This is a genomic window from Pseudomonas sp. XP2 (genome assembly GCF_053557975.1).
The window spans coordinates 36,763-151,168 of sequence record NZ_JBNRIK010000002.1 but is presented as its reverse complement, the minus strand read 5'-3'; the positions used below and the strand labels follow the sequence as shown (position 1 = coordinate 151,168).

Sequence of the window (114,406 nt, the reverse complement as noted above, 5' to 3'; positions counted from 1 at the left end):
TAAAGTCGGCAAATTCCCCTTCACCGCTAACAGCCGCGCCAAGATCAACCACGAGACCGAAGGCTTCGCCAAAGTCATCGCCGATGCCCAAACCGATGAAGTGCTAGGTGTGCACCTGGTGGGCCCAAGCGTCAGCGAGATGATCGGTGAGTTCTGTGTGGCCATGGAATTCTCGGCCTCGGCAGAAGACATCGCCCTGACCTGCCACCCCCACCCGACCCGCTCCGAGGCCTTGCGCCAGGCAGCGATGAATGTGGACGGCATGGCGATGCAGATCTGACAGTACCCCTCGCTCCCCAAGGCATTCGAGTCATATGTCCTGGGGCGCTATTGCCTGATCATCATTAAGCAAAAAGCCCTCCATATGGAGGGCTTTTTACCGGTCATGACAGCCTCTTACTCAACAGTCACCGACTTGGCCAGGTTACGCGGCTGATCCACGTCGGTGCCTTTGAGCACGGCCACGTAGTACGACAGCAGTTGCAGTGGAATGGTGTACAGGATCGGCGCCAGCGCATCGGCGATGTGCGGCACCTTGATCACGTGAGTGCCTTCACCATTGGTCATGCCAGCGTGCTCGTCGGCGAACACTACCAACTCGCCACCACGGGCACGCACTTCCTGCAGGTTGGACTTCAGCTTCTCCAGCAGTTCGTTGTTCGGGGCAACGGTAACCACCGGCATGTCGTTATCCACCAATGCCAACGGGCCGTGCTTCAACTCGCCTGCCGGGTACGCTTCAGCGTGGATGTAGGAGATTTCCTTGAGCTTGAGCGCACCTTCCATCGCCACCGGGTACTGTGCACCCCGGCCGAGGAATAAGGTGTGGTGCTTGTCGGCGAACAGCTCGGCGATTTTCTCGACAGTAGCGTCCATGGCCAGGGCTTCACCCAGGCGGGTCGGCAGGCGACGCAGCTCTTCAACCAGCTCGGCTTCGACGCCCTCTTCCAGAGTACCGCGCACTTGGCCCAGGGCCAAGGTCAGCAGCATCAGCGACACCAGCTGAGTGGTGAAGGCTTTGGTCGAGGCCACACCGATTTCCGGGCCGGCCAAGGTCAGCAGAGTCAGGTCCGACTCACGCACCAGCGAGCTGATGCCCACGTTGCAGATTGCCAGGCTGCCGAGGAAGCCCAGCTCCTTGGCGTTACGCAGCGCGGCCAGGGTGTCAGCAGTTTCGCCCGACTGCGAGATGGAGACGAACAGGGTATCCGGCTGCACCACGACCTTGCGGTAACGGAATTCGCTGGCCACTTCCACCTGACACGGGATGCCAGCCAGGCTTTCCAGCCAGTAACGGGCAACCATACCGGCGTGGTAGCTGGTACCACAGGCAACGATCTGCACGTTGCGCACTTTGGCGAACAGTTCGGCGGCCTGCGGGCCGAAGGCCTGTACCAACACGTTGTCCTTGCCCAGGCGGCCTTCCAGGGTGCGCTGGACCACGCTTGGCTGCTCGTGGATTTCCTTGAGCATGAAGTGGCGATAGTTGCCCTTGTCGGCAGCTTCAGCACCTTCATGGTACTGCACGGTTTCGCGTTGAACCTTGTTGCCTTGCTGGTCCCAGATGGTGACCTGGTCACGACGGATTTCAGCGATATCGCCTTCCTCCAGGTACATGAAGCGGTCGGTGACTTGGCGCAGCGCCAGCTGGTCGGAGGCCAGGAAGTTCTCGCCCAGGCCCAGGCCGATGACCAGCGGGCTGCCGCTGCGTGCAGCTACCAGGCGGTCAGGCTGCCCGGCGCTGATCAGTGCCAAGCCATAGGCGCCATGCAGGCGTTTCACCGCGGCTTTCAGGGCATCGGCCAGGTCCGGGATGCTCTTCAGGGTGTGGTGGATCAGGTGGACGATGACCTCGGTGTCAGTCTGCGAACTGAAGACGTAGCCCAGGCCTTTCAGCTCTTCGCGCAGCTCTTCGTGGTTTTCGATGATGCCGTTGTGCACCACAGCCACTTCATCGCCCGAGAAGTGCGGGTGGGCGTTGCCTTCGGTCGGCGCACCGTGGGTCGCCCAACGGGTGTGGGCAATACCCAGCTGACCTACCAGCGGGTCAGCGGCGACAGCAGCTTGCAACTCGCTCACCTTGCCGATACGGCGACGGCGCTCAAGTTCACCCGCCTGGGTCAGAACGGCCAGGCCGGCGCTGTCGTAACCACGGTACTCAAGACGCTTGAGGCCCTCGATCAGGATGGCTGTGATATTGCGCTCGGCGACAGCACCAACGATTCCACACATGTTTTATTTCTCCTGGCTGATCGCGGCGCAGATCAGGTTGATGCCGCGAGCTTGAATTTGTTCGCGTGCCGCTGCGGGCAGGCGCTCATCTGTAATAAGGGTGTGCACGCTGCTCCAGGGCAGCTCAAGGTTAGGGATCTTGCGCCCCACCTTGTCCGACTCGACCATTACGATCACTTCACGGGCGACTTCGGCCATGACCCGGCTCAACCCAAGCAACTCGTTGAAGGTGGTGGTCCCCCGGCCAAGGTCGATGCCGTCCGCACCGATGAACAGTTGGTCGAAATCGTAGGAGCGCAATACCTGCTCGGCGACCTGCCCCTGGAATGATTCAGAATGAGGGTCCCAGGTGCCACCGGTCATCAGCAGCACAGGCTCGTGTTCAAGGTCACAGATGGCACGGGCCACGTTCAGCGAATTGGTCATCACCACCAGGCCTGGCTGACGCCCTAGCTCGGGGATCATCGCGGCGGTGGTGCTGCCGCTGTCGATGATGATGCGCGCATGCTCGCGAATTCGCCCCACGGCGGCACGTGCGATGGCCTTCTTGTAGGAAGACACAGGTTGGGCAGGTTCACCCAGCAGTTCCTGCGGCACCGGGACCGCACCACCGTAACGGCGTAACAACAGACCGTTTGTTTCAAGGGCGGCGAGGTCTTTGCGAATGGTCACTTCCGAAGTCTCGAAACGCTTGGCCAAGGCGTCCACACTCACCTCGCCCTGCTCGCTGAGCAAAGCCAGGATATTGTGCCGCCGCTGTGGTGTGTTTCGTTTCGACATGAGCGCTTAAGTTTCGTTTCGAAAGATAATGGTTGCAATCAAAACCTAATACGCTTGTTTCGTCAAGCAGTGGCTGCCCTGTGGATAGTTTCTTCAGGTTTGGGGCGATCCCTCTGAAGGAGCGGCCAATAAAAAAAGCCGACTTATTCGCATAAGTCGGCTTTCGATCGAAGCAGCTGTGGGTAACTCAGCTCTTCTTGATTTTCTCCGGCCGCTTCCAGCCCGAGATGTTGCGCTGACGCGCGCGGCCCACAGCCAGGTCGCCGGCTTCGACGGCCTGTGTGATGGTCGAACCGGCTGCGGTGGTCGCACCGGCCTTGATTTCCACAGGCGCCACCAGCGAGTTGTTCGAACCGATAAACACGTCCTCGCCCATCACCGTCTTGAACTTGTTGGCGCCATCGTAGTTGCAGGTGATGGTACCGGCGCCGATATTGGTGCGTGCACCGATTTCAGCGTCGCCCAGGTAGGTGAGGTGACCTGCCTTGGCGCCTTCACCCAGGTGGGCGTTTTTCAGTTCGACGAAGTTACCCACATGGGCCTTGGCGTCCAGCACGCTGCCCGGGCGCAGGCGGGCGAACGGGCCTGCGTCGCTACCCTCGCCCATTACGGCACCTTCGAGGTGGCTGTTTGCCTTGACCACTGCGCCTTTGCGCAGGGTGGAGTTCTTGATCACGCAATTAGGACCAATCTGCACATCGTCCTCGATGACCACTTTGCCTTCGAGAATCACGTTGATGTCGATCAGTACGTCACGACCAACGGTCACTTCACCCCGTACGTCGAAGCGCGCCGGGTCGCGCAGGGTCACGCCCTGGGCCATCAGGCGGCGGCCTTCACGCAACTGGTAGTGGCGCTCCAGCTCCGACAGCTGGCGACGATCGTTGGCACCCTGCACTTCCATCGGGTCGTGTGGCTGTTCGGTGGCCACAACCAGGCCATCAGCCACTGCCATGGCGATAACGTCAGTCAGGTAGTACTCGCCCTGAGCATTGTTGTTCGACAGCCGGCCCATCCAGTCGGCCAAGCGCGCGGCTGGCAGCGCCAGAATACCGGTGTTGCCTTCCTTGATCGCTTTCTGCGCGTCGTTGGCGTCCTTGTGCTCAACGATGGCAGTCACCTTACCCTGCTCGTCACGCACGATGCGGCCATAGCCGGTCGGGTCATCGAGCGCGACGGTAAGCAGACCCAGTTGCTCAGCATTGGCCTTGGCCAGCAGACGCTGCAAGGTCTCCACTTCGATCAATGGTACATCGCCGTACAGTACCAGCACGGTGTCGGCGGTCACGGCTGGCAGAGCCTGGGCTACCGCATGGCCGGTGCCCAACTGTTTTTCCTGCATGACGAAGTTCAAGTCGTCAGCGGCCAGACGCTCGCGAACCAGCTCCGCACCATGGCCAATGACCACGTGGATACCTTGCGGCTGCAGTTGGCGCGCACTGTGGATAACATGGCCAAGCATGGAGTTGCCGGCTACCGGGTGCAGCACCTTGGGCAGCGCCGAGCGCATGCGAGTGCCTTGGCCCGCGGCGAGAATAACGATATCGAGTGACATTACTGGCTACCAATCCTGGGTGGTCAGTGAAATGACCGGGGAAATCAGAAAAAGAAAAAGGGTAGCCGAGGCTACCCTTTTACTCAATCGCAACAGAAGTTATCAGCCGAGGCCGATTACTTGCCTTTGCGCATTTGCTGGACGGTACGCAGCTGGGCTGCGGCCTCGGCCAGACGTGCGGCGGCGGCACCGTAGTCGAAGTCCGCGCCTTTCAGATTCAGGGCGTTCTCAGCAGCCTTGAGGGCTTCCTGAGCTTGCGCTTCATCCAGGTCTGCAGCACGTTGCACGGTATCGGCAAGCACCTTGACCATGTTCGGCTGAACCTCGAGGAAGCCACCAGAGATGTAGAACACCTCTTGGGCGCCACCCTGCTTGGTCAGCGTGATCGGACCTGGCTTCAGATTGGTGATCAGCGGCGCGTGGCCTGGAGCGATACCAAGATCACCCAGGTTACCGTGCGCAACCACCATCTCGACCAGACCGGAGAAAATTTCTCCTTCCGCGCTGACGATATCGCAATGGACTGTCATAGCCATCTGCTTGCCTCAACCTGATAGCGCCCCTTGCGGGGCGCAGGAATTACAGTTTCTTGGCTTTCTCGATCGCTTCGTCGATGCTGCCGACCATGTAGAACGCTTGTTCTGGCAGGTGGTCGTAGTCACCTTTGAGGATGCCGCTGAAGCCAGCGATGGTGTCTTTCAGGGAAACGTACTTGCCTGGCGAACCGGTGAAGACTTCGGCCACGAAGAACGGCTGCGACAGGAAGCGCTGGATCTTACGAGCGCGGGCTACCAGTTGCTTGTCGGTCTCGGACAGTTCGTCCATACCCAGGATCGCAATGATGTCCTTCAGCTCTTTGTAGCGCTGCAGAACATACTGAACGCCACGAGCAGTGTCGTAGTGCTCATTGCCGATCACGTTCGGGTCCAGCTGGCGCGAAGTCGAGTCCAGTGGGTCGACCGCTGGGTAGATACCCAGGGAGGCGATGTCACGGGACAGAACGACGGTGGCGTCCAAGTGGGCGAAGGTGGTCGCTGGCGACGGGTCGGTCAAGTCGTCCGCAGGTACGTATACGGCCTGTACGGAGGTGATCGAACCTTCCTTGGTGGAGGTGATGCGCTCTTGCAGAACGCCCATCTCTTCAGCCAGGGTCGGCTGGTAACCTACTGCCGAAGGCATACGGCCCAGCAGTGCGGATACTTCGGTACCGGCCAGGGTGTAACGATAGATGTTGTCGACGAACAGCAGAACGTCGTTACCTTCGTCACGGAACTTCTCAGCCATGGTCAGGCCGGTCAGCGCTACGCGCAGACGGTTTCCTGGTGGCTCGTTCATCTGACCGTAGACCAGCGCTACCTTGTCGAGAACGTTGGAGTCCTTCATCTCGTGGTAGAAGTCGTTACCCTCACGAGTACGCTCACCCACACCAGCGAACACGGAGTAACCGCTGTGTTCCATGGCGATGTTACGGATCAGTTCCATCATGTTTACGGTCTTGCCTACACCGGCACCACCGAACAGACCAACCTTACCACCCTTGGCGAACGGGCAAACCAGGTCGATAACCTTGATGCCGGTTTCCAGCAGGTCGTTGCCGCCTGCCTGGTCAGCGAACGAAGGCGCTGGCTGGTGGATACCGCGACGCTCTTCTTCGCCGATCGGGCCGGCTTCGTCGATCGGGTTGCCCAGTACGTCCATGATGCGGCCCAGGGTGGCCTTACCAACAGGAACGGAAATGGCAGCACCGGTGTCGACGACATCCAGACCGCGCTTCAGGCCTTCGGTCGAGCCCATCGCAATGGTACGAACCACGCCGTCGCCCAGCTGCTGCTGGACTTCGAGGGTGGTTTCCGCGCCTTGTACTTTCAGCGCGTTGTATACACTCGGCACGACGTCACGTGGGAATTCCACGTCGATGACGGCGCCGATGATTTGAACGATACGTCCGCTACTCATAGCTGGATCCTCTGAATATTTGAACCGTTAAACCGCGGCAGCGCCGCCGACGATTTCCGAGATCTCCTGGGTGATCGCAGCCTGACGCGCCTTGTTGTAGATCAACTGAAGCTCTTTGATCAAATCACCGGCGTTGTCTGTGGCGTTCTTCATCGCGATCATCCGGGCCGCTTGTTCAGCAGCGTTGTTCTCGACCACCGCCTGGTACACCTGCGACTCCACGTAACGCACCATCAAGCCGTCCAGCAGCTCTTTTGCGTCGGGTTCGTACAGGTAATCCCAGTGATGCTTGAGATCCTGATCCGGGGTTGCCACCAACGGTACCAATTGCTCGACCGTTGGCTTCTGGGTCATGGTGTTGATGAACTTGTTCGAAACCACGGAGAGGCGATCGATACGGCCGTCCAGGTAGGCGTCCAGCATCACTTTGACGGAGCCGATCAGATCGTTGATCGATGGCTCTTCACCCAAGTGGCTGATCGCTGCTACGACGTTACCGCCAAAGATGCGGAAGAAAGTCGCACCCTTGCTGCCGATCACGCACAGGTCGATTTCCACGCCCTGTTCGCGGTTTGCGTTCATGTCCTTGACCAGGGCCTTGAACAGGTTGGTGTTCAAGCCACCGCACAGACCACGGTCACTGCTCACCACGATATAACCGGTGCGCTTTACAGGGCGCTCGATCATGAATGGGTGGCGGTATTCCGGGTTGGCGTTGGCCAGATGACCGATCACCTGGCGGATACGCTCCGCGTAAGGACGGCTAGCAGCCATGCGCATTTGTGCCTTGCGCATCTTGCTGACCGCCACTTTCTCCATGGCGCTGGTAATTTTTTGCGTGCTTTTGATGCTCGCAATCTTACTGCGAATCTCTTTTGCGCCTGCCATGTATCACCTATCAGGTTAGCAAGCGGGGGCCTGAGCCCCCGCTGCGGCTTACCAGGTCTGGGTGGCCTTGAACTTCTCGATACCGGCTTTCAGGCCTGCGTCGATTTCGTCGTTGAAGTCACCCTTCACGTTGATCTTCGCCATCAGTTCAGCGTGATCACGGTTGAAGAAGGCGATCAGTGCTTGCTCGAAGCTGCCGATCTTGGAGACTTCTACGTCAGTCAGGAAGCCACGCTCAGCGGCGTACAGCGACAGAGCCATGTCCGCAATGGACATCGGCGCATACTGCTTCTGCTTCATCAGCTCGGTAACGCGCTGACCATGCTCCAGCTGCTTGCGGGTCGCCTCGTCCAGATCGGACGCGAACTGGGCGAATGCAGCCAGTTCACGGTACTGAGCCAGCGCGGTACGAATACCACCGGACAGCTTCTTGATGATCTTGGTCTGAGCGGCACCACCCACACGGGATACCGAAACACCGGCGTTCACTGCAGGGCGGATGCCCGAGTTGAACATGGCCGATTCCAGGAAGATCTGACCGTCGGTGATGGAAATCACGTTGGTCGGAACGAACGCGGAAACGTCGCCTGCCTGGGTTTCGATGATCGGCAGAGCGGTCAGGGAACCGGTTTTGCCAGTGACAGCACCGTTGGTGAACTTCTCGACGTACTCTTCCGAAACGCGCGATGCACGCTCCAGCAGACGGGAGTGGAGATAGAACACGTCGCCTGGGTACGCTTCACGTCCTGGTGGACGGCGCAGCAACAGGGAGATCTGACGGTAGGCAACGGCCTGCTTGGACAGGTCATCGTAAACGATCAGTGCGTCTTCACCGCGGTCACGGAAGAACTCGCCCATGGTGCAACCGGCGTATGGCGCCAGGAATTGCAGTGCGGCGGATTCCGAAGCACTGGCAACAACCACGATGGTGTTGGCCAGGGCGCCGTTTTCTTCCAGCTTGCGAACGATGTTGGCAACGGTGGAACGCTTCTGGCCGACAGCTACATAAACACAGAAAATACCGGAGTCTTTCTGGTTGATGATGGCGTCGATGGCCATGGCGGTCTTGCCGATCTGACGGTCGCCAATGATCAGCTCACGCTGGCCACGGCCGACAGGGATCATGGCGTCGACGGATTTGTAGCCAGTCTGTACAGGCTGGTCTACCGACTTACGCCAGATCACGCCTGGAGCAACTTTCTCGACTGCGTCGGTCTGGGTGTTGCCCAGAGGACCTTTGCCGTCGATCGGGTTACCCAGTGCGTCGACGACGCGACCCAGCAGTTCCTTACCAACCGGAACTTCCAGGATGCGGCCGGTGCACTTGGCGCTCATGCCTTCGGCGAGGGTGTCGTAGGCACCCAGGATCACTGCACCTACGGAGTCTTGCTCCAGGTTCAGTGCCATGCCGTAGACGCCGCCCGGGAACTCGATCATTTCGCCGTACATGACGTCGGCCAGACCGTGGATCCGCACGATACCGTCGGAAACCGAAACGACGGTACCTTCGTTACGGGCTTGGGAGCTCACATCGAGGTTATCGATGCGGCCCTTGATGATTTCACTAATTTCGGAAGGATTGAGTTGCTGCATTGCTCTGCTGCCCCTTCAAACTCAAGATTTCAATGCTTCGGCCAGTTTCGCGATTTTGCCGCGAACAGAGCCATCGATTACCAGGTCACCAGCGCGGATGACGACGCCGCCAATCAGGCTGGCATCCTCCGACGCGTGCAGGCGCACTTCCTGGCCTAACCGTGCACTGAGAACCTTGGCGAGTTTGTCTTGCTGTTCTTGGTTCAACGCGAAGGCACTGGTGACTTCCACGTCCACGGATTTCTCTTGTTCTGCCTTGTACAGGTCAAACAGAGCGGCAATCTCCGGCAGAAGCAGGAGACGGTCGTTTTCCGCGGCAACATGAATGAAATTCTGTGCCTGTGCATTGAACTTGTCACCGCACACGTCAATGAACGTGGCGGCCTTTTCTGCGCTCGTCAGTCGCGGGGCCTTGAGCAGGCGCTGCATGGTGTCGTCTTGCGACACCGCAGCAGCCAGGCCGAGCATGGCTGACCAATTGGCCAGTTGCTGATGGGCCTGGGCATGCTCAAAGGCAGCCTTAGCGTAAGGTCGGGCCAACGTGGTCAGTTCTGCCATGATCGCCCTCGCTTAAATTTCAGCGGCCAGTTTGTTAACCAGCTCCGCATGCGCGTTTTGATCGATTGTGGCGCCAAGGATCTTTTCAGCACCGCCAACGGCCAGAGCACCCACTTGGGCACGCAGGGCGTCTTTAGCGCTGTTCAGTTCCTGTTCGATCTCGGCCAGAGCCTGAGCCTTCACACGGTCAGCTTCGACGCGGGCCTGTTCACGGGCTTCCTCGACAAGCTGAGCAGCGCGTTTCTTGCTTTGCTCAATGATTTCGGCTGCCTGGGCTTTAGCTTCACGCAGTTGCTGGCCCGCTTTCTCTTGGGCCAGCTCCAGGTCGCGAGCTGCGCGGTTGGCAGCGTCCAAGCCGTCGGCAATCTTCTTTTGGCGCTCTTGCAGGGCAGTGATGACCGGAGGCCATACATACTTCATGCAGAAGAGTACAAAAATCAGGAAAGCAACGGATTGGCCAATCAGGGTTGCATTAATGTTCACGCCAACACCTCGCTCGGTCTTAATTCATACAGCCATCAACTCGTGGTGACGAGTGATTAGCCGGCGATCTGACCAACGAACGGATTCGCGAAGGTGAAGAACAGAGCGATACCAACACCGATCATGGTTACGGCGTCGAGCAGACCGGCAACGATGAACATTTTAACCTGCAGCATCGGAACCATTTCTGGTTGACGAGCAGCGCCTTCCAGGAATTTGCCGCCCAGCAGGCCGAAACCAATGGCGGTACCCAGAGCACCCAGGCCGATCAGCAGAGCAACAGCGATAGCGGTCAGACCAACTACAGTTTCCATCTTTCCTCCCGACTTTTACGTCGTATTGGTTAGGTTTTTAGTTTGAAGCGGTAAAACAAATCGTTTGGTACAGCATGCCCTTGCGGACTTTTTAAGCCCTCCCCCCGAACGGGCGGGGAAGGCTATCAGACACGCCAGGCGGTCTTAATGGTTATCTTCGTGCGCCATCGACAGGTAGACGATGGTCAGCATCATGAAGATGAAAGCTTGCAGGGTGATGATCAGGATGTGGAACACAGCCCACGCCCATTGCAGCACCACACCCAGGCCGCTGAGCCACAGCAGGCCGGAGCCGAACATCACAGCGATCAGGATGAACACCAGTTCGCCGGCATACATGTTGCCGAACAGACGCAGTGCCAGCGAGATCGGCTTGGCGATCAGGGTGACGAATTCCAGCAGGAAGTTGACCGGAATCAGCAGGATCTGCACGAAGATGTTCTTGCTGCCGAACGGGTGCAGGGTCAGCTCACCGATGAAGCCGCCCAGGCCCTTGACCTTGATGCTGTAGAAGATGATCAGGGCAAACACGCTGAAGGCCATGGCCAGGGTCGCGTTCGGGTCGGTGGTCGACACGGCGCGGAACGGAATGTGCGGATCACCGGAGATCAGGATGGCCAGCTGAGGAATCCAGTCGACCGGTACCAGGTCGACGGCGTTCATCAGGAATACCCAGACGAAGATGGTCAGCGCCAGCGGTGCGATTACCGGGCTACGGCCGTGGAAGGAGTCCTTCACGCTGCCGTTGACGAAATCGACCATCACTTCCACGAAGTTCTGCAGACCGCCAGGCTGGCCGGAAGTCGCCTTCTTTGCCGCCATGCGGAAAATGAACAGGAAGATCAGACCCAGCGCGACGGACCAACCCAGGGTGTCCAGGTGGAACGCCCAGAAGCCCATTGCCTTGGCTTCTGCAGCCGAATGGGCAAAGCCCCAGCTGCCGTCTGGTAGTTGACCGTAGGTCAGGTTCTGCAAGTGGTGCTGGATATAGCCCGAAGCGGTTTCTGCTGCCATGGTTGCCTCAAACGCCCTAAGGTCTCGAAAGTCTTTTATTCATCAGCAGGGGCGCGAACCAGCTGACCAAAAGGGTCAACACGAAGACGCCGAATACTGCTAACGGCGCCAGTGGCTTCACTCCTGCGAAGGTCAGTGCAAAAAGCACTGCCGTCAAAATCATCTTGCCTGCCTCGCCAGCGTAAAACGACTTGACGATGGCTTGTGCTGCCCGAGCTCCGCTGAAGCGAAAAGCATTCCAGGCGAAATACACATTGGGCAGCCACGCAATCAAACCTCCGCAAAGGCCTGAATATCCACTGACCGCCCCTTTCCACTGCCACAACACCAGGGTTGCCAGCAGCAGTACGACGAATTGAGCCAGCAGTACCGGAAAAACCGCCCAGCGATGGAAAGGCAGGCGGTTTGGCGTGCGGATTTCCATCACAACTGCTCCTCGGAAGTCGACCAACAAGTCAGCTATGACTTGGCATAATTTGTGCCGACAAAATGCGCGCAGAGTATAGGGGTGGATTAACCCCTATTCAACTCTTCGTAGTGATTTCCGACTGCGCGCTACAACAGGAATTGTTTCAGCGGATGTGAGCAAGCACGCCTTGCAACTCGTCAAGCGAGTTGTAACGAATAACCAACTGCCCCTTGCCCTTGTTGCCATGACGGATCTGAACGGCCGAGCCCAGGCGCTCTGCGAGCCGCTGTTCAAGGCGTGCGATATCCGGATCAGGTTTGCTCGGTTCGACCGGATCAGGCTTGTCACTGAGCCACTGACGAACCAGTGCCTCGGTTTGGCGCACAGTGAGGCCACGTGCGACAACATGACGCGCCCCCTCCTCCTGACGATTCTCGTCCAGGCCGAGCAATGCGCGTGCGTGCCCCATCTCCAGGTCGCCGTGGGCGAGCATGGTCTTGATCGCCTCAGGCAAGGTGATCAGGCGCAGCAGGTTGGCCACGGTTACCCGCGACTTGCCGACGGCATCGGCCACCTGTTGCTGGGTAAGTTCGAATTCCTGCTGCAGACGCTGCAGGGCCATGGCCTCTTCCAACGGGTTGAGGTCTTCGCGCTGGATGTTCTCGATCAGCGCCATGGCAATGGCGGCTTCATCGGGCACTTCGCGGACCATGGCCGGAATCGTGTCCAGGCCAGCCTGCTGGGTCGCGCGCCAGCGGCGCTCACCGGCGATGATCTCATAGCGGTTGTCGCCAATCGGGCGGACCACGATCGGTTGCATCACGCCATGGCTGCGAATCGAGTGCGCGAGCTCTTCCAGCGCCTGCGGATCCATGTCCCGACGTGGCTGGTACTTGCCACGCTGAATCAGCTCGACCGGCAGGTGTTGCAGTTCTTTCTGGTCGATCTTCACAGCCTGCTCTTCGAGCGCGCTGACGGAAGGACCACTGAGCAGTGCATCCAACCCACGTCCGAGACCCCGTTTCTTGACGGCCATACGGATTCCTTAAGTTGTCTGTGCAGTGCGTGATTGACGGCGTTGACGGCGAACCAGTTCCCCCGCCAGGGCCAGGTAAGCCAGCGCGCCGCGCGATTGCTTGTCGTAAGCCAGGGCCGGCATGCCAAAGCTGGGGGCCTCGGCTAGGCGAATGTTGCGCGGAATGACCGTGTCGTACAGCTGCGGGCCAAAGTGTTCTTTCAGCTGCGCCGAAACATCATTGTTCAGGCTCAGGCGAGGATCGTACATGGTCCGCAACAGGCCCTCGATCTTCAGCTCCGGATTCAACCGGGCGGCGATGCGCTTGATGTTATCCACAAGGTCGCTAAGACCTTCCAGTGCGTAGTACTCGCACTGCATGGGGATGATCACGCCATCGGAAGCGACCAGGGCGTTTAGCGTGAGCATCGACAGCGACGGCGGGCAGTCGATGAGGATGAAGTCGTAGTTCTCGCGGATTGGCGCCAGGGCGTTACGCAGACGGCTTTCCTTGACCTGCATTTCCAGCAGCACCACCTCGGCGGCGGTCAGGTCGCGGTTGGCCGGCAGCAACTGGAACCCGCCGTGCTCGGAGTAATGCATGGCCTGAGCCAGGTCGCACTCCCCGATCAGCAGGTCGTAGACCGAGTGCTCGAGCTCGTGCTTGTCCACGCCGCTGCCCATGGTGGCGTTGCCCTGCGGATCGAGGTCGATCAGCAGGACACGACGCTTGGTCGCGGCCAGCGAGGCGGCGAGATTGATACAGGTGGTGGTCTTGCCTACACCACCTTTCTGGTTCGCGATTGCGAATACCTTAGCCATTGATGCGCGTGTTCCCAGTCATGCCTTGCGGCGCAGTATCAGCAGATGGCGCTGGCCCTGGCAACCCGGAACGGTCAGGGCCTGTTCGCTTTCCACTGTGAAGTCTGCGGGCAATGCTACCAGTTCATCGGCAGGATGCAGCCCCTTCATTGCAAGCCATTGCGTCCCGGTGTCGCCCAGATGGCGGGTCCAGTTGGTGAAGTTCTCCATGCTGCTGAAGGCGCGGGAGATGATTCCGTCGAACGGCTGAGCCGGCTGAAAGGCTTCGACCCTGCTGTGGATAACCGTGAGGTTGTCCAGTTTGAGTTCCATTTTCACCTGGGTGAGGAAGCGGGTCTTCTTGCCGTTGGCGTCCAACACCGTCACGCGCTTGTGCGGATGCAGGATAGCCAACGGGATACCCGGCATGCCACCGCCGCTGCCGACATCCAGCCAGTTTTGACACTCGCTGTGGATAAACGGCATGACGCTCAGGCTGTCGAGCAGATGGCGCGACACCATCTCGTCCGGGTCGCGCACAGCAGTGAGGTTGTAGGCTTTGTTCCATTTGATCAACAGGGCCAGGTAGCCGAGCAATTTCTCGTGATGCTCTGCGCTCAGCTCTACACCAAGCTGGCGCGCACCTGTGGACAACTCTTCAGCGTGTTGCGGGGTGACCAGGGAACTCAAGCGCTTTGCTCCAATTCGCGGCCAGCGCCGCGTTTTTTCAAGTAAATCAGCAACAGGGAAATCGCCGCCGGGGTCACGCCGGGAATGCGCGAAGCCTGGCCCAGGGTTTCCGGGCGGGTCTGGCCAAGCTTGCCCTGGATCTCTTTGGACAAGCCAGAAATCGTCGAATAGTCGATATCCACAGGCAGACGGGTGTCTTCACTGGCGCGCAAGCGAGCGATTTCATCCTGCTGGCGGTCGATGTAGCCCGCGTACTTGATGCGGATCTCGACCTGCTCGGCGACCTGTGGATCGATCGCTTCACCGCCGGTCGCCTCGATCAGCCCCGCGTAGTCGATCTCCGGGCGCGCCAGCAGGTTGAGCAGGCTGTACTCGTGGCTGAGTGGCGTGCCGAACTTATCCACAATGGCCTGGCCTTGGTCGGTGTTCGGCCGAACCCAGGTCGACTTCAGGCGCTGTTCCTCACGCTCGATGCCGTCACGCTTGGCGCAGAAAGCGGCCCAGCGCTGGTCGTCGATCAGGCCCAGTTCACGGCCTTTCTCGGTCAGACGCAGGTCGGCGTTGTCTTCGCGCAGGATCAGGCGGTACTCGGCGCGCGAAGTGAACATGCGGTACGGCTCCTGGGTACCCAGGGTGATCAGGTCGTCGACCAGCACACCGATGTACGCCTCGTCGCGGCGCGGGCACCAGCTGTCGCGGCCCTGTGCGCGCAATGCGGCGTTGGTCCCGGCCAGCAGGCCCTGGGCACCGGCTTCTTCGTAACCGGTGGTGCCGTTGATCTGCCCGGCGAAGAACAGGCCGCCGATGACTTTGGTCTCGAGGCTGTACTTGAGGTCACGCGGGTCGAAGTAGTCGTACTCGATTGCGTAACCCGGGCGGACGATGTGGGCATTTTCCATGCCGCGGATCGAACGCACCAGCTCCAGCTGCACGTCGAACGGCAGCGAAGTGGAAATACCGTTGGGGTACAGCTCATGGGTGTTCAGGCCTTCCGGCTCGATGAACACCTGATGGCTTTCCTTGTCGGCGAAGCGGTGGATCTTGTCTTCGATCGATGGGCAATAGCGCGGACCGACGCCTTCGATTACGCCCGAGTACATCGGCGAGCGGTCAAGGTTCGAGGCGATGATCTCGTGGGTACGCGCATTGGTGTGGGTAATCCAGCAGCTCACCTGCCGTGGGTGCATCTGGGCATTGCCCATGAACGACATGACCGGGATCGGCGTATCACCTGGCTGTTCGGTCATCACCGAGAAGTCCACCGAGCGGCCATCGATGCGTGGCGGCGTCCCGGTTTTCAGGCGGCCGACGCGCAGCGGCAGTTCACGCATGCGGTGGGCCAGGGCGATCGAAGGCGGATCACCGGCGCGACCACCGGAATGGTTTTGCAGGCCAATGTGGATAAGCCCGCCCAGGAAGGTGCCGGTGGTCAGTACTACGGATTCTGCGAAGAAACGCAAACCCATCTGGGTAACCACGCCCTTGACCTGATCCTGCTCGACGATCAGGTCGTCGCAGGACTGCTGGAATATCCACAGGTTCGGCTGATTTTCCAGGATTTCACGCACGACCGCCTTGTAAATGGCGCGGTCGGCCTGTGCACGGGTGGCACGTACCGCCGGGCCCTTGCGGTTGTTCAGAACGCGGAACTGGATGCCGCTCTTGTCGGTAGCCATTGCCATGGCGCCGCCAAGGGCATCGATCTCTTTGACCAAATGGCTTTTGCCAATACCGCCGATGGCGGGGTTGCAGCTCATGTGACCGAGGGTTTCCACGTTATGGGTCAGCAGCAGGGTTTTCACACCCATGCGTGCGGACGCAAGCGCAGCCTCGGTACCGGCATGGCCGCCGCCGATGACGATCACTTCAAAACGGGAAGGGAAATCCACCACGCACCTCGTGCCTGTTTTTGCGAATAGAGAAGGTAAGCCGACAAGTATAGGGACTTCACCCCCTTTAAAGAAACCGTCTGAGCAAATTTTGACCAGTCTGTGGATGAGTGGCAGACAACAGAAATCAACAAGAAGAAATTTATAAAAGCTTTGTTTTTATGTTTATTCTTATGCACAACGATATCTGTGGATAAAGCTTTCTATCCCTTGAATATCGCTGTGTAGAGAGAAATTAAACCCTGTGTCTGGAGTGCCATGAGGGCTATGGATAACGTCATTTAGCCTGTGGATTAAATGGCCTTTTACCCACAGGCGGGTTTGTCCTCAGAAAAAAAGCCTGTTTATCAACTGAGCTGAAGGGGAGTTTTCCACAGGGCTCCTGAGTACACATTTCAGGCTGAGCAGGAAAATTTTGTCGAGCCAGCGACCAGAGAGGGTCCAGGTGGAGCGGGCAAGCCCGCTAAAGGGGGGTTATATCCACAGAGGTTCAGGCTTGTAATGGCCTCTTCACGGGCATGCGCGCTCCCCACAAGTGCTTCGTTCGCCTGGCCGAGGTCATCTCCTGCAACGAATTTCAGGCAAAAAAAAGCCGCTCCCGAAGGAGCGGCGCTTGGTCTTGCCGGGCTGTGGATTACTTGCCGATGCAGAAGCTGGAGAAAATCCGCCCCAGCAGGTCATCCGAGCTGAATGCTCCTGTGATTTCCCCCAGCGCATGCTGTGCCTGGCGCAAATCCTCAGCCAGAAGCTCCCCTGCGCCCGCCAATGTCAGCTGAGCACGGCCATGCTCCAGGTGCTCGCTGGCCTGGCGCAAAGCATCCAAATGGCGCCTGCGGGCGCTGAAACCGCTCTCTGAGGTCTGTTCGTAACCCATGCAGGCCTTCAGATGGTCACGTAGCAGTTGCAACCCTGTGTCGTCGCCCTTGGCGCTGAGAGTAATGGTCACATGGCCATCCTCGCACTGTTCCAGCGCTACCCGCTCACCACTCAGGTCGGCTTTGTTGCGAATCAGCGTGACCTTGGCCGGGTCCGGCCGCTGAGCGAGAAACTCGGGCCACAAGGCGAACGGGTCGCTGGCCTCGGGCGCAGTGGAGTCGACCACCAGCAACACACGATCAGCCTCGCCAATGGCCTTCAGGGCGCGTTCTACGCCGATCTTTTCCACATGATCGTCGGTGTCACGCAACCCGGCAGTATCGACCACGTGCAGCGGCATGCCGTCGATGTGGATATGTTCGCGCAGGATGTCCCGGGTGGTGCCGGCGATATCGGTGACAATGGCCGCTTCGCGGCCAGCCAGCTGGTTCAGCAGGCTCGACTTGCCGGCATTCGGCCGCCCGGCGATGACCACAGTCATGCCGTCACGCAGCAAGGCACCCTGCCCGGCCTCACGTTGCACGGTGGATAACTCGCCGCGCACTGCATCGAGCATCGACAGGACGTGGCCATCGGCGAGGAAGTCGATCTCCTCTTCGGGGAAGTCGATTGCTGCCTCGACGTAGATGCGCAGGGCGATCAGCGCCTCGGTCAGGCTGTGCACACGCTTGGAGAATTCCCCTTGCAGTGAGCGCAGGGCGTTGCGTGCCGCCTGACTGGAGCTGGCCTCGATCAGGTCGGCAATGGCTTCGGCCTGGGCCAGGTCGAGCTTGTCGTTGAGGAACGCGCGTTCGCTGAATTCACCTGGGCGGGCCAGGCGACAGCCAACTTGTACACAGCGCTGCAGCAGCATGTCCAGGACCACCGGGCCACCGTGGCCCTGCAGTTCAAGCACATCTTCGCCGGTGAACGAGTTCGGCCCAGGGAAGAACAACGCAATCCCCTCGTCAAGCACCAGCCCTTCATCGTCGCGGAACGGGCCGTAATGGGCATGGCGAGGGGTCAGCGTACGACCGGTGATCAACTGCCCGGCCTTGCCAGCCAAAGGGCCGGACAACCTGACAATACCCACACCACCGCGGCCTTGGGCGGTAGCGATGGCGGCGATGGTTTCACGCACAGTGTTCATGCTCGAAAGCCTCTACGACAAAAACGACAGATAGCAAAAACGCCCCACTAGGGGGCGTTTTTTATTCACAGGCTAGCGTACTAGCCCGTCAAGCAGCAGCTTTTTTGGTGGCTGCTTCGATACGGCGAGTGATGTACCACTGCTGCGAAATCGACAGGCAGTTGTTCACAACCCAGTACAGCACCAGACCAGCCGGGAACCACAGGAAGAAGAAGGTGAAGATGATCGGCATCATTTTCATCACCTTGGCCTGCATCGGATCCGGCGGCGTCGGGTTCAGGCGCTGCTGGATGAACATGGTGGCGCCCATGATGATCGGCAGGATGAAGAACGGATCCTTGATCGACAGGTCGGTAATCCACAGCATCCATGGGGCCTGGCGCATTTCCACGCTTTCCAGCAGTACCCAGTAGAGGGCCAGGAATACCGGCATCTGTACCAGGATCGGCAGGCAGCCGCCCAGCGGGTTGATCTTCTCTTTCTTGTACAGCTCCATCATCGCCTGGGACATCTTCTGGCGATCGTCACCGAAGCGTTCCTTCAGCGCAGCGAGCTTGGGCGCCACAGCACGCATGCGCGCCATGGAGCGGTAGCTGGCAGCCGACAGCGGGAAGAACAGGCCTTTGATCAGCATGGTCAGCACGATGATCGACCAGCCCCAGTTACCCAGCAGGCTGTGGATATGTTGCAGCAGCCAGAAGATCGGCTGGGCGATGAACCACAGGAAGCCGTAGTCGACGGTCAGTTCCAGGCCTGGGGACAACTCTTTGAGCTTGGACTGGATCTTCGGGCCGGCGTACAGCATGGCGCTGGTTTCGACCTTGCCACCAGCAGGGACGCTGAGGGCTGGGCCGGTGTAGCCGATGATGTAGTTGCCCTGGCTGTCCTTGCGAGTCTGGACAACGTTGTTGTCCGACTTGGCCGGAATCCAGGCGGTCACGAAGTAGTGCTGCAGCCAGGCAACCCAGCCGCCGGACACATTTTCTTTCAAACTACCTTTGTCGATGTCCTTCATCGAGACCTTTTTGTAAGGCTCGGAAGCTGTCCACAGGGCTGCGCCCAGGTAGGTGGCAGTGCCAGTGGCAGTGCTCGAGGACGGATCGCCGCTGGCGTCGCGCTTGAGCTGGGCAAACATGTTGCCGCTCCAGGCCTGGTCGCTCTGGTTGTCGATCAGGTAGCTGACGTTCAGGTCGTACTCACCGCGCTTGAAGCTGAAGCGCTTGATGTAGTTGACACCGTTGTCGCTGAACTTCAGATCGACCACCAGTTGTTCCTGGCCGTCGGCCAACTGGTAGCTTTTCTGTTCGGCGGCATACAGCGGACGGCCGCTGGCGCGGGCATCCGGGCCGTTGGCACCGGTCAGGCCGCTTTGTGCCAGGTAAACGCGCTCACCACCGTTGTCGAACAACTGGAATGGAATGTTCGGGTGGTCTTGACGGCGCGGGTACTTCGGCAGGTTCAACTGGACAATGTCACCACCGACCGGATCGATAGCCAGTTCCAGGACGTCGGTCTTGACTCGGATCAGGTCCTTGCTGAGTGCAACCGGTGCCAGTTCGGCGGGGCTCGATTCGGCGTTGGCGCTTGGTACATCGGCGCTGGCGCCGTTGTTACCAGCCGGCACGCCATCAGGCAAACCCGGAGCAACAGTGCTGGCAGCAGTATTCTGAGTCGGCAGGGCAGCCTGACCGTAGTCATCGTTCCACTTCAGGACCATGACGTAGGACACGACTGCCAGCGCGGCGATCAGGATCGTGCGTTTAATATCCATGATTACTCGGCTATCGAAGAAGTTCGGGAGGAAGGAGCGGGGGGAACGGGGTCGAAACCGCCGTCATTCCACGGATGACAACGCCCCAGGCGACGAACGGCCAGCCACCCACCACGCCAGAGGCCATGGTTTTCGATGGCTTCATACGCGTAACAGGAGCAACTGGGGAAAAAACGACAGTGATTGGCCATCAGAGGACTAATGGCGTAACGGTAAAACTGGATCGGAACGAGCGCCAGTTTACGCATCTTGGCTGTCTACCCCTACGGAATTGGCGGTGACTGCTGGGGTCGGCCGGCTACGTGCCAGGCGTTTCCAGAGTTTGCCAAAGTGTTGGTGCAATTCCGGGTTTTCTACCTCACCCAATCCCTTGCGCGCGACGATCACGATGTCCAACCCGGCAAGCAATTGCTGGTTCAGACGAAAGGAATCGCGCATCAAGCGCTTGAGGCGGTTGCGTTGAACGGCGAGCTTGACGCTCTTCTTGCCAATCACCAGGCCTAGACGTGGGTGATCGAGACCGTTCTCGCGAGCAAGGATCAGCAGGTTTTTCCCTGGAACCTTGCCGGTTGGGGAGTCGAAGACCGCTTTGAAGTGTCGGGGTGTAAGCAGTCGCTTTTCCCGACTGAAGTCCTGACTCACCACCTGTGCCGAAAAATCAAATGGCCAGACGCTTACGGCCTTTGGCACGACGACGCGACAGAACAGCACGGCCGTTCTTGGTAGCCATACGGGCACGGAAACCGTGGGTGCGGGCGCGCTTGATGGTGCTTGGTTGGAAAGTACGTTTCATGGCGTGTTACCTGGTTTGTCGACGACGGGCCGGGATGGCCCCCTTTTTAAGAGACCGGCGATTCTAGAGAAAGCAAGCCCATAGGTCAATTTCCAACCAGCTATTCCCTATAGGGCGTGTGATGGACGGTGCCTGCTCGGTCATCCTCCAGAGGGTGGTTGATCGGACACACGAATCGGGGACAACATGAAAAAAAAGAAGAGACATATAAAAAGCTTTTCTGAATAACTTATAAATCTTAGGTGGATAACCTTCTGTGGATAACATCCTGTAGGCCAGTAATCACGCGCTGTACAGAGTTTCAAAACCTTGTTCTCATCCCGTGCTGCGCTTGTTTTCATCGTGGTCGAAACCTGTGGATTAAAATGCCGCTTATCCACAGCAGAGTTATCAACAGATTTGAGCCCAGGGTTGTGCATAGCCCTCATGGTCGCTTATCCACAGAGCTTATGCACAGTGAGGCAAAGCCTTTTTGGTCGATAAATGGCTGTTTTGTCATGGTTCCTAACGTGTCCACATGTGGATAACTGAACGCTCGACCGGTACAATGGCGGTTTGCTTTTGCCTCATCCGGCTTTCAAACTCAGGGGATATCCGTGTCAGTGGAACTTTGGCAGCAGTGCGTGGAGCTTCTGCGCGATGAACTGCCTGCCCAGCAATTCAACACCTGGATCCGTCCGCTACAGGTCGAAGCCGAAGGCGACGAGTTGCGCGTTTATGCGCCTAACCGTTTCGTTCTCGATTGGGTCAATGAAAAGTACCTGGGCCGCTTGCTCGAGCTATTGGGTGAAAACGGCAGCGGCATTGCGCCTGCCCTTTCCTTATTAATAGGCAGCCGCCGCAGCTCGGCCCCACGCGCCGCGCCCAACGCGCCTGTCAGCGCCGCGGTGGCCGCTTCGCTGGCGCAGACCCGCTCGCAGAGCCAGGTACAAAAGCCTGTGCCGGTAGCGGCAGCGGTCGAACCCGTTGCGGTAACGGCCAACGAGCCTGTGCTGGTCAATGAACTGGCAGAGCCGTCCTCGCGTGACAGCTTCGATGCCATGGCCGAGCCCGTTTCGCCGCCAGCCGCCAATGCCCGGACCGAACAGCGCACCGTACAGGTGGAAGGTGCGCTCAAGCACACCAGCTACCTGAACCGCACCTTCACCTTCGACACCTTCGTCGAAGGTAAGTCGAACCAGTTGGCGCGCGCGGCTGCCTGGCAGGTGGCTGATAACCCCAAGCATGGCTATAACCCGCTGTTCCTTTATGGCGGCGTTGGCTTGGGTAAAACCCACCTTATGCATGCTGTGGGTAACCACCTGCTGAGGAAGAATCCGAACGCCAAGGTCGTGTACCTGCACTCGGAGCGCTTCGTTGCAGACATGGTCAAGGCGCTGCAGCTCAACGCCATCAACGAATTCAAGCGCTTCTACCGTTCGGTGGATGCGTTGCTGATCGACGATATTCAGTTCTTTGCCCGCAAAGAGCGCTCGCAGGAAGAGTTTTTCCACACTTTCAACGCCCTGCTTGAGGGCGGCCAGCAGGTAATCCTTACCTCTGACCGTTACCCCAAGGAGATCGAAGGCCTGGAAGAGCGCCTGAAATCGCGCTTTGGTTGGGGGCTGACCGTGGCTGTCGAGCCTCCAGAGCTGGAGACTCGCGTAGCGATCCTGATGAAGAAGGCCGACCAGGCCAAGGTCGAGCTGCCACATGATGCGGCGTTCTTCATTGCCCAGCGCATTCGCTCGAACGTGCGTGAGCTGGAAGGTGCGCTGAAGCGGGTGATTGCCCACTCGCACTTCATGGGCCGCGATATCACCATCGAGCTGATCCGTGAGTCGCTGAAAGACCTGCTGGCGCTGCAAGATAAACTGGTCAGTGTGGATAACATTCAGCGCACCGTTGCCGAGTACTACAAGATCAAGATCTCTGATCTGTTGTCCAAGCGTCGTTCGCGTTCTGTCGCGCGTCCACGTCAGGTGGCCATGGCCCTGTCCAAGGAGCTGACCAACCACAGCCTGCCGGAAATCGGCGACATGTTCGGTGGTCGCGACCACACGACCGTGCTGCACGCCTGCCGCAAGATCAACGAATTGAAGGAATCCGACGCGGACATCCGCGAGGACTACAAGAACCTGCTGCGGACGCTGACGACCTGATGGCCGTCTGCGCAGCTAATTGAAGGCAAGGGACTAGACCATGCATTTCACCATTCAACGCGAAGCCCTGTTGAAACCCCTGCAACTGGTCGCCGGTGTCGTAGAGCGCCGTCAGACCTTGCCGGTCCTGTCCAACGTATTGCTGGTCGTACAAGGCCAGCAACTGTCGTTGACCGGTACCGACCTGGAAGTCGAGCTGGTAGGCCGCGTACAACTGGAAGAGCCGGCCGAGCCTGGCGAAATCACTGTGCCGGCGCGCAAGCTGATGGACATTTGTAAAAGCCTGCCGAACGACGCCCTGATCGATATCAAGGTCGACGAGCAGAAACTGTTGGTCAAGGCCGGCCGCAGCCGCTTCACCCTGTCGACCCTGCCAGCCAATGACTTCCCGACTGTGGAAGAAGGCCCGGGCTCGCTGACCTGTAACCTGGAACAGAGCAAGCTGCGCCGTTTGATCGAGCGCACCAGCTTCGCCATGGCCCAGCAGGATGTGCGTTATTACCTCAACGGCATGCTGCTGGAGGTTTCACGTAACACCCTGCGCGCAGTCTCCACTGACGGCCACCGCTTGGCGCTGTGCTCCATGACCGCGCCGATCGAGCAGGAAGATCGCCATCAGGTCATCGTGCCACGCAAAGGTATTCTGGAGTTGGCGCGTCTGCTGACCGACCCTGAAGGCATGGTCAGCATTGTTTTGGGCCAACACCATATTCGCGCCACTACCGGTGAATTCACCTTCACCTCCAAGCTGGTGGATGGCAAGTTCCCGGACTACGAGCGTGTGCTGCCCAAGGGTGGCGACAAGGTGGTGGTGGGCGACCGCCAGGCGCTGCGTGAAGCCTTCAGCCGTACTGCGATTCTTTCCAACGAAAAGTACCGCGGTATTCGCCTGCAACTGGCTGCTGGCCAACTGAAGATCCAGGCCAACAACCCCGAGCAGGAAGAAGCTGAAGAAGAGATCAGCGTGGACTACGAAGGTAGCTCGTTGGAAATCGGCTTTAACGTCAGCTACCTGCTCGACGTGCTGGGCGTGATGACTACTGAGCAAGTTCGTCTGATCCTGTCCGACTCCAACAGCAGTGCGCTGCTGCAGGAAGCTGGCAATGACGATTCTTCCTACGTTGTCATGCCGATGCGTCTGTAACCTGTAGCAGGCGCAATGTCCCTTCGACGGATCATGGTCACCGCGGTGCGCAACTTGCACCCGGTGACACTCTCGCCCTCCCCCCGCATCAATATCCTTTACGGCGCCAACGGCAGCGGCAAGACCAGCGTGCTTGAGGCCGTGCACCTGCTTGGGCTGGCGCGCTCATTTCGCAGCACCCGCCTGAATCCGGTCATCCAGTACGAACAGCCTGCCTGTTCCGTGTTTGGTGAAGTGCAGTTGACTGAAGGTGGCACCAGTAACCTGGGTGTTTCCCGAGAGCGGCAGGGAGAATTCACCATTCGCATCGATGGGCAGAACGCACGCAGCGCCGCCCAGCTGGCGGAACTGTTACCGCTGCAGCTCATCAACCCAGACAGTTTCCGGCTGTTGGAAGGTGCGCCGAAAATACGCCGCCAGTTTCTGGATTGGGGGGTGTTCCACGTGGAACCTCGCTTTTTGCCAGCCTGGCAACGGCTGCAGAAGGCGCTGCGGCAGCGGAACTCATGGTTGCGTCATGGTACACTTGACGCAGCTTCGCAAGCCGCCTGGGACCGGGAATTGTGCCTGGCCAGTGCGGAAATAGATGAATACCGTCGCAACTACATCAAGGCCTTGAAGCCCGTCTTCGAGCGAACCCTGAGCGAACTGGTCGAGCTGGACGGGTTGACCCTGAGCTACTACCGAGGCTGGGACAAGGACCGGGAACTGCAAGAAGTACTCGCATCCTCTCTCCTTCGCGATCAGCAGATGGGCCATACCCAGGCCGGTCCGCAGCGTGCTGATCTGCGTCTTCGCCTGGCTGCCAATAACGCGGCCGACATCCTGTCGCGTGGTCAACAAAAGCTTGTGGTGTGCGCGTTGCGCATCGCCCAAGGCCACCTCGTCAGTCAGGCGCGTCGCGGTAACTGTATTTATCTCGTGGATGACTTGCCGTCCGAGCTGGACGACAAGCATCGCCGCGCGCTGTGTCGCTTGCTAGAAGAATTACGCTGCCAGGTGTTCATCACCTGTGTAGATCACGAATTACTGAGGGAAGGCTGGCAGACGGAAACGCCAGTTGCTTTGTTCCACGTGGAACAAGGCCGTATCACCCAGACCCACGACCATCGGGAGTGAAGGCATGAGCGAAAATCAAACGTACGACTCCTCCAGCATCAAAGTGCTGAAAGGTTTGGATGCCGTACGCAAGCGTCCCGGCATGTACATTGGCGACACCGATGATGGTAGCGGCCTGCACCACATGGTCTTCGAGGTGGTCGACAACTCGATCGACGAAGCCCTCGCCGGTCACTGCGATGACATCACGGTCATCATCCACCCGGACGAATCCATCAGCGTGCGCGACAACGGTCGCGGCATTCCGGTGGATGTGCACAAAGAAGAAGGCGTTTCCGCAGCCGAGGTCATCATGACCGTACTGCACGCCGGCGGTAAGTTCGACGATAACTCTTACAAGGTATCCGGCGGCCTGCACGGCGTGGGTGTTTCTGTTGTAAACGCCCTGTCCGAGAAGCTCGTACTGACGGTTCGCCGTAGCGGCAAGATCTGGGAACAGACCTACGTTCATGGCGTTCCACAAGCGCCAATGGCGGTAGTCGGTGAAAGCGAAACCACCGGTACCCACATCCACTTCAAGCCGTCGGCTGAAACGTTCAAGAATATCCACTTCAGCTGGGATATCCTGGCCAAACGTATCCGCGAGTTGTCATTCCTCAACTCGGGCGTTGGTATTTTGCTGAAGGATGAGCGCAGCGGTAAGGAGGAGTTCTTCAAATACGAAGGCGGCCTGCGCGCGTTCGTCGAGTACCTGAACACCAACAAGACGCCGGTCAACTCCCAGGTATTCCACTTCAACGTTCAGCGTGACGATGGCGTGGGTGTTGAAGTGGCTCTCCAGTGGAACGACAGCTTCAACGAAAACCTGCTGTGCTTCACCAACAACATTCCACAGCGCGACGGTGGTACCCACTTGGTGGGCTTCCGTTCTTCGCTGACCCGTAGCCTGAACAGCTACATCGAACAGGAAGGCCTGGCCAAGAAGAACAAGGTGGCGACCACGGGTGACGACGCCCGTGAAGGCCTGACCGCAATCATCTCGGTAAAGGTACCGGACCCTAAGTTCAGCTCGCAGACCAAAGACAAACTGGTCTCCTCGGAGGTGAAAACCGCCGTGGAACAAGAGATGAACAAATACTTCTCCGACTTCCTGCTGGAGAACCCGAACGAGGCCAAGGCCGTCGTTGGCAAGATGATCGACGCCGCTCGTGCGCGTGAAGCGGCGCGTAAAGCCCGTGAGATGACTCGCCGCAAAGGTGCGCTGGATATCGCTGGCCTGCCAGGAAAGTTGGCGGACTGCCAAGAGAAGGACCCTGCCCTTTCCGAACTGTACCTGGTGGAGGGTGACTCCGCAGGGGGGTCGGCCAAGCAAGGTCGTAACCGTCGCACCCAGGCGATCTTGCCGCTGAAGGGTAAAATCCTCAACGTCGAGAAAGCACGCTTCGACAAGATGATCTCGTCCCAGGAAGTGGGCACCCTGATCACTGCGCTTGGCTGCGGTATCGGCCGCGAAGAGTACAACATCGACAAGCTGCGTTATCACAACATCATCATCATGACCGATGCTGACGTTGACGGTTCGCACATCCGTACTCTGCTGCTGACCTTCTTCTTCCGTCAGTTGCCGGAACTGGTCGAGCGCGGCTACATCTACATTGCCCAGCCGCCACTGTACAAAGTGAAAAAAGGTAAGCAGGAGCAGTACATCAAGGACGACGAGGCCATGGAAGAATACATGACCCAGTCGGCCCTGGAAGACGCAAGCCTGCACCTGGACGAGTCAGCCCCAGCGGTTTCTGGTGTGCAACTGGAAAGCCTAGTGAACGAGTTCCGTAGTGTCATGAAGACCCTCAAGCGCCTGTCGCGTCTGTACCCGGAAGAGCTGACCGAGCACTTCGTTTACCTGCCTGAGGTGACTCTGGAGCAGTTGGGTGACCACGCGGTGATGCAGGCCTGGCTGGCCAAGCTTCAGGGGCGTCTGAACTCTAGCCAGAAGTCTGGCCTGGCATACAACGCCAGCCTGCGTGAAGATAAAGAGCGCAATGTATGGCTGCCGGAAGTGGAAATCACCTCCCACGGCCTGGCTAGCTATATCACGTTCAACCGTGACTTCTTCGGCAGCAATGACTACCGGACCGTCGTCAACATTGGTGCCAAGCTTTCCAGCCTGTTGGGTGAAGGCGCTTATGTACAACGTGGTGAACGCCGCAAGGCAATCGTCGAGTTCAAGGAAGGCCTGGACTGGCTGATGAATGAGACCACCAAGCGTCACACCATCCAGCGATACAAAGGGCTGGGTGAGATGAACCCGGACCAGCTGTGGGAAACCACCATGGACCCGACCGTTCGCCGTATGCTCAAAGTCACGATTGAAGATGCGATCGCTGCTGACCAGATCTTCAACACCTTGATGGGTGATGCAGTCGAGCCGCGTCGTGAGTTCATCGAAAGCAACGCGCTGTCTGTGTCGAACCTGGACTTCTGATCAGGTGTAGGTTCACAGAAAAGCTGCACGCTTTCACAAATAGATGACCGGCCGGGCTTCAACCATGGCCCCTGTCGGTCACCATCAAGCCCGCCTTCGCGGGCTTTTTTTTGCCTGGAATTCCTGCCGGGGCGCCCTACTCCGCTCATTGGAAAATGATGCAGATGGGGGGATTTGAGGAAGTGATTTGATGGGGCGCTGGAAGTGCTGAGAGGGTCGGCGGGCGGATCTGAGCAGCAGAGAGATTGAGAGGACTTTAAAACTAATATTTGAACACCTTAATAGTTAATTAAGCGTACGTGTTAAGTATTAATTTGAACAATTTAGTATGGAAATGGAATTTGGTGGAAGTTGCCATTTTGGATTTTTTGTAGATTTCGAAGGGATGTTGGAATAAGATCTATGACCAACTTTTCCGCTTTGCACTGAAGATTTTCAGCCAAATCAGCTGTTTGAAGCGAGAGCTTCAGACCTGATCCAAATTGCTCCAGCGATCACGAAGTGGCCGTTTAGAAATAAAGAGAGCAAGCCGATTGCTTTAGATTCTGATCAGTCATGAGAGTCATGACCAATGAGAGAAAAGGAGACCTGAAAATGTAGAAAAACGCGATCAATCCCGAGAGGACTGACCGCGCTTAGCGAAGCAGACTTGCGTCCTCAGAACCCGCAATGTCTGCTTTTTCGAAGCGACTGTCAATCCTCTCCCATTTTTTCGACCTTAGCGAGGTTACTCGACGGCACAGTGTTGCCTGTCGAAAGGCCTCACTTCGCCCGCCCTGCGCCTTGATTTTTTGGCGCAGCGTCGGCGCTCGTTTCGAGATTTTCGGAGGTGTTTCATGACAGTACGAAAGGTGGTCACGCGGCGGTCCAACCATTACCGCGGCTACTTCCCATCGCTCAAAAATAAAAAGCCTGTGCCCTGGGAGTCCCAGCTCGAAGGCGCTCTTTTTCGGCTTCTTGAGCTGTCTCCTGCGGTCATCGGCTACGTCCCGCAGCCCAGTGAGGAACGTGTTCCATCGCTCCAGGGCTACTTCAAATATTACCCAGACGTACAGGTTTTCCTCGCGGATGGGCGCGAGTGGTGGTTTGAAGTGAAGCCTCACGACCGACTGAAGATTGCCAGCGTCAGGCAGCGACTGGATGCCGCTGAGCGCTACTTCAACGCCACTGCCCGTAACTTTTCGGTGATCACTGAAAAGTTAATTGAAGCTGAACCCCTGGCTACCAATCTTAGAAGGCTGATGTATCACCGGCGCGGTCCAGAGCTTTCGCATCAGGCGTTGGAGGAGGTAATGGCGACCTTCAACGAATGGCCGCCTATGACCGTTGCAGATCTGCTCTACGTGGTTGGTGAGGGGAAAGCCTGGCGCTTGTTAGGCCTTGGGGTGGTGGGCATTGACCTTGATAGGTCAATTGACACTGACTCCCCGGTCTTCCTGCAAGGGGGGCACCGTCATGCAAACCTTTTCCCTTAGGGTGAAATTGGTCGTCATCGTTCGTGGCGTACTGATGGTGCTTGAGAAGAGGCTTATTGACCGGAAGCTGCTCTTTTTCGATGAGCTTGGTGAGCCCACGAAGCTATCCGAGAAGGAGTTCTATGAGGCCTACGAGAAGCGCGAGATCGAGATCTCCGCTGATCAGCCATACCTTGGGAGGGTTCCGTATGTGCGGAACGTCCCTCCAGATATTTCATGCTTCCCCAAAAAACATGGAGATGAGGCATTGCGTCGACGCAAGTATCTGGACGACCTAACTAAGCGCGGTAAATACAAGCTACCGGGTGACGAAGACATGATCAAGAAGCTTAGAGATATCGCCAAAAAGATTGGGGATGCGTGCGCACCCTCGGTTTCCACTATTCGACGTTGGGCAGCCAAATACATTGGCCAGAACGTAGTAAAGCTTATCCCTCAGCATGCCAAAAAGGGTCGGGCTGCCGCGATACAGGGAGAGCTCGAAGTTATTCTTGAAGGGGTGATTAATAAAACCTACCTGCAGGATACGATTCCAGCGGTCAGCGTGGTCGTTTCAGAATTCGAGGATCAGATAAAAGAGAGGAACAAAAGTCGTTTGCCTTCGGATCAGCTCAAGATCCCAAGCGGAATGACTGTCCGAAGGTACATCGCCAAGCTGGATCCGTACCTTGTGGATAAGGAGAGGCTCGGAAAACACGCAGCAGACAAGAAGCACCGTGTTGCGGCGGGTGTCCTACGTGTCCATGAGATTTTGGAACGTTGGGAAATTGATCACACCTTGTTGGACGTCCAGCTTGTGGATGAAACCTCGGGGCTGTGCATTGGGCGCCCCTATCTGACGATCGTCCTCGACCGCTTCTCTCGAATGGTGATGGGATATTTGCTCCACCTGTCGGCGCCAAATACGGAAACCGTGCTTCGTGTGATCGAACGCTCAATCCGTCCAAAAGCCGAATTGCTGAAGCGCTTTCCGAAAGTGAGAAATGAATGGTGGGCACGTGGGCTGCCGGCTCGAATAGTCCCAGACAACGCAGCGGAATTTCACGCGGGCGATCTCATCATGGGATTCAACGAGTTGGGTATCGAGATCATGTATCCCGCTTCAAGGGCCCCTCAAAGGAAAGGTGCCGTCGAACGCTTTTTCAGCACACAGAACCTGGGGCTTATCCACAACCTCCCGGGTACCACCTTCTCGAATATCCAGCAGCGTGGCGATTACGACTCGGAGAAGAATGCATGTTTCACGCTCCCTCAATTGGAGGCGGTGGTAGTGAAATGGATCGTCGATGGTTACCACCAGACTCCTCATCGGGGGCTGGACAACAGAACACCGGCTCAAGTCTGGGGGACTAGCGAGGCGAACCATGTCATCAGCCTTCCCGTCGACCTGGACTCGTTGGAGTGCATTCTGGCCAAGCGGGCCTCGGTGAAGGTTCACCATTACGGCATCGAGGTTGCCAAAGTGGGCTACCACTCTACGGAACTTGCTGAGCTCCGTATGCGTTTGGCAGACGGAGAAAAGGTAAACGTCCGCTATCGAGACGAAGCCGGGCACGTTTGGGTTCACGACCGCTTCAGAAACTTGTTCTTCAAAGTGCCCGCCAAAGATGAGCGAATGGCCGGTAAGAGCAGGGAGGTGTGGAAGGCTGCCGAGAAAGCGCTGCGAGAAAAATATAATGAGCAGCCTAGCTTCGAGGCTACGCACAGGTGCTACCAGGAAATTATGGAAGATGCAGACGAGGCCCGCCGTTCGCAGACGCTCAGAAAACGACGCGCAGCTGCCATAGCGAAAATCGACAAGGAGGGTCGAGTGACCGAAAGCACGCCTCCACCCAAGGTACTCGCTGAAGTGGAATGGACCGGTGACTCTATTCCTAACATTCCGCCAGCAGCCTTCAAGGTCTCGGTTCGTCGCCCTGCTGGGAGTTCTAAGCCATGAACGCCATCAATCTGTACGAATGCTACGAGCATGGTGAATACAGCTTTACGCTCCGCGATCGTTTTATTCACAGCCCTCAAGTCGAGCGAGCGTTGACGCGACTAGGCGATATCCACGGCGATAGTCGGCGTACCAGAGCAAGTAAAGGGTTGCTGATCCAAGGTCCAAGCGGAGTGGGCAAGAGCACATTGGTCAAGGAGTACATTCGGTCATTGGAGGAATTGGAGAGCCATGACCCACAGAAGCGGACAGTTCTGTTCGTCGAGATGCCTTCGTCTCCAACCAAAAAGAACCTGGCAGCAGCCATTTTGGCAGAGCTGAAGGATCCCTTCGCAGAGGCACGAGGACATTCGGCAGAGGTTAAATTTGCGCGAGTAGTCCTGCTGCTGAAGAACCTTGGCGTGGAGATGTTGGTCCTCGATGAGGCGCAGCACCTGGTCGATTATCGTCGTAATGGTGCGTATGAGGCAGCAGACTGGATCAAGAGTCTGATGAATGAAACCAGTATCGCGTTTGTTCTGATTGGGCTGAAGCGCACCGAAAATCTCCTGCTAGCAAACGAGCAACTGCGACGCAGGTTTTCGGCCACGGTGGCATACGATCGCTTCACCTTCTCCGCTAATACGTCTCTTCATTTCGTGATGTTGTTGCAGGCAATCGAGGGCGAACTGCCTGTTCAAACCATCAGTTTTGTAGAGCCAGCGATGATTAAACGCTTCTACCTGGCTTCCTATGGATTGATCGACTACCTCATCAAGATTGTGGACAGGGCTGTTTGGCTGGTTCAAGTCCAGGACCTTGTCGGGATTGAACTTCCTGTGCTGGCCCAGGCTTTTGAAGACGAGGTTTGGAGCTACGCCACCGAGGATCGAAACCCCTTCAGTGCGAGCTTCAATTTCCAGCCTCTGTTCGGGAAGCGGGAGCCGTTTGAGACGTTCGAAGAGAGCAGTACCTGACGGCCAAGGGCCGGGCTTATCGGCCCGGCTCTACTCCCCTGATTTTTATGTCTTCGATTTCATGGATGTGTAGGAATGTTTGGTCTTTTAATCAACCCACGACCACACCAAGACGAAAGTCTTTTGGGGTACCTGCAGCGCCTGGCGAAAGCCAACGGATTACCCAGAAAGGAACTGCTCACCGCCTTTGCACGAGCCGACGAGACCGATGTTGCGGACTGGCTGCAGATGATGGAAGGACCACTGAGCTGGCCTGCGGTATCTGCTGAGTTTCGTGATCCAAGGCCCAAGGGGGTCAAGTTATGGACGACTCATCACGCTCGTTACTGTCCGATCTGTTTGGGCGAAGCCGGTTATTGGAGAGAAAGCTGGGGCTTGACCCTGGTTACGACGTGTTCTGTCCACGGCACTGAACTCCACGGGCGGTGCCCCAACTGTCTGAAGGAAACCGATCCAAGCGCAATGAGTGCGAATAGTTGCCAAGCGTGTGGCACCTCATTGAGTGGGACCAATTTTGAGATCGCGCCGGCGAGTGATACGGCCGCCTGGCTCACCTCTGGCTTTGAAGATAGGTTTTACGCCGACTCGTTGCCAGCTGACGCGGGATTGGCGGCCCTCACCTACGAACAGTTTCACGAGTTGTCATCGCGTCTCGCTGTCAGAAGTTTGCCTACGGAAAGAACCCAGCCGCTGAAGGTTGCTGATTCGGGTTCGCTAGAGATATCGCGGCTTATGGCAAACGCGGCGGGCGTGGTTCTCATGAACTGGCCTCTCGCATTCAGAGAACTGCTGAGTGGCCTCAAGGCAGTCCATTCCGATAACGAACATTGGACGCTCAGCAGATCGTTCGGCCCGATATACCACGACATCCACCGTGATCTGGATGACTCTTGTTTTGACTTTCTTCGTCGAGAGTTCGAATCATTTCTGCAGCATGCGTGGGAAGCACCGTTAGCGAAGCGAAATCGCAATTTGAGTGAGGAGACGATTGAGAGACATCGTTGGGTGTCGTTCGATTCTGCTGCTGAAGCTTGTGGTCTCGGGGTATCAGTCATAAAACGCCTTCATCAGGAGGGACAAATCGCCTATCGGGAGAAGGTCCATGAAGATCGAGTCTTTACGGTCGTGGACCTGGATCATTTGAAGGCAATCTCGCAGCATCTCCAGGGCGTGGCTGATATGAAAGAAACCTCGACTTTGCTAAGCCTCTGTCGCAATCGGGTTAGGCAGCTGCTAGCTGGTGGTACCCTCCAGTTCTTTGGTGGAGAACCGCGCCCAGGCGAAAGGTGGCTGATTGACTGCCGCTCGATCAACGAATTGATTGATGAGAAGCTGCCTACCAGCTCTGACCAGAGCCTGGTGTCGATCAACTACTTGGCCAAGCATTCTCTGCCCAAGGGGGGTGGGTTGGTCGAGTTGGTTCAGGCAATACGTGCAGGTGAACTTCGCGCTTACGGCCCAGCTGAGAATGGCTCGGTTGCGGTAGGGGCGTGGTTACTCAAGCCGCAAGATTTTGCAGCGTGGCAACAAGCCCGAGCTGAGAACAAGAGTCCGGTCTTTCCCGGCCTGTCGGTAGTCAAGGCTGCTGCGCTGTTAGGCGTCAAAGAACAATGCGCATACGCGTTCGTTCGACTGGGTCTGCTATGGAGCACTGCTGTCGAACGAGGCCGGCGTACGCAATTGATGGTTAAGCCTCAAGCCATCGACAGATTCAGGCGTGGCTATATCTTGGGACCGGAGATTGCGGTGTATTTGGGGAAGTCGACCAGGGAGGCGTTCAAGCACCTTTGGGAGGCCAGGTTTCGCCCCGTTGCGGGGCCATCCATTCCAAACGCGGCTTGCCGGCAGTACGTTTGGGTAAGAAGCAAAAAGCTGATCGATTACCTCGCAAGTGAAGCCGCCCAGATCGACGATCCTGAAGCCATCACGTTTTTATCCACACCGATCGCTCAGCCTCGTGATTGCCGATTCAGGCATGTGGGATCAAGATAGTTAGCACGCTTTCTTTCTTGATTGCTAAAATCATCGAACCCATTTTGGAGAATCTTATGTCCCGTCTCGCTGAATTCCGCCTGCTCGAACAACAGCTCGCAGCCCAACTGGCGGAGCTGGAAGCGCTGAAAAATGACTCTGCCCTGAAGCAGGAAATGGAATTTGAAACGAAGCTGCGCAGTTTGCTCAACGAGTATGGCTACGGCCTGCGCCAAGTGGTGCTGATCCTCGATCCGCAAGCGGTGGCTTCCACTGATATGGCCCCAAAAACCTCTCGGAAACCACGCGAAGTGAAGGTCTACAAGAATCCACACAGCGGAGAGGTTGTTGAGACCAAGGGTGGTAATCAGCGTACGCTTAAGGCCTGGAAAAACGAGTATGGCGCTGAGGTAGTCGAGTCTTGGCTCGCCAATTGATTGCACTGCAGGCGGCTTCTGGCACGAGATGAATCGTGGTGCGCCCCGAATGCAAATTCCCATTCTGGGGCGTGACGAAATTTTCTGCGGGTGGTGGATTTAGAGAATTAAAACTGTCGCTAGAGGGTCCCGTCTTTCGCGGCCTGCAGCCATTTGGAGAGGAAACGCAAAACTGTCGCAATCACCCAAAACGCCGGTTCAGACTGATTCGCTAGAGAATTAAAACTGTCGCAGCCTGAAACGACGCGGCTTTCACGTGTATTCAGAGCCATCATTATCGATAGCCTGCTTACAAACATGTAATTCCTGGATCACGTGGATGACAGCTCCCAGTCGGTAAGCTTCACTCATGTCTTCATGGAGTAACAGAAATGAACACCGCTAAAAGCATTGCCGCCCTCATGCTCGTAATCGCCTCCTCATCCGCTTTAGCTGAAGGAGGATCTGATCGCTTACACGGAAAGATGATTCAGGCAAATGAGCAAGCAATGCGTGCCTACGCCGCTGCCAATGGAAAAAAACCACCTGAAGTGATCCATTATCGCTACGGAATGAAACTGGATGTGGCGAGAGTTATCAGTATGACTTCGCTCAAAGGTAGCTGCGACGTGATGCCGACACAGATGAATTACGAGGACTCAACAGGTGAGTTGAAAATCCTCGAATATCGCTCTGCTGGAATTAACTGTAGAGGTCAAAACTGACCGAAGGGACAGGGTAAGTCTTGGAGTAAGCTGACCACGACCAGCGCTGCAGCTGGTCGGCTGGCCGGCAGAAGCCCTTCCCCCGGGGCATCTTGCATTACGTGTCAGGATAACTGGCAACTACTTGATCGTCCCCACTCTTGGTGAGGCCGATGACTTGATAGGCGTGTTTCATGCCATCAACCTCCATACCTGGTGAGCCAGCGGGCATGCCAGGTACCGCGACGCCTGCCAGGTCGTTGCGCTTTATGAGCTCCTGCACCTGGGCTGCGGGGACGTGACCTTCCACAAACTTGCCATCGATAACCGCGGTGTGACACGAAGCCAGCCTCGGAGCTACTCCTAGCTCTTGCTTCACCGCCCTCATGTCCGTTTCAACGTGGTCGACGACCTTGAAGCCGTTTGCCTCCAAGTGCGCTATCCATTTCTTACAGCAACCGCAATTAGCGTCCCGGTGCACATCGATAGTCAGGGGCTCCGCAGCAAAGGCGGCTGAGGCGATTAGAAGTGACGCTGCGGTACTTAAACCGAGGAAGCGGCGCTTACTTGTCATGAGTGTGCTCCTTCCCGTCTTTGTGCACATGGGTTTTGGGAGTAGAACCTGTGTGGTGGTCCGAGTGCGCCTCGCCGGACTCGTGTTCACCGTGGTGCTCCGCTACTGATGAAGACTCCGAATGCGAACTGCCATGATCATGACTTTCCTCAGCCACGCCGTTTGCTGCGGAATCATCATGATTTCCATGACCTGATTTCGCACCACCGTGTTGGCCTTCATGGTTATGCATATCGCTTTCGCCACCGCCATGTTGGTGACCACCACTGGAAGCGACCATCATCTGGTACTGCTCAGCATTGAGTTGCGGTAGCTGGTCCAGGAACGCGACGATTCCCCAGATGTACTGGTCGTCCATGCTCTTACCCCAGGCTGGCATGCCTGTCGCTTTGATACCGTGCTTGATGGTCCAAAACGCAGCAGCAGGGTCACCGCTTACACCTATCTCGGTGAGGTTTGGTGGGGATGGGTATAGGGCTTGGCTGAGTTCAGTTTTCTCCACCCCTGGCGCGAGGTGGCAACCGATACACATGGCGTTGTAGTTGCCTGCCCCTGCTTGGATGAGAGCAGGATCTTTAAGGTTTGGCACCTCAATGTCGCTTGCTCGGACTTCAATCGAGCGATCCCGCGCCATGGCCAAAAACGCATGCACAGCGGGGAAGTGTGGGTCGTCCGCACCAACGTTCACGAGACCGAAGTAAGCAGCACCTAGCACTGCTGCGCTAGTAACAGCACCTGCCGCCACCAGCGTTGTAATTGTTTTTTTCATGTTGAGTTCTCAAAACCACATCCGAATACCGGCCACAAAACGAGCTTCGTCCACGTCCCCGCCTTCATCCCGAATGAAATCGGCGGTTTTGCCGTAGGAACGGCTCCAGGTGACACCTATGTATGGCGCGAACTGGCGAACAATCTCGTACCGTAACCGCAGCCCGACTTCGGTGTTTGCCAGGCCAGAGCCGACGCCGCGTTCCGGGTCGTTCTTGCCATAAAAGTTGGCCTCAGCGGTTGGCTGAAGAATTAAACGATTGGTTAGCAAGATGTCGTACTCGCCCTCCAGACGGGCAGCGGTTTGACCGTTCTCGCCGATAAAGGCGGTGGCTTCAGCTTCGAAGTCATACAGGGCCAGGCCCTGAATACCGAACGCAGCCCAGGTCTGCGGATCCTCCGGTTTGAAATCCTGCCGGACGCCGGCGACAACATCCCACCACGGGCTTACCGAGCGGCCATAGAGGAGCTGCAGCTCAGCATCTTCAGTCACACCATTGGTTCGTTCACCTTCCGAGCGAATCCAGAGCCTATTGATATCGCCGCCCACCCAGCCGGATGCATCCCAAGCAAGCGTGCTACCTTCATCGGCATCTTGGTATTCCAGTTGGTCTAGCAAGAAAAAGCTGTTGAACCCGCTGTCATCCATTTTGTGCCCGTCAAGCGGGGGGAAGGCAGCCTGCCGGTCGGCATCAGTCAGCACCGGGATTGGCGTACGGCTGGTCGGGGTCGGCGAATCAGCGTTCCCGTTTCCCATCGTGGAATGACCCATCGCGCCATGATCCATGCCTTCCATGGACCCGTGATCCATGCCTTTCATGCTTCCATGGTCCATCTTGCTGTGGTCCATCGAGGCGGGTTTCGCTTTGGGCTGGCCATGGCCCATTTTGCTGTGATCAACGGGTGCAGGTTGCGTGGGTTGCTTGCTCGCGCCCATCTGGCTGTGGTCCATGCCCGGCATCGCAGCCTGTGATGAGGCGTGGTCCATCTGCATGGCATCGTGGCCCATTGCCGAGTGGTCCATTCCGGAATGATCCATTTCAGCGGCGAAGCTGGGCGAAACGCCCAGCACACCTAAAGAAACGGCGAATGCCAGCAGCGATGGTCGTGCAACGCTATTGGCCATTTTTCCCTGCCTTAGCTTTGTCGCTGCCATGCGATTCCATCATTTTGCTGTGATCCATTCCTTCCATGGAACCATGATCCATGCCCTCCATAGAGCCATGATCCATGCCTTTCATGGAGCCGTGATCCATGCCTTCATGGTTCATGCCCTGGGCTTGCTTGCTCTTCGAGCCGTTCGATTGCGCCGCGTTGGACGACTTTTGAGAGTGCTGATCATGGTTGTCACTGGACCAGGAAGACGGGGCGTACACCGCGAGCAGGCCAACCATCGCGGCAGAGAGGAAAAAGGCGCTTCGTTTCATTGGTTTGCTCATCTCGTATCTCCAGTTCATTCGTCCACGCGGACTTCTCGGAACATGCCCATCTCCATGTGGTACATGAGGTGACAGTGATAGGCCCAGCGCCCGAGTGCATCTGCGGTTACGCGATAGCTTCGTTTCGAGCCAGGCGGCATATCGATCGTGTGTTTTCGCACCATGAAATTGCCGTCCTCATCCTCCAGGTCACTCCACATGCCGTGCAGATGGATGGGGTGAGTCATCATGGTGTCGTTGACCAAGGTAATACGCAGGCGCTCGCCGTACTTGAGCCGCAGCGGCTCTGCGTCAGAAAACTTGATCCCATCGAAGGACCAAGCGAACTTTTCCATATGCCCGGTAAGGTGCAGTTCGATTGTCCGGCCAGGTTCCCGGCCGTCAGGGTCGATGAAGGTGCTACGCAAATCCGAATACGTGAGAACCCGACGCCCGTTATCGCGAAGCCCGATCCCCGGATCGCTCAGCTTTGGCGTAGGGGTCATGGTCTGCATATCGACCAGAGGGTTGTTTGTTTCGGAGGCGGGATGGTTCTGCATGGCACCGCTGGCGGCCATATTGCTTTGGTCCATACCGGTCATGTTGCCGTGGTCCATGCCAGCCATCTTGCTATGGTCCATACCGGCCATGCTGCCGTGGTCCATGCCAGCCATCTTGCTATGGTCCATACCGGCCATGCTGCCGTGGTCCATGCCAGCCATCTTGCTGTGGTCCATACCGGCCATGCTGCCGTGATCCATGCCACCCATGCTGCCGTGGTCCATCCCCATATCACTCATGGAGATGAGAGGCCTTGGATCTACAGCCGGCACCGGTGCCTGCAGGCCCTCACGGACAGCCAAGGTACCCCTTGAATAGCCGGTGCGATCCATGGATTGAGCAAAGATGGTGTAAGCCTGCTCGTTTTCAGGCTCGACAATGACATCGTAGGTTTCAGCAACGGCAATCCGGAATTCATCGATCGACACTGGCTTAACGTACTGACCGTCGGCTGCGACAACCGTCATTTTCAAGCCGGGGATCCGCACGTCGAAATAGGTCATCGCCGAGCCATTGATAAAGCGAAGCCGGATTTTCTCCCCTGGCTTGAAGATTCCCGTCCAGTTCCCATTTGGCGCCTGGCCGTTCATGAGGTAGGTGTAGGTGTGCCCGCTCACGTCAGCGAGATCGGTTGGGCTCATCTTCATCTCGGCCCACATCTTTCGATCGGCCACAGCAGCAGACCAACCTTTCTCGCTCACGTCGTCGACGAAGTCGCCAACGGTGCGCTTGTGGAAGTTGTAATAGTCCGACTGTTTTTTGAGCTTGGACATAACCCGCGCCGGGTCTTCGTCGGTCCAATCACTCAGCATGACGACATAGTCACGATCGTAGGTGAAAGGCTCTGGATCCTTGGCATCAATCACCAGCGCACCGTAAACACCGACCTGCTCCTGGAAGCCCGAATGGCTGTGGTACCAGTAGGTGCCGTTCTGGTGGACCTTGAACTTGTACTCGTACATGCCGTCGGGAGCGATGCCATGGAAGCTTAGACCCGGCACGCCGTCCATATTCGCCGGCAGGATGATGCCGTGCCAGTGGATGGACGTGTCCTGCTTCAAGCGGTTGCGAACCCGTAGCGTGACCGTGTCGCCTTCGCGCCAACGGAGTATTGGTCCTGGCAGCGAACCGTTGATGGCCATCGCCGTTCGAGCTGCCCCGGTAATGTTCACCGGGAGCTCCCCGATGTACAGGTCAAAATCGGTGCCGGTCAGTACGTTAGGCTGGCCAGGGCTGGTTACGGCCCAGACCGGCGCGCGCCACATGCCCAGCCCACCCAGTAGTCCGGTAGCAGCCAGGCCTTTGACGAATGAACGTCTCGTGGTTTTGCTTTGCATGCCGTTGCGTCCAATCAGGTAGATCGCTGATATCCAGACTGCGGGATCCGCAGCCATCTGGTTTCAATTGAGCTCCCCCAAGCCTCGTAGACTTTCGCCAAAGCACAAGGATTGCGGGAGGCAATACCCCGAAAGCTGACATAGTTCAGATTCCGGGGTGATTACATTTCTGTAAGCTAAGCTCAGCAGCTCTCGTGGCCGGGGTGCTTTTGGCTTTGGGCGGTAACAGGAGCCTCTGCTTTTTTCTCCTGAGCAACCTGGTAAGCCTGCATGGAAGATGCACGTGCAGCTTCCATCCTGGCGAAGGTGCGATCCGCGCCGCCTTCAGCCAGGGCGAGGCTCGCCATGCCGAAGGTGACTACCATCACAATCGCTTTGATCATGTTCATTTGCGTTTCCTCTAAGGGTCAGTTTCGCCTGATTGGCGCCGTTCACAGTGCTCAAGCTAGCTACCCGGCACTGTCAGCAAGCTGAGCCCGACATTACTTTTCCGTCAGCTTCTGGTTGGGTGCCTTTTTTGCTGCACACTGAAGGGCATCCAAGGGGGCGCAGCAGATGAAATTACTCGTAGCCGAAGATGAGCCAAAAATCGGGGCCTACCTGCAGCAAGGGCTGACGGAGGCAGGCTTTACCGTCGATCGTGTGGTCACAGGGACCGACGCGCTGCAATACGCTTTGAGCGAGGCGTATGACCTGCTGATTCTTGATGTAATGATGCCGGGGCTAGACGGCTGGGAGGTGCTGCGGATGGTACGTGCGGCAGGGAAAGAGGTCCCAGTCTTGTTTTTGACGGCCCGTGATGGCGTGGACGATCGCGTGAAAGGGTTAGAACTCGGGGCTGACGATTACCTGGTCAAACCCTTTGCATTCTCGGAACTGCTAGCGCGTGTGCGCACTTTGCTGCGAAGAGGCAGCAGTGGCTATGCTCAGACCACTATGAAGATGGCTGACCTGGAGGTAGACCTGCTTAAGCGCCGGGCCACCCGAAATGGCAAGCGGATCGACCTCACAGCCAAGGAGTTCTCCTTACTGGAACTACTCATGCGCCGACGCGGCGAGGTACTGCCGAAGTCCCTGATCGCATCGCAGGTGTGGGATATGAACTTCGACAGCGACACTAACGTGATCGAGGTTGCTGTTCGTAGGTTGCGGGCCAAGATTGATGACGATTTCGCCCCCAAGCTCATACATACAGTTCGTGGCATGGGCTATCTGATGGATGTTCCCGAGTAATGCGCGCCCAATCGTCGCTCGTTAAACGCCTTACCCTCATGTTCATGTTCGCGGTCATCGCCGTATTGGTCGTTGCCGGCGTGAGCTTCTACATGCTCAGTCAGCACCATTTCCAGATGCTGGATGAGCAAGCCCTGGCCGAGAAACTCGAATCCACCCGGCACATCCTTTCACTTTCAGCAGCACGTGATGAACTTGAGGATCAGGAGCCTCAACTGCGTGCTTTGTTGGGGGCTCATCAGGACCTTTCTGCGGAGATTCTTGATGCTGACGGTACTGTCCTGTTCTCGGACTCCAAGGCATCCCGCATCCCTGAGCGCTTTAAGCAGGCCTCTTCTGGCGCCGTTTGGGACTGGCAAATCGACTCGCGGAACTTCCGGGGGATTACCTCTCAACTGGCTATAGCGCAGGCGCAGGCGCCGGTAACAGTCATGTTGATGCTGGATGTCACCAGCCATGCCCACTTTTTCAAGACGCTGCAATGGTGGTTCGGCATTGGCTTGGTCATCAGCGCTCTGGTTAGTGCAGGATTGGGGTGGATCGTGGCCAAGAGCGGTCTTCGGCCGGTTGGGCAGATCACCAAGGTGGCGACATCCATGTCTGCCCGGTCCCTTCGCGAGCGAATTCCATTGGAGCCCGTGCCGCTTGAATTGCAGGAGCTGATCCTCTCCTTCAACGGAATGCTTGCACGCCTGGAAGACGCGTTCGTCCGGCTATCAAACTTCTCAGCCGACATCGCACATGAGCTGCGGACTCCGGTAAGTAATCTTCTGACGCATACCGAAGTCGTTCTGACCAAAAAACGCGACCTCGATGCCTACGAAGACAACCTCTACTCCAATCTTGAAGACCTCAAGCGCATGTCGCGCATGATCGATGACATGCTGTTCCTGGCAAAAGCTGATAACGGCTTGATCATCCCCGAGCAGGTTGATATCGATCTGGTCGGGCTAGTGTCCAGACTGATTGAGTACTACCAGCTTGCAGCCGAAGACCGAAGCATTCGGCTTGCCCTTCAAGGCGAAGGTACGATCCGTGGTGACCGGCTAATGATTGACCGGGCGGTTTCCAACATTCTATCCAACGCTTTGCGCTATACCCCCGAAGGCCACGATATCGCCGTCCGGATTGTCGAGGCGGCTGATCAAGTGAACCTGTCCGTCCAGAACAATGGGGCCACGATTGATCCGGAACATATCAACAAAATCTTCGACCGGTTCTATCGCGCTGACCCTGCAAGGCGGGAAGGAAGCCCAAGCAACGCCGGCTTGGGTCTGGCCATAACGCGTTCGATCATCGAGGCTCATGGTGGGCGAATTTGGTGTACCTCCGCTGACGGCGTGACGAGTTTTCACATCGCTCTGCCGCACGCCAAACAATCCACTTCCAAGCCTCAAACGGCTTAATGCTCATTTCATGCGTGTAACCTATACTCGGCCATCATGAACCGGCTCCTACGACTGTTCACCATCCTGCTTCTAATCGCATCGCTTCCTCTCAACGGCATGGCGGGAGTCGACTCAGCCATTGAACCATGCCCCATGCAAACCATGGGGATGGAGATGATGGCGGGGATGGATCACGATTGTTGCCAGGATACTGATCCAGGATCAGCTGCCGACCACTCCAAAGCCTGCAAAGTGGGCCAGGAGTGTAGAACCGCGAGCACAGTTCAGGTCGAAATAATTAACCCCACGCTCACCTATTCTGCGCCTAGGCCAGTAGATACCTATGCGGTGAGCCTCGTAAACAGGGCGCCTCCTGACCCTTGGCGGCCACCCCGCGCCTGATTACCTCTTAAATTCACCCCATCGTCCTGTTTTGCAGCCGGATGATGGCATGCGCTTGCGCGCTGATTTTTTGAGGAATCATTTCCATGACTCCCCCACGTTACCGATTAGGGATGGCATGTCTGGCCGCTCTGATCAGCCTGTTGTCGACGTTACCGGCTCAGGCTACACCGTTGTCTCTGGAGGAAGCGCTTCAACTTGCCGAACGCAATGCCCCCATCCTCCAGGCCAGGCAAGAGCAAATGACGGCCGCTCGACACGCTGTGATCCCAGCAGGCGAGCTGCCTGATCCACGTCTCAACCTAGGAGTGCAGAACCTTCCTGTTGACGGCAGTGATCGTTGGAGCATGAACCGCGATTTCATGACGATGCAGGTTGTCGGCCTCTCCCAGGAAGTACCAAACCGGGACAAGCGGGAGGCACGAGTTGAGACGGCACGAGCGAGCGTTGAGCGAGCCGATGCAGAGGCGGTGTTCGAGCGCTTAAAAGTGCGTGCTGCCACAGCCCAAGCTTGGGTCGCGGCGTACACCGTTCAACGGAAACTGCAGCAGTTTGAGGACTTCTACAAAGAAAACCGTCTGTTGGCCGCAGCAATCCGCGCACGCCTGGCCGGCGGTACCGGCGCGACGGCCGACGCACTTGCTCCTGACCAGGAAGCTGCGCAACTCGATGAGCAAAAAGATGTTCTGCTCACACAGGCCGCTCAGGCACGGGCTGCACTCAAGCGATGGATTGGAGAGGATGCTGATCCGCAAGCTCAAGCATTTCCGCGCTGGCCAGTGAGCGCGCCGGACTATCTACACGCTATACATGCACATCCAGAATTGGCGACCTACAACGCCCTTACGCGGGAAGCACAAGCTCAAGTGCACCAAGCCTTGGCAGAAAAGAAGTCGGACTGGGGGTGGCAGGTGGATTACCAGCGGCGCGGGCCTGAATTCAGCAATATGGTGAGCCTGCAGGTAAGTTTCCAACTGCCCTTGTTCGCTGGCTCACGGCAGGACCCGATGATCGCGGCACGTCGCGCACAAGTCCGGCAACTGGAGGACGAACAGGAAGCGGCATTGCGTGAGCATAAAGCGCAGCTGGAGACAGATCTTGCGGATTACCAGCGATTGCAGCGAGCAGTGCAGCGCAGCCGTGAAACATTGTTACCGCTAGCGGAGGATCGAGTCCGCCTCGCCCTTGCTGACTATCGAGCCGGTAAATCACCCTTAAGTGAGGTTCTCACCGCTCGACGTCAGCGGGTTGAAACACGACTGCAAGACATCGATCTGCAAGGACAGTTGGCCGCGACAGCTGCACGGCTGCACTTCGCGTATGGAGAGGTGCGCGCATGAGAAATTCAACTATCAGCCTTGTGGTATTGGCCGCGTTGGCTATCGGCGGTGGCGTTGGCTATCAGCTAGCAAAGCGTGGGCAGGTGTCCACTGCCTCCCCTGAAACGCTACAGAAGGTGCTGTATTGGTATGACCCGATGTACCCCCAGCAGCACTTTCCAGCACCGGGCAAGTCGCCCTTCATGGACATGCCACTGGTGCCGAAGTACCAGGAAAGCACCGCTGCTGAGGTGAGCCCCGCAGTTCAAGTTTCACAGGGGCTCCAACAAAACCTGGGGGTCCGTCTGGCTACCGTAGCGAAAGGGCAGCTTGCTCGAACCCTCCAGGTGAGCGGCGTGCTTACCTTCGATGAGCGGGATTTTAGCGTTCTGCAGGCTCGTACCGGTGGCTACGTCGAACGCACCTATGGCCGCGCTACAGGCGACGTGGTTGCCAAGGGCGCCCCATTGGCAGATGTGTTGACGCCTGAATGGGCGGGCTTGCAGGAAGAGTACCTGGCGCTTCAGCGATCTGGGGACAATGAATTGCGCGCTGCAGCTCGGCAACGACTACTGCTGGCGGGTATGCCTGCCGATCTTATCAACCGGATTGACCGTACGGGAAGGGTCCAGAATTCGGTAACGCTCTTGGCCCCAACAGCAGGCGTCCTTCAGGCTCTGGAATTGCGGCCAGGCATGACAATGACACCGGGTGCAACGTTGGCGAAGATCAATGGTATCGCGAACGTCTGGCTTGAGGCCGCAGTACCTGAAGCGCAAGCCCAAGGCCTACAGGAAGGACAGGCAGTGCAGGCGAATCTGGCAGCGTTCCCAGGCGAACCTGTTCCCGGCAAGCTGACCGCATTGCTGGCTGATGCGGATCTGCAAAGCCGCACCTTGCGGCTTCGTATAGAACTGCCCAACCCCGGCGGCCGGTTGCGCCCAGGCATGACCGCGCAGGTTTCCCTCCATCCGTCCGGGCAACAGGATGACAGCCTACTGGTGCCAGCCGAGGCGATCATTCGGACGGGGAAACGCGATCTCGTAATGGTGTCAGAAGACGGAGGTCGATTCCGGCCGGTGGAAGTAGTGCTCGGCCAGGAAAGTGCTGGCCAGGTGGTCGTGCTGCGAGGCCTTCAGGCGGGCCAGCGCGTTGTGGCGTCCGGGCAGTTTCTGCTGGACTCCGAAGCGAGCTTGAAAGGTATCGAGGCCGTTACTGCTGGCGATGCTCCACTTGCGCAACCTGTACAGCCGGCTCTACATCAGGCCAATGGGCGCATCGTTCAAATAGAAGGTAATCAGCTGACCATCGCTCATGGACCGTTCGTGACGCTGGGCATGCCTGGTATGACGATGACTTTCCCTGTGGCAGATCCCCGCTTGATTGCCGGACTCAAGGTTGGCGAACGCATCCGGTTTGGAGTGCGCGAGCGCGATGAAGGCATGGTCATCGAGCAAATAACCCAGCAGGAGAACCAGCCATGATCGCGAACCTGATTCGTTGGTCGGTTGGCAACCGCGTCCTGGTCCTGCTGGCAACACTGTTTGCCGTAGCTTGGGGCGTTTTCTCTCTGCGCAGTTTGCCGATCGACGCGTTGCCTGACCTGTCAGATGTGCAGGTGATTATCCGCACCTCCTACCCAGGGCAGGCACCGCAGATCGTGGAAAATCAGGTGACATATCCCCTGACCACCACAATGCTTTCCGTACCCGGAGCCAAGACAGTGCGGGGCTTTTCAGCATTTGGAGACAGCTTCGTATATGTGTTGTTTGAGGACGGCACAGATCTCTATTGGGCGCGGTCCAGGGTGCTCGAATACCTAAGCCAGGTTCAGTCTCGATTACCGGCGTCCGCTAAGCCAGTGCTCGGACCCGATGCCACTGGTGTAGGCTGGATCTACCAGTATGCGCTGGTGGACCGCAGTGGTACCCATGACCTGGCACAGCTGCGCAGCCTTCAGGACTGGTTCCTGCGCTTCGAGTTGAAAACTCTTCCGGACGTTGCCGAAGTGGCGACGATAGGCGGGATGGTCAAGCAGTACCAGGTAGTGCTCGATCCGCTGCGCATGGCCAGCTTGGGAATCACTCAAGTTGAGGTTTCGGACGCCATCGCCAAGGCCAATCAGGAAACCGGTGGCGGCGTGCTCGAACAAGGCGAAGCTGAGTTCATGGTAAGGGCTTCCGGCTATCTGAAGTCACTCGATGATTTCCGAGCCATTCCCCTGCGCCTGGCTGCGAAGGGTATACCCGTAACACTGGGCGATGTAGCCACTGTACAGCTGGGCCCTGAGGCACGTCGCGGCATCGGCGAGCTTGATGGACAGGGCGAAGCGGTGGGCGGCGTAGTAATTCTGCGCAGTGGCAAGAATGCGAAAGATGCCATCGCTCACGTCAAATCCAAGCTTGAATCGCTGGAAAAAAGCCTGCCTGCCGGGGTCGAGCTGGTCACTACCTACGACCGTAGCCAGTTGATCGATCGTGCTGTGGAAAATCTGAGCCAGAAGCTGATTGAAGAGTTCATCGTGGTCGCACTGGTGTGCGCTGCATTTCTTTGGCATCTGCGCTCATCGTTGGTCGCCATCGTCTCGCTTCCGGTTGGTGTCCTCATTGCCCTGATCGTCATGCGCCACCAGGGCATCAACGCCAACATCATGTCGCTTGGGGGCATAGCCATTGCAATCGGTGCGATGGTGGACGCCGCTGTGGTGATGATTGAGAACGCGCACAAACGGGTTGAGGCTTGGCATACGTGGCACCCTGGAAAGTCGTTGCGTGGCGAAGATCATTGGAAAGTGATGACTGAGGCAGCAGTCGAGGTCGGGCCTGCGCTGTTCTTCAGCCTCATGATCATTACGCTGTCCTTCATACCGGTATTCACCTTGCAGGCTCAGGAGGGAAGGCTGTTTGCGCCCCTCGCATTCACCAAGACTTATGCAATGGCAGCAGCAGCGGGCCTTTCGGTTACCCTGGTACCCGTGCTGATGGGGTACTGGATTCGGGGTCGTTTACCGGCAGAAGAGCGCAACCCACTCAATCGAACCCTGATACGGCTCTATCGCCCAGCATTGGAGATCGTTCTACGCCGGCCAAAGCTCACGTTGGCGGGTGCACTGTTGATTTTGCTCAGCAGTGTCTGGCCCCTGAGCCAGCTCGGCGGCGAATTCTTGCCGCCACTGGATGAAGGCGATTTGCTGTACATGCCGACTGCCCTGCCAGGTCTTTCGGCGCAGAAAGCCTCTGAGCTTTTGCAACGTACGGACCGGCTGATCCGAACGGTACCGGAGGTCGCCAGTGTCTTCGGTAAAGCGGGCCGGGCTGAATCAGCGACCGACCCGGCCCCGCTGGAGATGTTCGAGACGACTGTCCGACTTAAACCGAAGGATCAGTGGCGAGCAGGGATGACCACTGAGAAGCTGATCGAAGAGCTGGACCGTACCGTGCAGGTACCTGGGCTAACCAATATCTGGATCCCACCGATTCGAAACCGTATCGACATGCTCGCAACCGGTATCAAAAGCCCGATCGGCGTAAAGGTTGCCGGCAGCAATTTGAATGAGATCGACCGGGTGACTCTGGCTATCGAGAAGGTGGCCAAAACGGTTCCAGGGGTGACTTCCGCCCTCGCCGAGCGATTAACCGGTGGACGCTACATCGATCTGGATATCGACCGCCAATTCGCAGCGCGTTACGGCCTGAACATTGCTGATGTCCAAGCGATTGTTGCCGGCGCCGTTGGGGGCGAAAACATCGGCGAAACCGTAGAAGGCCTGGCGCGATATCCCATCAGTGTTCGGTACCCACGGGAGTGGCGTGACTCTGTTGATGCCCTGCGGCAGCTACCGATTTACACCAGCCAAGGGGGGCGAATCACACTGGGAACCGTGGCACGGGTGCGTATTGCGGACGGTCCACCCATGCTCAAGAGTGAAAACGCGCGCCCCTCGGGCTGGGTGTATATCGACGTGCGGAGACGGGACCTGTCCTCCGTCGTTGCCGACCTGCGCCGGCTAGTCGATCAGCAGGTGAAGCTCGATCCTGGCATAAGCTTGAGCTATTCCGGGCAGTTCGAATACCTGGAGCGCGCCAATGCGCGCTTAGCATGGGTAGTACCGGCGACGCTGGCCATTATTTTCGTCCTTCTCTACCTCACGTTTGGCCGCCTCGGTGAAGCGCTGCTGATCATGGCTACCTTGCCATTTGCGCTAACCGGCGGCGTATGGCTGCTGTACATGATGGGCTACAACCTGTCGGTGGCCACGGGTGTCGGTTTTATCGCCTTGGCTGGGGTCGCAGCAGAGTTTGGAGTCATCATGCTGATCTACCTCAACAATGCCTGGACTGAACGAAACGGCAACGGTACGCAGGGGCAACCTGCGCTTCTGGATGCTATCCGCGAAGGGGCCGTGCAGCGCATCCGCCCCAAAGCCATGACCGTAGCAGTGATCGTCGCAGGCTTGATGCCAATCCTCTGGAGTAGCGGTACCGGCAGCGAAGTCATGAGCCGGATCGCTGTACCCATGGTCGGCGGCATGCTCACCGCGCCTTTGCTCTCACTATTTGTAATCCCTGCGGCTTACTGGCTCGTCAGGCGCCGCGGACTCGCTGTACACGATAACCCCCAAACAGGAGTAACCCGATGAAGAAGCTACTGATCAGCGCTGGCCTGGTGTTCGCCGTTGCGGCGGCGGTGCAGGCCCAAGACATGTATGGCACGGATATGAAGAATATGCCCATGGAAGGCAACGAGACCCAAGGCAGCCAGGCGGCTCCGACTGCATCGGCTGAGGGAACCATCAAAGCTTTGGAACCAGGTAAAGTTACCTTGGCGCATGGACCAGTATCAGCCCTGAAATGGCCGGCAATGACCATGGGCTTCAGCGCTACCGAGCAGCAACTCAAGGGACTCAAGGTAGGCGACAAGGTCAGCTTCGATTTCCGAATGAATGGGGGCACAGCGACGATCGTAGGCATTCGCAAGCAGTGACGGATTGACTTCTAACCCTGCCTATTAGAGCTGATAGGCAGGGTCATTTAGCCAAACTTTGGAAAAAGTGCTGCCGCAATTCCTGACCGCGCCGCCTTCAGCTCTGTGCCTCGGGACGCTAGTTGGTCTTTGCGCTCTGTAGCCGGGATGCATTCAGATCAGAGTAGTAGCTGACGTTTGAGCAGAGATCTTCGTGCATCACGATCTATATGGGTCGAAAGCGGACAGGGCATCGCAAAGTCATCCAACTGCCTGAGTTATCCGAACGCCAACAAGGATTCCACCGAGCTTGTCGACAAGAAAACCCGCGACAACTCAGAGTGTTATCCGAGCAAACAGACTTTGGATACCCTATTCCCGCTAGAAACACTGCCGCTGAAACCCTCCTGGCATGTAGCTCCTTCGTCCTACGCTTCAGCCTCTATGACCCCCACCCAACCTTTCGCGCAGGTGCGGAACGAACCTAGGCGTAACGCGGGTATAAGCTTCGTAGGCAGCGCCAAACTGCTTGTGCATTTCCCGCTCTTCGGAAACCGCCAAACGCCCGTACATCACCAGCAACACCGGGAACATTGCCAGCGTCAGCAGCGTCGGCCACTGAAGGAGAAAGCCCAGAAGAATCAGCACAAATGCCACGTACTGCGGATGTCTGATCCAGCCATAGGGCCCGACCGTTGCAAGTGAACGGCGGCGTTGCGCGTGATATAGCACGTTCCAGGCGGCAGAAAGCAAATAGAAGCCGAAACCCAGGAATAGGTAACTGGCAATGTGCAAAACACTGAAGTGTGGGTTGCCCTGGTCACCGAGCAACGTCGACCACAGATGGCCGGATTCGTGGGAAAGCAGATCGAGGTTGGGGAACCTGGCCTGCAACCAGCCTGACAACAGATAGATCGTCAGGGGGAAGCCATACATTTCCACAAACAGGGCAACGATGAAGGCCGAGAATGCACCGAAGCTCCTCCAGTCTCTCGCCGTTGCCGGCTTGAAGAAACTGAAGGCAAACATGATGAAGATCGCGGAGTTGATGAAAACCAGCGACCAGAGGCCATACGCGCTTTCACCATGATTCATGATGGATCTCCCGGCTTATGGATATCAGCCTTATCGGAGGGGGCCGGTTTGCTCTGGCCCTGGTGATGGTGTCCCCCATGTCCTCGATGCATGAAGACATGCATCAGCGGACAGGCGAGCAACAACAGATAAGGCAGGGCTCCAACGACATGGGCAAGGTGCTCGGTGAGCAGGAAGTAGACGGCGATCCCACCGATTACCACCAGGCCGATTGCATAGCGTGAACGCCAGAAACTGTGTGGTGAGCCGTTTTCATCGAAGTGAGGGTTCATAGCGACTCCTGGGAAAGGAGATGGGTTACTTCGATGCAGCAGATGGCATGCGGTCCATCATCATCTGCATCATCGACTCCATCATGTCCATGCGCTTTTCCATCATCTGGTGGCGGGCGGCCATATCCCCGCCCATGCCGCCATGCATGCCCCCCATTTCAGGCATGCCACCCTCCATGGACTTCATCATGGCCATGCCATTTTTCATCAGCGCCATATGCTCGGCCATCAACGCCTGACGGGCTTCCGGCGTTTTGGCTGCAGCCATCTTTTCGTGCATGGCTTGCATGGCCTTCATTTGCTGGTCCATCGCCGCCATTTGCCCTTTGTCCATTGGCTGAGAAGGCGTCTTCTCGGTAGCCGCCGCGCTTGGCGCATCGGCCGGGTGATGTGTCGAGTGTTCATCGGTGTTTTGCGCCATGGCGCCCACGGACGCTGCGGCCAAACAAAGTCCGATCAGTAAATTTCGAACGTTGTTCATCATCATCTCCTTAGCACTGTTTTAAAGCCGGATGCCTTGGTCTGGGCGCTAGGCCTCACCTGGCACGACAAGCAAATTACTGCGCCGGCGTGAATGCTCATTTTTCGCGTCGTGCTCGGGTTGTACACCGACGGGCTATTATTGGGCACTCGGCGGCTCGAAGCTGATCCCGTTTGGCCCGGCGCCAACCTTATGGGTAGCAACGACCTTTCGGCTGCTCGTATCGATGACAGATACGGTGCCCGCTTCAATATTGCTGACAAACACATAAGCGCCGTCGCTGCTGATGGCCACACCATGGGCACCCTTGCCGGTGGTCACGGTGCCCAGGCTGCTACGCGTCTGGAGATCTACGATGGAGACTCGGTCGTCCGGATTCTGGCCACTGCCCTGATTCGCGACATAGACCTGGCGACCGTCAACGGTGGCCATCATCTGGATTGGCGTGCGGCCGACATCAACCTTGCTGATCACCTTGCGTCTGGCCGTGTCGATGATGCCAAGCTGATTTGTCGCACTGAGCGAGACGAATGCCAGGCGACCGTCAGGGGCAAAGCCGACCTGGACAGGGCCTTTGCCCACGGGAATCTGCGCGGTTTCTTTGAGTGTGACGACATCGATAAGCGATACGCTGTCGCTCTTCATGTTCGCGATATAGAGTGTCCGGCCATCAGGGCTCAAGCGCAGCCCATGGGGATAACGCCCAGTTGGAATACCGGGCAACTCGATTCGCTGCTCAAGGTCAAATACTCGCACCTGGTTGGCAGCGGAATCGGTCACAAAAGCTCGCAGCCCGGTGACGTCGGTGACCACATGAGCCGGGTGATCGCCTGCCGGGAAGCTGAACGGTGGCCTGTCCAGCGCGCTGGTACTGAACACCAGCAACTGCCCACCGGGCTTTTCACCGCTCGAATGCCCCGCATGTCCAGCCACTCCAACAACCAGAAGCAAGCTGCCGTCGGGCGAAACCTGTAGGTTGTGGGGTGCGATCGGCAAGGCGACCGTGCTCACATCACCTGTCGCAAGATTTACCTGGCTAATGGAAGCGGACCGTTCATTGGCCGTGTAGACGTTACCCGTAGGGTTTGCCATGACCAGCCCCAGAGGGATGAGCAGGGATATCCCCAAGGCCATAGAACTAAACCGCTTGGCAGTCATCATTGTGAATGAGCTCCAACGAGGGGCCGGGGTATGTGAGCCAGGCTGGCCTATACATTTACTCAAGATAAACACCAATCGCGAAGCATTTTCTTGATCAGCGTCAACGTCCACAGCTTGACTCGGCACTGGGTGATCGAAGGCCGTCCATTTCTTGGGGAGTATTGCTGGCTATCCCGACCCGGAGTCAGTCGACATCAGGCTGTATATGAAGAAACCGCGCCATGAAACATGGCACGGCGGCTTGCCATCTGAGCGGTAACGAGACTTAGCGACTGACTTTGGTTGGGTAACCAAGCGCCTGGACCAGTGCACCGACGCGTTCCGCCTCGATGTTGCTTTGGACACTCACTGTACCGGCAGCACGATCAACGATCACCTTCGCGTCGCCATCGGCAGCCTGGATGGCCTTGGTGATCTTGTTGACACAACTGCCACATCCCATACCGGAAACTTCCAAAACGAACATAGCGGGCCTCTCATGCTGGTACGGCTTTTCTCGCCGCATTTACAGCTTCAACCTTGACACGATGACAAGGTCAAGGCCCGGTCAAAGGATTTATCTTCGCCCTGAAATCTTGTCCAACTCCTCTGGCGGCGGCCCCTGCTGCATCACAATTGTCCCTTACGATCTTGGCAGAAGATGGCGGACGTCGCAGTTGCCCGATGTCCTCCATCAGGACCAGATTGGCGCCGAACTCGCGGACATACCCGCTAAGGCCAAAGCCCTAGACAGTCAGTCATATGGATCAGGCGTTGAAACGCTGATGGCGGAACTTCCTCTCATAGGTTGCGGTGTGCCCATTTCAGTCTGTGACTACGCGCTTCAGCCGCAGTGCGTTGAATACCACGGAAGCCGAACTTACGCTCATGGCCAATGCCGCAATCATCGGTGACAATAGATGGCCGGTAAGCGGGTAGAACAAACCTGCCGCCAGCGGTATGCCCATAGCGTTGTAGAAGAATGCGAAGCCCAAGTTTTGACGCATGTTCTTCACCGTGGCCACGGATAGTGTTCTGGCCCGCAGGATGCCCATCAGGTCGCCCTTGACCAGCGTCAACTGGGAGCTGTTCATGGCAACATCGGTGCCAGTTCCCATGGCGATCCCGACATCAGCCCGGGCCAGCGCAGGGGCATCGTTGATCCCATCTCCTGCCATGGCAACCCGGCGCTTATCGCCCTGCAGGAGCGCCACCAGTTGCTCCTTGTCCTCGGGTTTCACTTCTCCGTGGACTTCCTCGATGCCGAGTTGTTTCGCGACCGCACGTGCCGTAGTCAGGCCGTCGCCGGTGGCCATGATGACCTTCACATCTTCTGCCTGTAGCCGGGTTACCGCCTCCTTGGAGGTGGGTTTGACCGGATCGGACACCGCTAGCAGGCCAGCGAGCACGCCATCGACGGCCAAGTACATGATACTCATGCCTTCCAGACGCAGCTGCTCGGCGCGGTCTCGCAACGGACTGGTGTCGAGGCCAGCCTCTTCCATCAAGGTCGTGTTGCCAAGCTGCAGCCGTTTGCCGTTCACCTGGCCACGTACACCGATCCCAGAGCCCGACTCAAACGCCTCTGGCTTGGACAAGCTGTGTCCATGCGCTCGCGCATGATCGACAATCGCATGTGCCAGCGGATGCTCGCTGCCTTGGTCCAGGCTGGCGGCAAGGCGCAAGACTTCGGGTGGCATGAACTGCCCGGTACCGACCACGCTATGAAACACTGGCCGGCCCTCGGTGAGGGTCCCGGTCTTGTCGACGATCAGCGTGTCGATCTTGCAGAGGTTCTCGATAGCACTGGCGTCTCGGAAGAGCACGCCACTGCTGGCAGCCTTCCCGGTAGCGACCATGATCGACATGGGAGTGGCTAGGCCGAGCGCGCAGGGGCAGGCAATGATCAGGACCGCGACCGCATTGATCAGGCCGAAGACCCAGCCAGGCTCCGGTCCGAAAAGCCCCCAGCCGAAGAGCGTGACCAGCGCGACCAGAATCACCCCCATGACGAAATAGCCGGCCACGGTGTCCGCCATCCGCTGCATCGGGGCTTTCGAGCGCTGAGCCCGCGCGACCATCTGCACGATTTGCGAGAGCACTGTCTCGGCGCCGACCTTCTGCGCCGCCATCACAAGGCTGCCGTGGGTATTCAGCGTGGCACCGATGAGTGCATCCCCAGCTTTCTTCATCACTGGCACGGGCTCGCCTGTCAGCATGGATTCATCGATAGCACTTTCGCCTTCCAGGACCACCCCGTCGACCGGCACCTTCTCGCCAGGGCGAACGCGCAGGTGGTCGCCCGTATGCACGTGGGTGAGCGGAATATCTTCCTCCTGACCATCGGCCCCGATGCGACGGGCCGTCTTGGGGGCAAGACCCAGGAGCGACTTGATGGCGGCGGAGGTTTGTGAGCGCGCCTTGAGCTCGAGCATTTGGCCGAGCAACGTTAATGAGATGATGACTGCAGCCGCTTCGAAGTAGACACCGATGCGGCCATCCTGCATGAAAGTCGTCGGGAAAACCTGCGGGAACACTGTGGCCGCAACGCTGTATAGGTACGCCGCAGCCGTTCCCAAACCTATCAGGGTCCACATATTCGGGCTGCGATTACGAATCGATGCGACCCCACGCACGAAAAACGGCCAGCCAGCCCATAGTGTCACGGGAGTGGCCAGAATCAACTCCACCCAATTCTGTGTGGCACCATGCAGCAATTGGAGTTGGTGGGCAGTCATGGCCAACACGGTCACGATGACCGTCAGGGGCAAGGTCCACCAGAAGCGGCGGGAGAAGTCCTTGAGTTCCGGGTTCTCGTCTTCCTCAAGCTCCGGTATTACCGGCTCTAGGGCCATGCCACAGATTGGGCAACTGCCCGGCCCACGCTGGCGGATTTGGGGATGCATCGGGCAAGTGTATTCGGCGTCCGCCGCGTTGCTTGGCTGCGGGGCAGCCGAGTGGAGATGGCCCGCGTGTTCTTGGTCCTGGGGAGGGCTAAGATAATGCACAGGCGCTGCGCGGAATTTCGTCAGGCACTTTTCACTGCAGAAGCGGTATGTCCTTCCCTCGTATAGCTCGAAGTAGCGACTATCCGGTGGCACCGTCATACCGCATACCAAATCGCGCTGACTACCATCCGGTTGCTCATACGGGTGCGAGTGGTCATGGTCATGGTCATGCTGGCACGATTCGGTGTGCATGAAGTAGTTCCCTTTGTTGTCCGGTTTGGACGAGTCTTCACCCTTCTGGTGAGAATACCCGCCATGGTTGTGCCCGAAGAGTTGCGTCAGCGGACAGAGCAACAAAATTAAATAACTGTAGTGCCTGTGACAGGTGGCCATAGTGCACGAGCCACATAAAACAGGCCAAATATGGCCAGCATGATCAGTGCAATACCGCCTTTAGTCCGCCAAAAAGGTATTGCCAGATCTGTACCACGGCGATGGGCTCCATCATGATCAACTCCCAAGCTGGGTGGGAAATATCGGCCGCTGCCGTATTGTCCAGCCTAGACAACATCTCCTTGAACAGCTGTGACGCCAATCAATGCTCCTGTAAGCGTGTCGATTATTGTTGTGGTGTAGCGTCATGGCATAGATCATTTCTGGAGGTTGCTGATCCTGCTGCTGCACCAGTGGTTGCCCTTCGACAATGCGCTGGCTGCCTTGTACCCCGGCGAGGGAGTGCCCAAGCCGCTGGAGGAGTACGACGCCGGCTCCCGGTGGGGAACGCCGTCCATGCTTTCCTGCCTGGACGGCCTATACTTGCTCGACCCCTTCTACCAGGCCTGTCAGGAAGGCCTGCCCAGTGGGCTGTAACGCCTGGAGGAGATCGCTTCTGACCAGTTCCGTCAAAGCGAGTACTTCCTCAGTTACTTCCACGCCAACGCATTGGAAGACGAGGAGCAGTTCGTTCTCCAGTTGCCGGCCAAGGTAGCCTTATGCGATCTAACAGCTCAAGCCCCAGACCTGATACATGCGGTGCGGTACAGCGCTGATCGGGTCACTCTTCGCTGTTCCCCTTCCAGCTTTGCCTTTGCCCACAGCAGACGTCGGAGATGAAACTGCTCGGCGGACTCACAAACCTGCTCCAGTGCTCTCGCACAAGGCTTTGATCTGGCCATCTTTGCTTGAATGGCTGACCCGTGGCAGGGCGTTGGCCGTGTTTTCTTCGTGCGTGTTGAGCCCAAGGCGAGCGCGATCCACCATCCACAGGCCGCTACTGCCGCGCGCCAATTCTATGCCGGCACTACTCGTCAAAAAATAGGTGAGTGCTTACCCGGCAGGCAATGGGCTACTATCGAGCCCTATATCTATCCGAAAGGGTTAGCTCCGTTGCCAGGGAATTGCATGCAGGCCATCGATATTGAAAACGCGATCGTTCTTCCTTGGGGGCTTGGCTCAAGATCGCCCCATGACCTGTTTTCTGTGTGCGCAGAAATCATTAACTGCCCTGGTGACATCGTTTTAGACGCTAGCAACCTCTCGTATATCGATCCGTTAGGGATGGCCACGCTGCGAGCGTTGTTTGAAAACCAGTTGGTCCAGAAGCGAGTTTCGATGCAGTTTTTGAGCAGAGACCTGACCTCCTACCTGGCCAGGATGGATTTTTTCAAGGACATTGATGTAGAGGGTGTAGATCTATCGGGGGTAGGACGTCGAAACGACCGAAGCACCTCGTTGGTGGAAATCACCAAAATCAGCGAACACCATCAAGCAGAGGCTGCAGCCTCTCGCCTCGCTAGAGCTATTACGGGAAGGTTGACTCAATCGGACCCGGATGCCCCAGTCGACGAGCACACGGGACGGAATGAGTTTGACTCCTACCGGGGCCCTCTGGAGTATTCGCTCAAGGAGCTATTGGAAAACTCGCTTACTCACGCCCGCAGAGAGGGACGTGGTGACGCCGCCGTTTGGCTGACCTGTCAGTTTTATCCAAAATTGAACCTTGTACGCATGGCCATCGTCGATAATGGGTGTGGGTTTCTCGCGACACTGAGGAATCACCCTGAGCTTCATGACCGCACGCATTTGCACGCGATCGAGGCGGCACTCAAACCGCGAGTGAGCTGCAACCGGGGTGCGATGGCCCAGATCCTGGGTAGCGAGAACCAAGGTATCGGGTTAACAACTACCGCAAAAATTGCAGACGCGGCGGGCGGTGGTTTGATCATCGTGAGCGGCAATGGCATACATGACACAAAGCGTCGGCAGTCTCAGGAGCTGCATGATGCGCTGTGGAATGGTGTATCGATCGCGTTTAGCTGTACCCGTGAGCTGCTGCCCACCATTTCGATCAGTGACTTGCTGCCGAAGGACGATGCAGGACAGGTTGACGACGATCTCGACCTAGATCTGAATTTCCGCTAGCTCTGGCTTTTTGATAGCTCGAGGGCTAGAGTCGATCATGCAAGGAGCGGTAAATGGGAGATTCAGCGTCAACTGAAACTCTCGGGCTGCAAAAAAGGATTATGCAATACAAGGGGTTACGACATGCAAACTCAAATTCGATTAAGTAGGGATAGTTCTATCCGAACGTACGGAATGCGAGCTTCAGCGATCCCCTACCGTACCGAAATCGAACGCTCGCTCAGCAGTGGTGAGAGCGTTGTCATAGATTTCGCTGGGAACGATGTCACTCAGTCCTTCGTCGACGAGTTGATCGGGGCGCTGATTCTGAAGGAGGGTCGCCAGGTGGTATCGCGCCTTGCCTTTGAAAACTGCACCAACGATGTCAAAGGAATCATTAAATTTGTGGTCCATGATCGAGTTCGACAGCTGCAAAAAATGCCCGCGTGACGGATCCGCATTGAATTTAAGGCCCTCAATATTGAGGGCCTTTTCATTGGTGCCAGGCAAAAGATAGCCGTCTTGAGTGGCCCCCATAGCTCGCCCTGAAAAGCGAATGTCAGGGGACACACCGCAGAAAAGCGTTCTGTAGCGGAGGAATACGTGGAAAACGGAGCTTAGGTTTCCTCATTGAGATGTGTAGAAATCCATCGCGACTCACCTATGCAAAGGCTGCGAAAAGCCTGAATCTACTGGGGTATCGTGGCGTGAGATATGTGCAAAAAAATGTGCACAGCATCTGCGGATTGGAGAGCTGGCTTGGCTCCTTAAGTAAAACCATCAAGCTGCAACGGACCTGCAACTCCTGCGGCTTGAAGCAAAGCGGGTAATACCACCCCTGAGCCCTACGAGGTGGTGTTCCGGTTTTTGACCAAACGAGAGCACGCCAGGCGCGCAAATGAGCTGCACGACCAGCTGAATGAAGTGCTCGGGGTGGCCAGAAATCTCAACGATGGGCTGTACTTCGGTGGAGCAGACGTCACGGTGCTACAAGACTTTACCATGCTCGATGCGGAAGACTTCGTGCGGTACAACCTTCACGACTGGCTCAGTGTTGGGGATACCGATGAAGATGAAGAAGGTGCCGATGATGCTGACTGAGCTGCTATCGGCCTCCCCTTTAGGATCTGGGTTTGACCTTAGCTGACCGGCTGCTCTACAAACCAATTGATTTTCTCCGGAGCCGGTGTCACTGTCGCTCCAAGAATAGCCCCCACGCCTCGGGCAGGTCCCAGACCTGTACTGCGCATCAGGGGGTTAGTTGTTTCTAGGGCCCGCCCAGGTCGATCAGGCATGCTTTGGGCTGGCCTCAAACCAGTGGGTGACCACCAAAAGGGTCAGTTAGGCCTACTGCTGCCTATCCTCGCTCGTTACCATCCAGAAACCCTCTATTGATACGGTTTCAGCAAAGATGGATGTCTATAAGCTCCGCATCGAAGACACAGAAAGCAAGATCATCGACAAGGAAGGTTTCGAGGCCGAGACCTTCCGCAGAGATCCGTGGTACCAGCCTGGAAGTGCGGGCAAGCTAGCTCAGTTTGCTGTATGCCCGGCATGCGACAACCCTGTCCAGCTGGTTGGGCTGTATGAGCTACCGCCTAACGTGAAGAACCCATTCGGGAAACATGCTACTAAGAGCATTCGCGGCATCGCTCCATTTGATAGTGAGGCCCGTAACGATTGCCCGTACTTCAAGCCTCGCCAGCATAAGAAAACAGAACGAAAAACCAGGTTTGACGGCGTCCCGCGGAAGATTCTCAAGCTATTGATCGAACAGTTCGATCGCGTGGTTTACATCCTGGAGAAAGAGACCCAACTGGTCCTTTCCGAGAACGCGTTGAGAGGCATGCTGCAGCGTTACAAGGGAGAGCGTGGCTACCTCTATACCGGCGCGACGCTTCGCAATGTGCCATGGATCTTTGCTTACATGTCGGACGCCACCCGCCTGTTTGGCCAGAAGGTCAGTGGAAATGCTGAGCTGGTGAAAGCTATTGCCGCTGAGGTGCCGGGGGCGGAAATCAGCAGCACTGGTCGGCTGGAATCGAAGAAGGTGCCTGGTTCGAAGGCGGCATATTTTGATCTCAAAATGAGTTTCATCCGCCATCGAATCGTCAAAGACAGTGAAGCGTCTGGCTTGGTTGAAAGCATGGAGTTTGTAGTGTCACAGCCTCGCGGAGGTGAGCTTGAGCACATTCACAAGGAAGTCATCAAATTCGATTCGGCTTGGTTCGAATCTCTTATCCGGATGCCGGTTGATCATCCTTATCGCAGAATGGATAGAGTGAAGATGGCCCGGGAGGAACTGGGCGATCTGCTGGAGCTGACTCAGGCCTGAGGAGGCCTGCTGTAAACCACTTTTTTTCACTGTAAACCACAGTGGTTTACAGTGAAAAAAGTGGTTTACAACGTAGCTATGACACGCGCCCTGGCCACTCCCCAGGCCAGCGCGCTCCTCATTGGTTCGTTCAGCCGGACGTCGAACACCTGTGCTGCTCGGGGCCTTGCCACGCCGCGGTGTCCTATAATTCATCTTCAGCTGAGTGGAGCAAAATGTTGTGAAGCGCACATTCATTGGAATGGTCGAGGCTGGTGAGCCACTGATGAGGCAAGCGCTTGAAGCTATCCGACAGGCCCACGAAGCGGAGGCTGCTGGATTGCCAGACCTTGAGGTACAGCGTCTTCACCTATTGGCAGATTCGCTCTATCAGGCGGTCATTGATTTTCAGCTCCTCAAAGCAGGTAAACCACCGTCGACTATCCAGTGAGGACCTGCCGCTACATGACGAAAAAGATACCAGCTCTTCTCCCCGACCACCCCATGTATACCGACGCAGTGGATGCGATGAAGCAATACCACGAGGCGCAGGCTTCTGGCTCATCTGCCGAAGAGGTTGAGCGCCTGCGTCAAATCGCAGAATCACAATTTCGGGCTGTCAGCGAGTATCAGCTCAACGCTCTGGGATATCAGTCTCGTCGTCCGCACTGAAGGGATAACCGATCCGGAGGTAGCTTCAGAATCCATCAAGCCAAGCGGAAGACTCACGACGCGGTCCGATTGATCAGCGAGACGGTGGGGAGGGTTTGCACACAGCCCCAAAAAAAAAGCAGCTCCCGAGAGCTGCTTTTTTCTTACTCCCCCTTTTTGTGCTTGTGGGGTTTCAGGTCCGGATGGTCCTTCTGCTTTTCAGGGGTGACTCGCTGCCTTTTGTCCGGAGTGCCATCTTCATTGGTGCGCTTTGGGCCTGGCTTGATGCTCATGCAAAACTTCCTTTTCCGCTTGGGTTGTTGAATGCAGCTATGTAATTAGTCCAGCTTCTCTCAGCTGTCAAAGCAGGCTGGTGCAGAACCGCCTGGCCGATGATCCGGTCCACATCGAACATTCAGAGGCCAGAATAAGAGCCTCCGACAAAGGGCTTACAAGGGGCAGTGAAATCCAGCGCTGAGCGATACGAAGACGTCTGGACGTTCATCATGCCGAGCACGGTGTGGAACAGGTTGTCGTGGCTCAGCGGTGACGTGGTTTGAGCTTTCAAACAACCCACGTTGACCTTTTCGCTCTTCGCGAGCGAGTCAGACATCCAAAGTACCAACGGCACCTTTGTTTGCTCGTCAGGAGCCATCGCGTAAGGCAGCCCGTGTAGATAGAGCCCACCCTCCCCCAGCGATTCGCCGTGGTCCGAAACGTACATCAGCGCAGTGTCGAACTTGGTGTTGGCCGCCAGGATATCGATGAGATTTGCAGTCACATAATCGGTGTAGAGGATTGAGTTGTCGTAGGCATTGACCACCTCCTCCTGCTTACATTTGTCGAGCTCGTTGGTCTCGCACACCGGTGCGAATTTCTTGAATTGCGAGGGGTAGCGCTTGTAGTAGGCCGGGCCGTGACTGCCTTTGTAGTGGAGCACCAGGACAGCATCGCCTTCCTGGCGCTTGATGAAGTCTTGCATCTCCGTGAGCAGCACCCCGTCCTTACACTCCTCGCTGGTGCACAGTTGGGAATCCGCGTGAGAGGCAGCCTTGTGGTTGGGAACCCTGTCGCAGACCCCTTTGCACCCCGAGTTGTTGTCAGTCCACATGACACTGATGCCAGCGCGTTGAAGCACGTCGAGCAGCCCTTCTCGGCTCTTGGCCAAGCCATCTTTGTACTGGGCCTTACCCACGTCCAGGAACATGCATGGCAGCGAGACCGCGGTAGCGGTACCGCAGGAGCTCACGTTCGTGAAGCTAATGACATTTCGCTTTTCTAGTTCCGGATTCGTTTCACGGGAGTAGCCGTTGAGGGAGAAGTTGGCGGAGCGAGCGGTCTCTCCTACTGCCAGTACCAGCAGCCTGGGTTTACGAGCCGCACCCTGTCGATTAACTACCGCATCAGTACCAATGGCCGTCAGCGTTTTAGGTGAGGCCAGCTGACGCTTCAGGTACCCATGGCCAGCCGCAAACAAGTTGGTAGGTACCAGAATCAGCCGGATCTCCCGATTGTTGCGCAGCAAGGAGGCATACGACTGGTACTGACTCAACGCGATGCCAGATAAGGTCAACAGAGCGAGCGACAGAGCAATGAACCTGCTGACCAAAGCTTTGGCCCAAGGCTTGCGCCGGAGGGGAACCCGGGCAATCAGGTAGACGGGCAACACCCCAACCATTGCGACCCAAAGACCGAGCTTCCAATTCAGCAGCTCGGTTGCCTCAGCGACGTCGGTCTCCACAACGTTGGTGAACATTGTGTAATCGATCACGATGCCGTAGGCATTCATGAAGTAACTCGCAAAAGACGCGCTGATCAGTACCAGGCACAGTATGGGTTTGGCCAGCCGCCCCCATGACAGCAAGCTCAGAACGGTAAACACCCATGCGAATACTATGACTGGGAGGCTAGCCGCTAGCTGCCAGTTCACTTCATCGGTTTTGAATACCAGCTTCCAGAGCACGTTCCAGAGCTCAGCGTTCGCGAATAGCAGTAACCAAAAAGTCACCAGGCCGATTAGCAAATTAGTACTGATGCCTTTCTGCCGCGCATTGCGAATAGCAAAGATCCATTTGCTTAACAGGGTGTGAACAATGGATTTGGAAGGTGTCATTATCAAACTCTGGAAGCTGCTTATCCATGGCGGTAGCTATGGAGTTAGCGGGAGCTACAAGGCAAACCGTCGACAGATGCTGAGCGATTGCGCAATGTGCGGAGCGTCAGAGGCCTTAGGCCCCTAGGCGTTGGGGACGCTTAGTATGTGTGAGGCATAGGGATAAAAAGAGAAATGAATCTCGCTGAGCGCATTATTTCCGGGACCTGATAACGACACGATGACCTCGGGATTACAATGCTGACAGAAATCCAATTACTGCTGTTTTGATTGTCATTGATCACGCTATGATCAAAATTAGGGGGATACTACCCACCAAAAGCAATGCTCCGCTCAGCTAGATAAATTTAATTTCACAAACAAAACGGTTTCGTTTTGTCGTAGGCTAATTTTGAACTTTCAATTCAACTTACAAGTCTTTCTCGCGAGCAGAATATTATTTTCAACTTTTGCTCGTTAATATGTCACCCATCAATGAGGGGCGAATACCATGAGCTTTTTCAAAAACATCCTGGGCGGGCACCATGGCCGTGGAAACCACGGTGGAGGCAAGCACCACAGCGGGGGACATGGGGCCGAGCAATATGATCGCCATGGCCGGCAGCAGGGCTGCGACGGCGGTAATCAGGTGTATGACGGCGGGCGCCCTCCCACTCCTGCCCCCATCAAAGATCTGCAGGGCTGCAGGCAGTGCCGGACGGCCAACGATCCGTCAGCACGCTTTTGTCTAAACTGCGGAACACCGCTATCGAGTGGTTGCACCGCCTGCGGCTCGCTGCTGAGTGCAGGAGCAAGATTTTGCAGTCACTGTGGCCAAGCGACGCTCTAAGGCTAGGTAGACAGGAAGGCCAACGAGACCACAACCCTGCGCAAGGAGAAATACGTGGGTTCAAATCATGACCATGGCAGCGCTGCAGTACGCGAGGGGCATCAGAAGAAGCTAATCATGGCGCTCGGCTTGACTGGCAGCTTCATGATTGCAGAAGTGATCGGTGCGTGGATTACCGGCAGCCTGGCGCTGCTGTCGGACGCATCTCACATGTTCACAGATACTGCCGCCTTGGCGATCTCACTGATTGCACTTCAGATAGCCAAGCGGCCGGCGGATCAGAAAAGAACCTTCGGCTATGCGCGCCTGGAAATTCTGGCTTCGACGTTCAACGCCGTGCTGCTCTTCCTGGTGGCGATGTACATCTTGTATGAGGCCTACCAGCGCTTCTTCATGCCGGCGGAGATCGCTACCGGAGCGATGATGTGGATCGCAATCGCCGGCCTGATCATCAACCTAATTTCGATGCGCCTTCTGGCATCTGCGAGCAACGAAAGCCTCAACGTCAAAGGAGCCTACCTCGAAGTTTGGAGCGACATGCTCGGCTCGCTTGGCGTAATCATCGCGGCACTTATCATCCGCTTCACCGGCTGGACCTGGGTCGACACGATTGTCGCTGTGGCGATCGGCCTTTGGGTTCTGCCGCGGACGTGGCAGTTGCTTCGCGAAAGCCTGGGGATCCTCATGGAGGGTGTCCCGAGGGGGCTCGACGTTACGGCAATCGAGGCCACCATCCTCGGAGTAGATGGCGTGACGGACGTTCATGACTTGCACGTGTGGGCTGTCAGCAGTGGCAGTAACGTGATGACGTCGCACGTAGTGGTTCGGGATTCTGCAGATGGGGATGCTGTGTTGGCGGCCGTCGTGGATGCTGTCAGCGATGCATTCGAAATCCATCACTGCACCATCCAGATCGAGCGGGCAGCTTTCCACGAGAGCGTTCCCTCACCCTCGCACTGACCGATCGGTAAACACCATGCAAACACATCACCCTCCTGGCTGAGGGTGATGTTGCAAAAAAAATGCGGTGAGGGATGCCGTAAACGGCAGGAGCGCTTCAAGGGGGTTGGTGAATGGCTTCGCCTGCCCTCGTCAACAACCTCCAGAAGGCTCAGCGATGGCCTGGATCATCACGAAGTACCTACTCACTGCCGGTATAGTGATTCTCGTGTCAGAGCTGGCGAAACGCAGCGACAAGCTGGGCGGCTTGGTCGCCGCCCTACCCTTGGTCACGGTCGTGACGTTGGTCTGGCTCTATTTAGAGAACCAGAGCATGGAGAAGATCTCCAACCATGCTTGGTACACGTTCTGGTACGTGCTTCCGACCCTACCGATGTTTATTGCTTTTCCATTGCTGCTACCTAAGCTCGGCTTTTGGCCGACACTGATCAGCAGCATCCTCATCACAATGGCCAGCTTCGGAGGCTTCGCCATACTGCTGCGCCGGTTCGGCATTGAGCTTCTATGATCCGGTGGCCGCAGGGATCATCTTGATGAGTCTTAACGGCTATTAACACACTCGCCCTTCACCAGGTAGCGAACCATGTGCAGTTCGCCTTTCGAGTCTTCGTAGGTCATCATGCTTCTTACATTACCGCAGTACCGCACACTGGGTGATACATACACCAACTTACCAACGTCCAGGTCCATGCCATAGGCGTAGTCTTCTAGTTGAGGCATGGGCTTTTTTACGCGTTGAGCATAATCCGCTGTAGCCTCTCTAGCAGTACGCTCGATGCGTTTATTGATCTCCATACCGCTTTGGGCATTGGCTGTTAGTGATGTAAAGAGCAAAAACACGGCGATCGCTGATACAGTAGTGTTCATAAGAAGTCCCTTAATAAAAAAGCGCCCGTAGGGGGGCGCTAAAATTCACCTACCAAAGGAGCGTATGGTTTACAGGTGAATGCACTGGCGCGAACAACTGCTCGGTGCTCTTGCCAAGCTGCTTTGAAATGAGACAATTTCCAAAGCAGCGATGCCTCTTCCGCTGCCCTTAAACTAGCAAAGGAGGCTAACACCAAGATGATCGGGCAATTACAATTTGGACATGTAATAGATTGTAAGATAATTATTCGAGAGAATATCGAGCCGCCACGTGAACTAATTTGCAGAAAGGCGCTGCGGTTTGCGGCCGTGCATGGGGTCTGCCTGCGTGGCGCCCTCGATCCAAGGCCAGTACCAGTCCTTGCAAGCTAACGACCGAAATGCTGCCTGTCCTGGCCGATTCCACCTGCCAGGCGAATCTGTCATACACCGCCGCAGGCCCCAGAATCCGCTATGCTTAGGGGTGGAGCCTGCATGACTGTCAGAAATCTTGCGGCTACATTACAAATTTGTAGGATTTCGCCGCGGCCAGCTTCTTCGCGTTAAGATTCAAGCGTCCTCAGGTGACCCGGCGTATGGACAGAGGTAGCGACTACCACATGCCATACCCTCAGCCAAACTTTCGAACAGCCTGCAACCATAATCTTGGCGGATTAGGCCAACTCCTTCCTCACACCTTGAGATAAGTTATGCGCGTTCTAGTTGTGGAAGACGAAATTAAAACTGCCGAATATCTTCAGCAGGGCCTATCCGAAAGCGGGTATGTCGTAGATATCGTGCACAACGGTGTAGATGCTCTGCACTTGTTCAACACTAATGTCTATTCGTTGGTCCTCCTGGACGTGAACCTCCCGGGTATCGACGGCTGGGACCTGCTGGAAACCATCCGTAAGACCAGCCGGGTCCGCATCATCATGCTGACCGCCCGCGGACGCATCAATGACAAGCTCAAGGGCTTGGACGGCGGCGCGGATGACTACCTTGTGAAGCCATTCGAATTCCCTGAGCTGCTTGCTCGCATCCGTTCGCTGCAACGCCGTGGTGATGAGTTAGTCGAGAAGAGCTCGCTGAAAATTGCCGATCTGGAACTCGACTCCGTCCGCCATCGCGTCTTCCGCGGTGGCACACGCATCGATCTCACCACCAAGGAATTTGCGCTTCTGCACCTGCTCATGAGCCGAACGGGCGAAGCGCTGACTCGCTCTCAGATCATCTCGTTGGTCTGGGATATGAATTTCGATTGCGACACCAATGTCATCGATGTAGCCATCCGGCGCTTGCGCTCGAAGATCGATGACCCGTTTGAAACCAAGCTCATTCACACGCTTCGTGGCGTTGGGTACGTTTTTGAGGAACGCGCATGAGGCCATTCAGCCTGGCTGCAAAGCTGGGGTTAAAAGTTGGGTTGATGAGCGCAGCGTTGCTGCTTCTGTTCGCCACCTTTGGCTATCTGATGGTAGGCAAGGCTCTGGAAAGAAATGCCAGAGCAGACCTGGAAGTAAAGATGGCGGGGATGGCTCACAACCTGTCCACCATCCCGGACATCTCCGGCGTCAACGCGGATGCGCATCAGCTTGTCGATTTGGTCATGGGCCACAACAACCTGTATGTGAGCATATTCGATACCTCACAGAATCAGACTCCCCTGCTCTCGATTGGCTCGAAACAGGTCAATCTGGAGGTGCACAAGTTTCAGCCGGCGGCCCAGCCCAAAGAGCACGAATGGCGTGATACGCAGGACCGTCCTCTGCTGAGTGCTTCTCGAATCATGCGTTTGGGCGATGGAACAGAGGTCAGCGTCTATATGACCATGGACCAGTCATCCAGTGAGGCGCTGCTCGATGCGTTGCTGACCTGGGCCTTGATGATGTCCCCCGTCATCCTCGCACTGATCTTGGCCATTGGCTGGTGGACTGTGCGCAGAGGCCTGCTACCACTGACCAAGTTCCTCAAGATCGCCTCGAAAATCTCAACCGAGAGCCTCGACCATCGCCTTCCAACTGATGGGATGCCGGCAGAACTCAAAATGCTCGCCGACGGCATCAACATCATGCTGGCTCGCCTGGATGATGGGGTTCAGCAGCTCTCGCAGTTTTCTGACGACCTTGCTCACGAACTTCGAGCACCGCTTTCCAACCTGATGGGCAAGGCCCAGGTTGCCTTGACCAGAGAACGATCGCTTTCCGAGTACCGGGAGGTTCTGGAGTCGTGCACAGAAGAGCTGGACCGCATGAGCCGCATGGTTTCCGACATGCTGTTCTTGGCCCAGGTCAGTCATCCAGCATCAATGGTGGAGTTCGAATCCGTCTCCTTGGTCGACGAGGTTCAGCGAGTGTGCGAGCTCTTCAGCATTTCAGCAGAAGAAGGCGAGATTCAGCTGCAGATCTCCGGCAGTGATGACGTGGTGCGCGGGAATCGCCTGATGGTTCAACGTGCCGTCTCGAATCTGGTCTCGAACGCGATCCGTTACTGCCCTCGCGGCCGCACGGTCTACGTTAAGGTGCAGCATAGTGCGAGCGGTACGACGTTGAGTGTCGGCAACCCCGGCCGTGGTATTGCCAAGGAACACCACGCGCACTTGTTTGAGCGGTTCTACCGTGTGGACAAGAGCCGAGCACGGAGCGAAGGCGGTACCGGTCTTGGCTTGGCCATTGTGCAGTCGATCATGAGTCTGCACCAGGGATCGGCGAGCGTGGAGGTGACCGAAGAAAACTTCACCTGGTTCCACCTTCACTTTCCGGAAGCCCAGCAAATGCAGCCGGCAATGACCGCCGCTTAAATTGCGCAGACACGATTAGGCCCGTCAATCGACGGGCCTTTTGTTTGCCTCAATGCATCAGTGCCGAAGGACCACAGGGTCCATGGGCGACCGCAGAATCACCGACTTAATAATCTTCTGTTCGTCAGGATTGGCGTTTTTCCACAGGTGTGAGAAGTACTGAGCATTCACTTTCTCTTGAGCACTTACGCTGCCGGCGGCATCGATCAGGCGCATGGTCGAGTAGACACAGATCAGCGCCAGAATGAAGAACGCCGTGGCGACCACCATCACATAACGCTTGGCCAGCACCGGTGCCCGCTTGAGCTCCTGGATAGAGGCGTCCGCCGCCTTTGTCGCTGCTGTAAGCTCCGAGATCAGTGGCTGGATGGCGGTGTCGACTCCGCGGCATGCAGCTGAATACGCTGATGCAGCGGCGCGCAAGGCAACCTCCTCCGCGTTCGACCAAGCCTTCTCCGCCTTTCGCACCTCCTCCTGAATCTGCCGGCCGACAGCGTCCACCTGCTCCACCAGTTCGTTCGACCTCTCCAGAACAGCGCTGGAGGTGCGCGTCTGCGAGGTCAGCTCATCGAGCTGGACAGTGAGTTTTTCAGTGCAGCGGCGAAAGTCACCGATAGCAACTGCCCAGGGCTCTATGTCATTCATGGCTATCTCCTAGGGCGGCCAACAACGCCGCGCTGAATTAACGCGCTAGATATCAAAATTGTAATTTAAGAGAAAATTCGAAGTCGCCCTCGACAGTGCCGAGATAGACATGATCCTTCCAGATTTGAAGATTTAACGCATCCTATCTGCAGCCAAAATTACGGAATTGTAATTATTGACTCACCTTGTCGTTAGCTTCGCGTTCCTAAACTACAAACCAACAAAGGCCGCTAATCAGGTTGGCCTAGTATGAACCGAGGTTCACAATGAAATTTGTCAAATCTATCGCTATTGGCAGCCTGCTGCTGGGTCTCATGGGTACCGCTTACGCTGAAGGCGGCTTCGAGCGAACGAAACAGTTCAACGAGAACTTCCGAACCGAACAGGCTCGCCTATGGAGCGATGACTCTTCGGACCAGAACAAACAACAAGTCGCTCAAGAGCAAAAGAAAGAAAGCAAGGATGGTAAGGAACAAGCCGACAATTAATCGGCGGTTAAATAGGACTTCAAATGACGAAAGAAATCGACAAAAAAGCCAGGGTAAAACCTGGCTTTTTTGTGCTTGGAATTTAGCCTTCGTTCTTGCGAGGCGTTTCCGCATTGCTTTCTCCGGCCAGACCCTCGGCACCTTGTGCGGGGCGTTTCCAATGGCACAGCAGGAGCTGGCTGGCGTTCGCTTCGGTGATCGATGTGCAAGCTAGATCAGCGGGCAGACCATCCTTGCTGTCTCGCAAGCGCCTGGACAGATAGAACGAGCCATCCCGCGGCCACTTGGCAGGATCCTTGATGTTCTCGGACTTCCCGCTGCTGTAAAACTCCGACGAGTATGAGCGGCGGCCAGGATAGATCAGGGGAGCGGAATGAGCAGACTGCACATTGAGCCAGGCTTGAACCACATCCCGCTGATTCTGAGGGCGCTCCTCTAGTACCCCGGCGTAGATGATGCCCGCACCGATGATTGGCAACACCAATGCGCTCGCAGCGGCAGCCCAGGTGGTCTTCGGGCCAACTTCGCTGACCCGTGCAGACAGCAGCAATGCCCACGCTGGCAGCGCGGGTAGCAGGTAGGTCCACAGAATGTTGCCTGCAAATGTGAAGAAGACCGGTGTCGCCAAGGCCCACAGCCAGAGGTAGGCTTTGAAGCGCTGCATCGATCCACGCTTGCGGATCAACAGTGGTAGAAACAAGGCCCATGGCAGTAGCGACAATCCGAGCTGGATCCAGATGCTGCCGTACGGCTTGGCATGAGCACTACCATAGAGGTCCCCTGCCCAGTTACTGACGACGTAGCGGCTCCAGTGCTCACCAACGAAGAAGTACTCCATGAAGCCGGGCGTTTTCATCTCGGCCGCGACATACCATGGCACGGATATACCGAACATGAGTACAAGGCCGCTAATCCAGGGAAGCCTCAGTACCCGTCCCCATTCCTTGTAGATAACGAACCAGGCGAATGCCGGCGCCCCCATAAGCACCAGGGTCAGCGGCCCTTTGGCAAGCAAGCCCAGCCCGAGACCTGCGAACATCAGGTAGGCATCCGCCTTGCTGGCGCACTTCATCCAACGCCAGAAACCGTAGCTGGCCAGCAGAATCGAGAACGACAAAACAGGGTCAGTCAGCACAACACCGCTGGAGACCAGGCCAAGTGTGGTGCTGGAAAAAATAATGGCAGCCCAGATGCCGGCGTTACGAGAAATCTGCTGCGTGCCGAGTTTGATGATGATGAAACAGCTTGCCAGGTGGAGTAGCCACGCTGGGAAGCGCGCAGCGAACTCGTTAACGCCGAAGACCGTCATGCTCGCGGCCTGGGTCCAGAAGGACAACGGAGGCTTGCCCCAGAACGGTACCCCGTAGTCGAACATGGGCGTGATCCAGTCATTCAACTCGACCATCTTGCGAGCCATTTCAGCGTAACGGGCCTCAGATGTGTCCATCAGCGGGTAGATGCCCAGCCCCACCAAACGCAATAGCAAAATCGAACCCAGGACCCACCACAGCGTCCTCTCGTTCTTCAGGTTCAGCATTTCTTACCCTCGATCGAAGCCATCGAAGGGTGGAGTGACACGGGATCTGCCTTGTTGCTGTGCTTCAGGAAATAGAGAGGCCGGCGCTTCACTTCCGCGAGTGTCACGCCCAGGTACTCCCCCACCATGGCGACACCGACGCACATGAATGAAGCCATTCCGACGATCAGGTGATGGATGTCGAAACTGCCTGCCACAAGCGACGCAAGCATGTAGCAGATGCTGGAGACGAAAAGACCGAAACTGATGAGGCTGAAAATGCGCAGTGGTTTGCGAGAGAAGCTGACGATGCTCTCGATGGCCAGATTGAACAGGCCAGCTGCATTCCATTTGGTGCTCCCGGCATGGCGAACAGTGCGATTGTAGGGGAGTTCGATGGTACGAAAGCCTACCCAGCCGATCATGCCTTTGAGAATCCTGGAGCGTTCATCCAGGGCCCGCAGGGCTGCCAGCGGCGCAGGCCCAATCAATCGGAAATCGCTGACATCGGCCGGCATGTCCACCTTCTCCACCAGGCGCTGCATGACCCAGTAGTAAGCCCGGGCACTCATGCGCTTGAACCACGAATCACCGATTCTCAGGTTGCGCTGCATGTTCACCACGTCGTAGCCGCGTTGCCAGTAGTCCACCATGGCCGCGATGAGCTCTGGTGGATCCTGCAGGTCGACATCAATGAAGATCAGCGCACTGCCACGGGCATGGTCTATCCCGGCGCTCAGTGCAGCCTCTTTGCCGAAGTTGCGACTCAGGGACAGGCAACGTACAGATGACCCATCCTGATAGTGGCGAAGAATGTCGGCCGTCCGGTCATTACTGCCGTCGTCGACATAGAGGATTTCGCAGGAGACGGGTAAGCGCTTCACCACGCGGGTGATTCGCTGGTGGAACTCGGGGATGGTTTCCTCTTCCTGGAAGCAAGGGACCACGATGGTTAACAAGGGATCAGGGCGCTCGGGAAAGCGATGTAATGTCTGCATGATTGAATGTCCAAAAACGATGTGCAATGAATCCAAGTGCAGTGAGGCTTAAGGTCACTACGACTTGGGAGATGAGCGGTGACAGATTCGACTTGATGAGGAACCACATACCCACGCCATTGCCGAAGTTTGTGGTTAACGCGACCAGTGCAAACCTGACAGGCTGAAACTTACGAGAGCCATCTGCCACAAAACAGAGCGCCCTATTTCCAATGAAGCTCGCGATTGCGCCAACCATGCCGCCACAGATACTGGCCAGTAACGGAGTAACGAATTCTGTCGTAACCAGCAATAGGAACACCGCATAATGGACTCCCGTTGCTATGAAGCCGATCCCCAGATAACGAATCAGTAAGGTAGTAAGAGGTGGGGTTTGATTTTCCATGCCCAAAGCCTATGGAGGCAAAGGTGAAAAAATAGTGAACTAAATGTAAATGCGTAATTAGCCGAATCTATATATGGTAAGTAACAAGTCGGCGCACTAGGCTAGCACGCTACAATATCAGAGGGATTGCCTGAAAATTACGCTTTCGAAATAAAAGCCTTCCGATAACGCATGCATGACCCGTGGATTACAATGTTGACAAGATAAGGAAACACCGGGTGGCATTGAGATAGATTCCCCGAATTAAGGGGGACCTAATGGTTACACAAAATGAAACATATACAAGCAGCGTTGTTCCTTACAGCCCTGACATATTGGATGATTTGCCAATTGATGATCAGCTGGCCGTAGAGTTTTTCGCAACAGCACGTTGTGCCAGTTTCAAACAGGCTGCCCGAGGGCTCAATGTGCCAGTGGTAGGCCTGCGGAAACGCTTGGAGAAACTGGAAGAGCACATTGGTGCTCCCGTGTTTGTCTACAAACACAACAAGCTTGCCCTGACCCGCACAGGCGAGAGGGTCAGCCATTACCTGTGCCAGCTCTTCGGCCCAGACGGCCTTGGCAAGTCCGGTGAAAAGGAAGTCCCCAGGCTTACCATCGCGATCACAGAGCCAGTGCTGAACGACATCGTAAACCGCGATCTAGTCGCCTACGTGCGTGATCATGCCGAAATGCAGCTGGAAATCCATTCAGAATGCACAACGCAGATGCTTTCTGAGTGTGAAGTCGATGTGGGTATCGCTTTGGTGAGCCCAGATGATAAAGGCGCGCTTGATCGCCATCCTACGTATAGGTTTGAAAGGCTTGGCCGGATTGGGCACGCCCTGTTCATTTCCAGCCGCTATTCAAGAAGCGTCACCCTTCCAGTGGAGAGCTTGGATTTGCACAACTTCATGCTCGTTGTCCCTTGGGATGAAGAGATCTTGGCGGGCTCACGAAAGTGGGCATCGATAATGGCTGAGCATCAGGGCGGTACCACTCGGGTCAAGAGCTACAACCTATCACGAGGCCTTGTCGTTGGCGGTGCGTGTATTGGAGTGCTGCCCGACTACAGCCGAAAACTGGAGAGAAATATCCTACCCGTGCCGGGTTTCCTGGACGACCTGGAGGAGAAAGATGTCTATCTTGTTATCAAAACGAAGCTTGTCCGCAATCCGCAGGTTTTGGAAATTCGAAGATTGATCAAGAAGAGCTTTTTTGATAAGAAGGACTGGCTTGTTCGGTAACAGTTTTGTTAGGTTTCAAACTCCTCCGTTAACACTACAGAAACACAACTGTCATATTCGCTTGCAACCTAGTCAGAGTGCTTAGAACAAAGGCATCTTGTTACAGCGGGTGACAACCGTGGCCTGCTCCCATCTGCAAGATAAATTTAGGCCGGCGCAGGGCGAAATATAACGTCGGTAGCTAAGCACTTAACATACGAGAGGCAAGCAATGATCCGTTCTTCGAACATGCGGGAAAAGCTGTTGGCTGCCGCAATAATAGGCACATTTTCCTCGCAAGCATTCTCCGGAACAGTAACCACTGACGGAGCTGACATCGTTCTGAAGACCAAGGGCGGTCTTGAAGTATCGACTTCTGACAAGGAATTCAGTTTCAAACTGGGCGGCCGAGTTCAGGCCGACTACGGCCGTTTCGATGGTGTCTTCACCAAGAATGGCGATACCGCTGACGCAGGCTACTTCCGTCGCGCCTACCTTGAGCTCGGTGGCGTGCTGTACCGCGACTGGAAGTATCAGCTCAACTACGACCTTTCCCGCAACACGGGCAACGACTCCGACGGCTACTTCGACGAAGCCAGCCTGACCTACACGGGTTTCAAGCCGGTGCAACTGCGCTTTGGCCGTTTCTACACCGACTTCGGTCTTGAGAAAGCCACCAGTTCGAAGTGGACCACCGCCATGGAGCGGAACCTCTCGTACGACCTGGCGGACTGGATCAACGACAACGCCGGCATGGGTGTTCAAGCCACCAGCACCATCGCTGACATGGCTTATGTTTCCGGTAGCGTTTTCAGCGAAACCAATAACAACTCGGATGGCGACAGCACCAAGCGCTACAACGTACGTGGCGTGTTCGCACCGCTGCACAGTGATGGCAACGTCCTGCACGTCGGTGCTCAGTACGCTTACCGCGACCTCAAAAACAGTGCGGTCGATACCCGGATTCGTTCGCGTCTGGGCGTCCGCGGTGTAGATACCAATGGCGGCGGCGATGCCGGCACCAACGGCAACCGCATGCTGTTTGGCGGTGCTGCTGCACAAGATGGCCTGTGGAAGGACGACTCGGTCTGGGGTCTCGAAGGTGCCTGGGCCACCGGCCCGTTCTCGGTTCAAGCGGAATACCTTCGCCGCAAGCTGAAAGCTGACCAGGCCAACAACGACATGAAGGCCTCCGGTTACTACGCCCAGATGGCTTACACCCTGACCGGCGAGCCGCGTATCTACAAGCTCGATGGTGCCAAGTTCGACACTATCAAACCAGAGAACAAGGAACTGGGGGCCTGGGAAGTCTTCTACCGCTTTGACGATATCAAGGTCGAAGACGGCAACCTGGTCACCGCGGCGGACCAATCGAACGAGCGCAAGGCCAAGAGCCACACGGTGGGTGTGAACTGGTACGTCAACGAGGCGGTGAAAGTCAGTGCCAACTACATCAACGTGCGCACCGACAACAACGAGAACACCGTGGGCGACGACAGCGGCAATGCCATCGTGACCCGCCTGCAATACGTCTTCTGATCCCTCTCATCAGTCTGACGTGAGAAAGCCGGAAGCGCTCAACGTGCTTCCGGCTTTCCTGTTTCTGGAGGTGATCAAGCATGGAGCGCCCTCCTCCTACCTGCTTTCGCTTACCGATGACCGCTCTTGCCAAAGCTCGGCGAATCTGATGTGATTGCCGCGTCGGGCTTTGCATGGTGGCCGTGCAAGCAAATCAAACCTGACTCCTATTCATGATTGAACCTGATTCGACGTCCAGCTTCGCGTCTAACGGCCCTACAAGCGCAGCTACCCCAACGTCGCTCATTAGGGGATAGTCATGTCTGCAAAAAAGCTGCTTCAACCTCTCGCTGCTCAGCTGCACGCCTCGTTCTCGGCTTCTGGCCGCCCGTACTCTCATCTGCACCTCCACCAGCTGTTCCACGCGGCCATCGGCTCCGTTGCACCGCAAGTTGCCATCCAAGACAAGCTGCCAATTCAGGTCTGTCGTGACAACGAGACACGGCAGTACAACCTCTACGCGGCGGTCGAGCGGGCGAAAACGTGCTTAGGATTGACCGATCTTCAAGCAGTCGGTGTGGCTGAAGAAGTCATTGAGGTGCTACGAACTGCGGGAATCGGCGTGAACCAGGTTCGCCTGCTCCTTGACCCCTCCTTCAGCTCGAAGACTCGCAAAAAGGCCTTCAAGGCTCTCTGCAAGAACCTGGATCTGAACGAGCTAGGCGATCGCTTCGTCCCCAAGACTGCCACGTTGGCCATCGCTGCTGGTATTGCGCCGCCTCCCAAAATGTCGTGGAAGGATCGCTTCGCCCTGGCTGCAAATTCCCCCATGCGGGGGCCAAGCGAGCTCATCAGCATGGTCAACCGGGATGAGTGTTATCTGTGGGTATTCCCACCGACTGACCATCATGCGACGGCTCCAGCGACGCATGACCGTTTCTTTGGTGAAAAGACCCACCCGAGCGCAGAAATGGGCATGGGGTTCAGCATCATCGATTCCGGCTGGACCCGCCCCAAGTACCCGCTATCCAGGCAGTCACAAGAGACCTTCATCCAGTATTCGCTTTCTGCGCCGATGTGGTCCTGGCGCGCACAAAGTGACACCTGGCGCCTGGGAAACATCCTGCGTTCAAGAATCCTTGACGGGGCTCCTTGGCATAACGAGCCTCTGAGTGACGTGCTTCCGAGCGGCCTTAAATCCCTGCCCCGGATCTATGGGTGCGAAACCTGCCGAACGCTGTTCATTGAGAATCACAGCGACTACCCGGATGTACCCACTCAGTGCCAATGCGGTGAGGCGAGCAGCACGGGTGACCAAAACGAGTCATCTGCTCTCAATAGCTGATTTTCCTTACGGTGGCGGGCTGAGCCCCCCGTTAGGGATTGGCTATGGGAGCGGGATTCGCTCACCCCAAACCTGAAGGCGCCGCCACCTAACCGAGCGATATGAGCTGAATGCTCGCGGAGTAGATATGCAAAAGAGTAAAAACAAACAGGACACCCTGGCGGCGATCAATGCGCTTGTCGAGATTGCGTATGATCAGGGATTTGCGGACGGACACGGAGTCGGCAATCAAGTCGGTTTCGTAGCCGGTGTCATGAGCCTCAAAGCTGCATTGGCCTGCGGCTTACGGCATGGCTCACCTGAGTGCGGAAAGGCCCTTGAAAGCCTCAAGCGCATCGGGATCGACGAGTGAGAGAAAAGTACGGGTCGTGCGCTGATCGCGCACGACCCGTACTTCTACTTCAGGTCATTTCCCTGCTTAGCTTCATGATTGAAGCTCAGGGATCAGGTGCTTCTGCGGTAGGCCAACAGGCGCAAGGCGTTGAAGACGACCAACAGTGTGGAGCCCTCATGGATCGCAACAGCGGCACCAATGCTCAAGCCCATGATGGTGGACGGAACCAGGATGGCCACAATCCCCAAGCTGACGAACAGATTCTGGTGGATGATCGATCGCGTGTGACGGCTCAGCCCCACCGCAAATGGGAGTTGCCTGATGTCGTCAGCCATAAGCGCGATATCAGCCGTTTCCAGGGCAACATCAGATCCAGCAGCCCCCATTGCGATACCAACGCTCGAACTGGCCATGGCAGGGGCATCATTGACGCCGTCACCCACCATGGCCACCTTGGCGCTAAGGCGCAGGTTTTTGATGGCCTTGACCTTGTCTTCCGGCATCAGGTCTCCCCACGCTTCATCTAAGCCAACTTGTTTGGCTACAGCCTCTGCAACGCGGTTGTGGTCTCCAGAAATCATGACCATGCGTTCGATGCCCATCTCTCTAAGCTTCTGGAGTGCCTCTTTGGCCCCCTCCCGGGGTGTGTCCAATAGCCCGATAGCGCCCAGATCCTTGTCAGCACGCCGTACCACCATGGTGGTACGGCCTGACTGACGTAGACGCTCCGCAGCCTCCAGGGCTGCCTTGCTGAGTGCGGGAATACCATTGGTACCGAACATCTCGACCTTGCCAATCCAGACGAACTGCCCATCAAGCTCAGCACGCACGCCGCGGCCAATCATGTTGCTCATGTTCTTGGCTTGGAATCGGCGCCGTGTGCCAATCATCTCTTCACCGTCACGCACAATTGCCGCAGCCAGCGGATGGTCGCTCATCGACTCCACAGCGATGGCGACGTTTAGCAGATCCTCGATCTGCGTGCCGCCTATGGGTATTACATCGGTGATACGTGGGCGCCCTTCGGTCAGGGTACCGGTCTTGTCGAATGCCATGGCATTCAATGATCCAAGCTCTTCAAGTGGCGCACCGCCCTTGATCAGCACGCCACCTCGGGCTGCCCTGGCGATGCCAGAGAGAATGGCGCTTGGTGTAGCGATCGCGAGCGCGCAGGGGCTGGCTGCAACCAGTACGGCCATCGCCCGGTAGAACGAGTCACGGAACGGCTCGTCAAGGAAAATGCCGGCAAATAGCAGCCCGACTACCAGCAGTAAAACCATCGGGACGAATATGCGTTGGAAGCGGTCCGTGAATCGCTGGGTCGGTGACTTCCTGACTTCGGCTTCACTGACCATCTTGATGACCCGCGCCAAGGTACTCTCCGTAGAGCGCCGGGTTACCTCAACCTCGATGAGCGTTTCGCCATTGATGGTACCGGCGAAGACTTTCGAGGCTGCATCCACTGCATCTGGCTTGCTGCGTGCGAGTTCGGCATCAGGAACAGGTTGCTTGTCCACGGGGACGCTCTCACCGGTTACTGGCGCCTGGTTGATACTTGAGGAGCCTACGACTACAAAACCATCGGCCGGCAGGCGGTCATTGGGGCGCACGATGACAACGTCACCGGGAACCAGCAGCTCCACGGGCATCTCCACCGTGCCATTTGCTCTGCGTACGATCGCGGTGGCTGGTGCGAGCTTGGACAGTGCCTCAATCGCTTTCTTGGCCCGCCCCATCGCGTAGCTTTCAAGGGAATGCCCCAGACTGAACAGGAACAGCAGCAGAGCCCCCTCCGCCCAGGCGCCGATGCTCGCGGCACCGACTGCGGCGAGAAGCATCAGCGAGTCGATCTCGAAGCGTTTCTGACGGATGTTGGTAACCGCTTCCTTAGTGGTGAACCATCCACCGAACACGTAGGCCGACACGTACAGAATCAGAGGCAGACGATCAATCAGGCCAAGTTTTCCTGCGAGAGCTCCGGCACCCAGGAGAGCACCACAGATCAGCGCGAAAATCAGCTCTGTGTTCATTCCAAAAATGCCGCCATGCTCATGGCTATGACCTTCATGCCCGGCTTGGTCATCAGGGCGTTCAAGCAAACTCTTCATAACTCGTCCCTTCTGGGGTCAAGGCTTCCAATTGCCCTCTGCAGTTGGGGAGCCGTCTCTGTTGGTTGGCTAAGATCTATTGCACGGTTTGCCCGAGCCCAGGCGTTAACATTTCGAAGCTATGGGGTATCGGGCGTAATAAAAAATGCCAGGCACTGCCTGGCATTTATGAATTCTCTAATTGTTCTGTTCAAATCGTTTACTACTTGTTGTTGATGCATTGCGAATACATCGAGTAACGAACAGTCTTGAGCGTGCCCTGGGAGTCCTCGAAGGTCATCAACCGTGGATAGACCTGGCAGGTACGGGGGTCCTGCGACTGACGTACGAATTTCGCAACGTCTATCTTCATGCCATATTTGTAATCCTGAATCTCTGGCATTGGCTTGCCATTTTTCTCCGCGTACTTGGCCACTGCGGTCTGGTGTTCCTTGGTGTATTGAAGCTGCTTGCTCTCGGAGAAAGTGTTGGCCTGCGAAGCCACCGAGAAAACAACAAGTGCAGCAGCGATAATTAGCTTTTTCATAAAACCCTCTCAATTTCAAAACTTCTCGGGCGTAACCTTAGCAATGCATAGGCATCACCGGCATGACGAGAAACTTACAATTTTGAAAGGTAAGTGCATCTACTTCACTTTAAACAAAAAAGCCCACAACACGTGTTGTGGGCTTCTCTTTAGCGGAGGCTGTTAGCTAACCACTTCGGCCTCGTCGCCGTCTTCATCCTTGCGGTGTGCCCAGTGATACAGGGCAGGCAGTACCAGCAAGGTCAGTGCGGTGGAGGACAGGATCCCGCCAATCACCACCGTCGCCAATGGCCGCTGAACTTCGGCACCGGTGCCGGTGGCCAAAGCCATCGGGATGAAGCCCAGGGACGCTACCAAGGCTGTCATCAGAACAGGTCGCAGACGGGTCAATGCACCTTCATCGACTGCCTGTCTGAGCGTTCGTCCCTCCTCCCTTAGCCCGCGGATGAAGGCAATCATCACCAGGCCGTTCAGTACTGCAACGCCGGACAGTGCAATGAAGCCGACACCTGCCGAGATCGACAGTGGGATGTCCCGCAGCCACAACGCCACAACACCACCGGTGAGTGCGAATGGAATACCGGTGAAGACCAGCATGCCGTCCTTCAGGTTGTTGAACATCAGGAACAACAAGGTCATGACCAGCAGCAAGGCGACTGGAACAACGATCTGCAGGCGTTTGGCAGCCGACTGCAGCTGCTCGAACTGGCCCCCCCAAGTCGTCCAGTAGCCCGCAGGGATTTGCACCTTCTTGTCCAGCGATGCGGTCGCCTCCTCAACGAAGGACCCCAGATCGCGGCCTCGAACGTTGGCGCTGACGATAACCAGACGTTTGCCGTTCTCGCGGCTGATTTGGTTCGGGCCCAGTTGCAGGTCCAGATTGGCGACCTGGGACAGCGGGATGAAGCCGATCTGATTGGCACCCTGTGCCGCATTGGCAGGTACCGGGATCAGCAAGCTGGACATACCCGCTACGTCGGTGCGAACGGTCTCTGGTAGGCGTACTACCATGTCGAACCGACGGTCGCCCTCATACAGCGTGCCGGCCTGACGGCCACCCACGGCGATAGCGATCGAGTTCTGAACATCCGCGATGTTCAGGCCGTAGCGTGCTGCTTTTTCGCGGTCAATGTTGATGGTCAGCACCGGCAGGCCGGATGTCTGCTCAACTTTCACTTCCGATGAGCCCGGGACCGCTTTGAGCGCTGCCGCGATCTTGTTGGCGGTGTTGTTGAGCACGTCCATGTCATCGCCGAAGACTTTCACAGCGACGTCACTACGCACGCCCGAAATCAGCTCGTTGAAACGCAGTTGGATTGGCTGCGACAACTCGTAGTTGCTTCCTGGAACACCCGCTGCGGCCTTCTGCACTTCAGCAATCAGCTCATCACGAGGCTTCTTCGGGTTAGGCCACTGATCCTGAGGCTTGAGCATGATGTAGGCGTCAGAGGCGTTCGGCGGCATCGGGTCAGATGCAATTTCTGCGGTACCCGAGCGTGCGAACATCCGCTCAACTTCAGGCACCTGCGCAATCACCGCTTTCTCCAGACGCTGCTGCATCTCGACAGATTGAGTGAGGCTCGTTCCAGGCACACGCATGGCCTGCATCGCAAAGTCACCCTCACTGAGGCTTGGGATGAACTCGCTACCCATACGACTTGCCAGCAAACCACTGAGCACGACCAAGGCTACTGCGGCCGAGAAAGCGATGTTCCGATGTCCCAGCACCCATTGCAGAACCGGTTCATAGCGCAGTCGAGCTGTGCGCATGACCACGCCTTCCTCTTCCTTCACCTTGCCAGTGACGAACATGGCAATAGCTGCAGGAACAAAGGTAACGGACAGGACCATTGCACCCAGCAGCGCCATCACAACGGTGAAGGCCATCGGGTGGAACATTTTGCCTTCGACGCCGGTGAGGGCGAAGATCGGCAGGTACACCACCATGATGATCAGCTGACCGAAGATCAGCGGCCGGCGAGCTTCTCGCGCCGCGGCAAAGACCTCGTGGAAGCGTTCGGTTTTGGTGAGCATGCGGCCATGCTTATGTTGCGCATGAGCCAGTCGACGGATCGCGTTTTCTACAATAACCACGGCACCGTCGACGATGATGCCGAAGTCGAGTGCCCCCAAACTCATTAAGTTGGCACTGACCTTGTTGTTGAACATGCCTGTGAAGGTGAACAGCATGGACAGCGGAATCACCATCGCGGTGATCAGAGCCGCACGGATGTTGCCGAGGAACAGGAACAGAATGGCGATAACCAGGATCGCGCCTTCCACCAGGTTCTTCTTCACCGTCGCGATGGCTTTTTCAACCAGGTTGGTACGGTCGTAAACAGTCACAGCCACCACGCCCTTTGGCAGGGTGCGGTTGATGTCCGCCAATTTGGCGGCGACAGCTTGAGATACGGTGCGGCTGTTTTCACCAATCAGCATGAACACGGTACCGAGCACGACTTCGCGGCCGTTCTCAGTAGCAGCACCTGTACGGAGCTCTTTACCGATGCTGACGTCAGCAACGCTGCTGATGCGAATCGGTGCACCATCCACACTGGTGATCACGATGTTGGCGATGTCTTCGATATTGCCTACCTGACCCGGTGCACGGATGAGCAACTGTTCACCATTACGCTCGATGTAGCCGGCACCGACGTTGGCGTTGTTACTTTCCAACGCTGCGACCAGGTCATTGAGTGTCAGCTTGTAGGTAGCCAGGCGCTTTGGATCCGGCGCAACCAGGAACTGCTTGGCATAACCGCCGATGGTATTGATCTCGGCCACACCCGGGACGTTACGCAGCTGAGGCTTGATGATCCAGTCCTGGATCACGCGCAGGTCGGTCGGGGTGTACGGCGTACCGTCCTCTTTGACCGCGCCATCTTCGGCTTCAACAGTCCACAGGAAGATCTCGCCGAGGCCGGTAGATACCGGACCCATGACGGCCTCTACACCTTCTGGCAGCTGTTCCTTCGCAACCTGCAGCCGCTCGTTGATCAACTGGCGGGCAAAGAAGATGTCAGTGCCATCCTTGAAGATCACGGTGACCTGAGACAGGCCAGAGCGAGACAGGGAACGGGTCTGCTGAAGGCCCGGGAGACCGGCCATGGCCGTTTCAACTGGAAACGTGATCCGTTGTTCGGTTTCCAAGGGCGAGTAACCAGGCGCTGCAGTGTTGATCTGCACCTGGACGTTGGTGATATCGGGTACCGCATCGATGGGCAGCTTTTGATAGCTGTAGATACCGATACCCGCCATGATCAGAACGGCGATCATTACTACGATGCGCTGCTCGATGGCGAATCTGATGATACGTTCAAACATGAGAAATCATCCTGTCAGTTCGCATCAGTGACCGTGTTCGGCAGAAGCTTTGCCGAGCTCGGACTTGAGTGTGAAGCTGCCACTGGTTGCTACCTGGGCGCCGGCTTCAATACCGTCGATGATTTCCACGTACCCATTGTCGCGGCGACCCAGTTTTACCGGGCGGGTGTCAAAGCCATCTGGGGTGCGTACGAATACCGAAGGTTTGTCTTCAACGGTCTGCACAGCGTGCTCAGGGACCGCTACGGCAACTCGATCGGTCTGGAAGGTGACCGCAATGTTTACGAACAGGCCTGGACGCCAGGCGCCGTTGGGGTTGGTCAAGGTGACGCGGACAGTAGCTGCACGGTTTTGCTCGCCCAGCAGGCTGCCGACATAACCCACCTTCCCTTCGACCTCGACGTTCATGTCAGGCGAAGAGACTTTCACTGCACGGCCAGTCGTGACCTTGCCCAGATCTGTCGGCGGAACTGCGAAGGTCGCCCAGACCTGATTCAGGTCGGAAAGGATGAAGGCGTTGGTCGCCTCGCTGACGACTTCGCCGACGGTCAGGTGTTTCTCCACTACCACGGCGTCGAAGGGAGCGCGGAGCTCGTAACGATTACCGCCAACGGAGTTAACCGAGGCACCGATTGCGCCGACCTTCTGCTTGGCGTTGGCCAAGGAGATCTCCGCTTCTTGCAGCGCTTGGCGTGCTTGGAGGTAGTCTTGCTCTGCAGAGATCTTGTCCTGCCACAGTTGCTTCTCACGTTCGAAGGTCACACGCGCCAGTTCGACGCGACGCTGTGCGGCCTGTTGTTCGCTGCGCAGGTCAGAGATCTGCTGGCTGGCGATTACCGCGAGGACTTGCCCTTTCTTGACCGTCTCGCCCAGGTTGGCCTGGACAGCCTCAACAACGCCAGGAACACGAGGAACCACGTGGGCAGTACGATCTTCGTCGAAGCGAATTTCGCCAGGGAAGCTCACGACGGTACCGAGGTCACGAGGCGCTGCAGCTTCCAGGGCAACACCAGCGGCCTTGATCTGTTCAGCGCTGAGCGTCAGCTTGCCCTCTTCTTCACCGCCCTCTTCGCTGTGGCCTTCTTCACCATGGCCCTCATCACCTTCCTCTTTGGCGGCAGATGCGGCTTTCTTTTCGTCGCCATGGCCATCGTTAGCGCCATGCTCGGCAGTACTGGCGGCCTGCTGTCCGGAACTGTTGTTCCAGGCAAGGCTGCCAAATCCGAGGGCTGCCACAGCGGCTACCGCGAGGGCGATCTTGCGTTTGTTATCCATTGCTACTCCTGCTGATCGTAGGCACCGGCTTGTTCAAGGCTGTGTGCCGAAGAAAATGTTTGGCCCGTTCAGCGAGTGCCGGCGGTTGAGCCGACTTCGCCATAAACCCTTTCCACCTGCGCACGCGCATTGGTCGCCGCTGCCAACGATTCGAGGTATTGGCCACGAGCGACGATCAAGGTGCGCTGGGCATCCAGCACTTCGATGAAACCGAATTTGCCCATCTCGAAGCCGCGGGTTGCGGTCTCTACGGCTTGTTGGGCTGAAGGCAGAATGGTCTTGTCGTAGGACTCGACCTCCTGCATGGCGGTGGACCATTGGTTCAACGCGGTTTGGGTTTCGGTGCGCAGGCGCAGCTCAACAGCATTGCGCTGGTCCCGGGCCTGATCTGCACGACGAGAAGCGGAAAGAATGTTGCCCTGGTTACGATCGAACAGCGGCAAAGGCATAGACAGGCCCACAGTGTTGACCCGCTCGCGCACAGAGCGGTCGTACTGGCTACCTACACTGACAGTAAGGTTCGGGATACGCTGAGCTTTCTCTGAGCCGAGCGAGGCATCGCTCTTGTCTATCTGCACCACGGCCTGACGCATTTCTGCTGTTTGGTCGAGCTTAGCCAGCAGATCTTCAGTGCGAGGTGGCAAGCCCGGGGAGAGGGTTGGCGATTCGAGTCGATCAAACACGGTGACTGAGCTCCCGGTAATTTGAGCGAGCTGTTGGTAAGCGGTCGCTTTTTCCGTTTCTGCACGTCGAACTTGCAGCTGGGCTTCGGCCAGTTGCACTTGAGCGCGGGTCGCCTCCACTGGGGACGACTTACCTGCGCGAACACGGCCATCGACGATGCGAAGACCGCGCTCAGTCAGTTCGAGAGATTGCTTGGCCAGGTCGAGACCTGTCTGGGCCCGCAACGCGGCGTAAAAGGCTTGGACGACATCTGCACGCAGGCCGTTAACGCGACGGTCTAACTCAAGCTGTGCGGCGGTCTGCCCGTATGTGGCGACGTCAACACGAGCCCCCCGCTTACCGCCCAGCTCAAGGGTCTGGCTGAGAGAGACAGTCGTCTGGCTGGTGTTACGACGGGTGTCTTCCACGTCATACGAGATTGTGGGGTTGGGGATAAGCCCGGCCTGCTTGCGAGCACCATCAGCGATCCCAATTTCTTGCCTGGCCGCGGCCAGGTCTGGGTTGGCATCCATGGCCGTCGAAAGCGCCTGGGGCAAGCTGATGCTTTGGGCAAGGGCTGCAGGCGCCATCAACCCAGAGATGACTGCACAGAGTGCAGCGATCTTCCAGGGCGAGACGGGGGTCTTGGGTAAGACATTGCGGTTATACCGGGGCACTTTGATGGTCCTCGTGCACAAACTTCGATAAAGCTTGGCGAGAACGCCGAAACAGCTGCCAAGCCCCACTTGATTAGGTGATGGCACTCTAATGAGCGGTAGCTATCAGAGGGGTGGCTAGAAAATTACAATTCCGTAAGAATGTCCTGTAATGCCCGAAAATACTGGGAAACCAAACCCGACACGATGATTTCGTTACAAGCAACGGAGATGGCAAACACGCGGTGCGAAGGCCCGAACAACAGGTAGATGACGAAATTGTAATTTTCCTATCACCCCCCCGTTATCTTCGGCCTGCAAATATGAGCTCGCGCTACGCTAGGCGCGCCGCCTGGTCAGAACAATTAACGACACCCGCGCCGGTAAACATAATAAAAACTGCCGTGAATCAAAGGAGCATCGGATGAAAATCAAAGTACCACTGTATTTGGCGGCAGTTTCTGCGCTGTCTGGAAGCTATGCTATTTCGGCACAAGCTGAAGACAAGCCAGAAGGCTTCATTGAAGGCAGCAGCCTTACAGTGTTGAACCGTAACTTCTACTTCAACCGTGATAACCGCGACAGCACCGCCCCCACTTACAACAGTGGCAAGGGCAATACGAACGGCTACTCCGAAGCCTGGGCGCACGCGATCATCAGCAAATTCAACTCCGGGTTTACCCAAGGTACCGTTGGCTTTGGCGTTGATGCCTTTGCCATGATCGGCCTCAAGCTCGACACCGGTGATGGGCGCAACGGCGGCCGTAGCTCCTTCGACGTGCTGCCCGTTGATAACAAGGGTGAAGCTCGCGACGAATACACCAAGGTCGGCGGCGCAGCCAAAGTCCGCTTGTTCGATACCATCGTGAAAGTGGGTGATGTCTTCCCATCGACCCCGGTCGTCGCATCGGGTGACTCTCGCCTGCTGCCAGAGAGTTTCCGCGGTGTGACCGTTGAGAACACCAGCATCCAGGGCCTTACCCTCCAGGGTGGTCGTCTGCATGCGATGAGCCAGCCGGTCTCAAGCAACCTGAACGACAACTTCGTGACGTTCTACGGCGGCCCGGTCAACTCGCCATGGATCGGTTACGGTGGCGGTGACTACTCGATCAACGACAACTGGACTGTGAGCGTCTACGCCAGCCAGCTGAAAGACGTCTGGAATCAGTACTACGCCGGCACAAGCGTGGTTTACCCGCTGAGCGACGATCTGGCGCTGATCGGTGGCTTCAACTACTACAAAGCCGTAGATGAAGGTAAGAAGCGCCTGGGTGAATTCGACAACAACATCTGGAGTGCCAAGGTCGGTGTGCGTTACGGTGCCCACACCCTGGCCCTGTCGCATCAGCGCAACAACGGCGACGACGATTTCGACTACCTGCGTCAGTCGGACTCGATTTTCGTCGACAACTCCATCCAGTACAGCGACTTCAACTCGCCGAAAGAGCGTTCCTGGATGCTGCGCTATGACCTGAACTTCACCAGCTACGGCATTCCAGGCCTGACGTTCATGACGCGCTACGCCAGAGGCTCGGGTGCGGATTACTCGAACGCTAACCAGTTCTACATGCGCACCGACGACAACGGCAACCCGCTCGACAATCAGAAGCGTTGGGAGCGTGACGTCGAAGTCAAATACGTTGTCCAAACCGGTCCGGCAAAAGATCTGTCCTTCCGGTTGCGCCAGGCAACCACGCGTGCCACTGCTTTCGAATCGGATCTGGATGAAACTCGTGTAATCATCGAGTACCCGCTTTCGATTCTGTAATTCGCTAACTGGGCCAGTTATCCATTGGCGGGTCCTGTTAGTAAAACGAGCATTACGCATTCACCTTGAGTGGCTTAAGTGCTCCTTTGGTAAAAGGTGGATATTTGGCGCCCATTGGGCGCCTTTTTTTTGCCTAAAATTCAAGTAGGCGTTCGATTGTACGCATCGCATGCCGGTGAAGTTCATGACTACACCAATGACCAGTCTCTTCAATGTGAGCGACCTCGCCGTCATCTGAGCGGAACGAAGCCAGCACAAAGAAGAAAATAACCCAATACTTCATAAGGTCAAATCACCTGCTGGAGAGAGGGCCCGCAACTGTCAAACCCAAACCGCGACAAGATATACCGCCAGACTATCAACTGTATTACCTAGAAATTACAAATCCGTCATTTGAGCCCCGGCACGCTCATTTTGATTTACCATCCCTTTCAATAATGCCGGCGCGCGTGCGCGGTTAATTGCTCAGTGATATCGAGACAAAATCCCATGCGAATTCTGGTAATTGAGGATGAAGTAAAAACTGCGGAGTATGTGCGTCAAGGTCTGACGGAATGTGGCTATGTCGTAGATTGCGTCCACACCGGGTCAGATGGATTATTCTTGGCTAAGCAGCACGAATATGAGCTGATTATCCTGGATATAAATCTGCCAGAGATGGACGGTTGGCAGGTCCTTGAGTTGTTGCGTCGTAAAAACTGCCCTTCCCGTATCATGATGCTGACGGCGAGAAGCCGGCTGGCGGATAAGGTCCGGGGGCTGGAGAACGGAGCAGATGACTACCTGATCAAGCCATTTGAGTTCCCTGAGCTGCTGGCCCGGGTTCGCGCCTTGATGCGCAGGTCAGATCACCCTGCATCCGTAGAGGTCATTCGCGTCGCTGACCTGGAGCTTGATCAGAGCCGGCACAGGGCATTCAGGGACGGTCAGCGCATTGACCTGACCACGAAAGAATTCGCGTTACTGCATTACCTGATGCGTAATACCGGTGTGGTGCTGAGCCGCACCCAAATTATTTCGCAGGTTTGGGATATGAATTTTGACTGCGACACAAACGTTGTAGAGGTGTCGATTCGAAGACTCAGAGCCAAGATAGATGACCCTTTCGAGACCAAACTGATACATACGCTTCGGGGCGTAGGGTATGTGCTTGAAAAACGATAGTTGCCAAGCTCTCTAGTACCGAAAATCCGCTACATGCTCCCGTCGCTTGCGAACTTGAGGTTTCTGTTTACGATCCGCGGCGCTGATTCCTCACTCAACAAATGAGGTAGGCTGTACATGAGGTATAGCATTGATTATCAGCAGGTTTCGCAAGGACAATCCGATGCCAGCATTGATGCCTGTCCAGCTGACATTGTCTTCAACAGCGACCATGGCCTAGCTCTTATCCCGTGCGTTGGCGATGTTATCAACCTCCCCTCTACGGCGGTCAAAGAAGGGGTTTGCGGCATCGTTAGATCAAGGATTTTCAATTATCTCAGAGGTCCTGAAGAGCTGTACTGTCACGTCAATATTCTCGTTGAGGAGGCGGACATCAATTTCGAAAGTCTCATCTCGGAATACATGCGCAATCAGTCACGTGCTCGCTCGCCTTCTTCATAAAGTCGAAGGCGGGCCAGTCCATTAATGGTTGTGTATGGGTGAGGGTTCAGCAGAGCGAGCGCCTACTGAGCACCAGAGATGAATAGTCACAGCCTAGTGGTTTAACGCGGTACTGCTGGTGTACGCAGGGCCGGACTCATTGTTTTTTGAATGGCGCATTGCAGCACATAGAAATATAAAACCCCGGAAGCAAATACGATTGCGGACAGATAAGCAAACTCAGAGTCTAAAACCCCGGAAACCATATACAATTTAATCGTGATAGAACCCATAATAATTCCGGTACAGTACATGACGCCTGTGAACTGATTGCCCAAAAAACTCAGTATGCCGCTGAAGGCATTGTTCGCACTCAACAGCATTGCTTTCAGTATCGTCCAGCCGAGAACTGGCAGAAAAGCCTTGATCATGAAGGCGAATAACATCGACGATGCAAACAGTTTTATCGGGGTTTCTGCCCACGGCTTGATGGTGCCGTCTACTTCAACGCCGGTATACAAGATGATATTCAGAATAATCGCCATAAGGGTGCATATGCCGAGGCGTATCATTTCCCGCTTAAGCGGGGCCATCATTATCACTGCGTGAATCTTGTTTCCAAAGTATCGTTTTAGTCCTTGGATCGACATTTTTCTTCCTATGCTCTCGGGTATGACGCTGTTGTAGCGTTGTATGACGGTCATGCTTTTACCCGAAGAGAGGTGACGCTTCAACGGTCCTGAATTGCGCAGGGGATCTCATGTCCTTCCCCTGGCTGGGTAGCTTGCTGAGAAATTCTCATCTACCTGCGTGGCAACGATGCGGCCACCCCGCCGCCGTCAGAGCTCTGGAGGACTGGCTGCTGTCAGCAACTCATCGAGTGACGGAACCTTAGCGGTTGCACTGAGGACGAGTGTTCTGGATCGGAGTATGGATACATCAAAGAAAGATTCGCACTCGACTCTTCCGTTTACTTCTCTCCAGTGGGTGACTTCTGGTATCAACTCATTAGGCACCGGGTATAGTGCCATAGGGTTATGGAATACCTCCACTTCAGCAGACCACGGCTCGTAGCCATATTGCGGCCAGAGCTGACCGTAGTCGCTGGACGCTACATCCAACAGAAATGGGATACCTCGTGATGCTCCCGGAGAACGGTCGAAAAACTCACCAAACCGCAAGTATCGGTACCCGTCTAGATGAGCTCCACCTGAGATCGGCACTCGGCTGAGCTTTGGCACTGTGCAGGCATTGGTGAAAATGACCGCTGAAAGATGGGCATTTTCCATTAGCGTAAATAGGCCGTTGGGGCGCCCTGATAGCAGAGATGTCTCTTCCTCCACAGTTATCAGGTGCGTACCACGATGCGCAGATGAGTGAACTGCAAAGCCATAGAGATAGCTGATGAGCGACTCCCTGCTCCACAGCATTGAACTGGGCGCATGGAAATCGGCTAAGGCCAGAATGAGCGGCTTACCCTCCACGTGCGGTAGGGATTCGTAACGCTTGTCCAATTTGTTTTGGATGGTCCTCGCAAACCTTTCTGCAGCCGCTCCTAAGAAACGCTCATGTCGGTCAGCGGGTGGGGGGACCGGCGAGGCGCCAAAATGCTCATACCGCTCTTCCGGGTTGGCTGTCACTGCTTCAACCCAGGCCTCATCTCCCAGCCTATTCTCGATGTGAAAATCGGGTGATTCTTTAGGCTGGGTGACCAAGAGTCCCTGTTCACGAAAAATCGCTAATAGGTGGGCTTCCCAGAGGCGGGTGTGAAAATTCTCAGTCTGGCAATCGGGAACCCAATTTCTGTCTGGGGATGGCAGTGCGAGATACAGTTGATTCAGCGCCCACGCCCCAATACGGCGGCTTGGATCAAATAGTGATTTGAACACCACGCTTGGTGTGCGCTTACCCATTCTGCTTAGAGGAGCACGTCGTCGTTCACCTGAAGGGAGTGGAAGCGGATGGGCTTGGGTATAGAGAAAATGGCTGATTGAGGCGCGGGCTTCGGACTCGCCAGTGGTGCACTCACCATGGCTGAGGAGCACCCACACGCTATCGACACGACGCCGCAAGGTGACAATTCCGAAGCTGCCGGAATTGATATTTCGGGTTAGAGCGGCACAAGAAATTCCGTCCTCACTAAGCCATGCCCCTACTGGCGGGCTGTCCCCAAACCCCAACCCTCGTGGAAGCGACAAAGCGATTAGATCGAACATCGGCGCAGCAATTTCTTTCATTCGCTGATCTCGGCAGCCGTCAAAATGCATTCCATCAATGCCTCGGAGCGTGCCCGCCGGCGATGGCATCGGTGGAGGTACCTATTGAAGAAGGGGGCCTTGTTCCACCAGGACATCTCGGTTGGTGAAGATGGTCTCAATGGTTGCAGCCTCGGCAGCCACATGAGTCTTTCGCGTGATCTCTTCAAGGGCCAGTTCGAGCCGGTAGTCTTGGAAATACTCGTACAGCTTTTCAGAGCTCTCGGATATCTCCTCCCCACCATTCTTCGCGAACAAGATGTGGATGATCGCTGCGAGTGGGAGAGAGATGTCGAGATCCTTCTCTTCTGCATCTGAATCCGAGTTCAAACCGTCGAAATACCTCTCCAGATGACTCTGGAGCTCCTCAAGCCAGAACTGAGATAGGTTGCTTGGAAGGGAGCTTTCAGGCCCGGTCAGAAGGACTTCATCTCTGAATAGAGCCAGCAGATTGGGGTTTGCCATGGAGGACCTCACGATTAGATTTGAGAGCAACTGGTCAGCATAGTCCACCTCAAGATGACCACCTCCTTGACGCCCATCCTGGTGCTCCTGAGCATCAGACGAGTGAATCGCCCCGAAACCTGTAGATACAAAATGACCGCTTCTCGCCGTTAGCTGCCTTTCTTGAAGGACAGCTTTGGGTCGATAGCGGCCTTCGTGGAGGTTGGTGTCTACGGGGTCGGTTTAGTCAATCTGAATCTCCGGTTTCACCTCCGTGAGGCCGGCCATCGTCATGCATCAGATCTTGATTGACACGCGTGCCGCTTTGGATAGCCTTGCAATTGAGGGCTGCAACTGCGCATTTGTCGGGCCTGGGTACCAGCATGAGCCCCCCGCAATTTTGGCAGCAGAGGAAGCTGGTTCCTCTGAAGTAGTGACGGCGGGCATTGCCAGTCGGATTCTGAACCCAAGGTCGCCAGACTAGGAGCTAAAGGATCGCTGCGACTACTCCTCATCCCTTACCGAAAAGTCACGCGTCGGTCGTAAACGGCCCTTTCCAGGCCAATCAACTTTTGTGATTGGTGAGTAGGGATTTCTCGGCTTTTCTGTGAAAAGCACCCCTTCATTTCACAAAAAAAATGGCGAAGATTCCAATTTCACGGGGTCTGGCCTATCACCTATTTTGTGAACCTACATCAGGTGTAATTCGCCAGGCACTAAAAAGCCCGCTGATGCGGGCTTTTTAGTGCCTGCAAAAAATCAGTAGCCGGTAAGAATGTTCACGATCCTGCCACTGGCGATCGACATCAACACATAGTCGCCGTTTACATACAGCCAACGGTGGTCACGCGGTGGCGCATACAGGTGGCGGGCTTTCCAGTCGGTCACCCAGTAACGGTCACCACGGTAATGTGGATCAACTGCATGACCACGCTGCCATTGCTGGTGCGGTACAGGCATACCTGGCTGTGGGCGGAAGTTCGAGTCACGGTAAGCAGGGCCGCGGCCATTGTCATGTCGGCCCTGTTGCTTGGGCTGGCCATGCGGCGGGTTGCCTTGGTGCGATGGACCGCCATCATGTCGATCGGGTGGGCCCGGCTGCGCGAAGCCGGCCAACGGTGCGCTGAGCATGAGCGCGGCGCAGATCACGGTTAGGGTTTTCTTCATTTGCTGCGGTCCTCTGCCTGTTATCGTCTGGCCAGTGCTGACTGCCAGATGCGGTTAACTGATCAGACCACGATTTTTTACGTTTAATGTCAGGGCGCAGGTAAAGGTCCGGTAAAGTCTGCCGCCTATTCAGTTCAGTCCGAGTGCCTTCAAGCGGCGATACAGTGTACGTTCACTCATGCCAAGGTGGCTGGCCAGTTCGCTACGCGAGCCCTTGAACTCTTCCAGCGCCTGCGCCAGCTCACCCAGGTGGGTGCGACGGCCACCTGCCGTGTTCGCTGCCACCGGCCCGATATCTTCCGGCAAGTGTTCAGGGCGGATCAGCCCGTCATCGGCGAACAGCCGCGCCCTCTCCAGGATGTTGCGCAGCTCGCGGATATTGCCCGGGAACGGATGCAACCCAAGTTGCTGCAAGGCATCGTCACTCAGCGTGGGCGTGGGTTTACCGGCCGTGGCCATGCGCTGCAGCAGGCTTTGCGCGAGCAGCGGCAGGTCTTCTACCCGCTCGCGCAATGCCGGCAGGCGAATCGGAAAGCCGCTGATGCGGTAGTACAGGTCTTCACGGAAGGAGCCCTGCGCAACCATCTGCTTGAGCGGCTTATGGGTAGCGGATACCAAGCGAAAATCTGAATGCACTGTGCGCAGGCTACCCACCGGGCGGAAGCTGCCGGACTCGATCAGGCGTAGCAGTTTTACCTGCATCGCCAGCGGTACTTCGCCGATTTCGTCGAGAAACAGGGTACCGCCATGTGCCGCCTCAGCCAGGCCGATCTTGCGCTGGTGGGCACCGGTGAACGCACCTTTCTCATAACCGAACAACTCGCTTTCGAACAACGACTCGGTCAACCCGGTGCAGTCGACTACCACCAACGGGCCGTTTGCTCGGGGGCTGCCCATGTGCACTGCACGCGCGAACAGCTCTTTACCGCTACCGGACTCACCCTGCAGCAGCACCGGGATCTGCGCTGGCGCTGCACGTTGCAGGCTGGCCAAGGCAGCTTTGAAGGCTGGTGCGCGGCCCACCAGGCCCTGCTCCTGAGGTTGCGCTGACGCGAGAGTGATGGTGGTCAGGCGTTCGACAAACGCCACCACCCTGCCCTGCTCATCCAGAATCGGGCGCAGCTCGACATCCACATGCTCGGGGCCGCGTGGTGTGTGATGCACATGCAGCACTCGCTCGGGCACCTTGCTGTCCCACGCCTTGCGCATTGGGCAATGCTCGCCGGCCTGGTCGCACGGTACGGCATAGTGGTGCGAGACCTTATGGCATTTTTCACCCAGCGGCGCCTGATCATGCTGGCCGAACTGGCGGCGATAGGCGGCATTGGCGGCCAGGATGTTGTAGTCGGTATCCAGCACGATGGCCGGCAGGGCATCGTGCTCAAGGTAGGAAACCAGAGCTAGGATGAGGGGATGGGCTTCAGGCATGACGGCACCGTTTGGATGAACGGCGCAGCGTAACAAGGACTGCCAAACACTGCCATTGGCTGACAGTCGACTGCCACCTGCCTTGCCAGTATCGCTGCCAGTCGTCTTGACCGGGCCGGTTTCATTGGCGCAAGCGCGGTAAAAGGCCTGGCATGCATCTTGATACACCTCCTGGCACTGCCTACGCCTTGCAAGGCGGGGCAGATAAATTGGAGAACGTGATGATCATCGGCAACAACCTTCACGTGGACGCCTTTTACGACGAGGCGACCTCGACCATCAGCTACCTGGTCATGGACCGTGAAACCCGGCAATGTGCATTGATCGACAGTGTGCTGGATTACGACCCCAAGTCCGGGCGCACCTGCAGCGCTTCGGCGGATCGCCTGATCGAGCGCGTGACCGAGCTGAACGCCAGCGTGCGCTGGGTGCTGGAAACTCATGTACACGCCGACCATCTTTCAGCGGCCGCCTACCTGAAGGAAAAGCTGGGTGGCCATACCGCGATCGGCGCTCACATCACCCAGGTACAGAAAGTATTCGGCGCCTTGTTCAATGCAGAGCCTGGCTTCGCCCGTGATGGCAGCCAGTTCGACGTGCTGCTCGAAGACGAGGAAGGCTTGCGCATCGGCAACCTGCACGCCCGGGCACTTCACACACCTGGGCACACCCCCGCGTGCATGAGTTTCATGATTGAAGATGCGGGCGAGATTGCAGTGTTCGTCGGTGACACCCTGTTCATGCCCGACTACGGTACTGCCCGCTGCGATTTCCCTGGGGCCGATGCCCGTACCCTGTACCGTTCGATCCGTCGTCTTCTGGCTTTCCCTGACCATACCCAGCTGTTCATGTGCCACGACTACCTGCCAGATGGCCGCGACATGCAGTACGTCACCACCGTGGCCGAGCAGCGCGCCAGCAACATTCATATTCATCAGGGTGTCGACGAGGACAGTTTCGTCGCCATGCGCGAAGCCCGTGACAAGACCCTCGACATGCCCGTGCTGATCCTGCCTTCGGTGCAGGTGAACATGCGCAGCGGGCACTTCCCCGCGCCGGAAGAGAACGGCGTGAGCTATCTGAAAATCCCGCTGAACAAGCTGTAACCGCCCTGCCCCATAATCAGATTTCCAGGATTTACCGCCATGCCTGCCTTGTTGTCCCCTGCCAATACCGACCACCACAAGGTGGTCATCGTCGGTGCCGGTGCCGCTGGTATCGCCACCGCTTCCAGCCTGATCAGCCGTGACCCGTCGCTGGACGTTGCCTTGATCGACCCCGCCGATGTGCATTACTACCAACCCGGCTGGACCATGGTCGGGGCCGGTGTGTTCAAGGCACCGAGCACCGCCCGCACCATGGCTTCGACCATCCCGCGTGGTGTGCGCTGGGTCAAGGCGCGGGTGCAGGGTTTCGACCCTCTGGGCCAGTTGGTCATGCTCGAGGGCGGTCGTGCTATCAGCTATGAACAGCTGATAGTGTGCCCTGGCCTCACGCTGGACTGGGCGGCAATTGAGGGGCTCTGTGAAACCTTGGGCCGCAACGGGGTCACCTCCAATTACCGTTACGACCTGGCGCCCTACACTTGGGAGCTGGTGCAGAAACTCAAGCAAGGCCGTGCCGTATTCAGCCAGCCGCCCATGCCGATCAAATGTGCGGGCGCACCGCAGAAGGCGCTGTACCTGTCTTGCGATCATTGGCTGCGCAACGGCCATCTGGGGGCGGTTAAAGCCAGCTTCTTCAATGCCGGGGCAGTGTTGTTCGGTGTGGCGGACTACGTGCCTGCGTTGATGAAGTACATCGAAAAATACGCTGTGGACCTCAATTTTTCCCACAGGTTGGTCGCTGTGGACGGTCCGAACAAGCGCGCCACCTTCGTACGCACGCTGCCCGATGGCAGCAGTGAAACGCGCATCGAGGCGTTCGACATGCTCCACGTGGTACCGCCACAGGTGGCGCCGGCTTTTATTCGCGAAAGCCCGTTGGCCGATAACGCCGGCTGGGTCGATGTCGATCCGCATACCCTGCGCCATCGCAAGTACACCAACATCCATGCCCTGGGTGACGTGGCCAATACCAGCAATGCCAAGACCGCCGCAGCGGCCCGCAAGCAGGCGCCGGTAGTGGCCAACAACGTGCTGGTGGCACTGGGCCGGCTGCCCACCCTCGCCCAGTACGATGGCTATGGCTCGTGCCCGCTGACGGTAGAGCGCGGGAAGATCGTCTTGGCCGAGTTCACCTATGGCGGCAAACTGGCACCGAGCTTTCCCAGTTGGTTGCTGGATGGCCGCAAGCCGACGCGTCTGGCCTGGTTGCTCAAGGCGCAGGCGCTGCCGCCGCTGTACTGGCAAGGCATGCTCAAGGGCCGCGAGTGGCTGGCGCGCCCGCAGTTGGTAGCCGAGGGTGGGCAGTGATCGAACATCAATTGTTGGGGGCGGGCCTGGGCGCGATCATCGGTGCGGTGCTGGCGTTGACCGGCGCCGGCGGTGGCATTCTTGCTGTGCCCTTGCTGGTGTTCGGCCTGGGGCTGTCGATGGTCGAGGCTGCACCGGTCGGCCTGTTGGCCGTAGGCATGGCGGCGGCGGTTGGCGCAGTGCTGGGTTTGCGTCAGGGGTTGGTGCGTTATCGGGCGGCGCTGTTTATCGCACTGATCGGCGTAGCAGCGGCGCCGTTCGGGCTGATGCTGGCGCACCGCTTGCCGAATACACCTTTGCAGTTGGTGTTTGCCGGGGTGCTGGTGTACGCCTGCCTGCGTATCTGGCGCAAGGCGGCCAAAGACCTGCGCGGTGAAGCCAATGACGCCCATCGCTATATCGAACCCTGTGTGCTGAACCCGTTGCAAGGTCGCTTGCGCTGGACCCTGCCATGCGCGCGTGCCCTGGCATTTACCGGTGCCTTGTCTGGGTTGCTGTCTGGTCTGCTGGGGGTTGGCGGTGGTTTCGTCATCATCCCGGCCCTGAACCGCTATACCAACCTGCGCATGGCCAGCATCGTGTCCACCTCGCTGGCGGTGATCGCACTGGTGTCCACCGGCAGTGTGGTCAGCGCCAGCCTGGCGGGTGTGATGCATTGGCAGGTTGGAGCCCCGTTTGCATCAGGCGCGGTGCTCGGCCTGCTGCTGGCGCGGCCATTGGCGGCCAGGCTGGCCGGGCCGCGTTTGCAGCAGATGTTTGCGGTGGCCGGTTGGACGGCGGCATTGCTGCTGGCTGGCAAGGCACTATTGGGCTAGCAGCGCGTCCTGTTCTGCGGCGCACAGCGCCAGCAGGTAGTCCCACACCACCCGCAGGCGCACTGACTTGTGCAGCTCGCGGCGGGTGCAGATCCAGTAGCTGCGCTGGATGGTTTCGCCAGGCAGTACGCGCACCAGCGTCGGGTCGTCGTGAGCCATGTAGTTGGGCAGTACGGCGATGCCCAGCCCGGCGCGGGCGGCAGCCTGTTGGGCAATGACGCTGGTGCTGCGAAACACCACGGTCGGTGCCCGGCAGAAACTGTTGAGAAACAGCAGTTCCTGGCTGAACAGCAGGTCGTCGACGTAGCCGATCCAGTTGTGCCGGGCCAGGTCCTCACGGTTGCGCAACGGCGGTGCCCGGTCCAGGTAGTCCTGGCTGGCGTACAGCGCCAGGCGGTAGTCGGTGAGCTTGCGGGTTATCAGCAGGTCGGCGTTGGGGCGTTCCAGGTGAATGCTGATCTCCGCTTCGCGGTTGAGGATGCTGACAAAGCGCGGCACCGCCACCAGTTCCACCTCCAGGCCCGGGTAGCGCTCGAACAACGCGTTCATGCGTGGGGTGAAGAACATGATGCCGATGCCTTCGGTCACCCCCAGGCGAATTTTGCCCAACGGGGTGATGGCCTGGGTGATTTCTTCCTGCGCCAACAGCGCGACGTTCTCCATGGCCTCGGCATGCTTGAGCAGGGCTTGGCCCGAGGGGGTCAGCTCGTAGCCCTGGGCATGTTGTACAAACAGCGCAGTGCCCAGGCTTTGCTCGATGCTCTCGATATGCCGGGCCACGGTGCTGTGGGTTGTGTTGAGGCGCTTGGCGGCGGTAAGCAGGCGGCCGCTGCGCTGCAACTCGAGGAAAAACCGCAGATCGTTCCAGTCGAACATGCTGATCCTTGTGGCTGTTCGTCCGGCCCTTTCGCGGGTAAACCCGCTCCCACAGGGAACGCGCCGCCTTCAGAAGCAGCGTCGAACCTGTGGGAGCGGGTTTACCCGCGAAGAGGCCGGTATAGGCTTACCCCTGTGCTAAAACGCACAACGGCTGCGCGAAATCTCGTGTTTCACTCACGAAATTACGCACTAAGATGGATCGGGACAAGAATAAAAAACGGGCGCGAGGTTGCACATGCCATCAGCCGATTCTGTCTTCGACTACGTGGTCGTAGGGGCCGGTCCCGCCGGTTGCCTTCTGGCCAACCGTTTGTCCGCCGACCCATCCTGCCGCGTTTTGCTGCTGGAAGCAGGTGGCCGCGACAACTATCCCTGGATTCACATCCCCGTCGGCTATCTCTATTGCATCGGCAACCCGCGCACTGACTGGTGCTTCAAGACCGAGGCGCAGCCAGGCCTGGGGGGGCGCGCACTGGGCTACCCACGCGGCAAGGTGCTCGGTGGCTGTTCTTCAATCAACGGCATGATCTACATGCGTGGCCAGGCGGCGGACTATGACCGCTGGGCCGAGCAAGGCAATGACGGCTGGGCCTGGAAGGACGTGCTGCCGCTGTTCAAGGCCAGCGAAAACCACTTCGCCGGCGCCAGTGAGCACCACGGCGGTGACGGCGAATGGCGGGTCGAGCGCCAGCGCTACAGCTGGCCGATCCTCGATGCTTTCCGTGATGCCGCCGAGCAAAGCGGCATCGGCAAGGTCGACGACTTCAACACCGGTGACAACCAGGGCTGTGGATACTTTCAGGTCAACCAGCGCAGCGGCGTACGCTGGAACGCCTCCAAAGCTTTCCTGAGGCCGATAAAGGACCGCGCCAACCTCACTGTGCTGACCGGCGTTCAGGTTGACCAGGTACTGCTCAACAACACCCGGGCGCGGGCCGTGAAAGCATTTTGGCAAGGCGCCTGGCACGAGTTTGCGTCGCGTCGCGAAATCATCCTCTGCGCCGGCGCTGTTGGTTCACCCGGTATTCTGCAACGCTCCGGCATCGGCCCGCGCCAGCTGCTGGAAAGCCTGGGCATTGGTGTACGCCACGATATGCCGGGCGTGGGGGGCAACCTTCAGGACCACCTGCAACTGCGCCTGATCTACCAGATCCGCAATACCCGCACCTTGAACCAGATGGCCAATAGCCTCTGGGGCAAGATGGGCATGGGCCTGCGCTACCTTTATGACCGCAGCGGCCCACTGGCGATGGCGCCGAGCCAGCTGGGCGCGTTCGTGCGCTCGAGCCCGGACCAGGCCACCGCCAACCTGCAGTATCACGTTCAGCCGCTTTCACTGGAGCGCTTCGGTGAGCCGCTGCATTCGTTCCCGGCCTTTACCGCATCGGTGTGCAACCTGCGCCCGGTAAGCCGCGGGCGTATCGATATCAGCAGCACCGACATGAACAGCACGCCGCTGATCAACCCCAACTACCTCAGCGAGCCACAGGACCTGCGCGTGGCCGCCGATGCCATCCGCCTCACCCGGCGCATCGTGCAGGCCCCTGCCCTTGCAGCGTTCGACCCCAAGGAATACCTGCCAGGCCCAGCCCTGCAAACCGAGCAAGAGCTGTTTGAGGCAGCCGGCAAAATTGGCACCACCATCTTCCACCCGGTCGGTACCTGCCGTATGGGCAGCGGTGCCTTGGACGTTGTGGATAACCAGTTGCGCGTGCACGGCATCCCCGGTTTGCGTGTGGCCGATGCCTCGATCATGCCGCAGATCACCTCCGGTAATACCTGTTCACCGACCCTGATGATCGCCGAGAAGGCGGCGCAACTGATCCTCAAAGGAGCTGCTACCCAGACCTACATGAACGAAGACGCGATACCGACCCCCTGACCCGGGTGCGTGCAACACCGGTGGCTCGCGGTCAGAAGCCGCCGACAGTGGAACAAAAAGAATAATCACTGTGGCCTGCGGGCCGAGGACAGCAACGATGTCGGATTACATCCAGGAACAGGGTGCGGCGGCCAGCAGCTCCAGCCGCCGTGAAGAACGCAAGATCATTTTCGCGTCATCCCTCGGGACGGTTTTCGAGTGGTATGACTTTTTTCTCTATGGTGCGCTGGCAGCGGTCATCAGCAAGCAGTTCTTTGCTGGGGTGAACGACACCACCGCATTCATCTTCGCCCTCATGGCCTTCGCCGCCGGCTTTCTGGTGCGGCCGTTCGGTGCATTGGTGTTCGGCCGCCTGGGCGACATGATCGGGCGCAAGTACACCTTCCTGGTCACCATCGTGCTGATGGGTTTGTCCACCTTCGCCGTGGGGTTGCTGCCCACTTATGCCAGTATCGGCATTGCCGCACCGATCATCCTGGTGATCCTGCGCATGCTCCAAGGGCTGGCGCTGGGGGGGGAGTACGGCGGTGCTGCCACCTATGTGGCCGAGCATGCGCCCCATGGCAAACGGGGCTTTTACACCGGTTTCATCCAGTCTACGGCCACCCTTGGCCTGTTGTTGTCGCTGCTGGTGGTGCTGGGCAGCCGCTACATCAGTGGCGACCAGTTCGAAACCTGGGGCTGGCGCCTGCCGTTCCTGTTGTCGATCGTGCTGCTGGCCATCTCCACCTGGATCCGCATGAGCATGCACGAGTCGCCGGCCTTCGTGAAAATGAAGGCCCAGGGCAAGGTCAGCAAGTCGCCTATTCGTGAGTCGTTCACCTCTTGGCCGAACCTGAAAGTGGTGCTGACCGCCTTGTTCAGCATCAACGCCGGGCAAGCCGTGACCTTCTATACGGCGCAGTTCTATGTGTTGTTCTTCATGACCCAAATGCTGAAGATGGACCCTGCCCAGGCCAACACGCTGCTGATCATCAGTGTGGTGATCGGTGCGCCGTTCTTCGTGTTTTTCGGTTGGCTGTCGGACCGTATTGGCCGCAAGCCGATCCTGATGCTCGGCCTGCTGTTGGCCACGGTGCTGTACTTCCCGCTGTTCAAGGCGCTAAGCCATTACGCCAACCCTCAGATCGACGCAGCCAGCCGGCAGGCGCCTATCGTGGTTACGGCCGACCCACAAAATTGCACCTTCCAGTTCGACCCGGTGGGCAAGGCTCGTTTTGACAGCCCGTGCGACAAGGTCAAGACATTCCTGGTGAAGCAGGGCCTGCCGTATAGCTCAGTGAACGTGGCCGGCAGCGATGTGGTAGTCAATATTGGTGAAAAGACCATCAATGGCTACGACGAAGCGGCCATGCGCAGCGCAGTAGAGCAGGCGGGCTACCCAGCCAAGGCCGACCCAGGGCAGGTCAACCAGGTAATGGTGGTGGTGCTGATCGTGGCGATGATCCTGATCGCGACCATGACCTATGGCCCGCTGGCAGCGGTAATGGTCGAGCTGTTCCCGACCCGTATCCGCTACACCTCAATGTCCCTGCCCTACCATATTGGTAATGGCTGGTTCGGCGGTTTCCTGCCAACGGTATCGTTCGCGCTGGTGGTGTATACCGGGGATATCTTCTACGGATTGTGGTACCCGGTGCTGGTGACCGGGATCAGCCTGGTGGTGGGGATTTTCTGCCTTAAAGAAACCAAGGATGTGGATCTCGACAAGGTCTGACCCTGTTCATCCGGTATAAAAAAACCGGCTGTAAAAGCCGGTTTTTTTATGCCGCGGAAAAACTTATGCACGCTTTTCAGAAAAAATTCATAAGTAGAAATAAACTTCTAATTCAAGTACTTAGCGATCATTTCAAGCATTTGATCGAAAAACTGCTCACAAGTTATCCACAGATGATCAGGCCATCTGCTGTTGGGGTTTTTCATCAGCTGGCGGCAGCGAACCCAAGGCCCGTTGAGTCGCTTCGTTCCACGCCGCTGCGCGGTCATTGAGTTCGGCGATGGCACGTGGCCCGGTGCCATTGGCGTACATCGGCTCGCCAATCACCACTTCGATGGTACCGGCACGCTTGCCCCAACCTGTCTTCGGCCAGAACTTGCCGGCATTGTGGGCAATCGGCAGCACCGGCAGCCCGGCATTCACGGCCAGCGCAGTACCGCCGCGGGAGAACTTGCCCACGGTGCCGAAGGGCACGCGGGTGCCTTCCGGGAAGATCAGCACCCAAGTCTTCTGCTTGAGCAGCTCGTCGCCTTTGCTCGCCACCTGGCGCAACGCTTCCTTTGGGTTGTCGCGGTTGATCGCGATCGGCCGCAGCATGGCCATGGCCCAGCCGAAAAACGGCACGTACAGCAGCTCGCGCTTGAGCACTTGGCTCAGCGGCGAAAAGTACTGGGAAAGGAAGAAGGTTTCCCAAGTGCTTTGGTGGTTGGACAGGATCACACAGGGCTCTTTCGGCACGTTTTCGGCGCCGGTGACCTTGTAGTCGATGCCGAGAATGGTGCGCACCAGGAACAGCGCGCAGCGACACCAATACACGTTGATGAACCTGTAGCGCTTGGGGAACGACAGGAACGGCGCGATGAAGAAGCTCAGCGAGCACCACAGCAGTGAACTGGTGCCCAGCAGCAGGTAAAAAAGAAAGATTCTGATCGCCTGCAGGATCGACATAGTGGCTTGTACCATTGCGGGGCATGCCCGCCTGAGAAAAATGCGCCCGAAGGCGCACTGTTTAAATTAGTTCTCTGGCGATAGCTGCCAGATCGTCGAAAATCAGTGTAGTTTCAGGGACACCTTTTTCCAGGGTCCGCTCGCCCTTGCCAGTTTTTACCAACACGGGTTGTGCACCGACGGCCAGGGCGGCCTCCAGGTCACCTTTGCTGTCGCCGACGAACAAGACGCCTTGCAGGGCGACCCGGTAATGCTCGGCAATCGCCACCAGCATGCCAGGCTTTGGCTTGCGGCAATCGCAGCCATCGTCCGGCCCGTGCGGGCAATACACGATATGGCCCACCTTGCCCCCCTGCTCCGCCACCAGCTCACGCAGGCGTGCGTGCATGGCTTCCAGGGTTGCCAGTGTGTAATAGCCACGGGCAATGCCGGACTGGTTGGTGGCCACGGCCACCGTCCAGCCCGCTTTGCTCAACTGCGCGATGGCCTCGACCGAGCCAGGGATCGGCACCCATTCTTCCAGCGTCTTGATGTAGGCGTCGGAGTCATGGTTGATGACCCCGTCACGGTCGAGAATCAGCAGTTTCAAGGCTTACCCCAGCAGCGAAATGTCGGCCACGCCCAGGAACAGGCCGCGCAGGCGGCTGAGCAGGGCATAACGGTTGGCGCGTACCTTGGCATCTTCAGCGTTGACCATCACCGCTTCGAAGAAGGCGTCGACCGGGTCACGCAGGGCCGCCAGGCGGGCCAGCGATTCACTGTACTGGCGTGCAGCAGCCATCGGCTGCACGGCCTGGTCGGCCTGCTGGATGGCCGAGTACAGGGAGAACTCGTTGGCGTTGTCGAAGTACTTTGGCTCGACCTGTTCGGCGATGGCGCCTTCGGCCTTGCTCAGCAAGTTCGATACACGCTTGTTCACCGCGGCCAGGGCTTCGGCTTCCGGCAGCTTGCGGAAGGCCTGCACAGCTTGCACACGCTGGTCGAAGTCCAGGGCCGAGCCTGGCTGCAGGGCACGCACCGACAGGTAGGTGGCCACGTCGATGCCTTCGTCTTCGTAACGCGCACGCAGGCGGTCGAAGATGAATTCCAGTACCTGTTCGGCCAGGCCAGCGGCCTTGACCTTGGCGCCGAACTGCTTGACTGCGAACTCGACCGCACCGGTCAGGTTCAGGTCGAGCTGCTTCTCGATCAGAATGCGCAGCACGCCCAAGGCAGCACGGCGCAGGGCGTACGGGTCCTTGCTCCCGGTAGGCAGCATGCCGATGCCGAAGATGCCAACCAGGGTGTCGAGTTTGTCGGCGATGGCCACGGCAGCACCGGTGAGGGTCTGCGGCAGCTCGGCGCCAGCACCGCGCGGCATGTACTGCTCGTTCAAAGCCAGGGCGACGTCCTGCGGCTCACCGTCGTTGAGCGCGTAGTAGTAACCGGCAACACCCTGCATTTCGGGGAACTCGCCGACCATCTCGGTGGCCAGGTCGCACTTGGAGAGCAGGCCGGCACGGCCGGCGCGCTGGGCGTCGCCGCCGATCAGCGGGGCGATGAACGCAGCCAGTTTGGAAACACGCTCGGCCTTGTCGTACACAGTGCCCAGCTGAGCCTGGAACACCACGTTTTTCAGGCGCTCGTTGAAGGTTTCCAGCGGCTGCTTCTTGTCCTGCTTGAAGAAGAACTCGGCGTCGGTCAGGCGTGGGCGCACGACCTTCTCGTTGCCTTGCACGATCTGCTTCGGGTCGCGGCTCTCGACGTTGGCCACGGTGATGAAGCGCGGCAGCAGCTTGCCTTCGCTGTCCAGCAGGCAGAAGTACTTCTGGTTGTCCTGCATGGTGGTGATCAGGGCTTCCTGTGGCACTTCAAGGAAACGCTCCTCGAACGAGCACACCAGCGGCACTGGCCACTCGACCAGGGCAGTCACTTCGTCCAGCAGCGCAGGCGGCACGATGGCGGTGCCTTCCTGCTGCATGGCCAGCTCGGCGGTACGCTTGCTGATCAGCTCGCGGCGCTCGGCGAAGTCGGCCAGCACGTAGGCTTTGCGCAGGTCTTCGACGTAGTTGGCCGGGGTGGTGATGACGACGTTTTCCGGGTGGTGGAAGCGGTGGCCACGGGATTCACGGCCGGCTTTCTGCGACAGGATGGTGCAGTCGACCACCTGGTCGCCCAGCAGCATCACCAGCCATTGCGTCGGGCGTACGAACTCTTCACGGCTGGCCGCCCAGCGCATGCGCTTGGGAATCGGCAGGTCGTTGAGCGAATCTTCGACGATGGTTGGCAGCAAGCCGGCGGTGGCCTTGCCTGGGATATGCTGGGAGAAGCGCAGCTTGGCGCCGCTCTGGTCGATTTCCGACAGATCTACACCGCATTTCTTGGCAAAGCCAAGAGCAGCCTGGGTCGGCTCGCCGTCTTTGAAAGCAGCCTGCAGGGGCGGGCCGTCGATATTGATGCTGCGGTCAGGCTGCTGCACGTCCAGCTGGCGGATCAGCACGGCCAGGCGGCGCGGCGCGGCGTACACCTGCTTGCCGGTGTAGTTCAGGCCAGCGGCCTGCAGGCCTTTCTCGATGCCGGCCAGGAAGGCGTCGCCGAGGGTGGCGAGGGCCTTGGGTGGCAGCTCTTCGGTGCCCAGTTCTACCAGGAAATCTTGAGCACTCATTGTGCAGCCTCCAGCTTAGCCAACACTTCGTCACGCAATTCAGGGGTGGCCATCGGGAAGCCCAGGCGTGCGCGGGCTTGCAGATAGCTTTGCGCCACGTCCCGGGCCAGGGTACGTACACGCAAGATGTAACGCTGGCGCTCGGTTACCGAGATGGCGCGGCGGGCGTCCAGCAGGTTGAAGGTGTGCGAGGCCTTCAGGACCATTTCATAGGTCGGCAACGGCAGATCCAGCTTGATCAGGCGGTTGGCTTCGCTTTCGTAGAAGTCGAACAGTTCGAACAGCTTGTCGACATTGGCGTGCTCGAAGTTGTAGGTCGACTGCTCCACCTCATTCTGGTGGAACACGTCGCCATAGGTGACTTTGCCAAACGGGCCGTCGGCCCACACCAGGTCGTACACCGAGTCGACGCCCTGGATGTACATGGCCAGGCGCTCCAGGCCGTAGGTGATTTCACCGGTGACCGGGTAGCACTCGATACCGCCTACCTGCTGGAAGTAGGTGAACTGGGTGACTTCCATCCCGTTGAGCCAGATTTCCCAGCCCAGACCCCAGGCGCCGAGGGTCGGCGATTCCCAGTTGTCTTCGACGAAGCGGATGTCGTGCACCAGCGGATCCAGGCCGATGGCTTTCAGCGAGCCGAGGTACAGCTCCTGGAAGTTGGCCGGGTTGGGCTTGAGCACGACCTGGAACTGGTAGTAGTGCTGCAGGCGGTTTGGGTTTTCGCCATACCGCCCGTCGGCAGGGCGACGGCTAGGCTGCACGTAGGCGGCGTTCCAGGTTTCTGGGCCGACGGCGCGCAGGAACGTGGCGGTATGGAAAGTGCCGGCGCCTACTTCCATATCGTAGGGCTGAAGCACCACACAACCTTGAGCTGCCCAGTAGTTCTGCAGGGCGAGGATCAGGTCTTGGAAGGTACGCACGGCTGGCGTAGGCTGGCTCACGAAATTCACCTGTATCTGGGGATGCGGATGTAAAGAGCGGGAGTATAACCTGATTCGCCTCGCCCTCTACTCATTGGAGCCTTATGCCACGCTGCTTTTGGTGTACCGACGATCCGTTGTACCAGGCCTACCATGACCAGGAATGGGGAACGCCACAGCGTGACCCGGCGTTGCTCTTCGAGATGCTTTTGCTCGAAGGGTTCCAGGCCGGGCTTTCGTGGATAACCGTTTTGCGCAAACGCGAGCGTTATCGCGAGGTGATGTACGGCTTCGACCCGGAAAAGCTGGCCGCCATGAGCGACGAGCGCATCGAAGAACTGATGCAGGATGCGGGTATCATCCGCAACCGCCTCAAGCTCAAGGCTGCGCGGCGCAATGCCCAGGCCTGGCGGGCTGTGGATAACCCGGCCGAATGGCTGTGGTCGTTCGTTGGCGGCGAGCCGAAGATCAACCACTTCAACGGGCGCGGCGACGTGCCGGCTGTTACCGACGAAGCCAAGGCCATGAGCAAGGCCCTGCAGAAAGCCGGCTTCACCTTTGTCGGCCCGACCATCTGCTACGCCTTCATGCAGGCCACCGGCATGGTCATGGACCACACCACCGATTGCGATCGCTACGCCGCCTTGTTGCGCTGAGGGGTTACAATGCGCGCCTTGCTGAAATAAGGAATTCGCCTGTGGAAAAGTTCAAGGGCGCCCTGATGGTCGGGGTGCTGCGCCTGTTTGCCAAGCTGCCCTGGGGCGCTGTACAGCGCGTCGGCGCGGGTATCGGCTGGCTGATGTGGAAAGTGCCCAATGGTTCGCGCAACGTGGTGCGGATCAACCTGGCCAAGTGTTTTCCGGAGATGGACCCGGTTGCCCGTGAGCAGCTGGTTGGCCAGGCGCTGCGGGATATTGGCAAATCCTTTGTCGAAAGTGCCTGTGCCTGGATCTGGCCGCCGCAGCGTTCGCTGGAGCTGGTCAAGGAAGTGCACGGCCTGGAAGTGCTTGAGCAGGCTCTGGCCTCGGGCAAGGGCGTGGTGGGGATCACCAGCCACCTGGGCAACTGGGAAGTGCTGAACCACTTTTACTGTAACCAGTGCAAACCGATCATCTTCTATCGCCCGCCGAAGCTCAAAGCGGTGGATGACCTGTTGCGCGAGCAGCGTGTGCAGATGGGCAACCGCGTGGCGCCTTCGACCAAGGAAGGCATCCTCAGCATCATCAAGGAAGTGCGCCGTGGAGGCCAGGTAGGCATCCCCGCCGACCCCGAGCCGGCGGAATCGGCAGGGGTGTTCGTGCCGTTCCTGGGCACCCAGGCGCTGACCAGCAAATTCGTGCCGAACATGCTGGCCGGCGGCAAGGCTGTGGGGGTGTTCCTGCATGCCCTGCGGCTGCCGGATGGCTCGGGCTTCAAGGTGTTCCTCGAGGCGGCGCCAGAGGCGATGTACAGCACCGACGTGACCGAATCGGCGGCGGCGATGAGCAAGGTGGTCGAGCGCTATGTGCGCGAGTACCCCAGCCAGTACATGTGGAGCATGAAGCGCTTCAAGAAGCGCCCGGCTGGCGAGCCGCGCTGGTACTGAGATTTCTGGGGGCGCTTTGCGCCCCTTTCGCGGGACAAGCCCGCTCCCACATGGGATCGCGGTCACCTGAAGGAGCGGGCTTGTGTCGCGATGTTCAGCACAGCCCACGCTATCTCTGTGGGAGCGGGCTTGCCCCGCGAATGGGCTGCAAAGCAGCCCCGGCAATCTCAGGCCTTGTAGAGTTTCTTCAGGAACACGGCCATCTCCTTCTCGGCCTGCTCTCACACGGGGTCACGGCCACCTGAAGGAGCGGCCCTGTGTCGCGATGTTCAGCGCAGCCCACAAGGTCACGCTATCTCTGTGGGAGCGGGCTTGCCCCGCGAATGGGCTGCAAAGCAGCCCCGGCAATCTCAGGCCTTGTTGAGTTTCTTCAGGAACACGGCCATCTCCTTCTCGACCTGCTCTCACACGGGGTCACGGCCACCTGAAGGAGCGGCCCTGTGTCGCGATGTTCAGCGCAGCCCACAAGGTCACGCTATCTCTGTGGGAGCGGGCTTGCCCCGCGAATGGGCTGCAAAGCAGCCCCGGCAATCTCAGGCCTTGTTGAGCTTCTTCAGGAACATGGCCATCTCCTTCTCGGCCTGCTCCCACATGGGATCGCGGCCACCTGAAGGAGCGGCCCTGTGTCGCGATGTTCAGCGCAGCCCACAAGGTCACGCTATCTCTGTGGGAGCGGGCTTGCCCCGCGAATGGGCTGCAAAGCAGCCCCGGCAATCTCAGGCCTTGTTGAGTTTCTTCAGGAACACGGCCATCTCCTTCTCGGCCTGCTTGTCCCCATGGGCCTGCGCCGCCACGATCCCGTCTTCCCAGGCCCTGCGCGCTGCCGCCAGGTCACCCTGCAACTGATGCGCTTTGCCCAGTAACTTCCACGCTGCGGAGTACTTGGGATCCTGCTCCACACACCGTGCCAGGTGCACCGCCGCTTCAGCGCCATTGCCTTCATCCAGCCAGGCCTTCCCCAGCCCGAACCGCAGCAATGGGTTATCCACACCCTTGGCCAGCATCTTCTCCAGCGATTCGCGCATGCCCTCTGCTCCTAGAAGAAACTCAAGCCAACGTGGAACAGCTTCTCCACATCCCGAATGTGTTTTTTATCCACAACGAACAGGATCACATGGTCACCCGACGCGATCACGGTGTCGTCGTGGGCGATCATCACCTCTTCGTCGCGGATGATGGCGCCGATGGTGGTACCCGGTGGCAGGGCGATGTCTTCGATGGCCTTGCCCACAACCTTGCTCGACTTCGAATCCCCGTGCGCCACCGCCTCGATGGCCTCGGCCGCACCACGGCGCAGCGAGTGCACGCTGACAATGTCGCCTCGGCGCACGTGCGCAAGCAGGGTGCCGATGGTGGCCAGCTGCGGGCTGATGGCAATGTCGATATCACCGCCCTGCACCAGGTCGACATAGGCCGGGTTGTTGATGATGGTCATTACCTTGCCCGCGCCCAGGCGCTTGGCCAGCAGCGACGACATGATGTTGGCTTCGTCATCGTTGGTCAGGGCCAGGAAGATGTCGGCGTCGGCGATGTTCTCTTCGAGCATCAAGTCCTTGTCCGAGGCGCTGCCCTGCAGCACCACAGTGCTTTCCAGGGTATCGGAGAGGTGCCGGCAGCGGGCCGGGTTCATCTCGATGATCTTCACCTGGTAGCGGCTCTCGATGGCTTCGGCCAGGCGCTCGCCGATCTGCCCACCGCCGGCGATCACAATGCGTTTATTGGTTTCGTCGATGCGGCGCAGCTCGCCCATCACGGCGCGGATGTCCTTCTTGGCGGCGATGAAGAACACTTCGTCGTCAGCTTCGATCACCGTGTCGCCACGTGGGGTGATTGGCCGGTCGCGGCGGAAGATCGCCGCCACGCGGGTGTCGACGTTGGGCATGTGCGCGCGGATCTGGCGCAACTGCTGGCCGACCAGTGGGCCGCCGTAGTAAGCCTTCACCGCCACAAGCTGGGCCTTGCCTTCGGCGAAGTCGATCACCTGCAGTGAGCCTGGGTGTTCGATCAGGCGCTTGATGTAGTTGGTCACCACCTGCTCGGGGCTGATCAGCACGTCGACCGGGATATGGTCGTTGTCGAACAACTCTTCGCGTGTCAGGTAGGACGATTCACGCACCCGGGCGATCTTGGTCGGGGTGTGGAACAGCGAATAGGCCACCTGACAGGCGACCATGTTGGTTTCGTCGCTGTTGGTCACTGCCACCAGCATGTCGGCGTCGTCGGCACCGGCCTGGCGCAGCACCGTCGGCAGCGAACCGCGGCCCTGCACGGTACGGATGTCCAGGCGGTCACCGAGGTCGCGCAAGCGCTCGCCATCGGTGTCGACCACGGTGATGTCGTTGGCTTCGCTGGCCAGGTGCTCTGCCAGCGTACCGCCTACCTGCCCTGCGCCGAGGATGATGATCTTCATCCGCTACTCCCTACCGTTTGGTCTTATCCGCGTGAGGCGGCGATCTTGATCAGCTTGGCATAGTAGAAGCCGTCGTGGCCGCCCTCCTGGGCCAGCAACTGGCGGCCGTGGGGCTGGCGCAGGCCGGCCTCGGTGGCCAGGTCCAGTTCACGGGCGCCCGGGGTGCGGGCCAGGAAGGCGCCGATCACTTCGGTATTCTCGGTCGGCAGGCTGGAGCAGGTGGCGTACAGCAGCATGCCGCCTACTTCCAGGGTCGGCCACAGGGCGTCGAGAAGCTCGCCTTGCAGTGTTGCCAGGGCCGGGATGTCGTCGGCCTGGCGGGTCAGCTTGATGTCCGGGTGACGGCGGATTACGCCGGTGGCCGAACACGGCGCGTCGAGCAGGATGCGCTGGAACGGCTTGCCGTCCCACCAGCTGGCGGTGTCGCGGGCATCGCAGGCGATCAGCTCGGCGTCCAGTTGCAGGCGGTCGAGGTTCTCGCGCACGCGGGTCAGGCGCTTGGCTTCAAGGTCGATGGCCACCATCTGCGCCAGGCCGGCTTCGGCCTCCAGCAAGTGGCAGGTTTTGCCCCCTGGGGCGCAGCAGGCGTCCAGTACGCGCTGGCCGGGGGCCAGTTCGAGCAAGTCGGCAGACAGCTGCGCGGCTTCGTCCTGCACGCTCACCCAGCCTTCGGCGAAGCCGGGCAGGCCGCGCACGTCGCAGGCCTCGGCCAGCACGATGCCGTCACGGCTGTACTGGCAGGCGCTGGCGTCAATGCCCGCGTCGGCCAGCAGTGCAAGGTACGCATCGCGGCTGTGGTGACGGCGGTTGACCCGCAGAATCATCGGCGGGTGGGCGTTGTTGGCGGCGCAAATGGCTTCCCACTGCTCCGGCCAGAAGGCTTTCAGCGCCTTCTGCAGCCAGCGCGGGTGGGCGGTGCGTACCACTGGGTCGCGCTCCATGCCGGCGAGCAGTGCTTCGCCTTCGCGCTGGGCGCGGCGCAGCACGGCATTGAGCAGGCCCTTGGCCCACGGCTTTTTCAGCTTGTCGGCACAGCCCACGGTTTCGCCGATGGCGGCGTGGGCCGGAATGCGGGTGTAGAACAACTGGTAAAGGCCGACCAGCAGCAGCGCCTGCACATCGGCGTCGGCGGCCTTGAAAGGCTTTTGCAGCAGTTGCGCGGCCAGCAGGTCGAGGCGTGGCTGCCAACGTGCGGTGCCGAACGCCAAGTCCTGGGTCAGGCCACGGTCGCGTTCATCGACCTTGTCCAGTTGTGCTGGCAGCGAGCTGTTCAGCGAGGCCTTGCCACTGAGTACAGCGGCAAGGGCACGGGCGGCGGCGAGACGTGGGTTCATTGGCCCAGCACCTTGCCAGCGGCGAACTTCTCGCGGCGGCTGTTGAACAGGTCGCTGAAGTTCAGCGCCTTGCCGCCGGGCAATTGCAGGCGGGTCAGGCTCAGCGCCTGGTCGCCGCACGCAACGACCAGGCCGTCCTTGCTGGCGGACAGGATTTCGCCCGGGGCGCCCTTGCCTGTGGACAAGTTGGCGGCCAGCACCTTCACGCTTTCGCCATCGAGGGTGCTGTGGCACACCGGCCACGGGTTGAAGGCGCGGATCAGGCGCTCCAGCTCGACGGCCGGGCGGGTCCAGTCAATGCGCGCCTCGTCCTTGTTCAGCTTGTGGGCGTAGGTGGCCAGGGCATCGTCTTGCGTTTCAGCTTGCAGCGAACCGTCGGCGAGGCCAGCGATGGCCTGAACGACTGCGGGCGGGCCCATTTCGGCCAAGCGATCATGCAAGGTGCCGCCGGTGTCGTCGGCGCTGATCGGGGTGACCACCTTGAGCAGCATTGGGCCGGTGTCCAGGCCAGCTTCCATGCGCATCACGGTTACCCCGCTCTCGGCGTCGCCGGCTTCCACGGCGCGCTGGATCGGCGCCGCACCGCGCCAGCGTGGCAGCAGGGAGGCGTGGCTGTTGATGCAGCCCAGGCGCGGGATATCCAGCACTGCCTGCGGCAGGATCAGGCCGTAGGCGACCACCACCATCAGGTCCGGCTGCAGCGCGGCCAGTTCGGCCTGGGCATCGGCGTTGCGCAGGGTCTGCGGCTGGAACACCGGGATGTCATGGGCGACGGCCAGTGCCTTGACCGCACTTGGCATCAGCTTCTGGCCACGACCGGCCGGGCGGTCGGGCTGGGTGTAGACGGCCACGATCTCGTACGGGCTGTCGAGCAGGGCCTTGAGGTGTTCGGCGGCAAACTCTGGAGTGCCTGCAAAGACGATGCGCATGGAGTTCTCGCTTCAAAATAGAAAAAGGCTTGCCGGAGCAAGCCTTCAGGAAGGGGGGGATCAGGCTTGCTGGCGGTGCTGCTTTTCCAGCTTCTTCTTGATCCGGTCGCGTTTGAGCTGCGACAGGTAGTCAACGAACAGCTTGCCGTTGAGGTGATCGAATTCGTGCTGCACGCACACCGCCAGCAGGCCTTCGCATTCCAGCTCGAACGGCTTGCCGTCGCGGTCCTGGGCCTTGACCCGTACACGCAGCGGGCGGTCGACGTTCTCATAGAAGCCAGGCACCGACAGGCAGCCTTCCTGGTACTGGCCCATGTCGTGGGTCAGCTCTTCGACCGTGGGGTTGATAAAGACGCGCGGCTCGCTGCGGTCTTCGCTGAGGTCCATGACCACGACCTGCAGGTGCACGTTGACCTGGGTGGCGGCCAGGCCGATACCAGGGGCTTCGTACATGGTTTCAAACATGTCGTCGATCAGCTGACGCAGGGCGTCGTCGAACTCCGTCACCGGTTTGGCGATAGTGCGCAGGCGCGGGTCCGGGAATTCGAGAATGTTCAAGATGGCCATAAGGTCAGGCAGTCACTGTGCGTTCGGTTGAAAACTGAGCACACATAATAAAGGGAAACGGGGATTTCGGCACCTGGCAAGCTCGTCTAGGGTGTCTATGGGCTTGATAGCCCCCAGCCAATGGACAGGTTTTCAAAGTGTTACTCACAGAGTTATCCACAGGTTGTGCCACGTAGATGGCCCTGTTTCGATCAAGGACGATCCCCATGCCCAGTTACCATTCGTCGCTCTGCCCGCCTGCCGAACTGGAGGCGCGATTACGCCTGCATCGCCTGCCCGAGACAGGACTGCGACGTTTTCGCACCTTGCTGGATGCGTTCGGCAGCGCCTCTAGCGCGCTTAGCGCTCCCGGTTCGGCCTGGCGAGCGTTGGGCATCCCCCAAGCCACCATCGATGCCCGGCGCAGTGCCGAGGTCCGCGATGGCGCGCTGGCCGCAATGGCCTGGTTAGAGCGCCCCGGCCAGCATTTGCTGATGTGGGACGGCCCTGGCTACCCAGCCTTGCTGGCAGAAATCGACGATGCCCCGCCGCTGCTTTTTGTTGCTGGCGCCCCGGCCTTGCTCGACCACCCTCAGTTGGCCATCGTGGGCAGCAGACGTGCCACACCCCCGGCGCTCGACACAGCCCGGGCATTTTCCCGCTACCTTGCGCAGGCAGGTTTCACCATTACCAGCGGGCTGGCGGTAGGCGTCGACGGTGCCGCTCATCGGGCTGCGTTGCAGGCTGGTGGGTGCACGATTGCCGTGCTCGGCACGGGGCTGCAAAAACTTTATCCACAGCGCCATCAAGAGCTTGCGCAGGCGATGATCGACAACGGCAGTGCGCTGGTTTCCGAGTATCCGCTGGATGCCGGGCCACTGCCCGGCAACTTCCCACGGCGCAACCGCATCATCAGCGGCTTGTCGCTGGGCGTGCTGGTGGTCGAGGCCAGCTTGGCCAGTGGCTCGCTCATCACGGCGCGCCTGGCGGCCGAGCAAGGCCGCGAGGTGTATGCCATTCCGGGTTCCATTCACCACCCGGGGGCCAAGGGCTGTCACCAGCTGATCCGTGATGGGGCGCTGCTGGTGGAAAGTGTGGAGCAGATCCTGGAAAGCCTGAAGGGTTGGCAGAACCTGCCGCCTGCAGTTGTGGACAGGTTCGACCATCCCCTGCTTGCCCTGCTGCATGCAGCGCCTCAAACCAGCGAAAGCCTCGCACACTGCAGCGAGCTGCCGCTGGCCGAAGTGTTGGCGCAGCTGACCGAGCTGGAGCTGGAAGGCCGGGTCAGCAATGAAGCAGGGCGTTGGTTTGCCCGCGCGGGCTAAGTACACTGCGCATAAGCAAGGTATTCAGGCGGAGAAGCAGCAATGGTGAGCAGTTTTCGTGTGCAACAAGCCGCACGTGAGATCCGGGCGGGCGCAGTTATCGCCTACCCGACGGAAGCGGTCTGGGGCCTGGGCTGCGACCCGTGGAACGAGGACGCGGTGTATCGCCTGCTGGCGCTGAAATCGCGGCCTGTGGATAAAGGGTTGATTCTGATCGCTGACAACATCCGCCAGTTCGACTTTTTGTTCGAGGACTTTCCCGAAGACTGGATCGACCGCATGGGCAGCACCTGGCCGGGGCCGAATACCTGGCTGGTGCCGCACCAGGACCTGCTGCCCGAGTGGGTGACCGGGCAGCATGACACGGTGGCGCTGCGCGTCAGTGACCACCCGGTGGTGCGTGAACTGTGCGCACTGGTGGGGCCACTGATTTCCACCTCGTGCAACCCCGGCGGTCGCCCGGCGGCGAAGACCCGGTTGCGGGTGGAGCAGTATTTCCATGGGCAGTTGGACCTGGTGCTTGGCGGGGCGCTGGGGGGGCGGAAGAACCCGAGTGTGATTCGCAACCTGGCAACC

Annotated in this window: 106 protein-coding genes and 1 pseudogene (1 of these 107 cut by a window edge); 46 read left to right on the top strand and 61 right to left on the bottom strand. The window is 57.8% G+C overall.

The features are described from left to right. Positions 1-280, top strand: the 3' portion of a protein-coding gene (gene lpdA / locus ACK1VC_RS03545; protein ID WP_016489887.1) for a dihydrolipoyl dehydrogenase. It extends 1,121 nt beyond the left edge of the window; 280 of the gene's 1,401 nt are visible here — the last part of the coding sequence; its start codon lies beyond the left edge, outside the window; the stop codon is at positions 278-280. 116 nt (positions 281-396) lie between these two features. On the opposite strand, the gene glmS is transcribed toward lpdA, so the two are convergent. From glmS to rpmH, 21 genes are all read right to left on the bottom strand, one after another. After that, positions 397-2,232 carry a glutamine--fructose-6-phosphate transaminase (isomerizing) gene (gene glmS, locus ACK1VC_RS03540; RefSeq protein ID WP_023048578.1) on the bottom strand — a complete coding sequence of 612 codons (1,836 nt, stop codon included), beginning with the start codon at positions 2,230-2,232 and terminating at the stop codon, positions 397-399. A 3-nt stretch (positions 2,233-2,235) separates the two neighbouring features. Beyond that, positions 2,236-3,012 carry a DeoR/GlpR family DNA-binding transcription regulator gene (locus ACK1VC_RS03535; RefSeq protein ID WP_191087117.1) on the bottom strand — a complete coding sequence of 259 codons (777 nt, stop codon included), beginning with the start codon at positions 3,010-3,012 and terminating at the stop codon, positions 2,236-2,238. A 187-nt stretch (positions 3,013-3,199) separates the two neighbouring features. Next, positions 3,200-4,567, bottom strand: coding sequence for a bifunctional UDP-N-acetylglucosamine diphosphorylase/glucosamine-1-phosphate N-acetyltransferase GlmU (gene glmU, locus ACK1VC_RS03530; RefSeq protein ID WP_191087118.1), 1,368 nt, complete (start codon positions 4,565-4,567; stop codon positions 3,200-3,202). Between the two features lie 116 nt (positions 4,568-4,683). Next, complete coding sequence (locus ACK1VC_RS03525) at positions 4,684-5,103, bottom strand: F0F1 ATP synthase subunit epsilon (RefSeq protein ID WP_016489909.1); 420 nt, start codon at positions 5,101-5,103, stop codon at positions 4,684-4,686. Between the two features lie 43 nt (positions 5,104-5,146). Beyond that, positions 5,147-6,523: a F0F1 ATP synthase subunit beta gene (gene atpD / locus ACK1VC_RS03520; protein WP_016489910.1), complete on the bottom strand. Its 1,377-nt coding sequence runs from the start codon at positions 6,521-6,523 to the stop codon at positions 5,147-5,149. Between the two features lie 27 nt (positions 6,524-6,550). Next, positions 6,551-7,411, bottom strand: coding sequence for a F0F1 ATP synthase subunit gamma (gene atpG, locus ACK1VC_RS03515; protein WP_016489911.1), 861 nt, complete (start codon positions 7,409-7,411; stop codon positions 6,551-6,553). Positions 7,412-7,459: 48 nt separating this feature from the next. Beyond that, positions 7,460-9,004 (bottom strand): F0F1 ATP synthase subunit alpha, encoded by a 1,545-nt coding sequence (gene atpA / locus ACK1VC_RS03510; RefSeq protein WP_012274911.1) that lies wholly within the window; start codon positions 9,002-9,004, stop codon positions 7,460-7,462. Between the two features lie 21 nt (positions 9,005-9,025). Continuing rightward, on the bottom strand, positions 9,026-9,562 hold the full coding sequence (locus ACK1VC_RS03505; protein ID WP_003253191.1) for a F0F1 ATP synthase subunit delta: 537 nt from the start codon (positions 9,560-9,562) through the stop codon (positions 9,026-9,028). Positions 9,563-9,574: 12 nt separating this feature from the next. Continuing rightward, positions 9,575-10,045, bottom strand: a complete 471-nt coding sequence (locus ACK1VC_RS03500) for a F0F1 ATP synthase subunit B (RefSeq protein ID WP_003253189.1) — start codon at positions 10,043-10,045, stop codon at positions 9,575-9,577. A 56-nt stretch (positions 10,046-10,101) separates the two neighbouring features. Further along, complete coding sequence (gene atpE / locus ACK1VC_RS03495) at positions 10,102-10,359, bottom strand: F0F1 ATP synthase subunit C (RefSeq protein ID WP_003097235.1); 258 nt, start codon at positions 10,357-10,359, stop codon at positions 10,102-10,104. A gap of 144 nt (positions 10,360-10,503) precedes the next feature. Continuing rightward, complete coding sequence (atpB, locus tag ACK1VC_RS03490) at positions 10,504-11,373, bottom strand: F0F1 ATP synthase subunit A (RefSeq protein ID WP_016489912.1); 870 nt, start codon at positions 11,371-11,373, stop codon at positions 10,504-10,506. Between the two features lie 16 nt (positions 11,374-11,389). Continuing rightward, positions 11,390-11,797 (bottom strand): F0F1 ATP synthase subunit I, encoded by a 408-nt coding sequence (locus ACK1VC_RS03485; protein ID WP_449117849.1) that lies wholly within the window; start codon positions 11,795-11,797, stop codon positions 11,390-11,392. 148 nt (positions 11,798-11,945) lie between these two features. Further along, positions 11,946-12,818: a ParB/RepB/Spo0J family partition protein gene (locus tag ACK1VC_RS03480; protein WP_016489913.1), complete on the bottom strand. Its 873-nt coding sequence runs from the start codon at positions 12,816-12,818 to the stop codon at positions 11,946-11,948. Positions 12,819-12,827: 9 nt separating this feature from the next. After that, positions 12,828-13,619 carry a ParA family protein gene (locus ACK1VC_RS03475; protein WP_016489914.1) on the bottom strand — a complete coding sequence of 264 codons (792 nt, stop codon included), beginning with the start codon at positions 13,617-13,619 and terminating at the stop codon, positions 12,828-12,830. 18 nt (positions 13,620-13,637) lie between these two features. Beyond that, entirely contained in the window at positions 13,638-14,288 is a 651-nt protein-coding gene (gene rsmG / locus ACK1VC_RS03470; RefSeq protein ID WP_016489915.1) for a 16S rRNA (guanine(527)-N(7))-methyltransferase RsmG, read from the bottom strand. Then, positions 14,285-16,177 carry a tRNA uridine-5-carboxymethylaminomethyl(34) synthesis enzyme MnmG gene (gene mnmG / locus ACK1VC_RS03465; RefSeq protein ID WP_191087119.1) on the bottom strand — a complete coding sequence of 631 codons (1,893 nt, stop codon included), beginning with the start codon at positions 16,175-16,177 and terminating at the stop codon, positions 14,285-14,287. The genes rsmG and mnmG overlap by 4 nt, the downstream gene beginning before the upstream one ends. 634 nt (positions 16,178-16,811) lie before the next feature. Beyond that, positions 16,812-18,182, bottom strand: coding sequence for a tRNA uridine-5-carboxymethylaminomethyl(34) synthesis GTPase MnmE (gene mnmE / locus ACK1VC_RS03460; RefSeq protein WP_016489917.1), 1,371 nt, complete (start codon positions 18,180-18,182; stop codon positions 16,812-16,814). An 88-nt stretch (positions 18,183-18,270) separates the two neighbouring features. Continuing rightward, on the bottom strand, positions 18,271-19,953 hold the full coding sequence (gene yidC, locus ACK1VC_RS03455) for a membrane protein insertase YidC (protein ID WP_016502301.1): 1,683 nt from the start codon (positions 19,951-19,953) through the stop codon (positions 18,271-18,273). Positions 19,954-19,955: 2 nt separating this feature from the next. Continuing rightward, positions 19,956-20,201, bottom strand: coding sequence for a membrane protein insertion efficiency factor YidD (gene yidD / locus ACK1VC_RS03450; protein ID WP_015268406.1), 246 nt, complete (start codon positions 20,199-20,201; stop codon positions 19,956-19,958). Beyond that, positions 20,194-20,598 carry a ribonuclease P protein component gene (rnpA, locus tag ACK1VC_RS03445; RefSeq protein WP_016489919.1) on the bottom strand — a complete coding sequence of 135 codons (405 nt, stop codon included), beginning with the start codon at positions 20,596-20,598 and terminating at the stop codon, positions 20,194-20,196. The genes yidD and rnpA overlap by 8 nt, the downstream gene beginning before the upstream one ends. 13 nt (positions 20,599-20,611) lie before the next feature. Then, complete coding sequence (gene rpmH / locus ACK1VC_RS03440) at positions 20,612-20,746, bottom strand: 50S ribosomal protein L34 (protein ID WP_003253163.1); 135 nt, start codon at positions 20,744-20,746, stop codon at positions 20,612-20,614. Positions 20,747-21,342: 596 nt separating this feature from the next. Here rpmH and dnaA point away from each other — a divergent pair. From dnaA to ACK1VC_RS03390, 10 genes are all read left to right on the top strand, one after another. Then, on the top strand, positions 21,343-22,887 hold the full coding sequence (gene dnaA, locus ACK1VC_RS03435; RefSeq protein ID WP_016489920.1) for a chromosomal replication initiator protein DnaA: 1,545 nt from the start codon (positions 21,343-21,345) through the stop codon (positions 22,885-22,887). Between the two features lie 40 nt (positions 22,888-22,927). Then, a complete protein-coding gene (dnaN, locus tag ACK1VC_RS03430) occupies positions 22,928-24,031 on the top strand; it encodes a DNA polymerase III subunit beta (RefSeq protein WP_016489921.1) in 1,104 nt (367 codons plus the stop codon). Positions 24,032-24,046: 15 nt separating this feature from the next. Then, positions 24,047-25,150, top strand: coding sequence for a DNA replication/repair protein RecF (recF, locus tag ACK1VC_RS03425; RefSeq protein WP_191087120.1), 1,104 nt, complete (start codon positions 24,047-24,049; stop codon positions 25,148-25,150). Positions 25,151-25,154: 4 nt separating this feature from the next. Beyond that, positions 25,155-27,575, top strand: coding sequence for a DNA topoisomerase (ATP-hydrolyzing) subunit B (gyrB, locus tag ACK1VC_RS03420; protein WP_016489923.1), 2,421 nt, complete (start codon positions 25,155-25,157; stop codon positions 27,573-27,575). An 836-nt stretch (positions 27,576-28,411) separates the two neighbouring features. Further along, positions 28,412-29,050 carry a TnsA endonuclease N-terminal domain-containing protein gene (locus ACK1VC_RS03415; RefSeq protein ID WP_011953077.1) on the top strand — a complete coding sequence of 213 codons (639 nt, stop codon included), beginning with the start codon at positions 28,412-28,414 and terminating at the stop codon, positions 29,048-29,050. Further along, on the top strand, positions 29,031-30,989 hold the full coding sequence (locus tag ACK1VC_RS03410; protein ID WP_011953078.1) for a DDE-type integrase/transposase/recombinase: 1,959 nt from the start codon (positions 29,031-29,033) through the stop codon (positions 30,987-30,989). Before ACK1VC_RS03415 ends, ACK1VC_RS03410 begins: the two co-directional genes overlap by 20 nt. Then, a complete protein-coding gene (locus ACK1VC_RS03405) occupies positions 30,986-31,945 on the top strand; it encodes a TniB family NTP-binding protein (protein ID WP_010951429.1) in 960 nt (319 codons plus the stop codon). The genes ACK1VC_RS03410 and ACK1VC_RS03405 overlap by 4 nt, the downstream gene beginning before the upstream one ends. A gap of 75 nt (positions 31,946-32,020) precedes the next feature. Then, on the top strand, positions 32,021-33,937 hold the full coding sequence (locus tag ACK1VC_RS03400; RefSeq protein ID WP_010951430.1) for a TniQ family protein: 1,917 nt from the start codon (positions 32,021-32,023) through the stop codon (positions 33,935-33,937). A 56-nt stretch (positions 33,938-33,993) separates the two neighbouring features. Continuing rightward, positions 33,994-34,353 carry a histone-like nucleoid-structuring protein, MvaT/MvaU family gene (locus ACK1VC_RS03395; protein WP_010951431.1) on the top strand — a complete coding sequence of 120 codons (360 nt, stop codon included), beginning with the start codon at positions 33,994-33,996 and terminating at the stop codon, positions 34,351-34,353. A gap of 371 nt (positions 34,354-34,724) precedes the next feature. Further along, the gene (locus ACK1VC_RS03390) at positions 34,725-35,057 is read left to right on the top strand and encodes a DUF2790 domain-containing protein (RefSeq protein ID WP_011953079.1); all 333 of its coding nucleotides are present in this window, start codon (positions 34,725-34,727) and stop codon (positions 35,055-35,057) included. Positions 35,058-35,154: 97 nt separating this feature from the next. Here the strand turns inward: ACK1VC_RS03390 and ACK1VC_RS03385 are convergent, their stop codons facing one another. The 6 genes from ACK1VC_RS03385 to ACK1VC_RS03360 all read right to left on the bottom strand — a co-directional run bounded on the left by ACK1VC_RS03385 (position 35,155) and on the right by ACK1VC_RS03360 (position 40,083). After that, positions 35,155-35,610 (bottom strand): DUF411 domain-containing protein, encoded by a 456-nt coding sequence (locus tag ACK1VC_RS03385; protein ID WP_011953080.1) that lies wholly within the window; start codon positions 35,608-35,610, stop codon positions 35,155-35,157. Further along, positions 35,600-36,379 carry a c-type cytochrome gene (locus ACK1VC_RS03380; RefSeq protein ID WP_011953081.1) on the bottom strand — a complete coding sequence of 260 codons (780 nt, stop codon included), beginning with the start codon at positions 36,377-36,379 and terminating at the stop codon, positions 35,600-35,602. The genes ACK1VC_RS03385 and ACK1VC_RS03380 overlap by 11 nt, the downstream gene beginning before the upstream one ends. Before the next feature lie 9 nt (positions 36,380-36,388). Further along, on the bottom strand, positions 36,389-37,504 hold the full coding sequence (locus ACK1VC_RS03375; protein WP_070091301.1) for a copper resistance protein B: 1,116 nt from the start codon (positions 37,502-37,504) through the stop codon (positions 36,389-36,391). Beyond that, on the bottom strand, positions 37,494-37,817 hold the full coding sequence (locus ACK1VC_RS03370; RefSeq protein WP_012269845.1) for a hypothetical protein: 324 nt from the start codon (positions 37,815-37,817) through the stop codon (positions 37,494-37,496). Before ACK1VC_RS03370 ends, ACK1VC_RS03375 begins: the two co-directional genes overlap by 11 nt. Positions 37,818-37,831: 14 nt before the next feature. After that, positions 37,832-39,694 (bottom strand): copper resistance system multicopper oxidase, encoded by a 1,863-nt coding sequence (locus ACK1VC_RS03365; protein ID WP_031314465.1) that lies wholly within the window; start codon positions 39,692-39,694, stop codon positions 37,832-37,834. Between the two features lie 182 nt (positions 39,695-39,876). Further along, positions 39,877-40,083 (bottom strand): co-regulatory protein PtrA N-terminal domain-containing protein, encoded by a 207-nt coding sequence (locus ACK1VC_RS03360; protein WP_011953085.1) that lies wholly within the window; start codon positions 40,081-40,083, stop codon positions 39,877-39,879. 166 nt (positions 40,084-40,249) lie between these two features. Between ACK1VC_RS03360 and ACK1VC_RS03355 the strand changes: the two genes are divergently transcribed. The 6 genes from ACK1VC_RS03355 (at position 40,250) to ACK1VC_RS03330 (ending at position 49,019) form a co-directional block, all read left to right on the top strand. Beyond that, a complete protein-coding gene (locus tag ACK1VC_RS03355; protein WP_011953086.1) occupies positions 40,250-40,927 on the top strand; it encodes a heavy metal response regulator transcription factor in 678 nt (225 codons plus the stop codon). Then, positions 40,927-42,333 (top strand): heavy metal sensor histidine kinase, encoded by a 1,407-nt coding sequence (locus ACK1VC_RS03350; protein ID WP_011953087.1) that lies wholly within the window; start codon positions 40,927-40,929, stop codon positions 42,331-42,333. The genes ACK1VC_RS03355 and ACK1VC_RS03350 overlap by 1 nt, the downstream gene beginning before the upstream one ends. Positions 42,334-42,803: 470 nt before the next feature. Next, positions 42,804-44,057: a TolC family protein gene (locus ACK1VC_RS03345; RefSeq protein WP_011953089.1), complete on the top strand. Its 1,254-nt coding sequence runs from the start codon at positions 42,804-42,806 to the stop codon at positions 44,055-44,057. Further along, entirely contained in the window at positions 44,054-45,520 is a 1,467-nt protein-coding gene (locus tag ACK1VC_RS03340; RefSeq protein ID WP_011953090.1) for an efflux RND transporter periplasmic adaptor subunit, read from the top strand. Before ACK1VC_RS03345 ends, ACK1VC_RS03340 begins: the two co-directional genes overlap by 4 nt. Beyond that, entirely contained in the window at positions 45,517-48,675 is a 3,159-nt protein-coding gene (locus ACK1VC_RS03335) for an efflux RND transporter permease subunit (RefSeq protein WP_011953091.1), read from the top strand. Before ACK1VC_RS03340 ends, ACK1VC_RS03335 begins: the two co-directional genes overlap by 4 nt. Next, positions 48,672-49,019, top strand: coding sequence for a copper-binding protein (locus tag ACK1VC_RS03330; RefSeq protein ID WP_011953092.1), 348 nt, complete (start codon positions 48,672-48,674; stop codon positions 49,017-49,019). Before ACK1VC_RS03335 ends, ACK1VC_RS03330 begins: the two co-directional genes overlap by 4 nt. A gap of 414 nt (positions 49,020-49,433) precedes the next feature. Here the strand turns inward: ACK1VC_RS03330 and ACK1VC_RS03325 are convergent, their stop codons facing one another. The 7 genes from ACK1VC_RS03325 to ACK1VC_RS03295 form a co-directional block, all read right to left on the bottom strand. Then, a complete protein-coding gene (locus tag ACK1VC_RS03325) occupies positions 49,434-50,093 on the bottom strand; it encodes a methyltransferase family protein (RefSeq protein WP_011953093.1) in 660 nt (219 codons plus the stop codon). Continuing rightward, positions 50,090-50,365, bottom strand: coding sequence for a DUF2933 domain-containing protein (locus tag ACK1VC_RS03320; protein WP_011953094.1), 276 nt, complete (start codon positions 50,363-50,365; stop codon positions 50,090-50,092). Before ACK1VC_RS03320 ends, ACK1VC_RS03325 begins: the two co-directional genes overlap by 4 nt. 25 nt (positions 50,366-50,390) lie before the next feature. Next, entirely contained in the window at positions 50,391-50,846 is a 456-nt protein-coding gene (locus tag ACK1VC_RS03315; RefSeq protein ID WP_011953095.1) for a hypothetical protein, read from the bottom strand. Positions 50,847-50,984: 138 nt separating this feature from the next. Next, a complete protein-coding gene (locus tag ACK1VC_RS03310; protein WP_011953096.1) occupies positions 50,985-52,007 on the bottom strand; it encodes a YVTN family beta-propeller repeat protein in 1,023 nt (340 codons plus the stop codon). A 265-nt stretch (positions 52,008-52,272) separates the two neighbouring features. Then, positions 52,273-52,473: a heavy-metal-associated domain-containing protein gene (locus ACK1VC_RS03305; RefSeq protein WP_004575963.1), complete on the bottom strand. Its 201-nt coding sequence runs from the start codon at positions 52,471-52,473 to the stop codon at positions 52,273-52,275. Positions 52,474-52,810: 337 nt separating this feature from the next. Then, the gene (locus ACK1VC_RS03300) at positions 52,811-55,327 is read right to left on the bottom strand and encodes a heavy metal translocating P-type ATPase (protein WP_449117848.1); all 2,517 of its coding nucleotides are present in this window, start codon (positions 55,325-55,327) and stop codon (positions 52,811-52,813) included. A 43-nt stretch (positions 55,328-55,370) separates the two neighbouring features. Next, positions 55,371-55,529, bottom strand: a complete 159-nt coding sequence (locus ACK1VC_RS03295; RefSeq protein ID WP_011953098.1) for a hypothetical protein — start codon at positions 55,527-55,529, stop codon at positions 55,371-55,373. Between the two features lie 47 nt (positions 55,530-55,576). Between ACK1VC_RS03295 and ACK1VC_RS03290 the strand changes: the two are divergent. The 7 genes and pseudogenes from ACK1VC_RS03290 to ACK1VC_RS03260 all read left to right on the top strand — a co-directional run. Further along, positions 55,577-55,912: pseudogene (locus ACK1VC_RS03290) on the top strand (helix-turn-helix transcriptional regulator); the annotation flags it as partial. 423 nt (positions 55,913-56,335) lie between these two features. Further along, positions 56,336-57,355, top strand: coding sequence for an ATP-binding protein (locus ACK1VC_RS03285; protein ID WP_015268415.1), 1,020 nt, complete (start codon positions 56,336-56,338; stop codon positions 57,353-57,355). Positions 57,356-57,478: 123 nt separating this feature from the next. Further along, complete coding sequence (locus ACK1VC_RS03280; protein ID WP_080516231.1) at positions 57,479-57,784, top strand: STAS-like domain-containing protein; 306 nt, start codon at positions 57,479-57,481, stop codon at positions 57,782-57,784. Between the two features lie 417 nt (positions 57,785-58,201). After that, on the top strand, positions 58,202-58,435 hold the full coding sequence (locus tag ACK1VC_RS03275; protein ID WP_156867445.1) for a hypothetical protein: 234 nt from the start codon (positions 58,202-58,204) through the stop codon (positions 58,433-58,435). Positions 58,436-58,745: 310 nt separating this feature from the next. Further along, a complete protein-coding gene (locus tag ACK1VC_RS03270; RefSeq protein ID WP_011953102.1) occupies positions 58,746-59,669 on the top strand; it encodes a hypothetical protein in 924 nt (307 codons plus the stop codon). Between the two features lie 220 nt (positions 59,670-59,889). Then, on the top strand, positions 59,890-60,099 hold the full coding sequence (locus ACK1VC_RS03265; RefSeq protein WP_015268418.1) for a hypothetical protein: 210 nt from the start codon (positions 59,890-59,892) through the stop codon (positions 60,097-60,099). A 14-nt stretch (positions 60,100-60,113) separates the two neighbouring features. Continuing rightward, on the top strand, positions 60,114-60,320 hold the full coding sequence (locus ACK1VC_RS03260; protein WP_011953104.1) for a hypothetical protein: 207 nt from the start codon (positions 60,114-60,116) through the stop codon (positions 60,318-60,320). A 143-nt stretch (positions 60,321-60,463) separates the two neighbouring features. Here the strand turns inward: ACK1VC_RS03260 and ACK1VC_RS03255 are convergent, their stop codons facing one another. Together ACK1VC_RS03255 and ACK1VC_RS03250 are read right to left on the bottom strand one after the other, a co-directional pair. Beyond that, the gene (locus ACK1VC_RS03255; protein WP_003253468.1) at positions 60,464-60,592 is read right to left on the bottom strand and encodes a hypothetical protein; all 129 of its coding nucleotides are present in this window, start codon (positions 60,590-60,592) and stop codon (positions 60,464-60,466) included. Between the two features lie 122 nt (positions 60,593-60,714). Then, positions 60,715-62,412 carry a phosphoethanolamine transferase gene (locus ACK1VC_RS03250; protein ID WP_003298414.1) on the bottom strand — a complete coding sequence of 566 codons (1,698 nt, stop codon included), beginning with the start codon at positions 62,410-62,412 and terminating at the stop codon, positions 60,715-60,717. 490 nt (positions 62,413-62,902) lie between these two features. On the opposite strand from ACK1VC_RS03250, the gene ACK1VC_RS03245 reads away from it, so the two are divergent. The 3 genes from ACK1VC_RS03245 to ACK1VC_RS03235 all read left to right on the top strand — a co-directional run bounded on the left by ACK1VC_RS03245 (position 62,903) and on the right by ACK1VC_RS03235 (position 64,709). Then, positions 62,903-63,241, top strand: a complete 339-nt coding sequence (locus ACK1VC_RS03245; protein WP_071890582.1) for a zinc ribbon domain-containing protein — start codon at positions 62,903-62,905, stop codon at positions 63,239-63,241. Positions 63,242-63,295: 54 nt separating this feature from the next. Further along, positions 63,296-64,201 carry a cation diffusion facilitator family transporter gene (locus ACK1VC_RS03240; protein ID WP_010951438.1) on the top strand — a complete coding sequence of 302 codons (906 nt, stop codon included), beginning with the start codon at positions 63,296-63,298 and terminating at the stop codon, positions 64,199-64,201. Positions 64,202-64,358: 157 nt separating this feature from the next. Next, entirely contained in the window at positions 64,359-64,709 is a 351-nt protein-coding gene (locus ACK1VC_RS03235; protein WP_011953105.1) for a DUF3147 family protein, read from the top strand. Between the two features lie 32 nt (positions 64,710-64,741). On the opposite strand, the gene ACK1VC_RS03230 is transcribed toward ACK1VC_RS03235, so the two are convergent. Next, positions 64,742-65,068 carry a DUF2790 domain-containing protein gene (locus tag ACK1VC_RS03230; protein ID WP_011953106.1) on the bottom strand — a complete coding sequence of 109 codons (327 nt, stop codon included), beginning with the start codon at positions 65,066-65,068 and terminating at the stop codon, positions 64,742-64,744. Between the two features lie 689 nt (positions 65,069-65,757). On the opposite strand from ACK1VC_RS03230, the gene ACK1VC_RS03225 reads away from it, so the two are divergent. Together ACK1VC_RS03225 and ACK1VC_RS03220 are read left to right on the top strand one after the other, a co-directional pair. Further along, on the top strand, positions 65,758-66,432 hold the full coding sequence (locus tag ACK1VC_RS03225; RefSeq protein WP_003253457.1) for a heavy metal response regulator transcription factor: 675 nt from the start codon (positions 65,758-65,760) through the stop codon (positions 66,430-66,432). Then, positions 66,429-67,847 (top strand): heavy metal sensor histidine kinase, encoded by a 1,419-nt coding sequence (locus tag ACK1VC_RS03220; RefSeq protein ID WP_011953107.1) that lies wholly within the window; start codon positions 66,429-66,431, stop codon positions 67,845-67,847. Before ACK1VC_RS03225 ends, ACK1VC_RS03220 begins: the two co-directional genes overlap by 4 nt. A gap of 57 nt (positions 67,848-67,904) precedes the next feature. On the opposite strand, the gene ACK1VC_RS03215 is transcribed toward ACK1VC_RS03220, so the two are convergent. Next, complete coding sequence (locus ACK1VC_RS03215) at positions 67,905-68,492, bottom strand: hypothetical protein (protein WP_010951442.1); 588 nt, start codon at positions 68,490-68,492, stop codon at positions 67,905-67,907. 266 nt (positions 68,493-68,758) lie between these two features. Between ACK1VC_RS03215 and ACK1VC_RS03210 the strand changes: the two genes are divergently transcribed. Beyond that, positions 68,759-68,980: a hypothetical protein gene (locus tag ACK1VC_RS03210; protein ID WP_010951443.1), complete on the top strand. Its 222-nt coding sequence runs from the start codon at positions 68,759-68,761 to the stop codon at positions 68,978-68,980. A gap of 82 nt (positions 68,981-69,062) precedes the next feature. Here ACK1VC_RS03210 and ACK1VC_RS03205 read toward each other — a convergent pair whose 3' ends face one another. The 3 genes from ACK1VC_RS03205 to ACK1VC_RS03195 are packed head-to-tail and all read right to left on the bottom strand — an operon-like array spanning position 69,063 to position 71,879. Further along, positions 69,063-70,517 carry a phospholipid carrier-dependent glycosyltransferase gene (locus ACK1VC_RS03205; protein ID WP_010951444.1) on the bottom strand — a complete coding sequence of 485 codons (1,455 nt, stop codon included), beginning with the start codon at positions 70,515-70,517 and terminating at the stop codon, positions 69,063-69,065. After that, the gene (locus ACK1VC_RS03200) at positions 70,511-71,494 is read right to left on the bottom strand and encodes a glycosyltransferase family 2 protein (protein ID WP_010951445.1); all 984 of its coding nucleotides are present in this window, start codon (positions 71,492-71,494) and stop codon (positions 70,511-70,513) included. The genes ACK1VC_RS03205 and ACK1VC_RS03200 overlap by 7 nt, the downstream gene beginning before the upstream one ends. Further along, positions 71,460-71,879, bottom strand: a complete 420-nt coding sequence (locus tag ACK1VC_RS03195; RefSeq protein ID WP_010951446.1) for a GtrA family protein — start codon at positions 71,877-71,879, stop codon at positions 71,460-71,462. The genes ACK1VC_RS03200 and ACK1VC_RS03195 overlap by 35 nt, the downstream gene beginning before the upstream one ends. A gap of 257 nt (positions 71,880-72,136) precedes the next feature. On the opposite strand from ACK1VC_RS03195, the gene ACK1VC_RS03190 reads away from it, so the two are divergent. From ACK1VC_RS03190 to ACK1VC_RS03175, 4 genes are all read left to right on the top strand, one after another. Beyond that, the gene (locus ACK1VC_RS03190) at positions 72,137-73,105 is read left to right on the top strand and encodes a LysR family transcriptional regulator (RefSeq protein WP_011953108.1); all 969 of its coding nucleotides are present in this window, start codon (positions 72,137-72,139) and stop codon (positions 73,103-73,105) included. Positions 73,106-73,315: 210 nt separating this feature from the next. Beyond that, on the top strand, positions 73,316-74,623 hold the full coding sequence (locus ACK1VC_RS03185; protein WP_009395904.1) for an OprO/OprP family phosphate-selective porin: 1,308 nt from the start codon (positions 73,316-73,318) through the stop codon (positions 74,621-74,623). Positions 74,624-74,921: 298 nt separating this feature from the next. Further along, positions 74,922-75,947: a hypothetical protein gene (locus ACK1VC_RS03180; protein ID WP_011953109.1), complete on the top strand. Its 1,026-nt coding sequence runs from the start codon at positions 74,922-74,924 to the stop codon at positions 75,945-75,947. A gap of 127 nt (positions 75,948-76,074) precedes the next feature. Further along, positions 76,075-76,299: a hypothetical protein gene (locus ACK1VC_RS03175; RefSeq protein ID WP_010951451.1), complete on the top strand. Its 225-nt coding sequence runs from the start codon at positions 76,075-76,077 to the stop codon at positions 76,297-76,299. Between the two features lie 92 nt (positions 76,300-76,391). Here ACK1VC_RS03175 and ACK1VC_RS03170 read toward each other — a convergent pair whose 3' ends face one another. The 5 genes from ACK1VC_RS03170 to ACK1VC_RS03150 form a co-directional block, all read right to left on the bottom strand. After that, on the bottom strand, positions 76,392-78,389 hold the full coding sequence (locus tag ACK1VC_RS03170; RefSeq protein ID WP_449117847.1) for a heavy metal translocating P-type ATPase: 1,998 nt from the start codon (positions 78,387-78,389) through the stop codon (positions 76,392-76,394). A gap of 202 nt (positions 78,390-78,591) precedes the next feature. After that, a complete protein-coding gene (locus tag ACK1VC_RS03165) occupies positions 78,592-78,915 on the bottom strand; it encodes a DUF2790 domain-containing protein (protein WP_003253432.1) in 324 nt (107 codons plus the stop codon). Between the two features lie 162 nt (positions 78,916-79,077). Next, positions 79,078-82,239, bottom strand: a complete 3,162-nt coding sequence (locus tag ACK1VC_RS03160; protein WP_010951454.1) for a CusA/CzcA family heavy metal efflux RND transporter — start codon at positions 82,237-82,239, stop codon at positions 79,078-79,080. Between the two features lie 24 nt (positions 82,240-82,263). Further along, positions 82,264-83,514: an efflux RND transporter periplasmic adaptor subunit gene (locus ACK1VC_RS03155; protein ID WP_012269854.1), complete on the bottom strand. Its 1,251-nt coding sequence runs from the start codon at positions 83,512-83,514 to the stop codon at positions 82,264-82,266. 68 nt (positions 83,515-83,582) lie between these two features. Continuing rightward, positions 83,583-84,854 carry a TolC family protein gene (locus ACK1VC_RS03150; RefSeq protein ID WP_010951456.1) on the bottom strand — a complete coding sequence of 424 codons (1,272 nt, stop codon included), beginning with the start codon at positions 84,852-84,854 and terminating at the stop codon, positions 83,583-83,585. Between the two features lie 403 nt (positions 84,855-85,257). On the opposite strand from ACK1VC_RS03150, the gene ACK1VC_RS03145 reads away from it, so the two are divergent. The 3 genes from ACK1VC_RS03145 (at position 85,258) to ACK1VC_RS03135 (ending at position 88,206) form a co-directional block, all read left to right on the top strand. Next, positions 85,258-86,601, top strand: a complete 1,344-nt coding sequence (locus ACK1VC_RS03145; protein WP_003253422.1) for an OprD family porin — start codon at positions 85,258-85,260, stop codon at positions 86,599-86,601. 489 nt (positions 86,602-87,090) lie between these two features. Next, positions 87,091-87,765 carry a heavy metal response regulator transcription factor gene (locus ACK1VC_RS03140; RefSeq protein WP_003253420.1) on the top strand — a complete coding sequence of 225 codons (675 nt, stop codon included), beginning with the start codon at positions 87,091-87,093 and terminating at the stop codon, positions 87,763-87,765. Positions 87,766-87,882: 117 nt separating this feature from the next. Beyond that, positions 87,883-88,206 carry a hypothetical protein gene (locus ACK1VC_RS03135; protein ID WP_010951457.1) on the top strand — a complete coding sequence of 108 codons (324 nt, stop codon included), beginning with the start codon at positions 87,883-87,885 and terminating at the stop codon, positions 88,204-88,206. A gap of 101 nt (positions 88,207-88,307) precedes the next feature. On the opposite strand, the gene ACK1VC_RS03130 is transcribed toward ACK1VC_RS03135, so the two are convergent. The 5 genes from ACK1VC_RS03130 to ACK1VC_RS03110 form a co-directional block, all read right to left on the bottom strand. After that, on the bottom strand, positions 88,308-88,835 hold the full coding sequence (locus ACK1VC_RS03130; protein WP_012269855.1) for a hypothetical protein: 528 nt from the start codon (positions 88,833-88,835) through the stop codon (positions 88,308-88,310). A 189-nt stretch (positions 88,836-89,024) separates the two neighbouring features. Next, complete coding sequence (locus ACK1VC_RS03125; protein WP_449117846.1) at positions 89,025-90,422, bottom strand: hypothetical protein; 1,398 nt, start codon at positions 90,420-90,422, stop codon at positions 89,025-89,027. A gap of 81 nt (positions 90,423-90,503) precedes the next feature. Beyond that, positions 90,504-90,905, bottom strand: coding sequence for a hypothetical protein (locus ACK1VC_RS03120; RefSeq protein WP_012269857.1), 402 nt, complete (start codon positions 90,903-90,905; stop codon positions 90,504-90,506). Between the two features lie 738 nt (positions 90,906-91,643). Next, complete coding sequence (locus ACK1VC_RS03115) at positions 91,644-92,051, bottom strand: RcnB family protein (RefSeq protein WP_016489924.1); 408 nt, start codon at positions 92,049-92,051, stop codon at positions 91,644-91,646. Between the two features lie 129 nt (positions 92,052-92,180). Further along, a complete protein-coding gene (locus tag ACK1VC_RS03110) occupies positions 92,181-93,479 on the bottom strand; it encodes a sigma-54 interaction domain-containing protein (RefSeq protein ID WP_060519819.1) in 1,299 nt (432 codons plus the stop codon). A 221-nt stretch (positions 93,480-93,700) separates the two neighbouring features. Between ACK1VC_RS03110 and ACK1VC_RS03105 the strand changes: the two genes are divergently transcribed. From ACK1VC_RS03105 to ACK1VC_RS03095, 3 genes are read left to right on the top strand one after another with little or no spacing between them, the layout of a single operon-like run. Beyond that, entirely contained in the window at positions 93,701-94,585 is an 885-nt protein-coding gene (locus tag ACK1VC_RS03105; RefSeq protein WP_191087122.1) for an MBL fold metallo-hydrolase, read from the top strand. A 39-nt stretch (positions 94,586-94,624) separates the two neighbouring features. Beyond that, entirely contained in the window at positions 94,625-95,893 is a 1,269-nt protein-coding gene (locus tag ACK1VC_RS03100) for an NAD(P)/FAD-dependent oxidoreductase (protein WP_016489927.1), read from the top strand. Continuing rightward, positions 95,890-96,708 (top strand): sulfite exporter TauE/SafE family protein, encoded by an 819-nt coding sequence (locus tag ACK1VC_RS03095; RefSeq protein ID WP_016489928.1) that lies wholly within the window; start codon positions 95,890-95,892, stop codon positions 96,706-96,708. Before ACK1VC_RS03100 ends, ACK1VC_RS03095 begins: the two co-directional genes overlap by 4 nt. Here the strand turns inward: ACK1VC_RS03095 and ACK1VC_RS03090 are convergent. Next, positions 96,697-97,584 carry a LysR family transcriptional regulator gene (locus ACK1VC_RS03090; RefSeq protein WP_060519805.1) on the bottom strand — a complete coding sequence of 296 codons (888 nt, stop codon included), beginning with the start codon at positions 97,582-97,584 and terminating at the stop codon, positions 96,697-96,699. The genes ACK1VC_RS03095 and ACK1VC_RS03090 overlap by 12 nt on opposite strands. A gap of 238 nt (positions 97,585-97,822) precedes the next feature. Here ACK1VC_RS03090 and ACK1VC_RS03085 point away from each other — a divergent pair, with 238 nt between their 5' ends. Together ACK1VC_RS03085 and ACK1VC_RS03080 are read left to right on the top strand one after the other, a co-directional pair. After that, entirely contained in the window at positions 97,823-99,469 is a 1,647-nt protein-coding gene (locus tag ACK1VC_RS03085; protein ID WP_191087123.1) for a GMC family oxidoreductase, read from the top strand. A 97-nt stretch (positions 99,470-99,566) separates the two neighbouring features. Next, on the top strand, positions 99,567-101,186 hold the full coding sequence (locus ACK1VC_RS03080; RefSeq protein ID WP_016489931.1) for an MFS transporter: 1,620 nt from the start codon (positions 99,567-99,569) through the stop codon (positions 101,184-101,186). Between the two features lie 177 nt (positions 101,187-101,363). Here ACK1VC_RS03080 and ACK1VC_RS03075 read toward each other — a convergent pair whose 3' ends face one another. From ACK1VC_RS03075 to glyQ, 4 genes are read right to left on the bottom strand one after another with little or no spacing between them, the layout of a single operon-like run. Then, on the bottom strand, positions 101,364-102,149 hold the full coding sequence (locus ACK1VC_RS03075) for a lysophospholipid acyltransferase family protein (RefSeq protein WP_016489932.1): 786 nt from the start codon (positions 102,147-102,149) through the stop codon (positions 101,364-101,366). A 46-nt stretch (positions 102,150-102,195) separates the two neighbouring features. Continuing rightward, the gene (gmhB, locus tag ACK1VC_RS03070) at positions 102,196-102,723 is read right to left on the bottom strand and encodes a D-glycero-beta-D-manno-heptose 1,7-bisphosphate 7-phosphatase (protein WP_191087124.1); all 528 of its coding nucleotides are present in this window, start codon (positions 102,721-102,723) and stop codon (positions 102,196-102,198) included. A gap of 3 nt (positions 102,724-102,726) precedes the next feature. Further along, positions 102,727-104,778, bottom strand: a complete 2,052-nt coding sequence (gene glyS / locus ACK1VC_RS03065; protein WP_023048058.1) for a glycine--tRNA ligase subunit beta — start codon at positions 104,776-104,778, stop codon at positions 102,727-102,729. Then, positions 104,775-105,722: a glycine--tRNA ligase subunit alpha gene (gene glyQ / locus ACK1VC_RS03060; RefSeq protein ID WP_012269869.1), complete on the bottom strand. Its 948-nt coding sequence runs from the start codon at positions 105,720-105,722 to the stop codon at positions 104,775-104,777. The genes glyS and glyQ overlap by 4 nt, the downstream gene beginning before the upstream one ends. 83 nt (positions 105,723-105,805) lie before the next feature. On the opposite strand from glyQ, the gene ACK1VC_RS03055 reads away from it, so the two are divergent. Then, positions 105,806-106,357, top strand: coding sequence for a DNA-3-methyladenine glycosylase I (locus tag ACK1VC_RS03055; RefSeq protein ID WP_095116340.1), 552 nt, complete (start codon positions 105,806-105,808; stop codon positions 106,355-106,357). A 41-nt stretch (positions 106,358-106,398) separates the two neighbouring features. Next, on the top strand, positions 106,399-107,286 hold the full coding sequence (locus ACK1VC_RS03050; RefSeq protein ID WP_191087125.1) for a lysophospholipid acyltransferase: 888 nt from the start codon (positions 106,399-106,401) through the stop codon (positions 107,284-107,286). A gap of 716 nt (positions 107,287-108,002) precedes the next feature. Here the strand turns inward: ACK1VC_RS03050 and ACK1VC_RS03045 are convergent. Genes ACK1VC_RS03045 through def form a run of 5 tightly spaced genes read right to left on the bottom strand, consistent with a single transcriptional unit; the run spans position 108,003 to position 112,526 of the window. Then, a complete protein-coding gene (locus tag ACK1VC_RS03045) occupies positions 108,003-108,311 on the bottom strand; it encodes a tetratricopeptide repeat protein (protein WP_023048056.1) in 309 nt (102 codons plus the stop codon). A gap of 11 nt (positions 108,312-108,322) precedes the next feature. Next, positions 108,323-109,696, bottom strand: coding sequence for a Trk system potassium transporter TrkA (gene trkA, locus ACK1VC_RS03040; RefSeq protein WP_016489939.1), 1,374 nt, complete (start codon positions 109,694-109,696; stop codon positions 108,323-108,325). 23 nt (positions 109,697-109,719) lie between these two features. After that, positions 109,720-111,030: a 16S rRNA (cytosine(967)-C(5))-methyltransferase RsmB gene (gene rsmB / locus ACK1VC_RS03035; protein ID WP_096425423.1), complete on the bottom strand. Its 1,311-nt coding sequence runs from the start codon at positions 111,028-111,030 to the stop codon at positions 109,720-109,722. After that, complete coding sequence (gene fmt, locus ACK1VC_RS03030; RefSeq protein WP_016489941.1) at positions 111,027-111,959, bottom strand: methionyl-tRNA formyltransferase; 933 nt, start codon at positions 111,957-111,959, stop codon at positions 111,027-111,029. The genes rsmB and fmt overlap by 4 nt, the downstream gene beginning before the upstream one ends. Before the next feature lie 60 nt (positions 111,960-112,019). Continuing rightward, on the bottom strand, positions 112,020-112,526 hold the full coding sequence (gene def, locus ACK1VC_RS03025; RefSeq protein ID WP_012269876.1) for a peptide deformylase: 507 nt from the start codon (positions 112,524-112,526) through the stop codon (positions 112,020-112,022). 206 nt (positions 112,527-112,732) lie between these two features. Here def and dprA point away from each other — a divergent pair, with 206 nt between their 5' ends. Together dprA and ACK1VC_RS03015 are read left to right on the top strand one after the other, a co-directional pair. Next, entirely contained in the window at positions 112,733-113,830 is a 1,098-nt protein-coding gene (dprA, locus tag ACK1VC_RS03020; protein WP_191087126.1) for a DNA-processing protein DprA, read from the top strand. A 42-nt stretch (positions 113,831-113,872) separates the two neighbouring features. Beyond that, a partial coding sequence (locus tag ACK1VC_RS03015; RefSeq protein ID WP_449117845.1) for an L-threonylcarbamoyladenylate synthase occupies positions 113,873-114,406 on the top strand: 534 nt, incomplete at its 3' end.

Excerpts from the sequence above, each read along its gene's own strand:
- glmS (WP_023048578.1), bottom strand. The coding sequence starts at position 2,232 with ATGTGTGGAATCGTTGGTGCTGTCGCCGAGCGCAATATCACAGCCATC.
- ACK1VC_RS03535 (WP_191087117.1), bottom strand. The coding sequence starts at position 3,012 with ATGTCGAAACGAAACACACCACAGCGGCGGCACAATATCCTGGCTTTG.
- glmU (WP_191087118.1), bottom strand. The coding sequence starts at position 4,567 with ATGTCACTCGATATCGTTATTCTCGCCGCGGGCCAAGGCACTCGCATG.
- ACK1VC_RS03525 (WP_016489909.1), bottom strand. The coding sequence starts at position 5,103 with ATGGCTATGACAGTCCATTGCGATATCGTCAGCGCGGAAGGAGAAATT.
- atpD (WP_016489910.1), bottom strand. The coding sequence starts at position 6,523 with ATGAGTAGCGGACGTATCGTTCAAATCATCGGCGCCGTCATCGACGTG.
- atpG (WP_016489911.1), bottom strand. The coding sequence starts at position 7,411 with ATGGCAGGCGCAAAAGAGATTCGCAGTAAGATTGCGAGCATCAAAAGC.
- atpA (WP_012274911.1), bottom strand. The coding sequence starts at position 9,004 with ATGCAGCAACTCAATCCTTCCGAAATTAGTGAAATCATCAAGGGCCGC.
- ACK1VC_RS03505 (WP_003253191.1), bottom strand. The coding sequence starts at position 9,562 with ATGGCAGAACTGACCACGTTGGCCCGACCTTACGCTAAGGCTGCCTTT.
- atpE (WP_003097235.1), bottom strand. The coding sequence starts at position 10,359 with ATGGAAACTGTAGTTGGTCTGACCGCTATCGCTGTTGCTCTGCTGATC.
- atpB (WP_016489912.1), bottom strand. The coding sequence starts at position 11,373 with ATGGCAGCAGAAACCGCTTCGGGCTATATCCAGCACCACTTGCAGAAC.
- ACK1VC_RS03485 (WP_449117849.1), bottom strand. The coding sequence starts at position 11,797 with ATGGAAATCCGCACGCCAAACCGCCTGCCTTTCCATCGCTGGGCGGTT.
- ACK1VC_RS03480 (WP_016489913.1), bottom strand. The coding sequence starts at position 12,818 with ATGGCCGTCAAGAAACGGGGTCTCGGACGTGGGTTGGATGCACTGCTC.
- ACK1VC_RS03475 (WP_016489914.1), bottom strand. The coding sequence starts at position 13,619 with ATGGCTAAGGTATTCGCAATCGCGAACCAGAAAGGTGGTGTAGGCAAG.
- mnmE (WP_016489917.1), bottom strand. The coding sequence starts at position 18,182 with ATGAACACTGTGCGTGAAACCATCGCCGCCATCGCTACCGCCCAAGGC.
- yidC (WP_016502301.1), bottom strand. The coding sequence starts at position 19,953 with ATGGATATTAAACGCACGATCCTGATCGCCGCGCTGGCAGTCGTGTCC.
- yidD (WP_015268406.1), bottom strand. The coding sequence starts at position 20,201 with ATGCGTAAACTGGCGCTCGTTCCGATCCAGTTTTACCGTTACGCCATT.
- rpmH (WP_003253163.1), bottom strand. The coding sequence starts at position 20,746 with ATGAAACGTACTTTCCAACCAAGCACCATCAAGCGCGCCCGCACCCAC.
- dnaN (WP_016489921.1), top strand. The coding sequence starts at position 22,928 with ATGCATTTCACCATTCAACGCGAAGCCCTGTTGAAACCCCTGCAACTG.
- recF (WP_191087120.1), top strand. The coding sequence starts at position 24,047 with ATGTCCCTTCGACGGATCATGGTCACCGCGGTGCGCAACTTGCACCCG.
- gyrB (WP_016489923.1), top strand. The coding sequence starts at position 25,155 with ATGAGCGAAAATCAAACGTACGACTCCTCCAGCATCAAAGTGCTGAAA.
- ACK1VC_RS03415 (WP_011953077.1), top strand. The coding sequence starts at position 28,412 with ATGACAGTACGAAAGGTGGTCACGCGGCGGTCCAACCATTACCGCGGC.
- ACK1VC_RS03410 (WP_011953078.1), top strand. The coding sequence starts at position 29,031 with ATGCAAACCTTTTCCCTTAGGGTGAAATTGGTCGTCATCGTTCGTGGC.
- ACK1VC_RS03405 (WP_010951429.1), top strand. The coding sequence starts at position 30,986 with ATGAACGCCATCAATCTGTACGAATGCTACGAGCATGGTGAATACAGC.
- ACK1VC_RS03400 (WP_010951430.1), top strand. The coding sequence starts at position 32,021 with ATGTTTGGTCTTTTAATCAACCCACGACCACACCAAGACGAAAGTCTT.
- ACK1VC_RS03395 (WP_010951431.1), top strand. The coding sequence starts at position 33,994 with ATGTCCCGTCTCGCTGAATTCCGCCTGCTCGAACAACAGCTCGCAGCC.
- ACK1VC_RS03390 (WP_011953079.1), top strand. The coding sequence starts at position 34,725 with ATGAACACCGCTAAAAGCATTGCCGCCCTCATGCTCGTAATCGCCTCC.
- ACK1VC_RS03385 (WP_011953080.1), bottom strand. The coding sequence starts at position 35,610 with ATGACAAGTAAGCGCCGCTTCCTCGGTTTAAGTACCGCAGCGTCACTT.
- ACK1VC_RS03380 (WP_011953081.1), bottom strand. The coding sequence starts at position 36,379 with ATGAAAAAAACAATTACAACGCTGGTGGCGGCAGGTGCTGTTACTAGC.
- ACK1VC_RS03375 (WP_070091301.1), bottom strand. The coding sequence starts at position 37,504 with ATGGCCAATAGCGTTGCACGACCATCGCTGCTGGCATTCGCCGTTTCT.
- ACK1VC_RS03370 (WP_012269845.1), bottom strand. The coding sequence starts at position 37,817 with ATGAGCAAACCAATGAAACGAAGCGCCTTTTTCCTCTCTGCCGCGATG.
- ACK1VC_RS03365 (WP_031314465.1), bottom strand. The coding sequence starts at position 39,694 with ATGCAAAGCAAAACCACGAGACGTTCATTCGTCAAAGGCCTGGCTGCT.
- ACK1VC_RS03360 (WP_011953085.1), bottom strand. The coding sequence starts at position 40,083 with ATGAACATGATCAAAGCGATTGTGATGGTAGTCACCTTCGGCATGGCG.
- ACK1VC_RS03355 (WP_011953086.1), top strand. The coding sequence starts at position 40,250 with ATGAAATTACTCGTAGCCGAAGATGAGCCAAAAATCGGGGCCTACCTG.
- ACK1VC_RS03350 (WP_011953087.1), top strand. The coding sequence starts at position 40,927 with ATGCGCGCCCAATCGTCGCTCGTTAAACGCCTTACCCTCATGTTCATG.
- ACK1VC_RS03345 (WP_011953089.1), top strand. The coding sequence starts at position 42,804 with ATGACTCCCCCACGTTACCGATTAGGGATGGCATGTCTGGCCGCTCTG.
- ACK1VC_RS03340 (WP_011953090.1), top strand. The coding sequence starts at position 44,054 with ATGAGAAATTCAACTATCAGCCTTGTGGTATTGGCCGCGTTGGCTATC.
- ACK1VC_RS03335 (WP_011953091.1), top strand. The coding sequence starts at position 45,517 with ATGATCGCGAACCTGATTCGTTGGTCGGTTGGCAACCGCGTCCTGGTC.
- ACK1VC_RS03330 (WP_011953092.1), top strand. The coding sequence starts at position 48,672 with ATGAAGAAGCTACTGATCAGCGCTGGCCTGGTGTTCGCCGTTGCGGCG.
- ACK1VC_RS03325 (WP_011953093.1), bottom strand. The coding sequence starts at position 50,093 with ATGAATCATGGTGAAAGCGCGTATGGCCTCTGGTCGCTGGTTTTCATC.
- ACK1VC_RS03320 (WP_011953094.1), bottom strand. The coding sequence starts at position 50,365 with ATGAACCCTCACTTCGATGAAAACGGCTCACCACACAGTTTCTGGCGT.
- ACK1VC_RS03315 (WP_011953095.1), bottom strand. The coding sequence starts at position 50,846 with ATGAACAACGTTCGAAATTTACTGATCGGACTTTGTTTGGCCGCAGCG.
- ACK1VC_RS03310 (WP_011953096.1), bottom strand. The coding sequence starts at position 52,007 with ATGATGACTGCCAAGCGGTTTAGTTCTATGGCCTTGGGGATATCCCTG.
- ACK1VC_RS03305 (WP_004575963.1), bottom strand. The coding sequence starts at position 52,473 with ATGTTCGTTTTGGAAGTTTCCGGTATGGGATGTGGCAGTTGTGTCAAC.
- ACK1VC_RS03300 (WP_449117848.1), bottom strand. The coding sequence starts at position 55,327 with ATGGCCACCTGTCACAGGCACTACAGTTATTTAATTTTGTTGCTCTGT.
- ACK1VC_RS03285 (WP_015268415.1), top strand. The coding sequence starts at position 56,336 with ATGCAGGCCATCGATATTGAAAACGCGATCGTTCTTCCTTGGGGGCTT.
- ACK1VC_RS03280 (WP_080516231.1), top strand. The coding sequence starts at position 57,479 with ATGCAAACTCAAATTCGATTAAGTAGGGATAGTTCTATCCGAACGTAC.
- ACK1VC_RS03270 (WP_011953102.1), top strand. The coding sequence starts at position 58,746 with ATGGATGTCTATAAGCTCCGCATCGAAGACACAGAAAGCAAGATCATC.
- ACK1VC_RS03260 (WP_011953104.1), top strand. The coding sequence starts at position 60,114 with ATGACGAAAAAGATACCAGCTCTTCTCCCCGACCACCCCATGTATACC.
- ACK1VC_RS03255 (WP_003253468.1), bottom strand. The coding sequence starts at position 60,592 with ATGAGCATCAAGCCAGGCCCAAAGCGCACCAATGAAGATGGCACTCCG.
- ACK1VC_RS03250 (WP_003298414.1), bottom strand. The coding sequence starts at position 62,412 with ATGACACCTTCCAAATCCATTGTTCACACCCTGTTAAGCAAATGGATC.
- ACK1VC_RS03245 (WP_071890582.1), top strand. The coding sequence starts at position 62,903 with ATGAGCTTTTTCAAAAACATCCTGGGCGGGCACCATGGCCGTGGAAAC.
- ACK1VC_RS03235 (WP_011953105.1), top strand. The coding sequence starts at position 64,359 with ATGGCCTGGATCATCACGAAGTACCTACTCACTGCCGGTATAGTGATT.
- ACK1VC_RS03230 (WP_011953106.1), bottom strand. The coding sequence starts at position 65,068 with ATGAACACTACTGTATCAGCGATCGCCGTGTTTTTGCTCTTTACATCA.
- ACK1VC_RS03225 (WP_003253457.1), top strand. The coding sequence starts at position 65,758 with ATGCGCGTTCTAGTTGTGGAAGACGAAATTAAAACTGCCGAATATCTT.
- ACK1VC_RS03220 (WP_011953107.1), top strand. The coding sequence starts at position 66,429 with ATGAGGCCATTCAGCCTGGCTGCAAAGCTGGGGTTAAAAGTTGGGTTG.
- ACK1VC_RS03215 (WP_010951442.1), bottom strand. The coding sequence starts at position 68,492 with ATGAATGACATAGAGCCCTGGGCAGTTGCTATCGGTGACTTTCGCCGC.
- ACK1VC_RS03210 (WP_010951443.1), top strand. The coding sequence starts at position 68,759 with ATGAAATTTGTCAAATCTATCGCTATTGGCAGCCTGCTGCTGGGTCTC.
- ACK1VC_RS03205 (WP_010951444.1), bottom strand. The coding sequence starts at position 70,517 with ATGCTGAACCTGAAGAACGAGAGGACGCTGTGGTGGGTCCTGGGTTCG.
- ACK1VC_RS03200 (WP_010951445.1), bottom strand. The coding sequence starts at position 71,494 with ATGCAGACATTACATCGCTTTCCCGAGCGCCCTGATCCCTTGTTAACC.
- ACK1VC_RS03195 (WP_010951446.1), bottom strand. The coding sequence starts at position 71,879 with ATGGAAAATCAAACCCCACCTCTTACTACCTTACTGATTCGTTATCTG.
- ACK1VC_RS03190 (WP_011953108.1), top strand. The coding sequence starts at position 72,137 with ATGGTTACACAAAATGAAACATATACAAGCAGCGTTGTTCCTTACAGC.
- ACK1VC_RS03185 (WP_009395904.1), top strand. The coding sequence starts at position 73,316 with ATGATCCGTTCTTCGAACATGCGGGAAAAGCTGTTGGCTGCCGCAATA.
- ACK1VC_RS03180 (WP_011953109.1), top strand. The coding sequence starts at position 74,922 with ATGTCTGCAAAAAAGCTGCTTCAACCTCTCGCTGCTCAGCTGCACGCC.
- ACK1VC_RS03175 (WP_010951451.1), top strand. The coding sequence starts at position 76,075 with ATGCAAAAGAGTAAAAACAAACAGGACACCCTGGCGGCGATCAATGCG.
- ACK1VC_RS03170 (WP_449117847.1), bottom strand. The coding sequence starts at position 78,389 with ATGAAGAGTTTGCTTGAACGCCCTGATGACCAAGCCGGGCATGAAGGT.
- ACK1VC_RS03165 (WP_003253432.1), bottom strand. The coding sequence starts at position 78,915 with ATGAAAAAGCTAATTATCGCTGCTGCACTTGTTGTTTTCTCGGTGGCT.
- ACK1VC_RS03160 (WP_010951454.1), bottom strand. The coding sequence starts at position 82,239 with ATGTTTGAACGTATCATCAGATTCGCCATCGAGCAGCGCATCGTAGTA.
- ACK1VC_RS03155 (WP_012269854.1), bottom strand. The coding sequence starts at position 83,514 with ATGGATAACAAACGCAAGATCGCCCTCGCGGTAGCCGCTGTGGCAGCC.
- ACK1VC_RS03145 (WP_003253422.1), top strand. The coding sequence starts at position 85,258 with ATGAAAATCAAAGTACCACTGTATTTGGCGGCAGTTTCTGCGCTGTCT.
- ACK1VC_RS03140 (WP_003253420.1), top strand. The coding sequence starts at position 87,091 with ATGCGAATTCTGGTAATTGAGGATGAAGTAAAAACTGCGGAGTATGTG.
- ACK1VC_RS03135 (WP_010951457.1), top strand. The coding sequence starts at position 87,883 with ATGAGGTATAGCATTGATTATCAGCAGGTTTCGCAAGGACAATCCGAT.
- ACK1VC_RS03130 (WP_012269855.1), bottom strand. The coding sequence starts at position 88,835 with ATGTCGATCCAAGGACTAAAACGATACTTTGGAAACAAGATTCACGCA.
- ACK1VC_RS03125 (WP_449117846.1), bottom strand. The coding sequence starts at position 90,422 with ATGAAAGAAATTGCTGCGCCGATGTTCGATCTAATCGCTTTGTCGCTT.
- ACK1VC_RS03120 (WP_012269857.1), bottom strand. The coding sequence starts at position 90,905 with ATGGCAAACCCCAATCTGCTGGCTCTATTCAGAGATGAAGTCCTTCTG.
- ACK1VC_RS03115 (WP_016489924.1), bottom strand. The coding sequence starts at position 92,051 with ATGAAGAAAACCCTAACCGTGATCTGCGCCGCGCTCATGCTCAGCGCA.
- ACK1VC_RS03110 (WP_060519819.1), bottom strand. The coding sequence starts at position 93,479 with ATGCCTGAAGCCCATCCCCTCATCCTAGCTCTGGTTTCCTACCTTGAG.
- ACK1VC_RS03105 (WP_191087122.1), top strand. The coding sequence starts at position 93,701 with ATGATCATCGGCAACAACCTTCACGTGGACGCCTTTTACGACGAGGCG.
- ACK1VC_RS03100 (WP_016489927.1), top strand. The coding sequence starts at position 94,625 with ATGCCTGCCTTGTTGTCCCCTGCCAATACCGACCACCACAAGGTGGTC.
- ACK1VC_RS03090 (WP_060519805.1), bottom strand. The coding sequence starts at position 97,584 with ATGTTCGACTGGAACGATCTGCGGTTTTTCCTCGAGTTGCAGCGCAGC.
- ACK1VC_RS03085 (WP_191087123.1), top strand. The coding sequence starts at position 97,823 with ATGCCATCAGCCGATTCTGTCTTCGACTACGTGGTCGTAGGGGCCGGT.
- ACK1VC_RS03080 (WP_016489931.1), top strand. The coding sequence starts at position 99,567 with ATGTCGGATTACATCCAGGAACAGGGTGCGGCGGCCAGCAGCTCCAGC.
- ACK1VC_RS03075 (WP_016489932.1), bottom strand. The coding sequence starts at position 102,149 with ATGGTACAAGCCACTATGTCGATCCTGCAGGCGATCAGAATCTTTCTT.
- glyS (WP_023048058.1), bottom strand. The coding sequence starts at position 104,778 with ATGAGTGCTCAAGATTTCCTGGTAGAACTGGGCACCGAAGAGCTGCCA.
- ACK1VC_RS03055 (WP_095116340.1), top strand. The coding sequence starts at position 105,806 with ATGCCACGCTGCTTTTGGTGTACCGACGATCCGTTGTACCAGGCCTAC.
- ACK1VC_RS03045 (WP_023048056.1), bottom strand. The coding sequence starts at position 108,311 with ATGCGCGAATCGCTGGAGAAGATGCTGGCCAAGGGTGTGGATAACCCA.
- trkA (WP_016489939.1), bottom strand. The coding sequence starts at position 109,696 with ATGAAGATCATCATCCTCGGCGCAGGGCAGGTAGGCGGTACGCTGGCA.
- rsmB (WP_096425423.1), bottom strand. The coding sequence starts at position 111,030 with ATGAACCCACGTCTCGCCGCCGCCCGTGCCCTTGCCGCTGTACTCAGT.
- fmt (WP_016489941.1), bottom strand. The coding sequence starts at position 111,959 with ATGCGCATCGTCTTTGCAGGCACTCCAGAGTTTGCCGCCGAACACCTC.
- def (WP_012269876.1), bottom strand. The coding sequence starts at position 112,526 with ATGGCCATCTTGAACATTCTCGAATTCCCGGACCCGCGCCTGCGCACT.
- dprA (WP_191087126.1), top strand. The coding sequence starts at position 112,733 with ATGCCCAGTTACCATTCGTCGCTCTGCCCGCCTGCCGAACTGGAGGCG.